At 37.0% G+C, this 98,025-nt stretch carries 82 protein-coding genes, 1 tRNA gene and 2 pseudogenes (1 of these 85 only partly in view); 62 read left to right on the top strand and 23 right to left on the bottom strand.

Going from position 1 to position 98,025, the window contains the following annotated elements; all coding sequences use genetic code 11:
- From AC106S_RS04095 to AC106S_RS04065, 7 genes and pseudogenes are all read left to right on the top strand, one after another.
- Positions 1-245: pseudogene (locus AC106S_RS04095) on the top strand (peptidoglycan-binding protein LysM); the annotation flags it as partial.
- Positions 246-444: 199 nt separating this feature from the next.
- Complete coding sequence (locus tag AC106S_RS04090) at positions 445-990, top strand: peptidoglycan-binding protein LysM (protein WP_482437859.1); 546 nt, start codon at positions 445-447, stop codon at positions 988-990.
- An 81-nt stretch (positions 991-1,071) separates the two neighbouring features.
- A complete protein-coding gene (locus tag AC106S_RS04085; RefSeq protein ID WP_482437858.1) occupies positions 1,072-1,872 on the top strand; it encodes a fimbrial biogenesis chaperone in 801 nt (266 codons plus the stop codon).
- 9 nt (positions 1,873-1,881) lie between these two features.
- Positions 1,882-4,686 (top strand): COG1470 family protein, encoded by a 2,805-nt coding sequence (locus tag AC106S_RS04080; RefSeq protein ID WP_482437857.1) that lies wholly within the window; start codon positions 1,882-1,884, stop codon positions 4,684-4,686.
- Between the two features lie 10 nt (positions 4,687-4,696).
- Positions 4,697-6,130, top strand: coding sequence for a hypothetical protein (locus AC106S_RS04075; protein ID WP_482437856.1), 1,434 nt, complete (start codon positions 4,697-4,699; stop codon positions 6,128-6,130).
- Positions 6,131-6,864: 734 nt separating this feature from the next.
- Positions 6,865-7,599, top strand: coding sequence for a sensor histidine kinase (locus AC106S_RS04070; protein ID WP_482437855.1), 735 nt, complete (start codon positions 6,865-6,867; stop codon positions 7,597-7,599).
- Complete coding sequence (locus tag AC106S_RS04065; protein ID WP_482437854.1) at positions 7,596-8,243, top strand: response regulator; 648 nt, start codon at positions 7,596-7,598, stop codon at positions 8,241-8,243. The genes AC106S_RS04070 and AC106S_RS04065 overlap by 4 nt, the downstream gene beginning before the upstream one ends.
- Positions 8,244-8,716: 473 nt before the next feature.
- Here the strand turns inward: AC106S_RS04065 and AC106S_RS04060 are convergent, their stop codons facing one another.
- Positions 8,717-9,307 (bottom strand): DUF6624 domain-containing protein, encoded by a 591-nt coding sequence (locus tag AC106S_RS04060; protein WP_482437853.1) that lies wholly within the window; start codon positions 9,305-9,307, stop codon positions 8,717-8,719.
- Between the two features lie 69 nt (positions 9,308-9,376).
- On the opposite strand from AC106S_RS04060, the pseudogene AC106S_RS04055 reads away from it, so the two are divergent.
- The 3 genes and pseudogenes from AC106S_RS04055 to AC106S_RS04045 all read left to right on the top strand — a co-directional run.
- Positions 9,377-9,490 (top strand): annotated as a pseudogene (locus tag AC106S_RS04055) (IS982 family transposase); the annotation flags it as partial.
- A gap of 357 nt (positions 9,491-9,847) precedes the next feature.
- Positions 9,848-10,933, top strand: a complete 1,086-nt coding sequence (locus AC106S_RS04050) for an alpha/beta fold hydrolase (RefSeq protein ID WP_482437852.1) — start codon at positions 9,848-9,850, stop codon at positions 10,931-10,933.
- 326 nt (positions 10,934-11,259) lie between these two features.
- Positions 11,260-12,411, top strand: coding sequence for a S41 family peptidase (locus AC106S_RS04045; RefSeq protein ID WP_482437851.1), 1,152 nt, complete (start codon positions 11,260-11,262; stop codon positions 12,409-12,411).
- 62 nt (positions 12,412-12,473) lie between these two features.
- Here AC106S_RS04045 and AC106S_RS04040 read toward each other — a convergent pair whose 3' ends face one another.
- From AC106S_RS04040 to AC106S_RS04030, 3 genes are all read right to left on the bottom strand, one after another.
- Positions 12,474-13,019 (bottom strand): hypothetical protein, encoded by a 546-nt coding sequence (locus AC106S_RS04040; protein WP_482437850.1) that lies wholly within the window; start codon positions 13,017-13,019, stop codon positions 12,474-12,476.
- A gap of 188 nt (positions 13,020-13,207) precedes the next feature.
- The gene (locus AC106S_RS04035) at positions 13,208-13,414 is read right to left on the bottom strand and encodes a hypothetical protein (protein WP_482437849.1); all 207 of its coding nucleotides are present in this window, start codon (positions 13,412-13,414) and stop codon (positions 13,208-13,210) included.
- A 129-nt stretch (positions 13,415-13,543) separates the two neighbouring features.
- Positions 13,544-13,690 carry a hypothetical protein gene (locus AC106S_RS04030; RefSeq protein WP_482437848.1) on the bottom strand — a complete coding sequence of 49 codons (147 nt, stop codon included), beginning with the start codon at positions 13,688-13,690 and terminating at the stop codon, positions 13,544-13,546.
- Positions 13,691-13,946: 256 nt separating this feature from the next.
- Here AC106S_RS04030 and AC106S_RS04025 point away from each other — a divergent pair, with 256 nt between their 5' ends.
- Complete coding sequence (locus tag AC106S_RS04025; protein ID WP_482437847.1) at positions 13,947-14,777, top strand: HipA family kinase; 831 nt, start codon at positions 13,947-13,949, stop codon at positions 14,775-14,777.
- 2 nt (positions 14,778-14,779) lie between these two features.
- Positions 14,780-15,670 carry a hypothetical protein gene (locus AC106S_RS04020; RefSeq protein ID WP_482437846.1) on the top strand — a complete coding sequence of 297 codons (891 nt, stop codon included), beginning with the start codon at positions 14,780-14,782 and terminating at the stop codon, positions 15,668-15,670.
- Positions 15,671-15,783: 113 nt separating this feature from the next.
- Here AC106S_RS04020 and AC106S_RS04015 read toward each other — a convergent pair whose 3' ends face one another.
- Positions 15,784-16,032 (bottom strand): transcriptional regulator, encoded by a 249-nt coding sequence (locus AC106S_RS04015; protein ID WP_482437845.1) that lies wholly within the window; start codon positions 16,030-16,032, stop codon positions 15,784-15,786.
- A 731-nt stretch (positions 16,033-16,763) separates the two neighbouring features.
- On the opposite strand from AC106S_RS04015, the gene AC106S_RS04010 reads away from it, so the two are divergent.
- On the top strand, positions 16,764-17,309 hold the full coding sequence (locus tag AC106S_RS04010; protein ID WP_482437844.1) for a hypothetical protein: 546 nt from the start codon (positions 16,764-16,766) through the stop codon (positions 17,307-17,309).
- A gap of 422 nt (positions 17,310-17,731) precedes the next feature.
- Here AC106S_RS04010 and AC106S_RS04005 read toward each other — a convergent pair whose 3' ends face one another.
- On the bottom strand, positions 17,732-18,532 hold the full coding sequence (locus tag AC106S_RS04005; protein WP_482437843.1) for a response regulator transcription factor: 801 nt from the start codon (positions 18,530-18,532) through the stop codon (positions 17,732-17,734).
- Between the two features lie 580 nt (positions 18,533-19,112).
- Between AC106S_RS04005 and AC106S_RS04000 the strand changes: the two genes are divergently transcribed.
- The 5 genes from AC106S_RS04000 to AC106S_RS03980 all read left to right on the top strand — a co-directional run bounded on the left by AC106S_RS04000 (position 19,113) and on the right by AC106S_RS03980 (position 24,190).
- Positions 19,113-20,159, top strand: coding sequence for a T9SS type A sorting domain-containing protein (locus AC106S_RS04000; protein WP_482437842.1), 1,047 nt, complete (start codon positions 19,113-19,115; stop codon positions 20,157-20,159).
- 195 nt (positions 20,160-20,354) lie between these two features.
- Positions 20,355-21,245, top strand: a complete 891-nt coding sequence (locus AC106S_RS03995; protein ID WP_482437841.1) for a hypothetical protein — start codon at positions 20,355-20,357, stop codon at positions 21,243-21,245.
- 78 nt (positions 21,246-21,323) lie between these two features.
- Entirely contained in the window at positions 21,324-22,427 is a 1,104-nt protein-coding gene (locus tag AC106S_RS03990) for a hypothetical protein (protein ID WP_482437840.1), read from the top strand.
- A 140-nt stretch (positions 22,428-22,567) separates the two neighbouring features.
- Positions 22,568-23,374 (top strand): hypothetical protein, encoded by an 807-nt coding sequence (locus AC106S_RS03985; protein ID WP_482437839.1) that lies wholly within the window; start codon positions 22,568-22,570, stop codon positions 23,372-23,374.
- 729 nt (positions 23,375-24,103) lie between these two features.
- Positions 24,104-24,190 (top strand): lipoprotein, encoded by an 87-nt coding sequence (locus tag AC106S_RS03980; RefSeq protein ID WP_482438416.1) that lies wholly within the window; start codon positions 24,104-24,106, stop codon positions 24,188-24,190.
- Between the two features lie 279 nt (positions 24,191-24,469).
- On the opposite strand, the gene AC106S_RS03975 is transcribed toward AC106S_RS03980, so the two are convergent.
- On the bottom strand, positions 24,470-25,255 hold the full coding sequence (locus AC106S_RS03975) for a response regulator transcription factor (protein WP_482437838.1): 786 nt from the start codon (positions 25,253-25,255) through the stop codon (positions 24,470-24,472).
- 193 nt (positions 25,256-25,448) lie between these two features.
- Between AC106S_RS03975 and AC106S_RS03970 the strand changes: the two genes are divergently transcribed.
- The 3 genes from AC106S_RS03970 (at position 25,449) to AC106S_RS03960 (ending at position 26,571) form a co-directional block, all read left to right on the top strand.
- Positions 25,449-25,775 (top strand): helix-turn-helix domain-containing protein, encoded by a 327-nt coding sequence (locus AC106S_RS03970; protein ID WP_482437837.1) that lies wholly within the window; start codon positions 25,449-25,451, stop codon positions 25,773-25,775.
- A gap of 50 nt (positions 25,776-25,825) precedes the next feature.
- Complete coding sequence (locus AC106S_RS03965; protein ID WP_482437836.1) at positions 25,826-26,245, top strand: transposase; 420 nt, start codon at positions 25,826-25,828, stop codon at positions 26,243-26,245.
- 149 nt (positions 26,246-26,394) lie between these two features.
- Positions 26,395-26,571 carry a bacteriocin-like protein gene (locus AC106S_RS03960; protein WP_482437835.1) on the top strand — a complete coding sequence of 59 codons (177 nt, stop codon included), beginning with the start codon at positions 26,395-26,397 and terminating at the stop codon, positions 26,569-26,571.
- Between the two features lie 1,297 nt (positions 26,572-27,868).
- On the opposite strand, the gene AC106S_RS03955 is transcribed toward AC106S_RS03960, so the two are convergent.
- The 5 genes from AC106S_RS03955 to AC106S_RS03935 all read right to left on the bottom strand — a co-directional run bounded on the left by AC106S_RS03955 (position 27,869) and on the right by AC106S_RS03935 (position 38,031).
- Entirely contained in the window at positions 27,869-33,295 is a 5,427-nt protein-coding gene (locus AC106S_RS03955; RefSeq protein WP_482437834.1) for a beta strand repeat-containing protein, read from the bottom strand.
- Between the two features lie 78 nt (positions 33,296-33,373).
- Entirely contained in the window at positions 33,374-35,356 is a 1,983-nt protein-coding gene (locus AC106S_RS03950; RefSeq protein WP_482437833.1) for a hypothetical protein, read from the bottom strand.
- 152 nt (positions 35,357-35,508) lie between these two features.
- Positions 35,509-36,357 carry a tail fiber domain-containing protein gene (locus tag AC106S_RS03945; protein ID WP_482437832.1) on the bottom strand — a complete coding sequence of 283 codons (849 nt, stop codon included), beginning with the start codon at positions 36,355-36,357 and terminating at the stop codon, positions 35,509-35,511.
- A 26-nt stretch (positions 36,358-36,383) separates the two neighbouring features.
- Entirely contained in the window at positions 36,384-36,920 is a 537-nt protein-coding gene (locus AC106S_RS03940) for a TetR/AcrR family transcriptional regulator (protein ID WP_482437831.1), read from the bottom strand.
- 262 nt (positions 36,921-37,182) lie between these two features.
- The gene (locus AC106S_RS03935; RefSeq protein ID WP_482437830.1) at positions 37,183-38,031 is read right to left on the bottom strand and encodes an AraC family transcriptional regulator; all 849 of its coding nucleotides are present in this window, start codon (positions 38,029-38,031) and stop codon (positions 37,183-37,185) included.
- Positions 38,032-38,153: 122 nt separating this feature from the next.
- Here AC106S_RS03935 and AC106S_RS03930 point away from each other — a divergent pair, with 122 nt between their 5' ends.
- The 10 genes from AC106S_RS03930 (at position 38,154) to AC106S_RS03885 (ending at position 50,551) form a co-directional block, all read left to right on the top strand.
- On the top strand, positions 38,154-39,383 hold the full coding sequence (locus AC106S_RS03930; RefSeq protein WP_482437829.1) for an MFS transporter: 1,230 nt from the start codon (positions 38,154-38,156) through the stop codon (positions 39,381-39,383).
- Between the two features lie 7 nt (positions 39,384-39,390).
- Complete coding sequence (locus AC106S_RS03925; protein ID WP_482437828.1) at positions 39,391-40,869, top strand: trehalase family glycosidase; 1,479 nt, start codon at positions 39,391-39,393, stop codon at positions 40,867-40,869.
- A gap of 27 nt (positions 40,870-40,896) precedes the next feature.
- Positions 40,897-43,539, top strand: a complete 2,643-nt coding sequence (locus AC106S_RS03920; protein WP_482437827.1) for a TonB-dependent receptor domain-containing protein — start codon at positions 40,897-40,899, stop codon at positions 43,537-43,539.
- 119 nt (positions 43,540-43,658) lie between these two features.
- Positions 43,659-45,305, top strand: a complete 1,647-nt coding sequence (gene pafA / locus AC106S_RS03915; RefSeq protein ID WP_482437826.1) for an alkaline phosphatase PafA — start codon at positions 43,659-43,661, stop codon at positions 45,303-45,305.
- A 430-nt stretch (positions 45,306-45,735) separates the two neighbouring features.
- Complete coding sequence (locus tag AC106S_RS03910) at positions 45,736-46,695, top strand: helix-turn-helix domain-containing protein (protein ID WP_482437825.1); 960 nt, start codon at positions 45,736-45,738, stop codon at positions 46,693-46,695.
- On the top strand, positions 46,692-47,120 hold the full coding sequence (locus AC106S_RS03905; protein WP_482437824.1) for a transposase: 429 nt from the start codon (positions 46,692-46,694) through the stop codon (positions 47,118-47,120). Before AC106S_RS03910 ends, AC106S_RS03905 begins: the two co-directional genes overlap by 4 nt.
- A gap of 208 nt (positions 47,121-47,328) precedes the next feature.
- Positions 47,329-48,168 carry a hypothetical protein gene (locus AC106S_RS03900; protein WP_482437823.1) on the top strand — a complete coding sequence of 280 codons (840 nt, stop codon included), beginning with the start codon at positions 47,329-47,331 and terminating at the stop codon, positions 48,166-48,168.
- A 217-nt stretch (positions 48,169-48,385) separates the two neighbouring features.
- Entirely contained in the window at positions 48,386-48,715 is a 330-nt protein-coding gene (locus AC106S_RS03895) for a helix-turn-helix domain-containing protein (protein WP_482437822.1), read from the top strand.
- A gap of 220 nt (positions 48,716-48,935) precedes the next feature.
- Positions 48,936-49,355, top strand: a complete 420-nt coding sequence (locus AC106S_RS03890) for an NUDIX domain-containing protein (RefSeq protein WP_482437821.1) — start codon at positions 48,936-48,938, stop codon at positions 49,353-49,355.
- Positions 49,356-49,576: 221 nt separating this feature from the next.
- Positions 49,577-50,551 carry a polyprenyl synthetase family protein gene (locus tag AC106S_RS03885; protein ID WP_482437820.1) on the top strand — a complete coding sequence of 325 codons (975 nt, stop codon included), beginning with the start codon at positions 49,577-49,579 and terminating at the stop codon, positions 50,549-50,551.
- 130 nt (positions 50,552-50,681) lie between these two features.
- Here AC106S_RS03885 and AC106S_RS03880 read toward each other — a convergent pair whose 3' ends face one another.
- The 6 genes from AC106S_RS03880 to AC106S_RS03855 form a co-directional block, all read right to left on the bottom strand.
- On the bottom strand, positions 50,682-51,149 hold the full coding sequence (locus tag AC106S_RS03880) for an META domain-containing protein (protein WP_482437819.1): 468 nt from the start codon (positions 51,147-51,149) through the stop codon (positions 50,682-50,684).
- A 92-nt stretch (positions 51,150-51,241) separates the two neighbouring features.
- Complete coding sequence (locus AC106S_RS03875) at positions 51,242-51,703, bottom strand: cyclophilin-like fold protein (protein ID WP_482437818.1); 462 nt, start codon at positions 51,701-51,703, stop codon at positions 51,242-51,244.
- A 10-nt stretch (positions 51,704-51,713) separates the two neighbouring features.
- Positions 51,714-52,772, bottom strand: a complete 1,059-nt coding sequence (locus tag AC106S_RS03870; protein WP_482437817.1) for an alpha/beta hydrolase — start codon at positions 52,770-52,772, stop codon at positions 51,714-51,716.
- Entirely contained in the window at positions 52,769-53,350 is a 582-nt protein-coding gene (locus AC106S_RS03865) for a sugar O-acetyltransferase (protein ID WP_482437816.1), read from the bottom strand. The genes AC106S_RS03870 and AC106S_RS03865 overlap by 4 nt, the downstream gene beginning before the upstream one ends.
- A gap of 89 nt (positions 53,351-53,439) precedes the next feature.
- Entirely contained in the window at positions 53,440-54,267 is an 828-nt protein-coding gene (locus tag AC106S_RS03860; RefSeq protein ID WP_482437815.1) for a helix-turn-helix domain-containing protein, read from the bottom strand.
- Positions 54,268-54,518: 251 nt separating this feature from the next.
- Positions 54,519-55,838, bottom strand: a complete 1,320-nt coding sequence (locus AC106S_RS03855) for an erythromycin esterase family protein (RefSeq protein ID WP_482437814.1) — start codon at positions 55,836-55,838, stop codon at positions 54,519-54,521.
- Positions 55,839-56,631: 793 nt separating this feature from the next.
- Here AC106S_RS03855 and AC106S_RS03850 point away from each other — a divergent pair.
- From AC106S_RS03850 to AC106S_RS03820, 7 genes are all read left to right on the top strand, one after another.
- The gene (locus tag AC106S_RS03850) at positions 56,632-57,957 is read left to right on the top strand and encodes a helix-turn-helix domain-containing protein (protein ID WP_482437813.1); all 1,326 of its coding nucleotides are present in this window, start codon (positions 56,632-56,634) and stop codon (positions 57,955-57,957) included.
- A gap of 236 nt (positions 57,958-58,193) precedes the next feature.
- Complete coding sequence (locus tag AC106S_RS03845; RefSeq protein WP_482437812.1) at positions 58,194-58,841, top strand: hypothetical protein; 648 nt, start codon at positions 58,194-58,196, stop codon at positions 58,839-58,841.
- A 90-nt stretch (positions 58,842-58,931) separates the two neighbouring features.
- The gene (locus AC106S_RS03840) at positions 58,932-61,784 is read left to right on the top strand and encodes a hypothetical protein (RefSeq protein WP_482437811.1); all 2,853 of its coding nucleotides are present in this window, start codon (positions 58,932-58,934) and stop codon (positions 61,782-61,784) included.
- A gap of 87 nt (positions 61,785-61,871) precedes the next feature.
- Positions 61,872-62,402: a hypothetical protein gene (locus tag AC106S_RS03835; RefSeq protein WP_482437810.1), complete on the top strand. Its 531-nt coding sequence runs from the start codon at positions 61,872-61,874 to the stop codon at positions 62,400-62,402.
- Positions 62,403-62,534: 132 nt separating this feature from the next.
- Entirely contained in the window at positions 62,535-62,987 is a 453-nt protein-coding gene (locus tag AC106S_RS03830; protein WP_482437809.1) for a transposase, read from the top strand.
- Positions 62,988-63,025: 38 nt separating this feature from the next.
- The gene (locus AC106S_RS03825) at positions 63,026-63,229 is read left to right on the top strand and encodes a hypothetical protein (RefSeq protein WP_482437808.1); all 204 of its coding nucleotides are present in this window, start codon (positions 63,026-63,028) and stop codon (positions 63,227-63,229) included.
- Positions 63,216-63,551: a transposase gene (locus AC106S_RS03820; protein WP_482437807.1), complete on the top strand. Its 336-nt coding sequence runs from the start codon at positions 63,216-63,218 to the stop codon at positions 63,549-63,551. The genes AC106S_RS03825 and AC106S_RS03820 overlap by 14 nt, the downstream gene beginning before the upstream one ends.
- A 357-nt stretch (positions 63,552-63,908) precedes the next feature.
- On the opposite strand, the gene AC106S_RS03815 is transcribed toward AC106S_RS03820, so the two are convergent.
- On the bottom strand, positions 63,909-64,103 hold the full coding sequence (locus tag AC106S_RS03815; protein WP_482437806.1) for a hypothetical protein: 195 nt from the start codon (positions 64,101-64,103) through the stop codon (positions 63,909-63,911).
- A gap of 125 nt (positions 64,104-64,228) precedes the next feature.
- On the opposite strand from AC106S_RS03815, the gene AC106S_RS03810 reads away from it, so the two are divergent.
- Both AC106S_RS03810 and AC106S_RS03805 read left to right on the top strand, forming a co-directional pair.
- Entirely contained in the window at positions 64,229-64,648 is a 420-nt protein-coding gene (locus tag AC106S_RS03810; protein ID WP_482437805.1) for a helix-turn-helix domain-containing protein, read from the top strand.
- A gap of 122 nt (positions 64,649-64,770) precedes the next feature.
- The gene (locus AC106S_RS03805; protein ID WP_482437804.1) at positions 64,771-66,003 is read left to right on the top strand and encodes a TCR/Tet family MFS transporter; all 1,233 of its coding nucleotides are present in this window, start codon (positions 64,771-64,773) and stop codon (positions 66,001-66,003) included.
- 264 nt (positions 66,004-66,267) lie between these two features.
- On the opposite strand, the gene AC106S_RS03800 is transcribed toward AC106S_RS03805, so the two are convergent.
- Positions 66,268-66,341, bottom strand: a tRNA-Arg gene (locus tag AC106S_RS03800).
- Between the two features lie 59 nt (positions 66,342-66,400).
- Between AC106S_RS03800 and AC106S_RS03795 the strand changes: the two genes are divergently transcribed.
- The 3 genes from AC106S_RS03795 to AC106S_RS03785 are packed head-to-tail and all read left to right on the top strand — an operon-like array spanning position 66,401 to position 70,180.
- On the top strand, positions 66,401-67,447 hold the full coding sequence (locus AC106S_RS03795; protein ID WP_482437803.1) for an ABC transporter substrate-binding protein: 1,047 nt from the start codon (positions 66,401-66,403) through the stop codon (positions 67,445-67,447).
- Positions 67,448-67,491: 44 nt separating this feature from the next.
- Positions 67,492-68,136, top strand: a complete 645-nt coding sequence (gene mtgA / locus AC106S_RS03790; protein WP_482437802.1) for a monofunctional biosynthetic peptidoglycan transglycosylase — start codon at positions 67,492-67,494, stop codon at positions 68,134-68,136.
- Between the two features lie 13 nt (positions 68,137-68,149).
- Positions 68,150-70,180 (top strand): recombinase, encoded by a 2,031-nt coding sequence (locus AC106S_RS03785; RefSeq protein ID WP_482437801.1) that lies wholly within the window; start codon positions 68,150-68,152, stop codon positions 70,178-70,180.
- Between the two features lie 305 nt (positions 70,181-70,485).
- Here AC106S_RS03785 and AC106S_RS03780 read toward each other — a convergent pair whose 3' ends face one another.
- The 3 genes from AC106S_RS03780 to AC106S_RS03770 all read right to left on the bottom strand — a co-directional run bounded on the left by AC106S_RS03780 (position 70,486) and on the right by AC106S_RS03770 (position 72,867).
- Positions 70,486-70,779: a hypothetical protein gene (locus AC106S_RS03780; protein ID WP_482437800.1), complete on the bottom strand. Its 294-nt coding sequence runs from the start codon at positions 70,777-70,779 to the stop codon at positions 70,486-70,488.
- 249 nt (positions 70,780-71,028) lie between these two features.
- Positions 71,029-72,108 (bottom strand): DNA replication/repair protein RecF, encoded by a 1,080-nt coding sequence (gene recF, locus AC106S_RS03775; protein WP_482437799.1) that lies wholly within the window; start codon positions 72,106-72,108, stop codon positions 71,029-71,031.
- A gap of 3 nt (positions 72,109-72,111) precedes the next feature.
- Entirely contained in the window at positions 72,112-72,867 is a 756-nt protein-coding gene (locus tag AC106S_RS03770) for a UbiA prenyltransferase family protein (protein ID WP_482437798.1), read from the bottom strand.
- 18 nt (positions 72,868-72,885) lie between these two features.
- Here AC106S_RS03770 and AC106S_RS03765 point away from each other — a divergent pair, with 18 nt between their 5' ends.
- From AC106S_RS03765 to AC106S_RS03675, 19 genes are all read left to right on the top strand, one after another.
- Positions 72,886-78,783 carry an alpha-2-macroglobulin family protein gene (locus AC106S_RS03765; protein ID WP_482437797.1) on the top strand — a complete coding sequence of 1,966 codons (5,898 nt, stop codon included), beginning with the start codon at positions 72,886-72,888 and terminating at the stop codon, positions 78,781-78,783.
- A 10-nt stretch (positions 78,784-78,793) separates the two neighbouring features.
- Positions 78,794-84,661: an alpha-2-macroglobulin family protein gene (locus tag AC106S_RS03760; RefSeq protein ID WP_482437796.1), complete on the top strand. Its 5,868-nt coding sequence runs from the start codon at positions 78,794-78,796 to the stop codon at positions 84,659-84,661.
- Between the two features lie 44 nt (positions 84,662-84,705).
- The gene (locus AC106S_RS03755; RefSeq protein WP_482437795.1) at positions 84,706-85,194 is read left to right on the top strand and encodes an ecotin family protein; all 489 of its coding nucleotides are present in this window, start codon (positions 84,706-84,708) and stop codon (positions 85,192-85,194) included.
- Positions 85,195-85,814: 620 nt separating this feature from the next.
- Positions 85,815-87,224 (top strand): TolC family protein, encoded by a 1,410-nt coding sequence (locus tag AC106S_RS03750; protein WP_482437794.1) that lies wholly within the window; start codon positions 85,815-85,817, stop codon positions 87,222-87,224.
- Between the two features lie 19 nt (positions 87,225-87,243).
- A complete protein-coding gene (locus AC106S_RS03745) occupies positions 87,244-88,200 on the top strand; it encodes an HlyD family secretion protein (protein ID WP_482437793.1) in 957 nt (318 codons plus the stop codon).
- 1 nt (position 88,201) lies between these two features.
- The gene (locus AC106S_RS03740; RefSeq protein WP_482437792.1) at positions 88,202-89,383 is read left to right on the top strand and encodes an ABC transporter permease; all 1,182 of its coding nucleotides are present in this window, start codon (positions 88,202-88,204) and stop codon (positions 89,381-89,383) included.
- Positions 89,384-89,560: 177 nt separating this feature from the next.
- Complete coding sequence (locus AC106S_RS03735; RefSeq protein WP_482437791.1) at positions 89,561-90,016, top strand: DUF1569 domain-containing protein; 456 nt, start codon at positions 89,561-89,563, stop codon at positions 90,014-90,016.
- 13 nt (positions 90,017-90,029) lie between these two features.
- A complete protein-coding gene (locus AC106S_RS03730; RefSeq protein ID WP_482437790.1) occupies positions 90,030-90,500 on the top strand; it encodes a hypothetical protein in 471 nt (156 codons plus the stop codon).
- 2 nt (positions 90,501-90,502) lie between these two features.
- Positions 90,503-90,907 carry a hypothetical protein gene (locus tag AC106S_RS03725; protein WP_482437789.1) on the top strand — a complete coding sequence of 135 codons (405 nt, stop codon included), beginning with the start codon at positions 90,503-90,505 and terminating at the stop codon, positions 90,905-90,907.
- Complete coding sequence (locus AC106S_RS03720; protein WP_482437788.1) at positions 90,904-91,275, top strand: VOC family protein; 372 nt, start codon at positions 90,904-90,906, stop codon at positions 91,273-91,275. Before AC106S_RS03725 ends, AC106S_RS03720 begins: the two co-directional genes overlap by 4 nt.
- 57 nt (positions 91,276-91,332) lie before the next feature.
- Entirely contained in the window at positions 91,333-91,782 is a 450-nt protein-coding gene (locus AC106S_RS03715; RefSeq protein ID WP_482437787.1) for a VOC family protein, read from the top strand.
- A gap of 150 nt (positions 91,783-91,932) precedes the next feature.
- A complete protein-coding gene (locus tag AC106S_RS03710; RefSeq protein WP_482437786.1) occupies positions 91,933-92,334 on the top strand; it encodes a DUF1398 domain-containing protein in 402 nt (133 codons plus the stop codon).
- A 141-nt stretch (positions 92,335-92,475) separates the two neighbouring features.
- A complete protein-coding gene (locus AC106S_RS03705; protein WP_482437785.1) occupies positions 92,476-93,153 on the top strand; it encodes a DUF2490 domain-containing protein in 678 nt (225 codons plus the stop codon).
- Positions 93,154-93,237: 84 nt separating this feature from the next.
- Positions 93,238-94,242, top strand: coding sequence for a bestrophin family protein (locus tag AC106S_RS03700; protein ID WP_482437784.1), 1,005 nt, complete (start codon positions 93,238-93,240; stop codon positions 94,240-94,242).
- A gap of 72 nt (positions 94,243-94,314) precedes the next feature.
- Positions 94,315-95,925, top strand: coding sequence for a Na+/H+ antiporter (locus AC106S_RS03695; protein WP_482437783.1), 1,611 nt, complete (start codon positions 94,315-94,317; stop codon positions 95,923-95,925).
- Between the two features lie 114 nt (positions 95,926-96,039).
- Positions 96,040-96,468 carry an SRPBCC family protein gene (locus AC106S_RS03690; protein ID WP_482437782.1) on the top strand — a complete coding sequence of 143 codons (429 nt, stop codon included), beginning with the start codon at positions 96,040-96,042 and terminating at the stop codon, positions 96,466-96,468.
- Between the two features lies 1 nt (position 96,469).
- Complete coding sequence (locus AC106S_RS03685) at positions 96,470-96,979, top strand: GNAT family N-acetyltransferase (protein ID WP_482437781.1); 510 nt, start codon at positions 96,470-96,472, stop codon at positions 96,977-96,979.
- Complete coding sequence (locus tag AC106S_RS03680) at positions 96,976-97,359, top strand: VOC family protein (protein WP_482437780.1); 384 nt, start codon at positions 96,976-96,978, stop codon at positions 97,357-97,359. Before AC106S_RS03685 ends, AC106S_RS03680 begins: the two co-directional genes overlap by 4 nt.
- A 35-nt stretch (positions 97,360-97,394) precedes the next feature.
- Positions 97,395-98,025, top strand: partial view of a glutaminyl-peptide cyclotransferase gene (locus AC106S_RS03675; RefSeq protein WP_482437779.1) — the 5' portion only. It continues 392 nt past the right edge of the window; the window shows 631 of its 1,023 coding nt (coding positions 1-631); the start codon lies at positions 97,395-97,397; its stop codon lies off the right edge, out of view.

Here is a 98,025-nt window from a genome sequence, read left to right as displayed (position 1 = left end):
TAATCCCTGTCAATGTTTTGACAATTAAAGCAGCAACAGCTGCCGGAACAATGGGCGGAACAAAAAATGTTGTGGTTTTATCCGCAACGGATCAGAATTTAGTTACCAATGCTCCTCTGGGAAGCGCATTAACACTGAATCTGGACTATACCATTCCAGCGGCAAAATCATCATCTTCTGATATTCTGGGTAAGCCGGCCGGAACTTATACGCAAACAGTAACCTATACCGCGACTGCTTTATAATAAAAAAACACATCAATATACATGTCCTCAGTACCCGGAAAGTGCTGAGGGTTTTTCTATTTATCCTATGGATAACCCGTGTAGTTATTTTACTACATGAACTTCCGTTTTCCACTACAAAGAAACTTTTATCGGCGGTGTAGATTTGTAGTGTTCAAAAGAAACAATTAAATAAGAATAACAATTAAATATTACTGCCATGACAAAACAAATCTTAATCACAGCCTTAACTATTGGAGCCATCATATTAGGAACTAATCATGTTCAGGCTCAGAATACCACTGCAACCACCACGGTAAACATTACCCTGAACGATGTAATCTCTATCGACGCAGGAAGTACTGCCATTGGTAATACGGTTGATTTTAACTATGCTACTGCAGCAGACTACAACTCTGATCAGACCATTACCAAAGCCAACTCTTTGAAGGTTACTTCCACAAAGAACTTTAATGTTAAAGTAAAAGCCGGAGGTGCTAATTTCATGAATGGAACCAACCTAATCCCTGTCAATGTTTTGACAATTAAAGCAGCAACAGCTGCCGGAACAATGGGCGGAACAAAAAATGTTGTGGTTTTATCCGCAGCGGATCAGAATTTAGTTACCAATGCTCCTCTGGGAAGCGCATTAACACTGAATCTGGACTATACCATCCCGGCGGCAAAATCATCATCTTCTGATATTCTGGGTAAGCCGGCCGGAACTTATACGCAAACAGTAACTTATACCGCGACTGCTTTATAATAAAAATTTTAGTTTGTAAACATTCATTTTGCTGCGTTTTCAGTAGTTTTGGGAATCTTTTATTATTAAACTATTTACACCATGCACAAGTTTATTCATCTTTTCATTTTCTTTATCCTTACAGGCTCTTCTTCACTTCTGGCACAAAGCATCTCTATGTCGCCTACCCGCTTGTTTTTCACAGGTAATCCGGGAGAAAAAGTAACAAAGACAGTCACGCTTCAAAACAGCTCGGATAAAGATTATGTTTTTAATCTCAACTACAAAGATTGGGCTAGAGAAGAAGACGGAAACAAGGTTTATCTTGAAGCAGGCAGTTCAAAGAATTCCAATGCCTCCTGGGTGTCCACCTTAGAAAATACTGTAACAGTTCCTGCGAAAAGCACAAAGGAGATCGTAGTAACCATGCAGATTCCGGCAAATGCATCACAGTCTGCCGTTACAAACAGTATGCTGTTTTTTACCCAGCTTCCTCAGCAGGCAGATAAGGCACGTATTCAGAATGGTATTGGTATTATCACCTTATTTGAGGTGGGGCTCCACATCTTTTACACTCCCCCTGGAAATCATGTGAAAAGTTTGGATATTACCAATATTTCAGAAGTGAGCAATGGGAATGCGGCGAATAGAAAAGTGGCAGTAAGCATTCATAATGATGGAAACACCATCAATGATGCCACCGTTGAATTTGAACTCACCAACACAGACAGTGGTAAGGAAATAAAATTACCTGCAATTTCTATCTCCATGCTTCCGGATACCAATCAGGTTGTTCAGTTTTCTTTACCAGAGAACATCTCAGGGAACTTCCTGGGTGTGGCTATTGTTAAAATGGCAGAATCCAATGATTTACGTGTAGGAGAAAAAAACTTTAAATTTTAAAATTAAGCTTTGAAACCACAGAATGGAATATCAATATCAGTGCTAAGAAGAACAATCTTATTTTTTGTATTTGTTCTTCTGCACTTCTCGTTGGCCTTTGCGCAGGAAAACAAGAATATCAAAATCCATTTTGAAAATGATAGTGTAGCTGTTGAGAAGGGTTCTACATTTACTAATTTCCTGGTCATTGAGAATAAAAGTACTGAAGAGATTAGCATTCAGAACATCATGCCTCAGGAAAACTATCCGGGATTGCTTTTCTATCCCAAAACTGAATTTAGCTTAGGCGCGGGGCAGTCTAAAACTCTTCCTGTAAAACTGATCGCCAACGTGGATTTTATGAAGCTGAGATCCAATGAGATCCAATTCAAGGTTTCGTACGCCACTCCGGCGGTCACCAGAACTGAAAGCGCCTCGTTCTTCGTTGCTAAAGGCGAGAACAAAAACATCGCAATTTATACGTCCACTTACGAAAATTTCATTAACCCTGCTTTGCCACAGTCCTCAATTTTGCTTACCGTAGAAAACCAGGGTTATAGTAAACGAACTGTTAAGTTTGATTTGCAGTCCATTCCTGATGGTTTGGAAATCTTCCCAAAACAGCAAACCTTATCTCTGGAAGGTTTAGAAAAACAAACGGTTGAAATCAAAATTGCAGTAAGAAAACAGAATGCACTTTATCCGGAATTTAATATTAATGCAATCGTTACAGATCTGCTTGATCATAAAATTGTGGGAAGCAACACGCTCTACCTGGTCGTTTTATCGCACAACAGACAAATTACCCGGGGAAACGAAGCGGTGAGCGGGAATAATTTTGCGGAAATCAGCTATAATGAAAACAGCTCAGGTTTCAATTTTCTTCAACTGAGGGGAAACACAGCATTCCGGGTAACAGATAATCTGAAATCGCGCTTCAATATCAGTGCAGATTACTATCATGAAGATGGCCGTTATAACCTGTATGATACCTGGCTGGAACTGGAGAGAAAAAATACGGTATTACGGCTGGGAAATGTTAACAGCAACGATTACGATTACCCGGTTTTCGGAAGAGGTGGAAAATTTTCTGCCAAATTCGGAAATAATAATCAGATTGAAATGCTTGCGCTGGAAAATAATTATAATCTGTACGGTACTTATTTCCGGCAGACAGAAGGATCTACTATGGTGGGTGCAAAATATGGTTTTGGAAATGCTAAATCTTTTAATGGGAAAGTATCCTACATATTTGACCATGATCCGCGCTTTAACGTAGATACACAGATAGCGAATGCGGTTACATCATTGTCTGTTAATGATAAAAATATCATCCGCACGGAGTTGGGTGTGAGCCACGAAAAAGGCCTTTCGAACAATGATGAAAACGCAGGCGCTTCAATAGGAGCCAATTATGAGGGAAAAATAGGGAACTGGGATATACAGTCTTTCAATTCCTTTGCCACCAAAAGTTATGCAGGAATCAAACGGGGATCTTTTTTTTCAAATCAGCGGATCGGCCGTCAGTTTTCTGCTGCCCAGCGCGCTTTTATACAATATCAGAATTCGCAGGTAGAACCTGAGTTCCTGAGTTTCCAGAATGCCCCTATCCAACCTGGGAATACCTCCAATTTGCGTTATTATTTCAACAGTACAGAAGCTTTGGGATTAGGTTATCAGTTTTCTTTAAGGAAGTGGAATTTTCTGCTTTCTCCAAAGGTTGAAAAACAGAAAACAGCTAATTTTTACACATCACAGGAGCTTTTCTCCTACCGGTTGGAAGCCAACATCAGTACTACATTAGGTGCCCACGGATTGAACCTGACGGCGGAATATTCTTATTCAAAAGAGAATGATAAACCAGACTGGTTCAACAGTCTGAAAACAACTTTATCTTACAGATATAAATCATTCTCCCTCAACGGAACAGCCCAATGGAACGCAATCAGTGTCTTTGATTTAAATTCTTATTATGATGTAAACCGTAATTTCGCCAACTATAATGTTTATGCCTCCTATAATTTCCAGATGTTTAATCATAATCTGAGCGGATCTTTTTCTGCCGGGGCCTTCTATTCGGAACTTTATAAAAATTTAAACAGCAATATCACCGGTAATCTGGAATATAAGATTTCACCTTCCTGGTCCACCACAGGGTATTTTAATCTTTCCGGCTATAAATCTACGGCTGAATACGCAACCAGTGGAAGTTATTACCAGTTCAGAGTGGGAATTAAAAAATATTTTACCCCGGCTACGGCTTTCGGAAATCATAAAGTGGCGTTCCAGTTCTTTGAAGATAAAAATTTCAATGGACTTCTGGAATCCGGTGAATCGGTACTTGCCAATGAAATTGTAAAACTGGACAATTATGTAGCGATGACAGATAAGAATGGAAAAGTAGTTTTTCAGAATGTGCCCGAAGGTACTTACACACTTAAAGTGAACGAAAGTGCAGGGGCCCGGTTGATGATGGATCCTGTTATTATGGTACATAACAATATTAACCGCAAAGTGGGGCTGGTAAAAAACATCAGGGTAAGTGGTAAATTAACAGAGATCAGGCAAGCCTACGATGTTTTGGAAACGGATGTAACCGGAATAGTGGTGTACGCAAAAAGTGAAGACGGCATGATCTACACTGCCGTGGTTAACCCAAAAAATGAGTTTGAGTTTTTCCTGAAAGATGGCAAGTATAACATCTATATTGAAAATGACAAATACAGCTATACACAACCCAGCCAAACTATTCAGGTGACAAAAGAAGGTTACTCAAAAACCGTGGTTTTTGAATATAAGAAGAAAGACACCACCATTAAGGTGAAAAAGTTTTAAATTTAAAAGTATGAAAAAAATGAGGCCTTTTCTAATAGGAATTTTTACTGTATTCTGCGGGTCGGCAGCCACGAAAGCTCAGGATGTGTACCTGTCGGTTCCTGAAAATAATATTTTTAACAGAAGCGAATTTACCTCAGTGCCTACAAGGGTAATGACGAATGCCAACAGAACCAACTGGGATTATACCTTTTTGGGATTACTCCCAACAGCTCCTACATTTACCTCTGTTTCCGGGCCAAATTTTACTCACTCTTCTTCCTCACTTACTTTACCCGGTTCCACTCTTCTGTGGCAGCTGGAAAGCATGGGCGGGCAGCTGCCATCTACCGGATTTTCAGGTTATTTGCCCGGTTTTCAGTCATTCAGTACAAGTGCTGTAAAATGGTTTGAACCGCCATCCATCAGTATCGGGGGAGGATTCAACCGGGGAAATATCAATTTTACATTTAAAATTCCTGCCTCACAATTTACTGCCAATGCCTTCCGGGCCGGGAATTATTCTATGGATATCACTCAGAATTATAATGACTTCACACCACGTAATTTTAAAACCATTTTAGTCATTCCTTCAGCTATACGATGGGTCGCAAACTCTTTAACAAAATACATAGAAGTATCTTCTTTGAATGATTACCGTAGTACAGGCACGCGGGTCTGGGATTTGGGGAATACGGAAATCGCAAATACGGTTGATTTTAATTTTTGGGCGAAAACCGCTGCCACAACTGTTCAGTTCACATCCTCTAAAGGTGTTCCCGGAACCAGAAACATAGCAAGCATTAAATTGGGCAGTAACGGATCTTCCCTTACAACCAAAGCCTTATCTTCCGATTTTCAGAATTTTTCCGCTGCTAATTTCAGTGTTGCAGCAGGAAACAGAAACAGCTTCATTCCTCAGCTTTATGTGTCTGCGGAAGATTTTAAAAACTTTTTTTTTGAAGCAGGAACGTATACGTTTGAATTGAACTTCAATGCCAGAAGTACAGATAACTCAATTAACAGTTTACAAAATACGGCTGTTCAGTTAAAGGTACTTCCCATGTCGGAGATCACCATTCCAGGTTCCGGACGCAACGTAAATTTCAATTTTAATACCGCTGCCCATTATACCGATGGCCAGTCGCAAATGATTCCAAACCAAATTATGTTGTCCAATAATGAAAATTTTGAGCTCTATGTAAAATCGGACGAAAATTACTTCAAAAAAGGAGGTCTGCAGACCGATATCAATTCCGGCATATTACAAATTGGAGTGGATGGAAGTTCTGTAAGTGTTCCCTTATCCAAAACTCCTCAAAAACTCCTCTTGAACGGAACACCGGTTTTGGACCGGGGACTGAATGTAAGATACACCATATCACCTGAGGGCGCCCAAAGTCTGGTAGGGAAGGAAAATACCACTTACTCTGTCAATGTTTATTATAGCTTTACGGCAATTTAACAGTACTTTTTGAAATGACTCCTTCTTATGGGCAGTAATCAATGCCAAGCAGCACAATATTGATAAAGTAACTGTAAAAAAACAGGGTGATTGGCTGCTGGGATGACCGATTTTGCTATTATTTGCTGGCGAAAAGTTCCTTCATCAGCATAAATAAACTGTATGCTTTCCAATAAATTCGTTTACTGAGTGCATTTTGTGGCAGTGGTTTCATCATGCAACGGGCAAAAAACACAAAACTGCCCGAAAGATTTTCTGAAGTATCTTCATAGATACGTTTTCTTCCTTTGATGTTTTTTCTCCATCGATCCCTATATTTTCAGTACTTGTAGAAGTATTTTGGTAGTCTGGCGATCCATGATTGCCGCTTCAGACTGGCATTTTTATCCTGTATCATTCAGCTGTTTGCGGTCAGTAATCTGTTGATGCTGTATCACGTTCCATCTTTTCTCCATTTTCAATAATGCCGGCAAACAATTCGCAGACTGGGAAACCTCTCCCGCAATGTGATGCCGGACCCAGCCGTTTCAGTGAGACAAAATAGGGTACTTATGATTTGAAGTAAATCCCTTTTGATTTTTCTTTTTACTAATATGATATTTTTTATAACTTGCCGGTTCCTGATAGAGAGGTCTGAACTGTATGTTTTTATTTACATTTAAACAATATAACCCTTCTGTCTTTTTCAAAAAAAATAGTTCAAAAAACTTCTAAAAAACCGTGATACTGAATTTATGAATGATTTTATCAACGAACTCCAATTAAAAATCGAAAGACTGGAAAACGAAATCAATTTCAAAAACGGACTGATCTCGATATTGTCTCATGACTCAAAAGAACTTTTCGGAACTTTTCTGTGGCTTACAGAAGCCCTGGAGCAAAAGACGATTAGTGAGGAAGATTTTTTTAAATTGTTGCCGCAGGTAAAGAATGATGCGCAGAAGAATCTGCAAACTATCCAGGACAGTATTGTCTGGCTGAAAACACAATACGGGGAATTTAAGATTAAGCCCGTTAAAATCATGGTGATGGACCTTTTCCGTTATTTGGAAGAGAAATACGCTGCTCAGTTAAAAGAAAAAAACATTAAGCTTTATTTTAAGGGAGATCAAAACGCATTTCTTACAAGCGATCGCATGTTGCTTGAATATGTTGTAGACAAAATTTTCAACAATGCAGTAAAATATTCCTTGCAGGGTCAGGATATTTATTTACAGGTAATTACAGAGGATGATCAGGTTGTACTTTCTATAATTGATTCCGGAACAGGAATGAATGAAAAGTATGTATCCGGGATCTATACTTATGATAATCCTATATTCCTGGGAACTGCGGGCGAGAAAGGAGTTGGGCTAAGTTTGAAAATTGTAAAAAATTTTATATCCTTGCTGCATGGAAACATGCAAATCATTTCCACTGAAAATAAAGGCACTACGGTTTCCCTTTTTTTACATAAATTTATAGAATGATGGGTTTAAAAGTAAATACTCGCATTGTTGTAGCAGATGATCATGGTATCGTCCGTATGGGTTTGATACAGACCATTAAAAGATTCAGACCCGATGCCATCATTTCAGAAGTAGAGGATTATAAATCACTTTACAAACTGATTCTGAAAGAAGAATTCGACCTGGCCATTATGGATGTCAATATGCCTAATGGTACCGTTCAGGAAGCAATAGATTACATAAAAATTCACCAGCCTGAATTAAAAATTTTAATATTTTCTTCACAGGATGAAGAATTATATGGGATGCGCTATCTAAAAATGGGTGCCGGTGGCTACCTAAGCAAGCTAAGTTCCACTGAAGCAATTGAGACCGCTTTAACGGCAATGCTCAGTAAGGGCCGGTATGTGAGTGATCATATAAAAGAAACGATTTTTTTTGAATCATTAACCGGCACAGCAAAGAATTCTCCCCTTGAAGCTCTTTCAGACCGCGAATTGCAAATTGCCGGTAAACTTGCAGAAGGTCTTCCCCTCAAAGAAATTTCTAATCAGCTGAATCTCCATTCATCAACGATCAGCACTTACAAAATCAGGTTGTTTGAGAAGCTGAAAATACGATCCATTCCCGAACTGGTGGAGATTCTCAGGCTGTATGATCAGTAGATCTTTTACCGGAAATTTTGGTTATGATTCAGTCTCTGCTCCTTTGTAAAGAGTGACAGTGAGATACTCCTGATCACGCATCAATCGGTATCTGAAATTGGAGTTTATCGGAGCCGTTGAGAAGCTATTGCTTAGAATCTCAAACTGAAAACGGGTAATTTTTAACGTACGAGACGATAAGCAGGAGACTTCGGAGAGCATGAGAAAAAACGAAAGCACCTTTGTACAACATCTCTACATCATCCGTGGGAGAGTGGCCCAGCAGATGGATACGGTGGAGTTTTTGAAGAAAACTGAGATGTTGGTGACGGCTGGTGAATAAGATTATTTTTTTAAGTTGCTCCGAAGTCGGGAGACTTCGGAGAGCAGGGCAGGTTATTTTTTTTAAGTTGCTCCGAAGTCGGGAGACTTCGGAGAGCAGGGGGTGTCTTTAATTATGACCAGAGTCCTCTACGTGATTACATGTTGTGTTGTTAATTCGGATTGAACTGAATATTGAAATTCTTTAAATAATCCTCTATTGGCTCCATTCCCATTTTTTTTCTTCTTTCGTTCACAGTTTCAGGATTTTCTAATTTATACAATTTACCATTTTCTATTTGTGAACCATATATTTGGGGGTTTCCTTCATCCATTAAAATCCTATCTTTCATCAATGCGTATTGTTGTTTAGATAAGTCTCCATTTTCAACCGCTTTCTCTATTTGTGGAAAATACTTTTTTCTGATTTCTTTAGTAGTATGTTGGAGTCCCAACCAGATTGCATCCATTTGTTTTTGATCCACCTCCTTTAATGTTGGCATACCACACTTTTCAATAATGCTAATCACTAATTCTTGATTCCTATGGTCTTCTTTAGCGTATTTGATGAGTTCATTTGATTTTCTAATCCTTTGGTCACTTTCTAAAACTTCGCTCAAGATTTGACGTTTTTTGCTGCAATCGACTTCAATAATATCTACTGAACCTACATAGACAAATTTATCCCTATTCATATAAAGGAATATTGATATCATTAAAACAAGAGCGGTTAATATGCTAAAAAATATTTTTTTTATTTTCATTTTTAAAATAGATTGACCATTTTTGGTTAAAAATTAATTGTAAAAATAGAAATTATTTTTAAGTGTCGGAATAAAATAGGTAAAGATGAACAGTATTGTTACCAAACAGAGGTTTTTGCGTATCACAGTAAATGTCTTTTATGGCTACAACTTCACGTGGTTTGTTCTGTGAACGGTATCTTTTAAAGTATAGACCTAAGTCCGGCATCTATTCATGATATTCCCTGCTGCGCAAAGTCTCCTGACTTTGTTCCGAAGTTGGGAGACTTCGGAGAGCAGTGGAGAGCAGCCGTGTAAGTTTATTCCGTAAAGAAATATTCTACGGTCTCTATTTCTCAGATTTGAACAGATAAAAAGTTATTAATTAGTATAAAATGCGTCATTTTTTAAGTGGCGCATTTTGATTGTTTATAATTATATCGGTTGTAACCCTCAAATTCATTATATTGCTCCCTCGAAACATAAGCAATAACTCTGTATTATTATGTTTTGTAAACTAATAACCAGGACAAACCAAAACAAAGTAAAAACATGTGAATTATGAAAAGAAATATCAGTCTATTACTTTCTTTCATGGTCTATTTTTCAGTAAAAGCCCAAACAAACACTTCCACAGATTCCATTACACAACGGAGTTTATTCCAAAAATTTAAACCTGAATTTGAGAAATACGAAAAGCAGCATGGTAATTATATTCAGACTGATAATGTAAAAATGCATTATTTAGAATGGGGAAATAAAAAAAATCCAACACTTGTCTGGATTCCAGGAACGTATAGCAATGGATATGAATTGTACGAAATAATAGACCAATTGGTCAAAATGAATCTTCATGTGATTGCCATTGACTATTATGGGCACGGGTTTACCCCAATTCCTTCAAAAAATCTGTCTGTTTATCACGTTGCAGATGATATTAAATTCCTTTTAGATAAAATGAACATCAAAAAAGCAATTATTGGAGGCTGGTCAAGAGGAGGAACCATAAGTTCTGCATTCTATGATGCTTATCCGGAAATGGTTCAGGCTCTTATCTTAGAAGATGGGGGTTCTGTAGCTTGGGACTTTCAGGCAAAGGCAGCTAATATTGGGAAAGATATTGAAGAAACCAAACAATATTATGTCAACAAAAAAGAACTGATTTTTGACAACGAGTTTGATGCTTATTGGTTTATGTATAACAATTGGGGAATAAAAGGGAAAGAAAAAGAAAAACTGAAAAAAGAAATTTTTACTTCTTATGCACGAATCAAGAAAAATACTAACGGGAAGTATGAAATAAATCCCGGTGCAGAAGAACTTACCGGCGAAAATTCGGCAGAAGAAAATATTGCCATCATTTATACACCTTTTACTTCCAAAACAGCTTTCGGTGCTTCAACACATCAGCTAAACCCAAAAATTATTTATCGAAACCTCAATACACCTTTGCTTATTTTAGATCCTGTCAGTAAAAACGATTGGTTCGATTTTAAAGAAGAAAATGATAAGCTTACAGAAGAACATAAACCTTTTATTGTTCATAAAGTATATGAAAATACCTGGCATGGCGTAAAAGACGAACGCCCGAATGAGGTAGTGAACGATATTAAAACATTCTTATTAAATAATAAGCTGATTAAATGAGACTTCTATTTTTCATAAATACTATGACGACTTATAATGATAGAGTAAAGAAAATAGATAAGATGAATATAAAAATCATATTTACCTTTTTGTTGTTTACCATCCATTGTACTTGGGGGCAAAATACAGTATTACTAGACAATTCGTTGAAAAAAGACAGTGTTATTGCGGAGTTTGCAGAACTCTATAATCTAACGAACACAATTCATCCCGGGCAATTTATGTTTTGCTCAAAAAATGAATTTGATAAAACCTATTTATCTTTAAAAAACTCTATAAAAACAGATCTTTCCCTTGTAGAATATTATAAATTGACAGCCACCTTAATGGCAAAAATTAAAGACGGACATACAGCTGTTGATAGGGGACGAATTATTGGTTTGCTCAATGACAGATTAGTTTTTCCATTCAGCATCTATAAAATTAGGGACAAGTATTACTTTAATAAGTCATCTCAGGAAAATAAAGAATATACCGGGTTAAGAATTTTAAAAATAAATGGGAAAGACATCCATGCTGTGGTAAATGAAATGAAACAATACATTCATCTTGAAGGCAGAAATGAAACAGGATTAAATGTACGATTCAGTAATTTTCCTTTCTATTATTTCATTTACAACCCAACAGAAAAATTTGAAATTGAATATGTAGATCGTAACAATCTTAAAACGAAAGGAATATTTATAGGAATGCCTTTTAAAACCTATACCAATAGTATTACAGAAAAAACAGAACCTTTAGCAACAGAGTTCCGGACAAATGATTTGGCTGTTTTAAAATTCCGTTCATTTGAAAACGGCTATAATGATGCAGACAGGAAAATTGCAGAGGAACAATTAGACCACTTTTTCACACAACTTGACAGTTTAAAAACGAAAAATTTAATTATCGACTTACGAGATAATAGCGGCGGCTCTGCAGATATTGCCAATTACCTTTTTTCATATATAAGCAATGCTCCTTATTACTATTTTGATTATATGGGAGCAAAATATAAAAGCGTAAAAGACTGGAAGCATTATGCTCAATATCCGGACTATATTGAAGAAATAAATCTGAACGAAACAAAATTCAAAGACGGATTGAACTGCTACACAGAAACCAACAGTACAGATTGGTGGTTTAAACTTCAACACAACAAACCCAATTTTTACAAAGGTAAAATCAGGGTTCTGATCAATGGCGGATGTTTTTCAACCACCGGACATCTGTTAGCCTTGATGAGAGAACATAAAATCGGGAAATTTTACGGGGAATATTCACAAGGAAGCAATTACAGCAATGCAGGCGGGCAGGCATTTATTTTACCGTATTCTAAAACATTGGTCTGGATCCCTACTTTTCAATACAGAATGAGAACCTCTCACTTCATGAATGATTCAAAAGGAATTAAGCCGGACGTTGAAATACTAACAGAACCGGATGATCTGAGGACAGGATTTGACAGGCAAATGGATTTTGTGATGAAGCAATATTAATTCGAGTAGATATTTGATCAGGTGGGGGCAAATGCTCAAATTAATAAGGAAATTACCCGTAATTATATGATTCCTTCTCTGAGTAATGACTCATATTTTAATTTAGCTCCCTCTTGACTTTGCTTCACAGCTTTTTTCAAATACTTGATAGCAGTTTTTCTGTCATTTTCATTCATACACAAATATGGATCTTTAAACTGGCAATTAGATTTATACTTTTTCTCCAATATCACATAAACATAATAAGCCGCATTTTTATCATTATATTTATCTGCCATTATTTTGCAAATTGGCAAAAATTCTAATTTATTCATATTGTCTCCAAAATAAAAGTCTGTCAACTCTTGAAAATCATTAGGATTGCCTTTTTTGATGACTTGTTCTTTCAATTGCCTGATATAAACTTCATCATATGTTGGCGTTTTTACAGTCTCATTATTAGTTTTCTCTAATTGAGTTTTGGATTTGACTGCTTTTTTTGTTATTTCTATTTTTTGAACCTGTTTATCATTACAATTTATAAATAAGAAACAAACAAAAAAACAAAATATTTTATTTAACTCTAAGATTATCAATTGGCTTTTTAGTTGAATTTTTATTGACTTCATTAATTGAATTTCTGATATTATCTTTACTAAAATAAGATTAATTTTTTCATATTGTTGAACTGCTTTTCTTGCGTCAAGAGGGTTTGGTTGCCCTGCTGCGCAAAGTCCCTGCTGCGCAAAGTCTCCTGACTTTGCTCCGAAGTCGGGAGACTTCGGAGAGTGATAAATAGTGGATATAATTACTCAGTTTATTCTATTTTGTTGAATTTTTTTCGAAACCAATTCTTTATTTTTTTAAAAAACTCCAGATGAATATTTTCTAGTCTATATAAATGTTCATCTAATTCCTTTAATAGTTCAAATTGTTTTTCAATATATTCATTGAAACCAATGATCTTGTCATCATAAAGTTTTTCATTTTCTTGCAGAGCTTTTTTAATTTCTTTAAATGTCATGAATTTATAGGGTGATTTTTTACTTGATCTCAGCATTTCTCTGACAGCGATCATAAAATTATTGCTCTCCATAATCAAAAAATCCCAGCAAAGCTGAGATTTTAAAGGACCTTTTTAATAATTCTAAAATTATTTTGAATCTCCAGGTTTGTGTTTGTGAGGTTTTAATTCCGGATGTTTTGGTTTTACTTCTGGTGTAACTCTTCGTCTTCTGTCAGGAGTTCCGTCAGGTTTGTTAGGCTTGGGGCCAGGCTTAATTGCTTTAATTGTTTCCATAATGAATTTATTTAACACATTAAATTTAGAGTAATCTAAACTTTTTACATTACGGAAAACCGTACTGTTGAAAAGTATAGCTTTAGAAATTGTTACAATTCACTTGATTTTAACCTTTATAAGCAGTTTTTCAAATATGTTTTTTATAATAAAAACTCCATTTGTAATGAATTATGAACGTTATATGGCTTTTAATTCTTACTTTTAAATAATAGTATCCTTAATAGATTTTTATAATGACATATTTTGTGATTATATGACAAGGGGCAATACAATTGCACGATTGAAAGTTATTTCTGCCGGTGAAGAAATTCGTACGACAGGAAATAGTCCTGTAAAAGTAATTACAGAAGACTATGAAATGTATTTGGCCAAGAATAGCAAGTCGAAGAATCCTGCCTGTGACATGATTAATGAGTTATTAGCAAATAGATTTCTGAATTTGTGGAATTTAATAACTCCTGAGATGGCAATTTTGGATTTTTCACAAGACTTATTACTTCCTGAATATTCAAAGGACAATCATAAGCCTGCTTTTTATAGTAAGCCTTTATTTGGAAGTAAATGGGAAGAGAGTGCTATCGACAGTAGTAATTTTTTCAATTTAAAAGGTAAATATTCTCATAAGGATTTTAGTAATCCAATGGATGTCTTTAAGATTGGGTTGTTTGATATATGGATAGAAAATGATGATAGAAAACCAGCAAACCATAATCTTTTGTTTGTAGAAAATGATGAAAATAAATTTGATATAGTCGCAATTGACCATTCCTATATATTTAGTACAATGGACTATCATAATCTCTTAGCAGAGGATTTTTGCCCTATTGCAAACGAAAATCTTTTGGTTACAGATTTGGCAAAGAGTTTGAAAAATATAAAATATCAAAATATAAAATGGGATGTAGAAGATAAAGATTATTTTTACCTTTGCATTTCCGAATGTGAAAAATATTTTGACGATATTATCCGTTGTATTCCTGAAGAGTGGAATTTCACAGAAGAAGATGCTAAAAGTGTAAGAAATTTGCTTTTTAATCAGGATAGAAATAAAAAAGTATTTAAAGATTATTTGGAAAAAATATAATAATGAAAACCTTTTATACCATTTTAAAATTATCACCTAATACGATGGCGGGAGATTCTCTTTCTATCGGGCTTTTGGTATGCAGTGGAAATGAGTATTGGTTGAAGATTTCTGAAACAAAGAAAAGTATTATTAAGAAGCTTATAGTTAACAAAACTAAATCTGTAGACTTTGTTTTAAAGCAGTTAGAAAATTACCTAAAGCAGTTAAAAACAACTTCTGAGCATGAACAATTATTTCCTTTAGAAAGATTTATTACAGTAGATTATATAGATTATCTAAATATCTATTCAAACGGCTTACTTCAGTTCTCAAAAGCTTCAATGTTAGATGACAATTTTAATTACGAAAAATTTTTAAAGCTTTATTCCTTATTGATAGAAAAAGAATCGGAACTTAAATTAGCTTTAAAGGGAAATGAAAAGCTATATGATACTAAATTAAATATAAATCATTATTACGAAACGGATTTAAACATAAACCAAAAAGTTCAGCTAAATTTGATCCAAAGAGTTGAAAATAAAATTCATACAGAAATTACATTGAATCATTCTAATCTGAAAAGTTTATATTTCAATATTAATGTAGATTGTATTGGCTTAAATGGTTCTTTTGTTGGTGCAAAAACTTTATCGCTGGAAAATAAAGTACAAACATTGGAGAAAAATGTTTCTCATTATATTACTTTAATCGCTTTTCTTAGTCAGGAATACAAAAAAGATCTTGATAAAAATAATTTCTTTCTTATTATTGATGAACCAGAAAGAGAAACTCCCGAACACAAATTTTGGGAGGAAATGAAAAATGTTCCTTCCTTTAAAATGATTCCTTCTGATGAAGCTGAAAAGGTTGCTGAAGTTGTAGAAGAAACTGGAGCTGCCAGATTTTTATAATTAATCAATTTTTTATAAAATCAAAAACTTCATAAAGTTGGATTTCTTAGATATTTCAAATAATGGCATTCATCAAAACTCTGCCATAAAAAATCCCAACTTTCGTCAGAATTTTATTTGTTTATTTTTCTAAAAAATTCTTCTAAAGTAATATCTTTCTTTCGACAAATCTTTGCTAGTGTTTTTATAGACATGTTATACTGTGTCTTTGCAGTTCCTAAAGCAATATTTTTAATTTTCCTAACAGTACTTTCTTCAATGTCACATTTAGATGCAAAGTCTCTCTGCGATTTTGCTTTCGAAACCCAGTTTGTGTAAATGTATTTGCAGATGGCAATAGTTACTTCGTTTTCTTCGTCCATTAAAACAAATTACGAGAAAGGTGAAAAAAATAATGCGGTTTTCTGTGCGCAATAATGAAAATAGTATTATATTTGTCCAATAAGCTACAATAAAGTAGCTTTGCGATACTTCAAAGAATAATAGAAGCTATTGCTTAGAATCTTGTAATAGAAAACTGGTAATTTTTAAACACACAAGACGATAAGCAGGAAGCTCACGACCTAGGCGTGGGCTCTCTTATCTGTGTGTAAGGTATACCAGTGCCCCTATTACGGATATTGTAGAGTCCCATGCCGTTTTTATTTCATGCTGTTCTGCTTTTCTACAATCATCTTTTTCTAAGCTGCTTCACTACATAAAGTATCATGATACGATACAATGGAGTGTACAATCCATTGCGGCTTCAGGGCTTTCACGGGAACACAGATTTTATTTCTACTCATCATTTACCATACAACTCAGCGTACATCGGTAGGCTGGTGGTTTCATACATTCTAAAAATACAAACACATGAAAAAGAACATTAAGAAAAATCAAGGTTTTAAGTAAAAAAAAGCTTCAGCTATGCTCTTAGCTATTTTTAATCGCTTAAAAAGCTTAATGGTTAATAAAAGCACGGATCAAAATAAAAAATATGGGTTGTGTAGATCTAACTATTTAAAAACAGACTAATAAATATCTGCGTTATCTGCAAAATCTGCGAGAAACTATAAAAAAAACATTACAGATCATCCATAAAAAATACAAACCAATGAAAAAGATAAAAACAAATTTCGCTCCCCGGTTTCGGGCAGGGAAGAAGCGCTCCGGATTACAGCTGATGGAAATGTTCTTTCAGTTCAATGAGCTGGATGTTTCCAAAGAAAGGCTCAGCAACATTATGAATTATGCTGTAAAAAGGAATAGCTGGATCCATGAAGATCCGGCGGAGATCTTCCGGTTTCACCAGTCGATGCGGTTGTTCATCCGTGCCGGCTATCTCATCATGCTGAAGGACAGGAAATGGGTGGTGGATACCGGAAAGGAAAAGGTTTCCCCGTGGGTTCTCGGCCTGCTTTCGGAGAAAGAATACCGGAATCCGCTGCTGGTTTTCAAAAAAGCATTCAGGGAATACACCCTCAAAGAATTTGATTATTTTATGTCCGGAATCGTCTATTTCTCAATGGGAGTCTATGAAAATCTCCCGGAAAGGAATATCGTGATGCCCTACATCCATACCGTTAAAATGCTGGATGCCGCACACCTTATTCTTCAAAGAAGGAGAGAAAAGAAAATGGCTGATACCCATTCAGTATAAGATTGAAAAGGTTGAAGGGTATTGAAACAGATAACGAATGTACTGATGGTTTGTATTACAAACTAAAGGATTAATAACTGGAAAGCTAAGAATCTTTACTTTAACTTTATAAGTACAAACTAAAGGGTTTTTAGCATCTTATCCCATATTTTTAAGGAGGAAAAATGGAAGCCGTCTCAGTTGTGAGACGGCTTCATCTGGCTATTTGTGACCAAGACTAATGTATCTTCAAACACCTTCATCGACGATTGGTTCGATTGAGCAAAATTAAACAAGAATTAACTATTATTAATTTTTTATAGTTGTGAATTTTTCTTGGTTAAGAAGAGACTTTTTGAACAGGAAGCCTGCAGACGGCTTTATTAAAGGTATCCCGGTTTTATTTTTTGAGAGTCTTTCATTAATATAATGCAGAAGATATGTTAAATGAGCAGCAGACTATGGGTCATAGTATAAGCGATCAATTCTGAAGATGTTTTTGTATTGGTCTTTCGTCTCAAATTACGCTTATGATTTTCTACTGTATGATAAGAGATGAAAAGTGAAGCGGCAATTTCAGGTGTTTTCTGCCCCATTGCCATGAGTTTCAAAATTTCTTTCTCTCGTTTTGTAATAGTGGGTTTGTTTACATCAATCTGTTTGATGTCGTGATCAAAATGTTTAAAATATTGGATTTCATTATTACTGAAATCTATAATGGATAATAAAGGTTTGTTTATGATTTGGAAATGTGAAAGATCATATATGATTACAAGTGAACTTTGTATTTCTTTCTTTTCATTCTTTTGTTGAAGTGGACTTTGAAGCAATATCCAACGATAATTTTTATTTTTGTCAAGCATTCTTGAATAGAAATTGAATCGGAGATGGCCTAGTTGTGAATCGTCCATTACATAAACCAACCTAGCCGCAAATTCAAATGCGCCCAGTAGATAATATTGATCATCAGGATGAAAAAGGCCAAAAAAGTCAGTATGGGTACTGGAGTCGAGCCATTGTTGTTTGGGAACAGGAGTGAATTGTTCAATGTTATCGCTCAATACCTTAATTTTCATTTCTGAGAGACTGCTGATAAACCAAAAATAAGGGCTTATAGCAACTTTTTTTAAGCTTTCGATGGTGTCATTATAGAAATCAAAATAGTTTTCCGTTTCATTTTTCTCGTTACAAAAAAAAAAGTTATGGAATTGATTATGATCTATTGGTTTGATTTTATTTCTCATTGTCTTTTGTAGTGTTAATATATAAACTTAGAAATCTAACCTAAACCAGGATTTCTAAATTAATGATGTTTTTTATTTTCGTTTTTCTGTGATATAAAATTAACGAAAAATGACATATATCTATCATTTTTTTTCAGGCTGATGAACGATATCTTTGCGTGTATAATGATGAAAAAAACAAACAGGATATAAATAATTTTGTGAAATTCCCGATGAGTTGAGCAAGAGTTTTAAGGATGGAAATAGCCTTTGGATAAAGTAGTTTTGATCATATGTGTTTACTTTATTTTCCATCCTTAGACTCTATTTTTGAATCCTGAGAACACAAATGATGATTTTTCTTCTAACAGACGAAGGAATTAAATTATACAGATATAATTGTAAATTGATTATTAACTCCATATTTTCATATGTTTATTTTGATAAGATTTCTGCATTATATATTGTTGATAAAATGACAGATACCTGCTATTTTATAAGATGAATATTAAAAATACATTTGCTCAATAATATAACTCAAAATTCTTATTCTATGTTAAAAATCAATTTTTATTTATTGTTCTGTATTATAATGATTCCAATGTTTTCATTTTCCCAGGTTACATTGCCTTTTATAGAAAAGTTTGGGAATAGTCCTACTCAATCTGAATGGGGCTATCCTCAAAGCAGCATTGTAGTAGTTAACCCGGATGTAGGCTCTCCTAATGGGGAACAAGGTAGTCTTATGTATAATTTTTACAATTCACAAGGTGCTTCTACTTATAATGTGGTTTCCCCTCTTTTAAATTCTTCAGGAAATTCATCGATAAGGGTAACTTTTGATTTTGCCGGGGCCAATCGCTATACAATGCCTGTTGCACTTCAGACTGTTTTTGCTGATGATCATATCATCCTGGAGTATTCAACAGATGGTGGGAGTACCTATACTGAGGCTCATAATTATGAGATTGGAGTGAATGGTGAATTGAATACGGGGGGTATTCTGACTACTTTTTTTATGCCTAATTCTACCCAATGGGTGACAAAATCTATCATTCTTCCCATGGGAACCAATAGAGTTAAGTTTAAGGGAATAAAGAATATTACTTATCAAGCTGGAAATTTTGCTTTCCTGGATAATGTGGTGTTTGAAGAATGCAGCACTCCAGCTCCTACTGGAAATACATCACAACAATTTTGTGCTGGAAATACAGTTGCCCAGCTTGTCGTTTCCGGAATGAATATTCAGTGGTATGATGCCGCAATAGGAGGTAATCTTTTACCAGCAACCACTCCTCTTGTAAATGGAGTAGTGTATTATGCCTCCCAAACGCAAAACCTGTGTGAAAGTATAGGGAGATTGGCAGTAACGGTATCAGGAGGAGCTTGTTTAGGAGTGGATGAAGTAGATGTGCCGCATTCAACGGTTGGTCTGTATCCAAATCCGGTTGAAGATATTCTATACATCAAATCAGAAAAGAAAATCACGAAAATCATAATCTACGATATGGCTGGAGAGAGGAGTGTTGAAGTAAAAGGTAAGGAAATCACCTCCGTGAATGCAGAAAACCTTGTAAAAGGAATCTATGTATTGGACATTTATTTTTCAGACGGTAGAAGAACCACGGAAAAAATTATAAAGAAATAATAGAACGTCAATACTAAATAAAAAAGAGCTATCCCATAATGGTTGATGGCTCTTTTTTACTTTCATAATAATATTAATTATTTACTATAAAGAGTGTTATTACATAGGAATTATTATTGAAAATGACAGATATCTGTCATTTTTTTGAATGTTGAGACCCAGTAAATTTGTAGCAGTAATAAATACAAAAATGCTATGAAAAAATTTATTGGGTTGGGAGTTATTCTTATTTCCCCTATCATATATTCTCAGGTTGGGATTAACACAGGCAATCCAAAAGGAATTTTCCATGTAGATGGGGCAAAAGATAACCCAGATACAGGAACGCCTTCTGTAACACAAACATCTAATGATTTTGTAGTCACTAAAGAAAATGTTGGAATTGGCACAGGAACTCCGAACACTTCTGCAATTTTGGAGCTTAATGTTAATGCATTACCTTCAAACGGGAAAAAAGGTTTTTTACCTCCGTCTGTTTCACTTATTAGCCCAACCGATGGAACTACAATTCCATCTCCGTCAACAGGATTAATGGTATATAATGACGGAAATGCTCCAGGGCTTGCTAACAGTGGATATTATTATAATGCAGGTACCCCTTCTTCACCATCTTGGTCCAGAATAGCATCTGTAGGAGATATTCCGATAGTAGGAGATACCAAAGCTTTTAGATGGAGCTATAGTATCACTGCTCCGAATGGTACTGTTAATAATGAAACGACGCCTGGTAGTCTTGTTATTGATGGACTCATGATTTGTGCAAACAACCAAGCTGCTGGTGCTTATGGAGTTTACTTTAAAAATGTTGGTACGACACCTATTACATATTCTTTTCAAGAATTCTCATTTTGGAATACACAACAGGGAAGTATTTTTGGGAAACCGGTATCTATTTTACCTGCTGGAGCAGTTGTTGTGAGTGATAATGACGCTTTGATTGTATATGGCGACACCAGCAGGCCTCCTGAATGGGAAGAAATCAGTTTTTTCAACCTGACTACCGGTAGATGGTATATTGTGCGTTATGCAGGTTTTCTGCAAGGAACAACAGTAAATGTTTATATGAATTATACTAGGGTATTATAAGTATTTCAAGTAAACTTTCGGGTTTATTTGACTAAATACAGTAAAAGAAAATATAATCATATAATTTCTTTAAATGTTATGAAAGAAAAAAATTTTAAAATAGGAGTCCTTTTGATTTCTTCAGTAATGTACTCTCAGGTTGGCATTAATACTGGGAATCCCGATCCATCTTCAAACCTAACGGTAGCCCCTTTGGATTATAATAATAATACCAAAGGAACTTTACTAAGTGTAATGACTACTGCACAGCGATCCACAATTGCTTCTCCTGCTACAGGACTCATTGTATATGATACTGATTTGAAATGTATGATGACCAACAATGGTACACCGGCTGCACCGCTTTGGGAATGCGTAAGTGGAAATGATATCAATATATATAATGCTGATGGAACACTTACAGCCAACAGAACTGTAATGGTAGATGGAAGTACACTTAATTTTAGAACTGGGTCACCCAATATTCGAGAAACAAAAATAGATCATACTGGAAGTGGAAATGCATTATATCACAGAACATCCACAGGAAATGCCATTATACAATTACAAGGAGGATCCAGTTTACTGAATATAGGGCAACGTTCCAACGGTAATGCTTACATAACGACAGGTGTGTTGGCGGCTAATACTACTGGAATTTCTGTAGGAACAACTGCTAGTTCAACGGGAAATGTTGAATTGAATACAGCTGGTGTTACCAGAATGAGGGTTTTTCCTGATGGCAAAATTTCAATGTTGGCTCAGGTGACTGGCCCACTGCTTACTGTAAACGGATCCATACAGACAGCTGGAAATACATATCCTGACTATGTATTTGAAAATTACTTCAAGGGCTCTTCTGAATTGAAAAAAGAGTATGGTTTCAAATCGCTGAAAGAAGTAGAGAATTTTATCAGTATAAATTCACATTTACCAGGAGTGACCAGTATCAAGGAGCTCCAAAAGAATGAAAAAGGAGAATATCTTTTCAATATTTCTGAACTTAGTATACAGATGTTGGAAAAAATAGAAGAACTCTACCTCTATACCATTGAGCAACAGAAATTGATAGAAAGTAAGGAAGCTGAAATAAATATTCTGAAAGAAAATGCTGAGGTTACCATGGCCAAGGTGGAAAGATTGGAAAAGTTAATGCTTGACAAGCAACGTAAAAATCAAGAGTCAAAAAAAAGATTCTTCTGATGAGAAACTTTTTGACAGATCAGGTCTTATCTTATCTGTTTCACTGCTCGGAAGTTGAATTGAAGTAAAGATAATTCCCCGATACTACATTCAATGGACTTTATTTAAAAACACAAACAAAATATATTGAAAGCACTTTTATGAAAAAGAATCTCTTGACTTTAATCCCCATGTTTTTGGGGATTTTGTTCCAGGCTCAGGTGGGTGTTAATCACTCTGACCCAAAATCTACTTTGGATATAGTAGGAAAAGCAGATGCAAACAGTCCTGACGGAATACTTATTCCAAGATACACAGCTTCGGATTTGGGTAAAAAAGATATTGCGTATGGAGCAGAACAAAATGGAACCATGGTGTTCGTGACAGGAGGAATTGGGGATAGTCCTAAAACCATTAATGTTAAGGCCGTAGGTTTTTACTACTATGATGCTCCCAATTCCACGTGGAAACCTGTAAAAGGTGAAAACAACGCAGGGTCTATCATACCGGGAGAAACAATCTATTATACCGAGACTTTCTTTTTGAATGGGTCAAGCAATCAAAACTTGAGTAGCCAACCGTTAGTAAAACCCCTTCCGGTTTTAGATGGATTGATGATTGACGTTAATTCCTATTTGGGCAATTATGCATATCATCCTAGATTTTACAATACAACGGCAAATCCTATCACTATTAGTTATACGTTAGGATATAACAGTTCTTCTTATAGTCATGGCTCGCTTTCCATTCCAGCTTTTGGACAATGGTTTCCATTTGGTGATTCCAATAGTTATAATTCAACAATAGCAGGTTTACCCTATTGGGCAAGTACCTATGCTACCAATGCTATGGTTACCATCATGATCAAGGATAAAGTTTACAGGATTGAATGGTTTTGCTATGACATTCAGGGAGCACCAAGTAATACACAGCGTAAGGTGAATATACTTATAACAAGATTAGGATAAGGGTTCAAAACATACTAAATAATCCTATTAGTTTAATTTCAGATTTAATTTTCATCAGCTTTCATTATAAAGCTGATGTTTTTAACCTTAGATGGGAAAATAAAACATGCTCATATGTTTATGAAATGCTTGAACTCTAAAAATGACAGATACCTGTTATTTCATAGTATATTCTGACATAATATCTTTGTCATAATAAAAACTTTAAAACACAAATGTTTTCATAAATCATCCAATTATATGTTGGAATCCATGAATCTCCAAATTAAAAACATGAAGATTTTTAACTTTTTAGGTGTTAATAAATTTTGTATTTCAGATGAAATAGAAATCCGGTAAATTCTAAAAAGTAATTTCTAACATTTTACAGATCACAGGGAAAAAATGTAAATTATATATTCTTTCATGCCTATTTCAACCCAAAAATGGTTCTATAATTAGCTTGTAAACAAGTGCAGAATTAAAATTTTTATACAAGCTGCTAAGAAGATAGACTTAAATTAGTGATGATGATTTATATTCATATTAAGATAAAAATTCTTAAGTTTTATCTTGGGTTGGAAAGGTTTATTTGCTCTGTAGAATGAATGGCAGCAGCCTTGATTTCAAGGCTGCTGTTTTTAGGATGACACGCTGCTATCTGGATTAAGAAGTAACATCATAATACCGCTCTAAGTTCTGATTTTTATAAAAAAATATAGTTTTTTTAAACTCTTAAAAATCAATAAAATGAAAAAAATACTTTTAACATTCGGCACTTTAGCTGCATTAGCATCTTGTACCAGACCCTTCCTCAGGAGCTTTTTCAGCAGGTAAAATTGGCTCTACAAAAATGGACTGTAATTCTGATGAAGAGCTAAATTTCCTGAATATGCTTCAAAAAGCAAATAAATACATTATCAATGGTGATGATCTGAATTGTATCAAGATGGGAAATTACTGTTGAAATTTCATAAGGGTGAATAATCCCAGATTGTAAAATAGAATAAAATAGTAATTGGAAAGATCAGCTTTGATTTGGCAAGCTGGTGTTTTATATTAAAATAAAGAGACGTATTCCATTAAAGACTTCGATTGATGATGAGTGGTAGTTTTCTACATTAAATTATGGATCATCACATAAGCAACCAGTTCCGATGAAGTTTTGGTATTGGTTTTTTTTCGGAGATTTCGTTTGTGGTTTTCGACAGTATGATAAGAAATGTAGAGCTTTTCAGCGATTTCGGGAGTGTTGTAACCTAGGCACATTAGTTCAAGAATTTCCTTTTCCCTTCTTCCTATTTTTGGGGTATCCATCTCAATACTTTTAATCTCTTTCTCAATATATTTATAATAGTGAGTTTCTTTTTTACTATAATCTATCATAGACATTAACAGGTGGTTCTCTATATTAAAATGAGATATGTCATAAATGACTACTAACGAGGCTTCTACCTCATCATTCTCATTAATATATTCTGCTATACATTTGATCATAACCAAACGATACTCATTGTTCTTGTCAAGCATTCTCCCGTAAAAATTAAATTTTAAAGTTTCTTTTTTAGAAATACCAAGGTTAAATCGCATGGATTCTGCAAGTTGAAAAGCAGCTTGTAAGTAATCTCTATCTTCAGGATGAAATTGCATATTAAAGAAATCCGTCTCTATATCATGAAGCCAGTCATTTCTCTTAAATGGAGTAAACTGTTCAATGTTCTCACTTACCATCTCCACTTTTCTTTCAGATAGATTAAATATAAGCCAAATATGAGTACCTATAGCATGATCAGCTATGCTGTTGATTTTTTCTTCAAAAAAATCATAATATTCTATTGGTGACCGACTTCTGTAAGTAAAAGTTTCAATAAAGTGTGTATTTATAGGCTGAATTTTTTTCATAGCGGTTATTTTAATCAAAATTAGCAAAAAGGCTTACTTATTTTTAAGAAAAAAATTTTTTTATTAAAAATAAAATGACAGATATCTGTTATTTTATGATTCATATTCATAAAATATATTTGTAATAATATTCTAATAGTTATAAAAACACAAAAAGTATATATCTCCACTAATGATAGAAAAAAATGATGTCATGGAACCTGATTATAAAAAAATTTATTGGGATTTGATTTCAGAGAAATTTCCAATACAATTACAAGACTTTCATAAATTCTTTAAGAAAAGAAAGTTAAACTGTTTGGATGTCATTAATCTCAATAAAATACTCTTCCCGAATCATCAGTATGAAAATTTGAATCAAAAATATAAATCATATGATAAAGAAAGTATTTTGAAGATGCTGGATTATCAAAGAGAAAATAATCTTAGTAATTCACAATTAGCCTTACATTTTAATTTAAGTCGGAATACAATTACTGCATGGAAAAGAAATATGAAGAAAAAAAATGAAAGGAATTAGCTACTAATAACAGTTATATTATAACTTATTACTACCATTCAAATTGAACTATGGATTTTAAAAATATACATATTGGATCTTTAATTAAGAACGAAGTTCAAAACAATAAAATAGAGGATTCACGGATTTCTGCATTTTTTAATATATCTGTTTTTGAGGTTGAAAAAATGTACAATGAGGAACATTTGTCAACGGAGCTATTAATGAAGTGGAGTAAACTACTGGATTATGATTTCTTTAGGCTCTACACACAACATCTTATCCTGTTTTCCCCACCAAAGAGTTTAGATTATAATAGGGGGAAAAAGAATTTACCTGTATTTAGAAAAAACATCTATACTAAGGAAATAATATCGTTCATTCTGGAAAAAATAGAAAAAGGGAGCATGTCAAAATCAGAAGTTGTCAAGGTTTATAAAATTCCTAAAACAACTCTTTATAAATGGATCAGTAAGTATTCAGGATCATAATTTTATAACATTGTTTTTTAGGTTTGAGTTGCTGATAATTGATTGTTTACGTGTATTTTAATCTCTTAATTGATAGGATGAATGAATTGAATTCCTAAGTATTATTTTGAAAAATATTATTAAATTTATATTACAAAAAAAATATTATCATGAAAAATTTAAAGAAAATTTCCAGAGAACAATTAAAAGATGTTAAAGGAGGACTAACAGTGAACATATGTTTGAATAGGTATTATTTGGAACGTTTATCAATTGGTCTAGGGGAGATAGATGATTATGATTTGAATATATGTAAATATTTATCAAATAATCCTTTTAATCTCTAATATTTGGCCTTCCAAAATATTGGAAAAATGTATTATGTTTATTAATCACTTTAATCATTAAAAATCAAAAGGCTGTCCTAAAAGTAAGACATATCTTTTGAGAATTTAATATTTGAATATACCTCCTGTATAAGGAGGTACGAACAAAATTAACAAAATTAGAGGCTGCCCAAACTTTTAGGACAGCCTCTTTGTATTCTGGACTCCAGATAATCTCTGCTATGATAAATTATTTTATCAGAAGCTAAGCCATTTAAGTAAATAAGCTTTTTATTAGCAGTGTAATTTTAATCTAAATTATTTTACATACTTCTAGACCTATTTCATTTTGTTGAGGATAAGGTTTTCGAAAAGTCATACTTATATCCTCCCGAAAACTTCTTTGAGTTTCCTGAGATTTGTCTTTATAGATTGAGTATGGGGATCAGGAATAAGTCGTATTTTAGCCATCTTTGTAATGGTAACAGTGGGAAAGTGATAATCCACTTTCACTGCACCGGGCAAGAGATAAATTACTCCTTCCTTAAATGGACATTTTCTAAGACTGTTCAGAAAATGAGCGGTATCAAAATATTACCTTTCCGCATCAATCTAGGTTCCAATGTACATGTCATCTTTTTGTCCCAGATAATTTTTTAGGAATAAGTATTGGATAGACCAAAAGGTAAAACTTACAGAATAATATATTTAGAAAAAGCGCCAACTGTATGCAGTTGACGCTTTTTGGCTATTTGTGAACTTGACAGTGGTACCCTCGAACCAATTTCTAGAAGATATTGATAGAATTTTAAAGTTATTTAATGAGTATTGATTATTTTTTGAAACTTGATAAGAAGATATTTGTCATTTTTAATATATACGAAGTGTAACTCATTTTTGAAGATATACGAAAAAAATAAGATAATAATATACTTTAATGTACCGGCATTTGATGCTTAAAAATTAGTATAGAGGTCATTTTGGGGATTAAACTTCACTTCTTTTTTGCCTAATGGTCAGCTTTACTCAGTTATGTGTGGTATGATAAAGAGGCTGGCGGGCTAAAGTTTGATTACAAGAAGAAGCGGAACAGTAAGTGAGGGATTCGAACCTTGAGTTTTAAATTGCTTTTTCAAAAGTGCCACGAATTTGCCACAACTCTTTATACTATTGATTAAAGTGCAAAATCTTATAACAACTCAAGTAAATTATACTTTAGTTTCACTATGTAAATGTAGTGAATAAATTGTTTTAATCTGTTAGTACCGTAAGATAAAGTTGAAGCTATATGATTAGCCTCAACTTATTTAAATTCCTTCTATTCATTATCAATTCTAATCCATTTGCCATTTTCTACACCTTCATAAAAGTGATCATTATGATAAATAACCGCTCCCTGGATATATGGTTTATTTGCTGGCAAAGTAAGCGCTTCCGGTAAGGCTTCTTTATTTCTCAATAAGAAAACATCAGTTCCTTCTTTGACAACAATTCCTGTTGACGGGATCAATTGCATTACATTAGCATCTGCAGGGGGATTAGCAATAGTAATTGAAGATAATTCTGCCAATCGTCTTGCTCCGGAACTTGCTGTGCAGCCCCTCAATTCGCTTCCGTACAACTGAACAACTCCTGGTGTTGTACAATCGGGATTAATATTCACTACAATATCTTTATTAGCTATCGCAACAGGACAAGCCATACCTGTTGCAAAACGAACACCTTTGAGATGATAGACAAATGCGCCTACAACATTTCTTGGCTGATTAAGTGTTGCCACACCATTTGCATTGGAAGTGATTTCCATATCAGGACCATTGTTGATACTGTAAGTAAAAATATAAGTCTGATTAGTTAAACTTCCTTTAAAAGTTACCACAACATCACCCGTAGCCTGAACCAAAGCACTGATTGCAGTAGTAGACGTATTATCTAACGCTGATGCAACAGACGAAATCGTAAAGTTTTCTGTAATATTACATCCATCCTGAGCATACACCACTTTTACACTATAATTTCCCGGCTGGGTAAAAGTAACCATTGGCGAAGTGCTGATGACTCCGGCATTCGGTGCTCCAATTTTTGTCCAGGTATATGATGCATTTGGATCTGTTCCGTATAATGCTGCTGCATCATAGGTCTTAGGAAACTCTGACGAACAAAGCGTTTTGTTACCACCAAACCCTGCTGCCTGAACATTGGTAGGTACAATGGTAAGATTAGTAGTATTTCCCAAATCCTGGCTGTTTCCGTAAGCATCAACCGGACGTGAAAAATTCATGTCTTTTACAGATGCATAAAACATAGTATAAGCAGCTGCCGGATCAAGATTGATGATAGTTTGACCGGAAGCAGCTATTCTGCTTACATTAATCCTGTTACATGGCGTTCCCGTCATAAAAAGATTTTCTGTTACCGTTTGCCCACTGGCAATGGTATATGTTCCGGGATTGAAATATAAAGTTTTGTAATTGCCTTTTGATGATAGTGTTCCACTTCCAAGGAAAGTTACTTTATTGAAATTATGAACAGGAGTTCCACCATTTAATGTACCTGCAGTTGTTATCGTCACATCTCCGAAGTTGTTTACATTTGTTACACGAACATAGAAGTTACCCGTTGTTATTTTAGAATCGATGGCATTTATTGTTACAGGATAATTGTTATAGGAATCAATAGTAAAGATAGGGCTATTAATAATTGATTGTCCGAAGTTCAATAAAGGACTAACATTCTGGTTATAAAGTAATTCAAATTTGGAGGAACTAACTGTTGTTAAAGAATAATTATTGGTTTTAAAACTTTTTACATTCACGCCTATTAATCCGCCATTGTAATTGCTCTGAAGCTCAAAGAAATCCTGTGTAGCCACTATGTTGATTGGCGTGCTGACTCCTTTGGTGTCTATATATCGGGTGACGCCCGGAGTTGTACTTTGTGCCATAATGATATTAAACGCAGGTGCACTGACTACGACATCATTTTGCAGGGCAAGATTACCATACACGTACAATCCATAAAAGTTATTAGTAGCGTCACCATTAAAGTTCAATGCCGGTTTATTGGGAGCATTGTTGAAAGTAATATTTTTAACACTTCTGCTTGACGAAAAATAGATTCTGTTCTGCGTAGCTGTAAATCCGGAATTTGCATCAAAGAAAACATTATCTGTTGCACGCGGAGGAAAACAATCAGTTAACGGTGTTCCACCCGAACTTAATGACCAATGCTGGGCATCATCAAAATCACCCTGTCCTCCTATCCAGTATAAATCACGACCTGCCGGAACAGCGTTAAAGTTGAAGCCGGTATTATTACCTGCATCAATACTGCTACTTACCTCATAGGTTTGCCCTCCCGATGAAGAAAGTCCTTTAAGATAGGTGTTTACAATTTTAAAATCGGTTGTATTATAGTTTGGTATTACAATTTGTTTTGGAGTAGTATCATTACTAATGATTGCCAGCTTATCCGAGCTACATTCTCCCAACATGTTCATTTTTTGCTGAACATAGATATTACTTCCCAAAGAGATCGTATTTTTTCCGCTGATATTAAGCATATTGACCTTATTTAGATTTCCGATATGCAGTGTACGGAAATCAGATCCTGTGTATATATATGGGCCGGAGTAAGAAAGAATATTCAGCTCGTTGATAGTTCCCTGGGGAAAACTGAAAGAAGCATAATATCCTAAATTTGAAGCTCTTTGGATATATTTTGACTCGATATTTACTTTTCCAATATAATGGTTCAGTGCATTAAAACTAGATGACAAATATTGATAATAAACAGGAGTAATATTAATAACACTGTTAATATCCTGTATGGATTGTACTGTGTTTACAATGATAGAATATACATTGATAGTACTGTTGTTGAGTACTAGTTTTTCTCCTGAAAAATTCATCGCTGGAGATTGCGCTGTAACGTTAGTAAAATCGAGCGTAGCACCTGTATTTTGATAAATACTGTAATCACTTTTTATATTCCCGTTAACTGTCCATATAGCATTGCCTGTAAAATTTAAATTAGAAATACCATTGACCCCTGACATATTGATCGTCTTTACAGTACCTGCAGGTTTATCCAGATTCATAAAGTACCAGGTTCTGTAAGAGTCACCATAATTACCACTCACTGAAAAGTTAGGTTGCAAAAATAGATTACCGTTGATCGTTATAGAAAAATTAGCCATATACATTATTCCTGTAGCTGGAGCAGGAACCGTCCATGTTATATCATTCACTCTTACATGACTGTTAAGACTGATAGTATTGCTACCTGCCATCAACCCAGAGTTGGCGTCAAAAAAAACGTTGTCATAAATAGTAGGTGGCCCGCAACGATTAGCAGGATCAGTACTTCCGCTTACCACAGACCAATGTGCCGGATCTTCCCAATTACCTGCACCTCCAACCCAATACAGGTTTTTTCCTGTAGGTGCTGTAAATGTTATTCCTGTATTGTTCCCATTATCAATAGAATTATCCGCTAATACAGTTGCTCCACTCGCCGTTATATTGGTTATATTTAATCTATTAAGCTGTACAATTCCATTTCCGTTAATGTTGCTGCCCAGTACCAGCTTTCCTTTACGGACAGATGAAATTCCGTTCATATTCTGCATAGAGGAACACGCATTTCTGTTAAAAAGAAATACATCGGTAACAGAAAAAGTTGGGGTATAATAACTACCGAATAGTATTCCTCCTGTTCCGTTATGAATAAAGCTTTTGGTAGAGATTGTTGAATTGTCTGTATTATATCCGTTAAGAAGAAAATCTGTTCCGCTTGCCACCTGAATGGTATTCGCATTTATCTTCCCACGGATACCGACTTGACTCCCATTTCCGTTGAAAATAATACTATCTATGAAATGATTATTAGTATCACTATTAACAGTAACTCCGACAGCTTTTACAGTTGTATTTTGAGCATTGATAGCCTGTGTATTGGAAATGGTAATATTATTGGTTGCAGTAATGTCCGAATTGCTTATGGCTACAGAATTCCCTCCAAAAACTATACTCCGTGCCGTTATTTTACTGTTATCCGCAAAAAGATTGGCTCCTGCGTTGATTGCGTTAAAACTAAAATCACTCATTGTTTTCAAGCTGTAATCTCCCTGTGTACCTGGAGCTACCAAATAATAATTCCCTGTTCCGTTAACAGCAATATATGGCATTATATTTCCTTCAAAACTCATATAATAATTTGCAGATGCAGACCTTCCTAAGAAATTGAAACTGGTATTGGTTGTATTGATCTGCATATTCTTTTGCAGGTAAACACTACCATATGAGTTGGCAGTATATACATTCCATTGTGGGATTCCAGGAACATTCAGCCACTTCATATCCCGGAACTCGGCATTTTGTCCAATGTTGGCTGAAACGGCTACTCCTGTACCGGAATTTTGATCAAAAAAGACATCATCCCATCTCATCGGGACACAATTTACAGGTGCACCTCCTGAGGTTAACGACCAGTGGGAAGGATCAAACCAATTGCCGGATCCACCTATCCAGTAGTACGTATGAGAAGTGTAATTGTTGTATGTAATATTACCGGTATTACCGCCCCCATCTATCGCTGCGGTATAGCTCGCTCCTCCGCCTGCACTGATGTTAGTAAAGCTATAATTTGGAAAATCCATTGTCATGCCTGCCGGTCCTATTATTTTTCCTTTGTTAGAATAACTACCCGTAACCCCAATAGCAGGAGATACACCTTTACAGGGTACATTGGCGGTAAAGTTTTGGTTTACCTGAAGATAATAATTAAAATTACTATTGTCTAAAGAGTATGTTGAATTATTAAGGCTCAGATTATTTACAGAAATCAAACCGCTAAATGTAGCATTACTGTCCATTATCATTTCATCCACATTCAAAACACCAATAGTAGAACTAAGCAAAGGCTTGAACATATTGGCACTCGTTGTAATTTTTTTTACAACCTGTTGTTTTGTAAATGTCAGTCCGGGACTGCCAAAATTGTAATTGCTATAATAACTGTGCGTAGTATTATTGATGATAGAATTAGAAAGATTAACCTTATCGTTGATGTTGGCAAAAGTTGTATTAATGACGATATTCCCGAAATCGGAAACGGTGCTTGAGGTGTAATTGAAATTTTTTACCGTAATATTTTTACCATTGGTATCAAGTGAAGCGTTATCCTGTATTGTGAATACCATATCGAAATGTTCACCACCAAGATCATTGATCAGTTTCCATTTTCCGTTTCCTGTGAGATAAACATAAGCAGATTTAATTGTGCCCCAGCCACCGGAATCATCATACGAAGCATTGTTGAGCCAGTAAATATCTGAGGGGATATCTATAAGGTTCGATGTTGTCTGAGTATCATCATACATCATTGTGATCCCTGTATTTAGCGCGAGATAGGCACCTTTTCGCCATTGTACATTTCCGTAGATACTAATGCCGCCAGTTAACGTAAAATTACCGGTAAAGCCATCCTGAACGGTAAAGTTTTTGCATATAGCCGACGAGCCTGAAATATTTCCCATTGATGCGGTAAAACCACTTGAATTGGTAATAAATACATTATCATAACGGGAAGGAATAATGGTTGCCTGAGGGCCATTTGGCGATCCGATACGCCAACGGTTCAAATCATTCCAGTTTCCTGCTCCGCCTACCCAATAGTAGTTGTTTTGTGCAAAGATTTGCTGGCAGATTACCCAAAAGAAAAGGAGGTATAGTTTTATTTTCATAACTATAGGTTTTATATTATAAGGCGTTTAAAAAAACATTTTTCAAACTTTTTCACAGTAGTAAATGGGATACACATTTCAATATCTCACCATCAATACTCCTGTTGAAGTTCTGTACAAGGCTCCCACTGGTAAGCCTGCAGCTGTTGCCGTGGCATTATCGGCATAAACATTACATCCTTCTATGATAGCAGGCGTCAACTGGGAAGCATTTTTTACGATATGCAGTTTGGCTTGCGGTGTAGTGGTATTGATACCGACATTAACTTCATCCGGACTGTTAGAAGCTCCTAAAACCATACTGTTACTGGCTTGAACTTTTGCACGATAACCTATGGCAGTGCTGTTGTTAATCGTTGACAAATTAAGTTGATTTCCAACAGGGCCTGAATCATACCCTATAGCAGTATTATTATTACCTGTGGAATAAGCTAAGCTACCTGCTCCCATAGCGGTATTGTAATATCCTGTGGTATTAAAGGTCAAAGCGCCATCACCAAAACCACTATTACTACCTCCTGTGGTATTAAAAACTAAAGCATATTGTCCGAAGGCACTATTCCTCCATCCTGTGGTTGTAGCAGCCAAAGCATGATTACCAAAAGCATGGTTATAATGTGCGGTGGTATTAGATGACAAAGCTTTATAGCCAAAGGCATGGTTAAGCTCCCCTGTGGTATTTGCAGTTAGAGTTTCCTGACCAAAAGCATGATTTCCAAATCCACTTGTATTTGCTGATAAAGCTAATTTACCAAAAGCATTATTCCAGGTTCCCGTTGTATTATTCTGCAATGCTGAGTAACCATATGACGCATTTTCTTTAGTTATTTGCCCTGCATGTTGGTTATCTATTCTAAAATTAAGGGGTACATCGTTCAGTGTTCCTAGAAAATAGGTTGCAGTTGCTGTATTACCTGTATATAACCATGCATTGGGAGCGGCTGGTATCAGGCTTGTTGTTGCCACGCTTTTTAATACTCCTGTATTATCTACCATCACCATTTTGTCTGTGGTGATGTTAGCTTCCTGGGTTGGTAAGCTCACCAATTGCGCGTTACCATTAACTTGTAGCACTTCTCCTGCGTAGCGGGTTTCAAAATTATCAAAACCAATACCTATTTTACCGTGTCCCAGGACTGTAAAAGCATCTGACCTTGATATGTCATTACCTTTACCTATATTAAAAAGACGGTTTTTTCCTTCATCCCCAACCACACTCGTATATACGTAATTTGTTGAGAACCTACCTGCTACAAATTCACTAAATCCATTTGCTATATTTGAAGTACCTGCAGCCACCGAATGACCACCCCGGGTTTCGTTAAAACCTCCTCCCAAAACAACAGAATGTCCCCCAATTGCTTTGTTGTAAATACCACCAATTACGCCCGCTCCTTGTGCCTGTGATTCATTGGAAGTTCCACCAATAATAAAATTAGATCTTACAGCATTTGAACTATTAGGATTTTTAATAGCCTTATTAGCATTTCCTCCTATAATTGCTGAAAATTCTGTTTCAGCAATATTATTTGATCCTGATACTACGGAATGCAGCCCTATTGTGGTACTTGTAGAATGACCAGATCCCAAATGAACTGCTCCCCTAACATCTAGGCTAACCCCTGAGGTAGGGTATTGTGTACCTATAGCTACATTACCTGTCTGGTATATATTCTCTGAATTAGCCGTTGCCGGATCTGTAGTACCTTGTATGTTCCACGGCTCTGTTGATGCTATACCATTAGCCACTCTCTGCCAAACTGCGCCATCAAAATAATAGTAACCCGCTGTGGTTATATTTACAGTTTTAGCCGTTGCAGGCGCAGCAGCAGCTGTTACATATACCATAGAACCTGTCTGCGCTGTAAGATAAAGCCCGTCTTTGGCTTTCAGCTGGTTTCCGGTTATTCTTGGGACAATGATGCCATCTGTTTTGGTCAAATCTGTTGGTGCACCCTGTATATCGAAGGTCGCTTTTGGATCTGTTGTGTTCACTCCCACCTGAGCGAAAGTCAGCATTGATAATGAAAGGGTAAATAAAAGGGTAATGTTTTTTTTCATTTTTTTGATTGATTATTGATTAATTTTTATCCCGTGAGTAAAATCATTCCACTAAGTTCCGCCTGATAACACTTCAATATTAGCTCTGGGAGCTTTGTTCCTGTTGTCAAATTATTAGTTCAAATATCTACTCGAATAAAAACACAAATGGTTTATTTAGTCTTTTTCAGGTCCTGTATTTCTTTTTGCAATTCTTGGATTTTCTTATCCTGCTCGTTGACGTTTTTCAATAGGAGAGGAATGAGCTCATTATAGTTAACTGATTTATAGCCTTCGGAATCCGTGTTTACGATATTAGGAAGTACTTTTTCTACTTCTTGTGCTATTAAGCCATATTGAAGCTGTGCATTTCCTCCTTTCTTTTTACCCATATCATTCCAGAAATAGGAAACAGGTCTTAATTTTGAAAGGATTTCTGTGGTAGATTGTACTTCTGTAATGTTCTGCTTCAGCCTTGCATCAGAATTGTAGTCTATTGCTGATGCTTTTACCGTTCCGGCGACATCAAGCTTTGCTGAAGCGGATGGGACGGTCCCTATTCCTACGCTTCCTGTTCCGGAAAAGACAAGGTTCTTGCCGTTAAGATCTACATTTCTTGCGCTTTGAGGAGTGGTAATGCTTCCGTCCGTTGTATAGATATTATTAGTACCTATAGCCTCCCAGCTGGCTCCATTCCAGTAATAATATCCGGACTGGATAATTTTTATCACTTTCGGATTGGGAGATGTAGGGGCAGAAGTAGCGTAGATCATCAGAGATTCAGTGCCTGGTTGTAAAGCATTGGACATAATCTGAATCTGGTCACCTGTGAGACGGGGAATCATTATGCCCTCTGTTTTCGTACTTCCGTCACTTTTTGCCTGAATATCAAGAGTAGATTTTGGATCAGGTGTATTAATCCCGACTTGTGAAAATAAAAAAGAGCCTGAAAACAATGTTGCTAAAGTACATAACCTAAACATTTCAGAACTTAAAGTTCCCAAATACATTCTGTTTTTCATAATTAGTGGTTTTTTTTGTTATTAAATTAGATTTTGGATAATATTATTTCATCAAGCAGACACTTGCATTCTTCAATTAATTCATTTGACTTATAAAGCTGGCTGGTGGTAATAGAACCTTCAAAAAGAAGATAAACATGAACAGAGAGAGTTTCATCTTTAATTTCATGATCAAAGAAATTTTTTAATCTTTTCTTTTGATCACGAATAGTTTTAACTATTTCTGATTTTTCTTCAGAAAGATCAGAAAGAAGATTAAGATGACTACACCCTCTGAAATTTTCTTTTTCATTGATATAAATAAGAAAATCAAAAGATCTAAGAATCCTTTCCTTAAGAGAAGAAGCATCTTTGATAAAATTTTCAAGCTCCAGCATCCAATAATCAAATCTTCTATGTAAATATTCTATGCAGAGACTATCTTTTGATTTGAAATGGGTATAAAAAGTAGATTTAGAAACACTGGCCTCTTTAATAATCTGGTTAACTCCAGTATTATTATAACCCTGATTTTGAAATAAAAAACTTGCTGTACTAAAAATTTTTTCTCTAATCTTATTCATTTGGTTAATGTTTTTGCAAATGTAGATAAAAAAATGAACAGACTTGTCTGTTTATTAAAAATAAATAAAAAAATAATAAACTGAGAAAATTACCGGAAAGATTGGGGGTTCAAAGAATGATTGAAATATCTTAGAAAGATTTAACATAAATAATAGTTATCCTTAATGTTAAATAATATGGAAATTGCCTTAATTTGTTGCCGCTTTAAATAATAAATTTTACCTACTTCATTAGAAGTGTTCTTTATGCACCAATTAAAAACTACCTCACAAGCTCATTGATAAATTCCGTAGGAGTTTTATTCATACATTTTTTAAAGCTTCTGTTGAAGTAAGAAATGCTATTATATCCTGTGTTGTAACAGGCTTCGGAAATGCTTTTTCCTTCGAGTAAGAGAGTACAGGCTTTATCAATTCTGTATTGGTTTACAAAATCAGAAAAGGTAATCTTTGTTGCTTTTTTAAAAAAATTGCAAAAAGCAGGTAAGGTAAGGTTGGCTAGATGTGCTACTTCAGTGATGTCTATTTGTTTTTCATAATTCTTTTCAAGAAATGTGAAAATGATCTGCAATCTTTCTTTGTGTTTAGAAATAATGGTATGGGGCATTACTTCTTTATTTAATAATATATAATCTTTATCTTCAGACAGCTCAAACAAAATATTAAGCAGCAATAAGTATCTTTTTGAACCTTCACTATCAAGCAGCTGAAATAATTTCGGCTGTAACTTTTTTTTTGCTTTATCACTGAAAAGTATTCCAAATTTTGACAACATAAGCAACTTACGCAGAGCTGAGGTTTCTTCTATTTCGGAAGGAAATTTCATAATTTCTTCCTTGAACTGTATGACAATTTCTTCGTGGGGATCAATAGAATTGTTTCCAAATCCGGAATGAGGAACATTTGGCCCAATCAGTACAAGATCACCATTTCTGAAATTACCTTTGTGATATCCTACATGTCTGCTGCCACTTCCTGAAACCACGCAAACAAGCTCTATTTCGGGATGATAATGATATTCCCACCGGAGCTCTTTTACAGGAACATTAATATGTAAAGCTCTAAAGGAACTGTTTTTATCAGAGGTAATACTTTCGTAATAAACTTTCATTATTTTAACTTAAAATATATTGTAAAAATAGTATTTTAATTAATATTGTGTTAATAATGGTTTATTATGTGAAATAATTGTAAACTCAATGTTAATAATTTTGCGAAGTTAATTGAATTCTGATGAAAAATTTACGGATTAAAATTGTCCTTTATCTCAATTACTTTGTCTTCGCAATTCTTCTGAATTCTGTGGGAGCTGTAATTCTTCAGGTGCAGCAAAATTTCGGGATTTCAAAATCTTCAGCTAGTGTCCTTGAAGGTTTTAAAGATCTTCCGATTGCTATATGCTCATTTATTCTGGCTTCTTTTCTCCCTAAGTTCGGAATAAAGAATTCGATGCTGATAGGCCTTTCACTGGTAAGCTGTATGTGTTTCTTAATGCCTTTTACAAATCAGTTTTGGGTTTTCAAATTACTTTTTACTATTGTAGGAATTTCATTTGCCTTAATCAAGATTTCAGTTTTTACTTCGATAGGACTTATTACGGAAACTGACAAAGAGCACTCGAGTTTCATGGGATTCCTTGAAGGATTCTTTATGATAGGAGTTTTAGCAGGAAATCTGCTGTTCAGCCTTTTTATTGATGATCAGAATCCAAAATCCACCCATTGGATGAATGTATACTGGGTACTGGCCGCATTATCATTTTTATCATTTTTATTTCTTTTCTTTTCCAGACTTAATGAGAAGGAATCTAAGAGTGAGGGAACAAACTTTCTGGGTGATATAAAAAACAGCATCAGTCTCTTCAACTATAAGAGAGTCTTATTTTTCTTATTATGTGCATTCCTTTTTGTTTTGGTTGAACAGAGCTTTCAGACCTGGACTCCTACATTCTATAAAGAGATACTGCGGGTTCCCACTTCCATGAGCATACAGGCAGGCGCTATCCTGGCAGGCGCTTTTGCTTTAGGCAGATTTTTATCTGGCTTTTTTTCCAAAAAATTTAGCTGGATTTATGTAGTTTCTTTCTGTGCTGCCGGTTTTGGTATAAGTTTACTTCTGGTTCTTCCGTTAACACATAATACCCATATTAACGCCGATACCAGCTGGTTAAAAGCACCAGCTGCAGTTTACCTGTTTCCTTTAATGGGAGTGTTTTTAGCTCCGATTTATCCTAGTATCAATTCAGTAATTCTTGCATCAGTTCCCAAATACCTTCACAGCTCAATGTCAGGTCTCATTGTAGTATTTTCTGCAATAGGAGGAACGCTAGGGTCAGTAATTACAGGGTTTATATTCCAGGAGTTTAATGGGCAGCATGCATTTTACCTTTCCTTAGTACCATTGGTACTACTGATCATTTCAGCAATTTTCATGAATAAACAGATACAGATCAATAAAAAATAACATACATATGAGCAACGAGCTTTACATAAACGATATACAATTGCTCTTTGATGATATTCAGCGTGCAAGAATATTTGAAGACCAGAAGACCATGACAGATGCAGTACCTCTTTATTCCATTTCGGAGATCAATAGAAGATATGATAATGAAAGAAACGACAGAAACTTTGATCTGAGAGCCTTTGTACTGGCTAATTTTGATTTTATCGATAAAAAGACAATTCAGAGAGAAGATTTCCTGCCGATTGAACAGCATATTAAAAAACTATGGGATGAGCTTACACGTACAGCCATTGATAACCAGGGTACTCTTTTAAAACTTCCTAAACCTTATATTGTCCCGGGTGGGCGCTTCAATGAATTTTTCTATTGGGATAGTTATTTTGTTATGCTTGGTCTGCAGGTTTCCGGACGGCTGGAAATGATGGAGAATATAGTTGAAAACTGCAGCTACCTTATTAATACATTTGGTTTTGTTCCCAATGCCAGCAGAACTCATTTTCTGAGCCGTTCACAGCCTCCTTATTTCTCGTTAATGCTGGATCTTCTTGCCGAAAGTACGGATAACACCGACACATATTGCAGGTATTTCGGAACTCTTGAAAAAGAATATAAGTTCTGGATGGATGGGGAAGAACAATTAATTAATGGTACCACTGCGAAGCGATTGGCAAAAACTGAAGAAGGAATACTTCTAAACAGATATTATGATTCCGAAAATTTGCCACGGCCCGAAAGCTATCTTATCGATATAGAGGATCAAAAGACTTCTGATCAAGATGAATTCTATAGAAATATCAGAAGCGCTTGCGAATCTGGCTGGGATTTTTCCAGCAGATGGTTTAAGGATGGAGAACATATACAGACTATAGAAACGCTGAACATTGCACAGGTCGATTTAAATTGTCTTTTATGGCATCTTGAAAATACCCTTTCAAAGTCTGCCGGTCTTTTGGGGCTGGAAGATAGAAGAGTATATTATACAAAGAGAGCAGCAGAAAGAAAACAGGCAATCAATCATTATTTCTGGGATGAAGAAGCCGGAATATATAAAGATTACCATTTAAAAAAATGTAAGAAAACAGCTTCATATCACATCGCTTCATTGTATCCTTTATTTCTGGGACTTGCCACTGGGAGGCAAGCTGAATCAATGTCGAAAACAATTTCCGAAAAGTTTCTTTACAACGGTGGCCTTGTTACCACAACAAAAAATACAGGTCAGCAGTGGGATATGCCTAATGCCTGGGCCCCATATCAATGGCTGGGTTTTAAAGGAATGAAACAATATGGATTCGTGCAGCTGGCGAATGATATAAAAAATAACTGGTGCAAAAATGTGGAAAGAGTATATGAAAATACAGGAAAACTAATGGAAAAATATAATGCCGAGGATACCAAAACCATTGCCGGAGGAGGCGAATATCCAAATCAGGATGGATTTGGATGGACCAATGGTGTATATCTGAAATTAAAAACCCAATAACTAAAACAAACTAACACTAAAACTGCTATGGAGAAAAAATCAATTATTTTTATTGTGGGAATTGCTACTTTATACCTCAATAATATTTATGCACAAGAGACTAAGCAAGACTCTTCGAATTCTAAAAGTATTGACGAAGTTGTAGTCACAGGAGTTTTTGATAAACGACTGAAGATGAACTCGCCCATTGCCATTTCTGTACTTAAAGCTGATATATTGGAAAAACAGGTTGCGGTAAGTGCGTCAGACCTTTTGAAAAATGTACCGGGAGTATATGTGAATTCTTCAAACGGAGAAATCAGAAACAGTGTTGCTTCCCGGGGAATTACTGTAGGAACACAGGATGGTAGCTTCGGTTATGAATATGTATCCATGCAGGAGGACGGGCTTCCCATAACCAATACCACGTATTATAATTATGGCCCCGACTTTTTCCTTAGGGCAGATGCAACCATAGAAAGGCTTGATGCTGTAAGAGGAGGATCTTCATCTATTACCACAGCCAATGCTCCCGGGGGAATTTTTAATTACATTTCTAAAACCGGCGGTAAAAAGCTGGAAGCGGAGGTAAGAATGAGAACAGGTATTCAGGGAAAGAACAATAACGGTCTATACAGAACTGATCTTAATATCGGAGGCCCTCTTGCTAAAAACCTTTTCTTTAATATTGGTGGATTTTACAGATATGATGAAGGGGCAAGACATCCAAGCGGATATCCATTGAATAACGGAGGACAGGTAAAAGCCAATATCGTAAAAAAATATAGTGGAGGATCCCTTAAGCTTTTTGTTAAATACCTGCGTGACAGAAACGGCTATTCTATGGCTATTCCTACAAGAGGATATGGAAATGCAGAACCTGCGGAGGGCTTTGATAATAGTTCATCTATTCTTCTTCCTCCTGCAACGTATAGTCAGACCAATTTTGTTGAAAGCGGTAATTTATTCTATGATTCCAGAAGACAGGTTGATAATACTTACCGTTCTGTTGGTTTGAATTGGGAGCATAAATTAGGAAACGGCTGGAACCTTGACAATAAGATAAGGGTATCTAATAATAATGTAAGGTACAACACCTCTACAAGTACTTCAATTATTGCGGTAGACAGCAAAGATTTTTTTAGTTTATTTGGAGCAGCCGGAGCTGATGGTAACTTTACTTTTAGAGATCATTCTACAGGCCAGATTATGTACAGTGTAAATTCTGTGAACCCGAGCGGTGGCCCAAACCCGGTATACAACGTCACCACCAACAGCTTGCCTAACCAAACATTAAGAAATAATTCTGTATTTATTACCCCACTACAGATTTATCAGAATAAAGTAAAAGAATTAGTCAATCAGCTTACTATTACTAAAAAATGGAATAATATGAATTTTGCGATAGGAGGTTATTTTGGATATTCCGACGTTGCAAGGGTTTCAGGAGGAGGAGGAGTTGCTGTGACAACTATGGAGCCTAATCCAAGGCTTTTAGATATGGTATTTACAGGAACTATGGGAGCAAATACAGGAACTTTCAATATTACAAATCCTGATGGTTTGGCGCAATTTGCCAGTAACAATGGATCTTTACTAGGTTTCTATGCCAAGCAAAGACAGTTAGCTGCTTTTTTTGGTCATACTTGGGATATTACTCCTGATCTTACATTAGATTGGGGAATCCGCTACGAAAGTGGAAATATTAAAGGACATAATACCAGAGCTTATTTAAAATCGACTACAGGTACAGATAACAATGCATTTACAATGTACGATAATACAGTTCTTAATTATCTGGAAACCGTAGAATATGACCGTACATTGAATTCTTTTTCATATTCAGCAGCCGTTAATTATAAGTTTAACAACAATCTTTCCGTCTATACCAGATTTTCACAGGGAAAGAAATCTCCTGATATGGACATCTACTTTGCAGCCAACCGTGCTGCTACAATTCAATTCTTAGATCCTCAACAACGTACAACCAATCAATTGGAAGCCGGATTGAAAGCAAAATATAATAAGTTTGATCTTTTTGTAACTCCTTTTTACAGTGTATTAAAGAAGGTACCAACGGGAGGTTCGGCAACCTTAACAAATGGTGCTTTTTACTCTTTGCCAACATTATATAATGACTTCAGAACTATCGGAGTTGAAGTTGAATCGAATGTACGGCCTCTGGACTTCCTTAGTATAAGGGCAGTCGCTACTTTACAGCGCTCGAAAATAACTAATGGAACATTTTGGATTGTAAATAAAGCCGGCATGGAAGATGACCAGATCGGTTCTTTTACGGGTAATGAAACAGGAGCTACTCCAAGACTGTTCTTCAATATAACACCTAATGTAAAGTTTGGTAAATTCTATTCACTGCTTACCTGGAATTATATGGGGAAAAGACAGGCTAATAATGCTAATGCCTTTACACTTCCTTCTTTCTCCATGTTTGATTTCGGGGCGGGATATAGTTTTACGGATAGGCTTTCTGCCTCTGTGAATGTCAACAATATTTTTAATACCTACGCTACAATGAGCTGGACAAGACCTGGATCTTATGCAGACCAACGCGCCAGCCTGGACGCATTTACTCCAGAAATGTATCAGACAGCAGTAAATGCTAATATGCCATATTTTACAGTGGCCAATCCTCCAAGGTCAACATTTTTTACTGTTGTGTATAAATTCTAACAGGTTAGTTAGTTGATTTTTTTCTGAATGTCCTGAAATCCGGTAAATGAAATCATATCTTTAACTGGATCAGGGACATTCAGATTTCTTCTGAAGTTTAATCAATATTACAGAATTCTATGTTTTACAAAGCCGTTAAAATAATATTCATTTCCTTTTCCATAGCTACCATCAGTGCTCAGAAAAAGGCAGCCAACAATGATAAACCAAAACTTGTGGTGGGCATTGTTGTTGATCAGATGAGGTGGGATTATCTATACCGCTACGAAAAGAAATATGGGACAGACGGTTTTAAAAGGATGCTGAAAGAAGGATATTCACTTAACAATGTTCATATTCCCTACATTCCTACAATTACTGCCGTTGGCCATGCTTCCATTTATACGGGATCTGTTCCTTCCATTCATGGTATTATAGGAAATAACTGGATTGATAAAGAGACGGGTAGAAGTGTTTACTGTACTGCTGACTCAAATGTAAACCCGGTAGGATCTGACAGCCGTAAAAATGGAAGCCATTCTCCGTCCAATCTATGGTCTACCACTATTACAGATGAGTTGAGAATGGCCAGTAATTTCAGGTCAAAAGTAGTTGGGGTTTCACTGAAGGATAGAGCTTCTATACTTCCGGCAGGCCATCATCCGACTGCTGCTTTCTGGTTTGATGATTCCACAGGTAACTTCATTACCAGTTCTTACTATATGAGTGAGCTTCCGCAATGGGTAAGAAGTTTCAATAGTGAAAATAATGCTGAAAAACTTCTTTCAAAGGGATGGGATACCTTTTTTCCCATACAGGAATATATTGAAAGTACAAAAGATCATACTGAATGGGAAAACCCTGTAGGAAGCGCGAAGATACCTGTATTTCCCTACAGCAGTTTAATGAAAGATTATAAGACAGATAAAGGTGTTATCAGAACAACACCGTTTGGGAATACATTGACTTTACAATTTGCAAAAGCTGCTCTTGTGAATTATGAATTGGGAAAAGGGGCAGAAACAGATTTCCTGGCCATCAATCTGGCATCAACTGATTATGTAGGGCATTCTTACGGTCCCAATTCAATAGAAGTTGAAGATACCTATATCAGACTGGATAGAGATCTTGCAATATTTTTTAAAGAGCTTGACAATAAAGTTGGAAAAGATAATTATGTGGTATTCCTGTCTGCGGATCACGGCGGGGCTCATTCTGCAGGATACCTGGACTCAAATAAAATGCCGAGTGGATTTTTTGATGAAAACCTGCAGCAATCATTGGAAGAGGAACTTAAGGCCAGGTTTAAAACTGAAAAGATAATTTTGGGAATTGATAATTATCAGATTTACCTCAACGATGAAGCAATCATAAAGAACAGATTGAATCAGGAAGATGTAAAAATGAATATTATCAACAAACTAAATAAAAAACCTGAAATTTTGTACGCTTTCGAACTTGCAAAGGTCGCTTTATTGCCTGTTCCTGAACCATTGAAGTATCGTGCAATAAGCGGATTTAACTGGAAAAGAAGCGGAGATATTCAAATTGTTCCAAAAGATGGTATGCTTCCTAATTATGCAAGAAAAGGCACTACACACGGTGCATGGAATTCCTATGACTCACATATTCCGTTAATTTTTATGGGCTGGAAAATTAAAGCCGGTGAAAATAATGCAGCTTATTATATGACTGATATTGCTCCCACTATTTCTGCTCTTTTACATATTCAATACCCTAGTGGTATGGTGGGCAGACCAATAACAGAGGTCCTTGAAAGTAAATAAAGATGGCTATCAATAACAAGTATATTACCTCTCCGCTAATGCCTATATAGTAAAATTACATACATTATCAGTTTTTGCTTAAGCTAAGCTGCACTTTATTGCCTGAAGGAAGAATTTAGATTATTGTATTTTATTGTGAACCTTTTAATCTAAACCTTAAACTTGTCTAAAAAAAGCATACTGCCCATATTTCCTAGAAAAAATAGAAAGTACTATTGATTTTTGAATAGAAAAATAATAATTTCTAAGAAATCTAAATTAGTGCTATTTTACTTTTATATCATTTTATTGTGTTTTTATGCACTGAGTTCTACGAGCTATTTGTTTAAAATTGTTCGATAGAAATACACTAGGTAATATGCCTTCTTATTCTCGTAGTTTTCCAATTATTAGCATACCGAGAAAATAAGAGTACGAATGAAAAGATTATATGAATAAATTCCCAATAGAGCCTTTTATACATCACTCCAATAGTAAACTAAATATTAATTGCAAATCCGTAAATGATGTAGTAGCGTTGCGTGGAGCTAATATAATTGTACCCCATAAAATATCATTTTATGCAATACACTTATTTGAAGAAGGAATAGGTCATCATTCTCTTGATAATCATACTTTTGAAGTCCGGCCAAAACATATATTAATAGGTTCAAAAAATCAAATCAGCCAATTTCATGAACCGGTTTCCTATTCGGGTAAAATTTTAATTTTTACTGAGGATTTTTTTTGCCTTAACGATATTCATTTTCAGTTTCTATACAATTCTCTATTGCTCAATAATGTTGCGGAGATGTCATATTTTGATGTTTCTGCAAGATATGATGAATTGCTTGTGCTTTTTGATCTAATTGAACAAGAACTAGATACACATTGCTATCCTAAGCAGCAACAAGTACTTAATAATTATTTATTTAGTATACTGCTAATTCTTGATAATATTTTTCATCCCTATATTGACAATCTGAGCATTCAAAAAGAAAGACTTATCGTTTCAAAATTCAAAAACTTAGTCAATAATAATACGAGTAAAGAAAATACAATAAAAAAATACGCTGCCAATCTGGGCTTAAGTGTTAGAACTATTGAAAATGCTTTTAAAAAAATAGAAAACAAGACTCCTTATCTCTGGTTCTCAGAGCAGTTAATCTTAAAAATAAAAAGAAGCTTAATATATAAGAATGTCCATATCAATGAAGTTGCCTATGAATTAGGATTCAAAGAAGCAAATCATCTTATTAAATTCTTTAAAAAGCATACGGGACTAACACCCCTTCAGTTCAGGAAATCACATTTAAGTGACAACATAAAATCCTTAGTTGGGATAGGGTATTTGTGTATATCAAATTTTGAAACATTTTATTATTATTCACCATTTAGCAGTTTATTATGAATTATAAAAACATTCATATTGGCGCCTTAATTAAACAAAGAGTTGAGGAAACCGGATTATGTACTTCCCGAATTGGTAATTTTTTTAAATGTACTGATGACGAAGTCGCGCAGATGTACTTAAAAATAGACCTTTCTACAGACATTCTACTTAAATGGAGTAAATTACTGGAGTATGATTTTTTCAGAGTCTACTCTCATCATCTTATTCTTTACTCTCCGTCTACAAATATAAATAAGGATTCGACTTCTATTAAATCTAAAATGCCTCAATTCAGAAAAAACATTTATACAACTGAAATTATCCAGTATATTATTGAGGAAATAGAAACTGGTAAAATGACTAAAAATGAAGTTATGGAACGTTACAGAATACCAAAAACAACTCTTTATAAATGGCTCAGTAAATATAAAAAAACAGATTAGAGGCAGGGATTATAGTTATTTTCTGTTATTTTTTTTCACACAGTTGTGTTTTTTTATGTCATTTTACTTCGTATTTATATAATCTTTTTTCACTAATTTTTGATAATTTTGTAATCAAATGTGATTATCGTGAATTATATGTTCTAATTATGTCTTTATAATTAAAAATATCACATATAAATATATTTAAAATTACAAAATGCTTAATATGAAAACGAATTTAATTGGCATTTGCCTACTTTTTCAATGCCTACTAAATGGTCAAGTTGGTATTAATACAAGTACTCCAAGCTCAACATTTGATGTGTATGCAGCCCGTGATGCTTCCGGTGTCATAGATCAGAATAAGCATGTTGGCATACAAGCCCCAAGAATAACGAGGACAGAACTAAGCAATAGTACAGCAGTGTATGGGGCTGCTCAACAGGGAACTATGATTTATATTACTGACGTTAGTGGAGGAAACAGAAATGGTCAACGCGCCAATATAGATTTGCCTGGTTATTACTATTTCGATTCTACTGCAAATTTATGGCAGAAAATGCTTAATGGGAAGAACAGTACGGCATTCAAAGCTATGGTAGGAAATGGACAAGGCATATTAAATCTTACCCTATTAGAAGACTACCAAAGATTAAATTTTAATCCTACTGGTGCAAATATATTTTACAATGGGGCTGCTAATCCAATAGATGCAAATGGAACAATTACTATACAGGAAAGTGGCATCTATGCTGTGGGATTTTACTTTCGTTATGGTACGGGTGCGAATTTAAATTTGCTGGACCTAACAGGAGGTGGGTTTGCCGGTGTAAGAATTAATAAAAATGGTTCGCCTATAGATTCGAAAGCATTTTCAGGTGTGCGTTTAAATGTGGCACTTATAGGTCTTCTAAGTGTTGTAATTTCTAATACTGAGATCAACACTATTTATCAATTTAATGCCGGAGATCAAATCACTTTTGATACCCGGTTGGGTGGATTACTGGGTCTTGGATTATTATCTGGAAGTGAGGGCTCTTTCTTCATGTATAAAGTATCTAACTAAGAATATAATGCATTAAAAAACCGATGCCAGAAAAACACATGAAATAAAATTTACCCATAGAATTTTATAGAATAGTGAGTTCAAATGCAGGATTAAAAATGAGTCCTGCATTATGAGCAGATAGACCACTAAAATATACCTGTCTCTAAGATACTTATAAGTGTTTGATAACTAGAGATTTCATGTGCAAAGTTAATTTAAAAATAGAAATTTATTAATGAATACAGCAGACAGACCAGATTACAAACAAATTTACATGGATATACTGGATAAAAAGTTTCCTGAAAGAAAAGCTGACGCTTATGTACTGCTTAAAAAGGAAAACTTATCTGTGATGGATATTTTGAAATTAAATCAGTTAGTTTTCAACATTAAAGACAAAGGAAACAATGCGAATCAAAAACATCGTTCTTATTCTAAATCTGATATACTGCAAATCTTAGACTTTCAGCGAAAGCATAACTTAAATAATAGTGAATTAGCTGAATATTTCAAATTGAGCAGAAATACAGTTACAAAATGGAAGCGAATATATCTATATTTATAATATGTTATTAATTAATAATTCTTAACGACCGGTTTTTTTCTTTTTAAATTACTTCATTTAGACTTTCCTGTATTTATGCTTAAGTGAGACTGTTAAAAATGTTATTTAATATTGGGTTCGTTTAGGAAATAATTGCTTAGTTTCTAGTTCCGACAGATCTTCATATTCATTTTAGTAACGTCGTACAATTTAGTTTTTTAGTGGATTTATTAAATAAAAAATGAACGGGTTTAACATTAGGATTTACGCAATATGCATAAGAGATAATAAAATTTTCGTCTTAACGGAAGCTTACGCTCATATTGATACTATATTGACAAAATTTCCTGGTGGAGGATTGGAATATGGAGAAGGAACAATAGATTGTCTGCACAGAGAATTCGATGAGGAACTGAATTTAAAGATTAAAATCATCGATCACTTTTACACTCAGGATTCATTCCAAACCTCTCTGATAAACGATAATAAGCAAATATTCTGTATTTATTACTTGGTGGATATCCTAAATTTAGAAGAATTGGAAATTAAAATTGAATATATTAAAAAGGTAAGTTGGTGTGATATTTCATCAGAAAATCCGTTTACCTTACCCGTTGATAAGATAGTATTTGAAAAACTACAAAATATTTTTGGCAAATAATATCTTTTAGGTTATACGATTTGTTTTTAATCATCTCTTCAGCTAATTCTTGAAATTAATGCAGGATAAACATGCTATAAGTGACTCATTGGCTGAATAGTATTCATGCTGGTTTATCGGCAAATCCTTGGGTAATTTAGATTCTTCCAATAATAATCACGCAAAAAACATAAAGAAGAACAAATATTAAGAAGAGCCCCCTAATCAATATCATTTAATTTATGAATCCATTTAATAAATACACCGATTTCTTTATTAAATATCTGGAAAGCCAAATTATAGATAAAGAACCCAAAGAACTATATGATCCAATATCCTATATTTTATTGTTGGGTGGAAAACGAATCCGGCCTGTACTGACATTAGTAACATCAGAAATTTTTGGGACAGACTATAAATCAGCTTTACCTGCCGCTCTGGCCATTGAAATTTTCCATAACTCTACATTGGTACATGACGACATTATAGATAATGATCCTATTCGTAGGGGAAAACCAACCGTTCATACAAAATGGGATAATAACACTGCTATTCTTTCCGGGGATGCAATGGTTATTCTGACATACCGCTATCTGGAGGAATATGATCCGGATACTGCCATGAAGCTGATTAAAGTAATTAATAAAATGGGAATGGAAATTTTCGAAGGGCAGGCCTATGATGTTGCTTTTGAAGATCGGCTTGATGTTACTGTTTCAGAATATCTAAAAATGATTCAATGTAAAACGGCCGTACTCATTGCGACAGCAATGAAAATTGGTGCGATTATCGCGCAGGCTTCGGTGGAAGATTGCGATCTAATTTATGACTTTGGGCTTAATGTAGGGCTGGCATTTCAATTGCAGGACGATTATCTCGATATTTTTGGGGATACTCCAACCTTTGGTAGAATCTTGAATGGTGATATTATTGCCAATAAAAAAACCTATCTATACCTGAAGGTCCTTGAACTCGCAACCGCGGACGAAAAAGAACAGTTAAGGGCACTATATGCCATAAGGCTTGAAGATAACTTTGATAAAATAGAAACAGTAAGAAAATTATATCAAAAGTATGACATCCCATGTGTAACCCAAAAAGAGATTGAGAGATATACTTTCATAGCCTTTGAAATGTTGGATAAGATGAAGATTGACGAAAATAAGAAAGCAATATTGAGGTCTTTTGGAGAAAACCTTATGGGAAGGAGGATTTAGCGTTGGACTACAATTTAAACAAGAAGTAAATGCTGAATATTTTCAATTACTTGCTACAAAAATGAGACCGACTTATTTGGCCAGTCTCATTTAAAAAGCGGTTAAGATATACCTGATGTTAATGGACTGATTACTTAACTTCTAATTTTGCCGTAATCTTTTGATCTTTATCCTTTAGTTCCAGGGTATTGCCACTAATACTGTATTGCTTGACTTGTTTTAAAACATCCATGAATTTAGTCTCTACCTCCAGATTCGGGCAGGCCATCATTGTTGCTCCGGTAAGCGAAACTTCAATACCATTTTCACCTTCGAGCTTGTAACTGCCGCCAAATCCGTTGCATCCGCCATTTCCTTCAAGTTTTCCTGTTTCCTTGTTGAAAGAAATCATTGGTTCCTTTTTGAAGGCAGTATCGATTTTAATCGGGGCATTGTCTAATTCTGTGAGCTTCCAGTCTTTTCCGAACAGGGTTGCTTCTTTTTCAGTATCTGTACTTTGGGCAACCGAATCTTTTGGCGCATCTGTATTATTTTTGCTGCTGTTATTACAGCTTATCAAAACAATTCCTAGAGACAAGGTAAATAAGATCTTTTTCATAATTGATTATTTTTAATTGTTCCATCTACAATTTACAAATTTTAAACCAAAGAGTTCTATCCCCAATAAAATTTCAATGGTTATCGGATATTTTATCCTATTTCAAAAGTAACGGTCACATTCCCTGATCCCAATGCCGATGCCAAACCAGTTACATCATTTACCGCACCTAACTTTGTGTAGCTGTACGATGTTGAAAAGTTCTTGTAAAAAAGCACCAATGTTTTTGAGCCATACAACATTAAATCCCCGTTTTTAATAGTTCCGGGATTGGATGAATTAGCCGGCAGGCTGTTCGGCAAATCATAGTATTTCTCATTATTGTTCAACTCCACCATATTGATGGTTAAAGGCAGCATTTCCTTGAAGGCTTTTGCCGAATTGTTGTCTAACAATATAGCTGTAAAGATTTGTGAACCTACCTTTATTTTGATTTTACCGTTAGCCATAGGGGTAGTGTTTTCGGGGTTATTATTATCATTCTTATCGCAGGACGAAGCACTGCATACCATCATTGTCATAAAGGCCACAACCATTAAAAAAGGATGTTTCATAGCTACCATTTTACTTCAAATTGTCTTTAAAGAATGTTTCCAACTTACCGAAGGGAATAACATCAACCTTGTCATACAAATCAACGTGGACAGCATTCGGGATAATCATTAGCTCCTTTGGTTCTGCTGCTGCTTTATAAGCATCTTCACTGAAATAACGGGAGTGCGCTTTTTCTCCTGCGATGATTAAAAGCGGTCTTGGCGAAATCTCTTTGATGTACGTCAATATCGGCATATTCATAAACGACAACGCATTGGTGGCATTCCACGCACCTGTTGAGTTAAGGGAACGCTCGTGAAAGCCTCTTGGTGTACGGTAATAGTCGTGGTATTCTTTTACAAATTGCGGTTCGTCACCTTTCAGCTTTTCAGGATTTAATATCGCTCCAGGTTGGAATGTTCCTGCTTCGACATCTTTCCAACGCTGTTCTCCCAACTGCTCCAATGTTTTTGTACGTTGCTCCAATGTAACGGCATCATTATAACCTTTAGACATTACCCTCGTCATATCGTACATACTGGTAACAGCAACGGCTTTCACACGTTTGTCAATGGCAGTAGCATTTAAGGCAAAACCACCAAAACCACAAATACCGATGATGCCTATTTTCTTGCGGTCTATGTTTTTCTGTATGCCGAGATAATCTACTGCAGAGCTGAAATCCTCGGTATTAATATCAGGCGAAGCAACGGCACGGGGTTCACCGCCACTCTCGCCAGTGTAAGACGGGTCGAAAGCCAATGCGATGAACCCACGCTCGGCCATCTGATTAGCGTACAATCCCGAAGATTGTTCTTTCACAGCCCCGAATGGTCCACTAATGGCAAGTGCCGCCAGTGGCTCGCTGCCGGGATTTTTCGGGGTGTATAAATCGCCGGATAAAGTGATGCCGTAGCGATTTTTAAAGGTTACTTTTTGGCGGGTTACTTTATCGCTCAACTCAAACGTATAGTGTTCTACTGTTGCTGTATCATTCATTTTATCTGAATTTTTATTGTTTGTATGCTGTTTGCAGGATTGCCCTAAAAACATCAGGCTTATTACTGCTAAAACTGATAATCTTCTCATATCTCTCTATTTAAAATTGACTTAATAATTTTCGCAGGAATACCGCCTACAATCGTATTATCGGGAACATCTTTTGAAACGACCGCACCTGCGGCTACTATGGCATTTTCGCCAATGGTTACGCCTTGCATAACGGTAGCACCTGCGCCAATCCAAGCATTCTTTTTGATGTGGATATGCCCGGTGGTCAGTGTCGCCCTGGTTCCGGGTGTTACGGGGTGTCCCTCGGACAGCAGGCTGACCTTTGGAGCTATCAGTACGTTATCTTCAATAGTGATACCGCCCAAATCAAGAAACACGCAATCGAAGTTGATAAATACGTTTTTGCCTATTTGGGTATGCCGACCGTAGTTGATGTATAGCGGTGTAAATACGGTTGTGGTTTCGTCAATCCCGTTTCCTGTAATTTGGCTTAATAAACTTCTCACTTCGTGCGGCTCGGCTGTGCCGTTCATTTGAAGCAATAATTTCTTTGTATCGTAACAGGCTTGTCCTATTTTGGAATATTGTGGGTCGCTGAATGGTACGCTTTCCCCATTACGTAACCGTTCAAATATATCTGTCGTTTCTATTTCCATTGCCTAACATTTTATAGTACAAAGGTAAAAACAAAGCCTTACAACGGTTTTGCTGTAAGGCTCAAATTACTTTTCTGTAAGGCTCAATTTTATATTTCTGTCGGTGGGATGCCGTATTGCTTTTTAAATGCAGTAGAAAAGTGGGAAAGGTTTTTAAAGCCAACTTCCGTATAAACTTCCTGTACTTTTTTCTTTTCTTCTTTAAGTTTGATGTAAGCCATTTCCAGACGTTTATTGATGAGCCATTTTTGCGGTGTGAGGCTGCTTATCTTTTTAAAATCCCTTTTGAACGTTGCCAAACTTCGCCCAGTAAATGCCGCTATTTGTTCCATTGAAAGCTCCTGCATATAATTTTCATTCAGGAACTCTAAAAGGTCAATTTTCCACGGGTCGGCAAAGTCGAAAAGTATCGGGTAAAATACTCCTGAATTGTTGAGCAAAGCGTAAATGCCCTCCAATAGTTTTAAATGTGTTACGCCCTCTGTTGGTTTTACATTGCTGTCGAAATATGGAGTAAGGGAGTGAAACAAACTTTCAATCGCAGGGCTTGGCTTTAGCTTGAAAACTTTTTTGTCTGATATAGGCACATCTTTAGGTATCTGAGCTTTATTCATCTTGCTATAAAACTCCCGCAAAACATTACGTTGAAACGTCAGCGAAATACCTTTGTAGAAATCTGCGCCTTTACTGTTTTTGAACATTTGCAGACGGTTATCTCTCCTGATGAATGCACATTCTCCCGCCTTTATTATGGTCTTTTTATTCCTGTCAACAATAACCTGCTCGCCCGAATAGATATATACCAAAACGTGTTCGGGTTTGGAGTGTACACAGTGTGCGCCATATTCGGAAAAGCACGAAAGGAAAATTCCCGAATAGCTTAACGTGTCGTATTTATCTTCTTGCTCTACATTCATAGCCTGCTGATATAATGAACGGACAAATTTAGAAATTTTGTTTCGATCATACTTTGCCGTAAGGCTCATTTTGTTTTTCTGTAAGGCTCATTTAATTCCTATGCTTCAGCAATTGTCTAATTGAAGTGAAATGCTCTGACAAAATCATGATAACAGTAAAGTTTGGCAGCCGAATTGTAAAAAGAGGTAGCCTCTTTAATGGTCACCTCATTTAATTTCAAAACAGATCTAACCCAAGTTTTTAAATCACTTTATTGACCGGTGAGGTCAAAGGTTTTATCAATATATATTATACCATTGAAAGCGGAAGTATAATCCATTTTTGCTTCAAAGCCTAAATCAAGCAGTCTTGCGGGGAACCAAGGATATCCACTTGGCTTGCCCTGTGCTTTGGGTAACGGCATAAAGAGTACATTATTTTTTTTGCTATTTAAATACCATTCCAGAGAAGTGTCCCCTGATTTAGGCACTTTTGCTGTTTTCGTGAAATCTGCATGGAAGTAATCATTTCCAAAAAAATTCGGGGAAAAATTGCCGGTGCCTGATGTTATCGCTAATGAGTATACCTGATCTCCAAACATTCTAAAAATATCACTTCCAAAGTAAGTAAAGCCTTTATAGGTGTTGTTCTCATACCATTTGTTCGCAAAATCTTTATCAAACGAAGCATACACATTCACATCCAGAACATTGTGATTGTTGTGAGACCAGACCATAATTTTCTGGTCAGGAAAAATATATTTTGCGAGAAAGATGAAGTTCTTTGCCATCATGGCGTCCCTGTCCTTACCTTCGATCAGTAAACCAAATAGGTTCCTGATGTTGTTGATCTCGATCAGCCATAACTGACGTTGCTTAACTTCTTTCGTGTTGAACAGGACAACTTCTTCAATCATATTTAATTCAGAATGAAAATTTGAAGCATTAACGTCGTCTTTCTTTGAACGGAACTCGTTTTGTAAAATATATTCAAGGTCTTTTGTAAAAGACTGATAGGTTTTGGATTCAGTGTCATAATCGACAGTTTTCAACAGTCCTGCCAAATTTTCAATTAGTTTTGTTTTGGAAAACTTTCCAGCATGGCGGGGATCAAAGCCTCCAATTTTTATGGGATTCTTACCCGCTAATTCGGCAGTATAATAGTTCCACAGATCCTGACTGGTATTGCTTTCAGACCAGCAGGTGTAGATGTTTTCTTTAGATGAAAGAGCGATACTTGAAGGATCTTTTAAATTTGCGAGATCAAACATAATCGCATACAAATCCGCTTCAAACAAAAGAACATCGAATCCTTTCATCTCATGAAGGTATTTTACCAATCTTGTTTTCATTGAAATAGACCCGCCATCCCCGTGGCTGGGTTCTCCCAACAGCACTATCCTGGCATCGGCTATTGATTTTCCGACTGCGTGAAGATCATCAAATTGAGTGTCACTAGGTAATATGGTTCGTATTTTACTTCCTGATTTATACAGATCTTCCATATATAATCTAGAAAAATCAGTTTTTGATTGCGCGATGGATAGAAAAGGAACAGCTAGCACGAAAGCCACTAATTTTAAATTCTTCATTGTTAATTAATCTTATTAAATTCCTGCAAAAATACATTTAATCTGCAATAAGGGGATCAAACAAAGTAATGCTCTAAGTTGAATTGCACAGAAAGATGAGACTGTAAAATGGAATAGGTATTTAGATGATTTCTTCTTTTCGATCATTATAAGAGCAGATTCATTGAGTCTGCTCTCATGTTTTTTAACGCAATGGAAGTTATTTAGAATATACTTCAAAATAATTATGGCATTTTTATGACGTTTTTAATGCTATGATGTGAGATTAATTGAGAAGAGGTGTAGTTAACGAAAACTGGGTCCATGTTGATAGCAGATACTTGGATGATGAAGAGTAAATCTGTATGCAATAAACACTTTACCGCGTATTTATATAGATCTCTTTCTATAAGTATTCAATTACCGTTTCAACCTTTTATAAAAAAATGTATCTCAATATTTAGTTATTAAGCCTGTTCAGACTTATTAATAAATCTAAACCAAAAAAGCTTTTTTACACCTTTGTGGTCAAAAATAAAAGTTTAAACAAACTTAATATTATAGTATTTATTAGATAATTTTTTTCACAACTAATTTAATTATAATTAAATTAGTTCACTTTTTATATTTTAAATCATATAACCCTCTGTATGATGATTTCATGTAATAAATTTATGTTTCAAACACTATGAAAAAATTTTATGCTGTGCTTTTTTACTTTTTTGTGATCAACATATTCGCACAAAAGACTGCTAAAAGTTTGTCCAACGAATATGAAAACTTAAAGAAAGAATTGAATATCTCCCCTGAATCTGTGATTAAAAAAGGAAAAACCTTGACAAAAAAAGCTATTCAGGCTGATGACTTAAAACTAGCAGTAAAAAGTTACAATACTATTGGCTTTGCTTATTATCACACTGGAAACTCAGATTCTTGTCTTTATTATTCTAATACGGCAATACAACTGGCAAAAAAAATCAGATATAGAGAAGGAGAAGCATTGGGATTAAGGCTTTTAGGAACAGAATATGCTAGACTAGGGCTCAGGGATAAAGCTGAAAAAACATTCGTTAGCGCATTGACTTTACTGGAAGGACAAAAAAATGACGAAACTTATACTACAAGGGGCATGGTTTACAGCTCGATGTTGCTTTTATTTGATGATGAAAAGGAACAGCAAAAAAAGATTGATGTGGGGCATAAGGCCATAAATGCTTATAATTCAGTAGCAAATAATGTACGTAAAAAAGAGCTTCTTCCTTCTGCTTATACCAATTTAAGCTATTCCTATTCAAGGATAGGAAAGTATGATTCAGCGCATATCTATTTACAAAAAGCATTGGAACTGATAGATACCGGCAGCCCTATGCATTTGATTTATCTATACCATCAGAAAGGATTTTTATTTTCTGAAGAAGGAAAATATGAAGAGGCAGTACTTAATTATAAAAAAGCACTCAGCTATTGCAAAGGAGATGAATTCTATGAGAAAAAAATGGAAATTCTGGGCAGACTTTCCGAAAGTTATACGGCTTTAAAAGACGATAAAAACGCACTTTATTATACACAGCTTTATCAGGATATGTATAGGGAGCGGTCTAAAGCGGGGAAAGCTGCTGTTTCAAAAATTGAAAATAAAATTTCCGGCGAAAATACTGATCTGACAAAAAGGATATGGTTTTTAGTAGGCGGATGTATTATTTTATTGTTATGTATTATCGGATTGGTTATAAAGAAGAAAAAAGCTAGGACTAAAAAAGAAACTCAGCAAGAAATCAATATCAACAAGGACACAGAGATTCAGATATTAAATAAACTGACAGGATTTGAGCAGCAGAAAGATTTTATTGATCCTGAAATTTCATTGTATGCACTTTCAAATAAGTTCCAGTGTAATAATAAGTACCTGTCGGCTACAATAAAGAAATATAAAAATAAAAGCTTTACGCAATACATTAATGATCTCAGAATTGAATATATAGTAGAGCAGCTGGACAGCAACCCTGAATTTAGAAAATTTAAAATAAGTCATTTAGCGGAAAAGTCAGGCTTTTCGTCTCATGGTTCTTTTAGTGGGGCATTCATTTCTTATACAGGAAAGAAGCCTTCAGAATATCTGAAAACGCTCAGAACGGAGTAATTAAATCAATTCTTATGAATTTTATAATCTTGAAATTCGGAAAATCGACATATAATAATTTGAAAATGATATTTATTGCATAATATATCTATGTTGCTGACGTGTAGTTTGTTATAATTTCTATTTTCCGAAAATCATGGATTTTTTTGTTCATCACATTCCCGATTTCGCAAAACTACATTCATTTTTCTGATAAATAAGCGCAGTAAGTTTGTACTGATTTTACAGATGAAAATATGCCATCTGTTCAGAAAATAATGTATCATTTTTGTAAAGCTTGCGTAAGAATAAAAATACCTTCCTGTAACTTATGGGATATGGTAGGCGTTCTGTTTTTCGGCATGCTTTCAATGGAAAGAGGAAATGCACAATTGTACGTGGGAGAAGATATATTGTTCTATAGAGAAGAATCTTCTGTTTATGTGAATTCTGAGAAATCTTCCGATACTGAATCTTTGAAAGAAAAGGCTAAAATATATATTCATAAAGGTACGCCTGTATCTCATTTAGAAAGATATACCGTGGCAGAGATTATTTACATAAAACCAAAGCGGCAGGTAAGTAAAAAAAGTCACTCTGTAAATTCAGGAATAACAGACAGAGAATACAAAAATTTCCACCACAACATTGTGCAGGAAATATTTTATAGATTATCTGTTGAAGAGGAATTTAGCTTCAGTAAAACAGAAAATATAAATGCTGTTATAGGCAATTCTAATATACAGCTAAAGAAACTGGGTTTTTGTCTGTTTTCTTCAGAAATAGATTTTACCAAGCTTTTTTTTCAATCGGAAGCACTTAAAACAGAATACTTGTGGAAATGTGAAAATTTATCATGCCTGTTGCTGAGGTCAAGACCACCGCCATTTCTATTTTCCATTTAACATGATGATCACCCGTTTTCATACCTCTTTTTTAGAGGTATAGGGTATGTTATGCTCATATCCATCTAAAGAACAATTAAATAAAAACAAATGAAAAAAAATAAATTACAAATTTTCAGCTCGTTGAGGTTCCTTTTGATTACGGTGTTACTGCTGGTCGGTAACCTCCTTTTCGCAGAGGGATCCAAAGATCTGTATCCAAACGGCACACCAGGATACCGTGCCTATTTACGCTCAAATACTTCCAATGCAGGTTGGGAATCAAGCTGGCCTTTCCCGAATGAAGGTACACATTATGTATATGCAAAAGCAGGAGAAGTCATTACACTTGCCTCCAGTGCGCAGAACGGCGGTTCCGGAAGAATCCGCTTATTCCTGCCGGACGGAACATTGGCGGTGAATAATACAACCGGAGGCCAGATCAGCAATCGTGCAGCTGAGCTGGCCGGTCCCAGATTGGTTGGACAGGCTGCAGGTGGCAACCGATATTTACCAATATATCATAATGTAACAGTTGAAGGAATTTACCGTGTTGAATTTGTATCACGGGGAACAGGTGATCCTCTTGAAAATGCTATTCTTGCCAATAGTAATTGGACACAATCCAACGACAATAATATTGCTGCGTGGGATGTTTCGGTAATTAATGCTGCAAACAGCAATTTTATAACAGGCCGTGTTTATACCAATACATTCAATATGTCCACTACCGTTGGAACACCTCCTGAAAATAAGGGCGTTTACAGTATTTTTTATGTGCAGACAAAAGATGGATATACTTACAAAATTAATAACAACGGAAACTACGGAATGTTTTTTCAGTTCTTTGCCAATAACAATGGTTTTACCAATTCAATTACCGGTTTACCAATTTATAAAAGTCTTGCGGCAATATCCTCTGCTAATATTAAGAATCCTAACACTGCTGATGACACTAATATCACTCATAAACTGTTTTACAGTCTGCCGTCAGCAGATCTTCCCGCTTCTTCAAATGGTGCCGTTCCCGGAGGAAGTACCTGGGTTAAGAGTAATGTTGTTTCACCGGATGTTACAAATGTAGGGATTACTGGTATTGAGGGAACGAATAACCAGATAAGCGGTAAAGGAGGACATGTAAAGTTTACAACCGCAGCTGTTGGCAGATATACTATTACCATTGCAAGCAATAGCTTACCGACATCTTTTACGACCAGAGTTTTGACAGGAAATTCTTCTGCTGGTGTAAACAGTGTTTTCTGGGACGGAAAAGACGGAAACGGGATAGCGTTACCGGCAGGTAGCCAGCCGGTAGCTGTAACCGTAAAGATGCAGACCGGGGAGGTTCATTTTCCTTTTTTCGATATGGAGTATAACAAAAATGGAACTATTATTGAGCTTCTTGATCACTCAAACCTCAATAATGTAATTTCAGATATTGTATACTGGGATGATACCGATGTTCCTGACGGAAGTAACGGTTCGGTTCCGTCTCCGAAAAACAACAGTCATCTTCCTCCTGCTAATAGCACAGGAATCAGCAGTAATGTGAATGGACATCGATATGGTGTGGGTGCTACAGGAACAGCCTTCATGTTTGGAGATCAGAGAGCTATTGATACCTGGACATTTATTGAAAGCAGTCCGGTGACAATAAATACAAGTGTAGAAGTAAAAATCGCAGACTTAAAAGTAACCCATGTAATGCCTGATAAATCCGCAGTATCTGTTGGAGAGTTACTTACCTATACGGTAAAAGTGAAGAATGATGGACCAAGCAGTGTTACAGGAGCTCCGTTTACCTTCATCCTTCCGGCGGGTCTGAATCCGCAGTCTCTTGTTTTCACAGCCAACGGATGTGGAAGTGAATCGGCAGCAGTAACTTACAATCCTGCGACGCGTACTTATTCGTCTGCACTCAATCTGCCTAACGGATGTGAAATTACTTATAAATTCACTGTAACCGTTACTGCTTCTGCAACACCAGGAAACTTAACAGTAAAAGCAGGAATACTTCGTCCGAATGACGTAACCGACCCGGATGCAACCAACCCTAACCCTGCAGTTCCGCCTACCAATGCAGAATATGAATGTGCGAATAACGGCTTGGGAGGAAATTGCAATAACTTACTGAACAACAGCAATGTATTATTCTCTCCAACACCTATCTGTACGGAAGATGTTCAGGGTAACGCTTTCAGCACAGCAAACGGAACTCCGGTAACTTTCTCTCAGCCGGCAACCGATTTTGGGTTTGTCTTCGATATTTATACGCTGGATAATTCTTTTAACCTTAACATTAACGGAACTCAGCTTTCCACACAGGAAATTCAGTTTTCTACGGGAGCACCGAATATCCGTTTCGCAGACGGATCTGTTTACGGATCAGGCGGAGTTCCTGAAATCTGGCAGATCATAGGAACTTCTTCAGCGCCTTCAGTAAGAGTAAATATCAGTGCTACAGGAGCGGTAACATTGTTTGGCAGCAAGACATCAGGAGGCCCGTTATTTCCTTTGGAACTATATAATGGAGCAGCTTTTAATACCATCACCTGGAATGTAGCATCAGCTAATATCGTTACAGCTACACAGGTAGTGGTAGGTCCTACGTATATGACCGGTTACGGATCTGGAAAGAAAATCGTGCCTTGTCACTGTATCAAACCGGGAGCAACAGGTACGCCGGACAGCTATGCCCAGATCGGAATTCTTACCAAACCATCCATTACCGCTGCCAACTGGCCTAAAAATGTTCCTAACGGACAGCTTGTTCTGGATAGTGCCGGAAAAGGTCTGGTGATTACTCATATGACAACAGCTCAGAGAAATGCTCTGGTTCCGGTAGAAGGAATGGTGATTTACAATACAGATTTAAAATGCGTTCAGCTATACAGGGGAACGGCTCCGGGAGTAGATGCTTCCCGTACCGGATGGAACTGTATCAAAAGGGGCTGTAACGAATAATAATAAGTGATTGAGTTTTTAAAGATTGCCGGGATAGCGGAAATCAATATCCTGGCAGCTTTTTAACGAATAAAAAATGAAATAAAAATGAAGAATATAATAATAACATCCATAACCGTGCTTTCTGCAGCTTTATTCAATGATATGAAGGCTCAGGTAGCATTTGGAAAAGATAATGTAGCGAACCCGAGCGCACTTGTAGAATTTGGCCCGGGAAATAAAGGGATTGTTCTGCCTTCAGTGGCTTCGGCTCCCGGAGCGGTAGGAGGGACATTTATTTTTAACACGGCAGATAAGGCTGTTGAAGTGTGGGAAGAGAAAAACAATAACAACGCCGGAGGCTGGACCTCACTTACGGACCAGGGACAGGGAGCTCTTCATGCTTTATCTAATGTAGGGACAGATGCTGCTGCAACGGCCGGAGTAATCATCGGGGCAGCTTCTACAAGTAAGCCCGGAACTCTGGTATTGGAGTCTACAACAAAAGCAATGGTTTTACCTGTTGTGGCCAATCCGCATCTGACCATGAAAAGCTCCGTAGCAGGAACTATGGTATATGACCCTGCTTCTGATATGCTGGCAGTATATGATGGAGCGAATTGGAGCTACTGGAAATAACAGATAACACAAATTCTATATAATTTTTTATCAGCCTTGGCAAAGGCAATCCTTTGTCAAGGTTAAAAAATACAGTATTGATAGCGTGCAGACATTTTTAATGAGGATTTTAGGCAGATAAAAAATAAACTTATGCAAAATACAGATAAAACCCCTCCAATGAATTTTAAAAATATTCATATCGGAAGTTTAATCAAATTACGTGTTACCGAATCTAATATGGAAATATCCCGTATTTGTAAATTTTTTAAATGTGGAATTGATGATATTTTAGAAATGTATGAACAGGAAGATCTTATTACAAAGAAGCTCCTGCTATGGTCTAAGCTTTTGGAATATGATTTTTTTAGAATATACTCGCAGCACCTGATATTATACTCGCCACCTGCCGGAGTAAAAGATAATACGGCCAAGATCAATTCTTCACTGCCACAGTTCCGGAAGAATATTTATACTAAAGAAATGATTGATTTTATTCTAGAGCTCTTTGAAACAGGAGAAAAAAGCAAAATTCAGATCATGCAAGAATACCGAATCCCCAAAACAACGCTTCACAAATGGATTAATAAATATAAAAAAAGCTAGGCTACCTAAGTAATATGATGTTATATAATCACATAATTATGAAGAAAAGAAGATTAATTGGAAAGACTAAAAAGGAAGTTTTGGTAGAACTTGGAGATGGATTTAATTTTTATAAAGATAGAGAATGGACTTATTTGCTGAAAAAAAACTGGTGGGGAAGAAGGACAGTTCTGTTTATTGAGTTTGATCAGGAAGATATAGTTATTGCTGAATATACCATTTCAAAATATGGAAAGAATTAAAACACCGGACTATAAAAGGATATTTAATGATATTATTTCAATGAAATATCCTCAGAAATATAAAGATTGTGCGTCTTTATTGCAAAAAAATAAGCTTTCAGTTCTTGATGTTATAGAGTTGAATAAAAGAATTTTTGGCTATTCGGGTAAGGAAGTCATGAATATGAATCAAAAACACCGCTCATACAGTAAGAATGATATTTTACAAATATTAGATTACCAGAAGAGGAATAATTTGAATAATAGTCAGTTGGCATTGCATTTCAAACTGAGCAGGAATACGGTTTCCAAATGGAAGAAGCTTTTTTTATCTGTTATATAAATTTCTAATATATGATATTTCCCAGGCGATCTTTGTATTGATAATATAGCAATTTTCTTAAACGTGTAATAAAAAAACATTACAGACGCAGTGGTTGTTATTTTGGCCAACTCAAAGTCAGGAAACTTTGCGCAGCGGGGATTAATGGATTTTCATAAATATTGGTTTTCCAGAGGTATAGTAAACTTACAAAAAAATGCAGAATCGAAAAACAAACTTAATACATTTGGCTAAAAATCAAACGTCTTTGTCCTTTTTTGTAAAAAACAAACCTCGTTCAAAACTAAAAACGAGGTTGAGTATTTTAATTTCAAAAGCAAATTAAACCTGTACAACAGTTAACAGTGTTAGAAAAAGTTATAATTTTTTTAAGTGATAATCGTCTATTTCGGACTTAAAGAATAAAATTCCGTCTTTTTCTTCTACATTAAAAGTATATGTATCATCTAACATCAATTCTAATCCAAGAGTTGGATTATATTGCCTTACTCTTGAAAATTTTAAGACTTTCTCTTTTGGATAATAGTTCCAATTAGAACTTTCATTTGTCATTAATTTCCTATTAATTTTTTCTAAAGTCGATTGAACAAACATAGAATTAATTTCCGTATTTCTTTTTTCTCCATTAATTGTAAATTCATATTTCCCTTCAAATTTTTTATTTTCGGGTGGGGAAAATGGAGCTTGCAGAAATGCTTCGACATCTTGTTATGGTTCTAATAAGTATGATTTCTGAAGTATATTCTTCTTTACCGAGTAACAAAAGCTTGGTGAAAAACCGTACACATGAGATTATAGATGATTTTTATCTACTCATTTCAAAGCATGCAAACCAACAAAGAAGCGTTGCGTTTTATGCTGAAAAGCTACATTTAACACCACAATATCTTTCCACTTTCCTGAAACAGAAAACGGGAAAATCTGTATTACAGTGGATTGATCATATCACAATTCTTCATGCTAAAACACTACTGAAATCTTCTAATTTATCAATTAAAGAAATTAGCAACGAGCTTCATTTCGAAGAAACAAGTATCTTTTGCAGATACTTTAAAAGAATAGTGGGAGTGTCGCCCAAAACCTATAGAAACGAATAATAATTTATGTTCTTTTATGTCTAAACTATTTACAGATTGCTAAATATTATTAGCTTTCAGATTGTACGTAAGCACCATTAAATTGTTAATACCTGCTTTTTATCTCTGTTTAATTTTACAACATGAAAAAAACAGGTAAAAAAGCAGCTATTGGATTTATATTTATAACGTTGTTGATTGATATTGCAGGTTGGGGAATTATACTTCCCGTGGTCCCTAAACTCATTGCAGAACTTATCAATAGTGACCTTAGTGAAGCTGCGAAATATGGAGGTTGGCTTGGCTTTGCTTATGCTATTACGCAATTTATATTTGCACCTATAGTGGGTAATCTTAGTGATAAGTATGGGAGACGCCCAATTATTTTAATTTCTCTTTTCGGATTTGCTATTGATTACGTACTATTAGCACTAGCGCCTTCTATTGGGTGGTTGTTTTTTGGAAGAATCATTGCCGGTCTTACTGGAGCTAGTATTTCAACAGCTAGTGCATATATCGCTGACATATCCACCGCTGAAGATAGAACTAAAAATTTCGGCTTAATCGGCGCAGCTTTTGGATTAGGGTTTATTATAGGTCCGGTAATAGGTGGTTTGCTTGGCCATTATGGAGCAAGAGTCCCCTTTTATTTCGCTGCTATATTATGCATGGTGAATTTTCTTTACGGCCTGCTTATACTACCGGAAAGTTTAGAAAAAGATAAACGTCGGTCATTTAGCTGGAAACGTGCAAACCCTATTGGAACAGTTAATTTTTTGAGAAAACAGTCAAAAATATCAAATCTCGTCATCGCTTTAATTTTGGTCTATGTTGCCCTCCACGCCGTACAAAGCAATTGGCATTTTTTTACTATGTATAAATTTAATTGGACGGAAAGAACTGTAGGTCTATCGCTTGGTTTGTTGGGCTTATTGCTTGGCTTAGTACAAGGAGTTCTAATTAGGTGGACAACTCCAAAATTAGGGGAACATAAAAGTGTATATTTTGGGTTGCTATTTTATGCATTAGGTTTAATGCTTTTTGCATTTACTAATCAGGGGTGGATGATGTTTGTTTTTCTCGTTCCTTATTCCTTAGGTGGAATCTGCGGACCCGCACTTCAATCAATAATCAGTAAAAATGTTCCTGCAAATGAACAAGGTGAACTGCAGGGGGCATTATCAAGTTTAGTGAGTGCTACCTCTATTTTGGGACCTCCAATGATGACAAACTTATTCTATTATTTCACTCATGATAAAGCACCATTTCAATTTTCAGGAGCTCCGTTTTTTCTAGCATCCATTTTAATGTTTATTAGTGTAATTATTATATATTTTGCTTTTCGACAAAAAGGTGAAAAAGAAGCTAAAGATTAAAAAAATACAATAATGTGAAGAAGTAAGAGTAAAGATTAGATACATTTAATTACACTAGGTTGGTACAATAAAGACAGGATACATTCAACATTAGTCTACAAATCCCCGAAGCAGATGGGATGAACTCACTGGAAATGCTGCCTGGAGATAAAACAACTAAAAAAACAAAAATACCGTAAAATAATCTCCAGTTTTTGTTGCAATCCCAAGATTCTTATATGTTATAAAAAAGAGAGACAACTATCAAATAGTTGTCTCCTTCAGTGACCTCGACAGGATTCAAACCTGTAACCTTCTGAGCCGTAATCAGATGCGCTATTCAGTTGCGCCACGAGGCCGTTTGTTATCTTTTTGTTTAACGGTTGCAAATATACCACTTTTTTCCGTTCTTTGAAGAATGAAACAGAGAATTTTACTTTTATTAACGGTTTTTTCGCTAATTGCCTGTAAAAGAGAAACAAAAATTTCGTCCTCAGACTGGACCAAAATATCAGAGCGTACCCAATTTAAAGAGAATGGCGGTGCTTTGGAGCTGAAATCGGGAAATTTCACCTATAATTTCAAAGAAAACCAGACTCCGTTTAAGAAAATTATTCTGTTGAACGCCAGTATGGCAGGGTATATTGCAGAACTTGGAGCCGAAAATCTGATCATCGGAATATCCAGCCCGGAATATATCTATTCTGAAAAGATCCTGAATCTCGTTAAGGAAGGAAAAATCCAGAATGTGGGGAATGAGCAGAAATATGACGTGGAGAAAATTATTTCCATGAAGCCGGATGCCATCTTTACCAACCATATCGCAAGCTTTGACAATACCTACGAACTGCTGAAGAACAACGGAATCCAGGTGATATTCCTGGATGAGTATATGGAACAGCAGCCTCTTGAAAAAACGGCCTATATTAAACTTTTTGGAGAATTTTTAGGAAAGGAAAAAGAAGCGGAAGCCCAATATAAAGAGATTGAAAAAAATTATAGTGACCTGAAACAGCTTGCACAGAAAGCAAAAGAAAAGCCTGTGGTTCTGGCTAATGAAATGTATGGCGATGTATGGTATCTTCCCGGGGGAAATACCTCTGTTGCCCATTATATTGCAGATGCCAATGCCCATTATATCATGAAAGAAAATAAAGATGAAAAAGCATTAACGATGGGGTTTGAAGAAGTCTATGCCAAATCCGGAGGGGTGCAGTATTGGGTAAATGCTGGGAGCCATACTTCCAAAAATGAAATGGTAAAAATGAATCCTTTCTATGGAAAACTGGATGTTTTTAATAAAGGAAAAATCTATACAATGGCTGGCAGAGAAAAACAGAAAGCCAATGATTTCTTCGAAAGCGGAGTAGTGAGAGCCGATCTGGTACTCAAAGACTACATCAAAATTTTTCATCCTGAACTTTTGCCGGATTATCAGCTCACTTATATGAAAGAACTGCAATAAATCAGGACATTTGCTTATTTTTGCATTTCATTTTACGAAAAATTATGTGGAAAAAAATTAAACAGCTGATTTTCATCGTCCTTGTCCTGAATGTGGTCTTTATCATTTGGGGAAGATTCTTCAATCCGCCTATTACCATTACTCAGATAGGTGGTCTTTTTGAATACGGGAAACTGCACAGGGATTATATTTCCTATGACGAAATGGGGAATAATGTGAAAAAAGCCGTTATTGCTTCCGAAGATCAGAAATTTTTCGATCATGACGGATTCGATTATACTGCCATAGAAAAGGCCATGAAATACAATGAAAAAGGCAAAAAGATCAGGGGAGGAAGTACCATTTCCCAGCAGACCGCAAAAAATGTTTTCCTGTGGCAGGGAAGGAGCTGGCTGAGAAAAGGTCTTGAAGCCATTTATACCTTTATCATCGAAAAAGTATGGAGCAAAGATATTATCCTGGAAAGATACCTGAACTCTATTGAAATGGGACAGGGGGTGTTTGGCGTGGAAGCAGCAGCCCGGTATTATTTTGGGAAATCTTCCAAAGATCTGAGTGCTTCAGATGCAGCTTGGATTGCCGCCGTACTGCCCAATCCCAAGAAGTATGATCCTAAGAACCCATCCCCTTATTTAAGAAAGAAACACAATTGGATCATGAGACAGATGAGGAATGTGAGTTTGAAATAGTATCTTTGTATTAATGAAATTCTTTAATTCCAGCACAAATTTTGAATCTGTTCTTAAAAAATACTTCTCTTTTAAGAATGAAACCCTCTCTCTGGAACCCTTTGCCGAGTTTTTAGAGAGTATTAAAAGGGCTGATTTTACGGATGTTCTTAATTTTTTAAGGAACAACCCCGTGTTTGCTGAAAACTTTAAACATTATATTCATAATATCTTCAGGGGAAGACCCTTCAACCTTTCACTCACAGAAGCCAACATTCTGTCTGAAAATGCCTTCTTCCCGGAACTTAAAAAAAGAATACTGAATAAACTGCTGCCTCCTGTTGAAAACGAAAAAACAGTGTGGTACATGATTGATAACGTCAGTTTAAGACCCAAAAAAGATCTGAAATATCTTCATAACCTTCCTGAAAATGAAGTGAATGAATTTTTAACACTTCTGGGAGCTTCAGATTTTATCATCAGACCTAATGTGAAGAAAGAACTGATCTTCTCCATGAATATCCTTTCCTGGAGAGTAACGGGGATGGCGATGGAAGTGGAAGTCGTAAGAATGGCACCACAATACAGGAACCTCGACAATCCATTCCTTGCGCTGCAGAACGAGCTGGAAGCCCTTGCCGAAGAGCTGACGAAAGATCCGGAACTCCAGCTGCATTCCAGAGACAGCCGTTACAAGCAGATCAAAATATATGCAGAACAGTGTCTGGAATTTGTAAACATTGCTTTTAAGAATTCAGATAAATACGGGATATCAGGAAAGATCAACCAGTCTCTGCTCAAGATCCGTCAGCAGACAGAAAGGATCTACGAGATAGTACAGCTTCTGGTGATCGACAGTGAAGAAGATGTGATGATCAAATCAAAACAGCTGATCTTTAATATCCTGAATTATAAATCCCATAAAAATAACATTGCAGATCTGATCAACGACAGTACCCGTCTGATCTCGCATCTCATTACCAACCATACCGCAGAAACCGGAACCCATTACATTACTTCCACGCGGAAAGAATATATGACGATGTTCTACAAGGCGAGTGGCGGCGGTATTATTGTAGGAGCACTCTGTGTGCTGAAAATGCTTTACGGATATATTCCCGGAAGCGACTTTTCCCATGCATTTTTATATTCGATGAATTATGCAATGGGATTCGTGATGATTTACCTGATGGGATTTACCCTGGCCACAAAGCAGCCGGCAATGACTGCTGCTACCATGACGAAAGTTCTGTCGGAAGAAGGTAACAAAAGAAATAACACCGAATTTGCCCATCTTGTCTCCAAGCTGTTCAGAAGCCAGTTTATTGCTTTTGTAGGAAACGTGCTGCTTTCCTTCCCGATTGCGCTGGCCATTATTTATGGTCTGGACGTATTTTTTTCCCAGAACCTGGCCGTTGAACGTTCGGATAAACTATTAAAAGACCTCGACCCTTTTAAATCCAAAGCCATTTTACATGCGTCCATAGCCGGATTCTACCTGTTTATTTCGGGAATCATTTCCGGAAATATCGGAAACAACTCCGTATTTTACCAGATTCCTGAAAGAATTGCCAAAAACCTTTCCATCAGAAACTTTTTCGGGAAAAAGTTTGCCAAAGGGCTCTCTAAATATTATGCTAAAAACTGGCCGGGCATTGTTTCCAATTTCTGGTTCGGGGTGTTTCTGGGAGCTACCGCGCCCATCGGGCTGTTCTTTGGTCTTGATCTTGACATCAGGCACATCACGTTTGCCGCCGGAAACTTTGCATTAGGGCTTTACGGTAAAGATTTTTCAGTAGATTCCTATACCTTCTGGATCTCCTTTATCACGGTGTTCCTGATCGGGTTCTTCAACTTCCTGGTCAGCTTTTCATTATCCATGTTCCTGGCCTTCAGATCAAGGAAAATGAATTTCGGACAGGTAAGCGAGATTTATAAAGAAATTTTCAGGTATTTCATTAAACATCCGTTTAAATTTTTCATTCCGCTTCGTTCCGGATTAGATAAAAAAGCAGACGATCTGATGAACAGTACGGTTTCCAATAAATCGGAAAATCAGCATTAAACTTAATCTTTTCGCTCTTTATGGCAAGTCGGTTCCTAAAAACTTTAGCCGGTCGGTTTACAATTGAACTGGGAAGGGATTTAGCGAACATCATCTTAATAATATAAAAGCTTTTTTCAAAGTTTTTCCGGTTTGGAACACAGTGCGTACTGAATAGGCCGGACTCATGTACAGAAGGCTCTGAACATCGGATTCAATACATGATACAAAAAAATCAGGGTTATCTGTACGGGCTTCGGGAATAAAATAGCCGCAGTAATGCTCAATTTACGGGATTCGGTAAAAATAGCTGCCGGAAAAAAATCCTATAAAATCTTAAGGTCATTAAACTTTTCCTCCCCAAACTTATCCTGAAACTTTTTCAGATAAAAACTTTTTCTCATCTGAAAATCATGCCTGAGCAGGGGAGAGGCTATTGTAATCATCACGCATTTCTCTTCAATATTGACGCTTCGGATTTCGCTGAAAAGACTTTTGTCCAGATAATCTTCCAGGAAATCTTTGATCTCAAAGGCTACAAGCTTGTCTTCAAAACCATAGATCCTTGCAAAAGATTTCACAAGTTCCGACGACTGGTATTCACGTTTTTTCTTCTTCATATTATTTTCTCTCTAAATATTCAGTACTTAATCCCTTGCTTTTAAAAAACGTTTCCAGTTCGGGATAAAGATACTCGCAGGTTTCGATAAGTTCCGGCATCTTCTTCGGAGAAGATTCAATTCCTGAACATTCAAAACAAATTTCGAATTGGGCAAAAATCTCATCATTCTTATCAGCCTTCTTCTTTTTCTTCTGTCCAAAAGAAAATATAAAAAATACTGAAAATATCAGGATGAAGACTTTTGATGTCATATCTCAAAAATAATGCTTTCTTCATTAATTTTCTTCACCACACTTTCCGTTCTTTCCCTGTGGGTATCCGTAATAAAAATCTGCCCGAAACTTTCCTTATTAACGAGTTCTATTAACTGGGAAACCCTGGTGTCATCCAGCTTATCAAAAATATCATCAAGCAAAAGAATGGGAGTTTTTTTGGTAAGTTCTTTTACCAGGCTCATCTGGGCCAGCTTCAGAGAAATAAGGAAAGATTTCTGCTGTCCCTGCGAACCGATTTTTTTTATCAGAACATCGTCCATTTCAAAAAGAAGATCGTCTTTGTGAACACCTTTTGAGGTATAGGTAAGCATCCTGTCTTTTTCAAGGCTTTCCTTTAAAAGCTCCTCAAATGAATTCTCAAGAAGATGGGATTCGTAAATAACCGAAACGGTTTCTTTTCCTCCCGAAATAATCTGGTAAAAATTCTGTACAATAGGATTCAGCTGTTCTACAAACTCCTTTCTTTTCTTAAAGATTTTAGTTCCGTGCCGGGTGATCGGGTCGTCATAGATTTCCAGTGAATCTTTGTCCCAGGTTCTGTTTTTGGCGAAATATTTAAGCAGGGCATTTCTCTGCTGCACCGTTTTCTGATACTGGATCAGGTCAAAAAGATACCCCGAATCGGTCTGGGAGATCATAGAATCCAGAAACTTTCTGCGGCTTTCCCCCGAATCAGAAATCAGATTGGAATCATAAGGGGAGATCATCACGCTGGGCAGGTATCCGATGTGATCTGCAAGCCTGTCATAGCTCTTATCATTCTTTTTAATGATCTTTTTAGCTTCTTTGGGCTGGGAAATTCTGATGATGTCTTCACTTTCTTCATTCAGAATCTCGGCATCGATGGTAAAAAAATCTTCCTCCTGTTTAATATTGTTGGCATCTGTATTGCCTAAAAAACTTTTTCCTACCGACAGATAATGCAGGGCATCCAGAATATTGGTTTTTCCGGCACCGTTGTTCCCTACAAAACAGTTGATCTGTGGTGAGAACTCAAATTTCTTCTCCGAATGGTTTTTGAAATTGTAAAGAGAAAGTTTCCTGATAATCATTCGTCAAAAATACTCCATTATTAGTAAAAATAAAAAAGGAAGTGCGGAACAGGTTTCCACTCCGAAAGAAAAATAAGCGTCATCTCTTTTATTTTCAGCAAAATAAATAAAAAAATAAGATACAGCGCCCGATAGAAAAAATACACCTGCATACAGAGGTTTAAGGTAAAAAACCGCAATCAGACAGCTGATAAATACAAGGACGTAGGCAATATACTTCGTATTCTGAACTCCGATTATCTGGGGAAAGGTTTTTACCGTGTCTACCTCCATATCCCGGATATCAAAAGGAAGAACCAGAGCCGTTATAAAAAAGAAACTGATCAGGAATATAGGCAGGCTGAACTCGGGAAGGGTGAGCCAGCAATTCATCAGCGCCCATACCAGCCCTACATAAAAAACCTTCAGAAGCGGAATTCTGCGGATATAAACATCCAGGAAAAAACTGTTGTAAAGCAGCCCCAGCACAACAATGACAAACCATTTCAGAAGCCTTATTTCATTATGATTATGGATGATCAGAAAAGCACAGATAATCCCTGTGATCGCATTTAATACCACAATTTTAAAGAAATAACGGGTATACTGGTATTTGGTATAAAGATAACCGCTGAAATAAGTGATAAAGATCAGAAACACAGACGGAAAACGGAATGTGTTTTGCTCCATCATAAAAAATACTGCAAAAAGAGTTCCCATCAGAGAAACATAGAGCTGGCTGTCTATAATGTATTTTTTCAGTACTTTTAAAGCATTCATTTATCAAAATTAATACCTATGAAAATCATCTCCAAATGTGTTCTGCTCTTTTTGGGTTTTTCGTGCATATTTTTTCATGCACAGAAGTTTTATGAAGAACAGTGGAAGAAAATTGCAGAAAGCTATAAAGACGGAACGTTCAAATCCAACCTGCCCCTTATTCTTGAAATCCAGAATAAAGCCGTGGAAGAGAATAATACAACGGAAATGATCAGATCCCTGAAGGCCGAATTTGCAGTATACAAAGCCACCCACGACGATCCGAAGAACGACTACGCCTCCGTTTTCTTTTCCAAGATCAGCAATATGGAAAAAAGACTGAAAAATGAAGACCTGCTTTTTTTCAAAGTATTGGAAATAGAATTCTTTGAAAATTATTATAACCTTAAAAAGTGGGAGATTCTTAGCCGGACGAACGTTGCGAAAGGAGATATTTCAGAAATAGAATCCTGGACGAAGCTTGATTTCAAAAACTTTTACCTGAAGAGACTCGCAGAACTCACCGCAGTGGATGATAAACTCCGGAAAATATATATTGAGAAATACAAAGAAGCCTTTGAAAATGAACGCGATTTTCAGTTCTTTCCCTCTCTTTACGACTGGAAGGTTAAAAAAAATATTGATTTCCTGAACAACAGTGATATATTCACCAAAGATGAATTAAAAGAGAATCAGGCTGTTGTTACTGCTTTATATCAGAATCTGATTGATTTTAATACCGGTAATTCTAAATTATACTTCCAGCATCAGAAACTGATCTACGAAAACAATATCAGAAAAGATGAAAAATTTCTGGAAAAACAGATGGTACTGGTGAATTCTCCCATAAAAGGAGATTACAAGATTCTGATCGTAAAAAATATAGTGGGGGAACTCAGCGGTCAGTCGAAGTATATTCAGGCCGTAGAGCTGATTGATAAAATAAAAAAAGAATATCCCGGTTCAAAATTTCTGAGCAATATCACCCGGCAGGAAAACCAGATAAAAGCGGCTTCCCTTACCCTTTTCCTTGAAACTCATAATGAACCCGGAAAACCATTCCAGATGGTTGCTGATCATAAAAATGCAGACCGTTTTATTCTTAAAATTTATCAGGTCAATAATGTGAAAAACCAGCTGGAGCAACTGGGATATTTAGGCTATGGCGGGAGGTATATTCAGGAAGATGAATATAAAAAAATAGATAAAACCCTTTTCAGAACAGATACCTTTACACTTCCCAATAAAAAAGACTATCTCGGGTACAGTACAGCCCTTGAGATGAAAGGGCTCCCGAAAGGAATATATATCGGAGAGTATGCCAACGGAGAAGAGGTCTCAAAAGTCATGTTTATTATCACCTCTTCTATGATTATTTATGATGAAAAAAAAGACCATATTCTGGTTGACCGTGCGAATGGAAAATTAAAACCCAATACCCGGCTTTTTAAATTTAATTTCAGAAACTATTCCGGAATTGATGAAACCCAGCTGATGATCGATACGGATAATCTGGCCAGATTCCCTTCCGAAAAATCAGACTATTATCGTTCCTCCCGTTACCTGATCTATGATCCGGCAACTAATGATTATAATTTGGTAGAGGGAGCATATCTCTCAAGTTCTTATAAGGATTATTATCCGCATACCCAGCTTTTTCTGGACAGGCAGATCTTCAGACCAGGGCAGACCGTCTATTTTAAAGCCATATCCACCTTTACAGATGAAGAAAAAACAATAGAAAAAGTTGTTACAAGCAATGAACAGACGGTAACCTTGTATGATGCCAACAGCCAGGTGGTCAGTACCCAAAAGTTCAGTACCAACGCATTTGGATCATACAGCGGAAGCTTTGTGCTGCCAAAAGACAGACTGAACGGGCAGTTCAGGCTTGCAGTCTACGCTTATCATAACGGAAGATATATTAATGATTATAAATATTTTTCTGTGGAAGAATATAAGCGTCCCAAATTTGAGATCACTTTTGACACCATTAAAAAAGATTATAAGTACGGTGAAACCATTGAGCTGAGAGGGAGAGCAGTTACTTTCTCCGGAATTCCATTGAGTAATACCAGCGTTAATTATGAAATTAAAAAAGAGAATATCCGTCAAAGGTATTTCTGGTGGTATCCGTACGAGAGTTACAACAATGAAAATTCAATTCTGGGAAAGGCGGAAACGGATGACAAAGGAGAATTTGTTATTAAAATTGATCTTAAAAAAGACGAAAACACGGAAGGGATACAGGTTCATAACTATAAAATAAAAACATCTGCAACAGACATCAATGGCGAAACCCAGTTCGCAGAAACCGATGTGAAAGTGGCTTCGGTTTCCCATTATTTAAAAACCGATGAAATAAAAGAAACTTTTGCAGAAGATGAGCTGAAGATAAAGGTAAAAGCCTTCAACTATAACGATGTATCCTTAAATAAAAGTTACAGGGTAAAACTTATTCAGCTGAAACAGCCGGAACGCGTTCTGAGAAGCAATTTTGAAAATAAGGTTCAGACCCTGCCGGGAATATCCGGAAAAGAGTTTCTGAAAAAATTCCCGCATGACCGTTATGACCAGTCTGAAAACCGTAAAAATTGGAAAGCCCTTAAAACCCTTATAGACGGAACAAAAGATGATAAAGAACTGAATTTAGGGAGACTTGATCCCGGAGATTACAGGCTTCTTGTATATAATATTGAAGGCAGAGACACCATAAAAACAGAACAGGATTTTGAGGTATGGAGCCAAAAGAAATTGGGGAAAAATCAGTATCCGTTTTTAAAAGTTATAGGCCCGAAAGATAAGGTGATGAGAGGTTCTCAGGTGGTAGTTTATGCCTATTCTGCGATTCCCGGAGCATCTGTAAATATCTACTTTCAGGACGGACAGGGAAAAAAGACAATGGAAAGACAGAAACTGACCAACGGAATATTGGCGTACACTTTCCCTGTTTCCCGTGAAAAAAATATCACAAAATATAATGTTCAGTTTGTCTTGGCTCAGTATAATGATGTACAGAATCAATATGCGCAGATCAGTATCAAAGAGGAAGAAGATCCTTTGAAAATTGAACTGACCACTTTCAGGGATAAAGTAGAGCCCGATTCAAAAGAAAAATGGAGCGTTAAGATATCAGGAAAGAATAACGAAAAAGTGATTGCCGAAGTGCTGGCCAACATGTATGATAAATCGTTGGATAAATTTGTTCCCAATACCTATAATTTTATAAAATATTACAGACCCGTAAATACTATTCAGGATTATAATATCAGAAATCTGACACAAACCCTGGAATGGTATCAGAAAGTAGATTATCTGGAGACCAGAGGGGTTTATATTCCTAAATTTAACTGGTTTGAAGAAGATGTATTCTTTAAGCTGATGTTAAAATACGGGTTGATTACTGATACGGATGGCGATGGAATTGATGATATGAATGATGCCTGTCCTACCGTTCCGGGAGTAGCTTCTTATAACGGTTGCCCGCCTAACCGGAATGCAGTGATGGAGGTGACAAGCCGTTCTGACCGTGAAAAAGATCGCTTTGACGGTGATGATGAAATGCGTGCCTCTGATAAAAAGGACACAGCACCGGAAGAAAAAAATAAAGAAGACCTAAATGGGGTGAAAGCCCGTCAGAATCTTAACGAAACCGCATTTTTCTACCCCAATCTGAAAACCGATGCCAGTGGAAACGTAAGCTTTGAATTTACAACACCGGAAGCCCTTACCAAATGGAAGCTGATGTTCCTTGCCCACACCATAGATCTTAGAACAGCTATTCTGGAAAAAGATATCATCACCCGGAAAAAACTGTCCGTGAATCCGAATTATCCCCGGTTCCTGAGAGAAGGGGATGAGCTGAACTTCCAGACGAAAATTTCCAACCTTACAGACAGAAACATGTCCGGGGCAGCTTCCCTGCAGATCCTCAACGCGGAAACCAATGAAGATATTTCAAAACTGTTCGGAATCACTTCAGTACAGGATTTCGAGGTAAAAGATACCGGAAATTCCGTGGTCAGCTGGAAAATTAAGACACCGTTCAATAAAGCGACATCCATCATCATCAAAGTGGTAGCGAAAGCAGGAGAATATTCAGATGGAGAACAGATCCCGGTGGCCGTACTCTCCAACAGAATGATGGTTACCGATGCCGTTCCTGTCTTTGTAAAAGAAGGCCAGACCAAAACATTTACCCTTCAGAACCTTAAAAATAATACCTCTTCCACCATTGAAAATATCAGCAATACCCTTGAACTGAAAACAAACCCGGTTTGGGAAATCCTTTTTGCTCTGCCGGATCTGAGCCAGAACCTCAATATCACCTCTGATGCCATATTCAATACCTGGTTTGCAGACATCGTGGGAACCGAGATCTTCAAAGCCAATCCCAGGATGAAAGCCGTTTTCGATGAATATAAAAGTGCAGACCTCCTGAAAAGTAATCTTGAGAAAAACCAGGAACTTAAGCAGGTACTGCTGGAAGAAACCCCGTGGGTACTGGATGCACAGTCTGAAACGGAAACCATGAACAGGATTTCAAGGCTTTTTGAAGTCAATGCCATGAAAGCATCCATTAACAGCGACTGGAAACTTCTTTTACAGTACCAGAACGGAGACGGAGGATTCCCGTGGCTGCCGGGATTTAGGAGCTCATACGTTTCATCATTATATATCCTTAGAAATCTCGGAAAAATGAATGAATGGCTGAAAGGGGGAATAAATCAGTATCAGTCGGGACAGGCGGATATGGTTTCTGCTCTTATCCATTATATTGACAGAGAACTGGAAAACCACTGGAAAGAAAATGAAAACACCCCGTGGAGTAATTTTGCGCTGGATTATCTGGATTCAAGACGCTATTGGGAAAAAGAATATCCGCTGCAGGGAATAGGGGCCAGTCTGAAACAGAACATTATCACCCGTGCAGATAAATTTAAAATTACAGACTTCACTTTCTTTGGTCTTCACAGAGCAGCGCTGATTTATGACAGTTACGGGCTGAAAAATACCTCTAAAAAGCTGATTAAATACCTCAAAGAAACCTCTGTTTCTTCAGAGACACAGGGCGCTTACTGGAAGCAGAACCTTAACGACTGGGGCTGGTATGAATCTAAAGCTGTAAATCACACCGGAGCCATAGAAGCATTCAGTAAAGTAACACCGGAAGATGTTAACTTCATTGAAGAATCCAAAGTCTGGCTGGCTACCCAGAAAGAAACCAATTCATGGGGAAATTCCAGAACAACCGCCGAAATTATTTATACGCTGATGAACTCCGGAAAATCCTGGACAACTCCGGAAGCAGACAAAGCTACTGCAACCTGGGGCGGAAAAGAAGTGATTCCGCAAACCAAAACAACAGGTTATCTGAAGCAGACCATCCATTCCGATAAAGTCGATAAAAAGCTGGCTGAGGTCACCGTAACAAAATCCGGCCCGGGAATTGCACAAGGTGGATTGTTCTGGCAGTATTACGAGAACCTGGAAAATATAAAATCCACAGAAACTTATCTTTCCATGACAAGAGAATATTATAAAAAGATAAAGACCACAAACGGCGAAGAGCTGGTTAAAATTACAGACAGCAGTCCGCTCACCGTAGGAGACCGCATTACCGTGAGGATGATCCTTAATACAGACCGTCCGATGCAGTATATCCACCTGAAAGACATGAGGGCTGCCGGGCTTGAACCGGTGGATGTGCTTTCAGGCTATCAGTACAAAAATAATCTGGGGTATTATCAGGCGACTAAAGATGCCTCTACCAACTTTTATATTTACTACATGCCGAAAGGTAAATATGTATTTGAATATGATCTGGTATGTAATGCTTCAGGAAGCTTCTCCAGCGGTTTTGCCGCTTTGCAGAACTATTATGCCCCTCAGATGAATGCCAGAACCAAAGGAGACAAAATAGAAATCAGAAAATAACGTATAACAGATGAAAAATGTCAGACTATTAATGATGTTGCTGTGTTTTAGCTTTTACCCTAAAATGCAGGCGCAGGAGTATTACGACGGACAATGGAAAAAGATTACCGATAACGGCACCAGAGGAGCCTACAAATCCAATCTTCCCATTATTTTAGACATACAAAACCAGGCCATGAAAGATAATAATGTACTTCAGCTGATCCGTTCCCTGAAAGCGGAATTCAGTATCGTAAACCGCACCGTGGACGACGATCAGAATAATGCTGTCTCTCAGTTTTTTAAAAAGCTTCAGACCACAGAAGCTAAACTCAAAGGAGAAGAGCAGCTGGTATTCAGGGTGCTGATGAATAATTTCTTTCAGGATTATTACAGACAGAACTCCTGGAAGATCAATGGCAGAACCAGCATCAATTCCCAGGACCTCTCACAGATAGAGACCTGGAGTAAGCTGGATTTTAAAAATTATCTCTCCGGAAGCTATCAGGAACTGGACAGCCGTAAGCAGGAAATGAAAAAGATTGCCCTGCGGAAATACCAGGATATGTTAACAGAAACTACGGATATCGCTTACTTTCCAACCCTTCTTGATTGGTATTCTGTAAAAAAAGTAGCATTTCTTTCAGAAAACGGCCTTTTTACAAAAAATGAACTTGTAGAAAACAGAATCGCGATCAATGCCGTTTTTGATGAGCTTATTGCGCAGAACAACGGAAATTCCAGGCTGTATTTTATGAGGGAAAAACTGACGGAAAACTGTGAGTACAGCCGCTGTAAAGATAAGCCTGAACAGCTTCAGAACCTTTTGAAATCCGGAACGGAAGGAGATTACAAGGTGGTGATCATGGAAGATCTCATGAGTGAGCTTATTGCTGAAAAGAAAGTAAAAGAAGCTTTGGCTGTTGCAGACCAGGCGAAAAAACAGTACCCGAAATCGCCCTTCCTGGAAAACATCAAAAATAAAGAGAACCAGATTACCAATCCGTTGCTTACGATCAGATATGAGCAGCAGACTCAGAGTAATCTGCCGGTTCACATAGTTGCAGAACATAAAAACGTATCAGGGTTTTCTCTGGATATTTACGAGGTGAAAGAAGATTTTCTTCCATTCATGCAGTATATACAGAGCAGTTACGGCAATACATTCGGAAAGATTAAAAAAGATCTGATAAGAAAGGAAACGTTTAAGCTTACAGATGCCGGAGATTATCAGAGCCACAAAACTTCCCTGGAGATCAAACCTCTTCCGGCAGGAGTGTATGTAGCAGAATATACAGTGGCAGGTTCGGATGATAAAAACAGTGATTCCAGACAGCATTTCTACTTCCTGGTTTCCGGAAACAGGGTGATCTATCAGAATAAAACGGACCGAAATCAGCTTTCCAACGAAATGAAACTGGTAAACAGTGAGAATGGGAAACCTGCTGCGAATGAAGGGCTTACTTTTTATGAGTTTGTTTCCGGTAAAACACTGAATAAAATAGATGGAAAAACCAACGAAAACGGGGTTTTCAAATTTCCGTCCACTGCCGGCAACGCCTATTACAGAACATTCCTCATCCGCCAGCCGAAGACCAATGATTTCCAGATCATGCAGATCTACGGAAACAGCGGAACAGCTGAAGAATCTGATCCGAATAAACAACCGCGTGTCCAGGCCCAGATCTTTACCGACAGAGCCATTTACAGACCGGGGCAGATCGTGTATTTTAAAGTGATCAATACAAAAACTGATAAGGAAATTGAATCCGTAACAGCAGGTCTGAAACAGAAAATTACCCTGCAGGATGCCAACGGCCAGGATGTTTCCTCACAGGATTTTACCACCAACGAATTTGGTTCCTACCACGGCAGTTTTACCCTTCCGAAAGGTCAGCTGAACGGTATTTTCTATCTGAGAACAGACGCAGGCTCTCAGGGCTATAAAGATTTCAGGGTGGAAGAATACAAAAGACCGAAGTTTGAAGTGACCTTCGATCCTGTAAAAGACGAATATAAATACGGACAGACCATAGAACTGAAAGGAAAAGCGATGATGTTCTCCGGAGTAGCTTTAAGCAATACCACAGTAAATTATGAGATCAAAAAGCATAATATCCGGTGGAGGTATTTCTGGTGGTACCCGCATGACAACGATAATGAGAACTCTATTCTGGGAGAGGCAAAAACTAATGAGAAAGGTGAATTTGTGATCCGCCTGGACCTTAAAAAAGATGAAACCCTGGAAGGAATTCAGATTGATAATTACGAGATCAATGCTTCCGTAACAGACATCAATGGAGAGACCCAGTCGGCAGACACTCAGCTGAAAGTAGCCTCGGTTTCCCACTACATAAAAGCAGATGAGCTTAAAAATGCCTTTACCGGTGAAAATGTAAAACTGAAAGTAGAAACCCGAAACTACAACGAACAGGATCTGAAAAAATCTTATCAGGTTAAGCTTTCCAGACTGGCCGCTCCGGACAGGATTTTCAGAGAAAATTTCCAGTCTGCGGTTCAGGATCTTCCGAACTTTTCAAAAGAAGAATTTATCAGCAGGTTTCCTCATGATCTTTTCGATAAAAATGATGAGATTAAAAACTGGAAAACTGAAAAAATAATCTTTGAAAGACAACAGCAGCCATCGGCAGAACTGGATTTAGGAAAACTGGATGCAGGAGATTACCAGCTGGAACTGTACAATATAGAAGGAAAAGATACCATAAAATCCTCACAGAACTTCAGTATCTGGGATAAAGGAGCCTTAAAACCTTCACAGAAAACCTTCCTGAGCGTTATTGAACCTAAAAATGAATTCTTACGGGGAGAAAAGGCGAAAATATATGTATACTCTGCAGTGCCGGATGCCCTGGTAAATGTCTTTGTACAGGACGGTACCGGAAAAACCGTTTCAGAAACCCATAAACTGAAAAAAGGAATATTGGAATATACCACGGAGATTCCGAAAGATAAAAAAATTTCTGCACTGAATCTTCAGTTCCAGCTGGTGGCCTTCAATGATGTGCAGACCCGGTCTGTCGCCCTGAAAATTAAAGATTCCGAACAGCCTCTGAAAATAGAAACGGTAACCTTCAGAGATAAGCTTGAACCGGGTTCCAAAGAAAAATGGAGTGTAAAAGTTTCCGGTAATGACAGAGAAAAAATAAATGCTGAGGTACTGGCCAATATGTATGATATGTCACTGGATCAGTTTGCAGCCAACACTTTCAACTGGCAGAAGCTTTATATGCCTTATGTCATTATCACGTCATATGAAATCGGAGACTATCTGCAGCAGGCCTATTATCAGAAAAGATTAGCATACTATAACGGAAAGTATGTGCAGGTTCCTGGCTTTAACTGGTTTGATAATGACATCTATGGCTATGGTGTGGCAGGAGATAGTAAAAGACTGGCCCGTAGTAAAATGGCTCCGGCTCCGGCTGCTGTTTCGAAAAATATTGATGAGGTGGTGATGGCAGGATATGTTAGCAAGCCGGAGAACGTACAGGTTCAGGCAGCAGATACCGGTGGTGCGTTAGATGTTGAGAATCAGGCTGTGAAATCAGAAGACCTTGAAAAAGTTCCTCTACGCCAGAATCTGAACGAAACAGCCTTCTTCTACCCGGATCTGAAAACCGATGCAGAAGGAAACGTAAGCTTTGAGTTTACCTCTCCGGAAGCCCTTACAAAATGGAAGCTGATGTTTTTAGCTCACACCAGAGACGCAAGAGCAGCTGTTCTGGAAAAGCAGGTCGTGACCCAGAAAGAGTTCTCTGTAACCCCTAATTATCCAAGATTCCTGAGAGAAGGCGATGAGCTGAATCTTCAATCCAAATTGTCGAACCTTACCGATAAAAAATTAAACGGCTCGGCAGAATTACAGATTCTGGATGCATTCACCAATGAAAATATCACTTCAAAATTCGGAATCAATGCAGGAGTTCAGAACTTTAATTTGAACGAAAACGGAAACAGCGCCCTGACCTGGAAGCTGAAGGTCCCGGATAATGTTTCGTCCGTCATCATGAAGGTGGTTGCTAAAGCCGGAGCATACTCGGATGGAGAGCAGCAGGCAGTAGCAGTGCTTCCGAACAGAATGCTGGTTACAGATGCAGTTCCGGTTTTTGTAAAAGAAGGAGAGACCAAAACTTTTGTTCTGGATCACCTTAAAAATATAAACTCAACAACAGTTTCCAATGTTTCCAATACACTGGAGCTGACGGCCAACCCGATCTGGGAGATCATGTTTGCATTGCCGGCTCTGAAAAATGACCAGAATAATTCTGCCGATGTGATCTTCAACAAATGGTTTGCAGATGTTTTGGCTGCTGAGATCTTCAGGGCCAATCCGAAAATGAAAACCGTTTTTGAAGAGTATCAGAACAAAGGACTGCTGAACTCAAACCTGGAGAAGAACCAGGAACTGAAACAGCTTTTACTGGAAGAAACCCCGTGGGTACTGGAAAGTAAAAACGAAGCCGAGCAGATGCAGAAACTGGCATTGCTGTTTGATGTCAATATGATGAGAAATTCCATCAGCCAGAGCTGGGAAGATTTCAGAAAACTGCAGAACCCGGACGGCGGATTCTCCTGGTATTCAGGGTATCCGAGTTCATACGGAACCTCTTTATACATTCTTAAAAACTTAGGAAAGATCAATTCATGGCTGAAAGGCAATGTTAAAGACTATCAGGGAACAGAACAGAAAGAACTTGTGGCAAAACTGGTTCAGTACGTTGATCATGAAGTGGGCAAATACTGGGAGGTGAAAAAAGATAACGTATGGAGCAACTGGGCAATGGATTACCTTGATACCCGCAACTACTGGGAGCAGCAATATCCTTTAAAAGGAAAAGGAGCCACCCTGAAATCATTGGTAAAACAAAAAGCAAAAACAGCGAAGATTACCGATTTTACCTTCTTCGGACTTCACCGTGCCGCATTGCTGATGAATGATTACGGTCTGAAAGACGTGTCGGATAAACTCATGAATTATCTTAAAGAAACGTCCACAGATACCAAAACACAGGGCGTTTACTGGAAGCAGAACCTGAACGACTGGGGCTGGTTCGGATCGAAAGTTGTGAATCATGCCGGAGCCCTGGAAGCATTCAATAAACTGAAAGCCAATGACCAGAAGTTTATTGAAGATATGAAGATCTGGCTCGTAACCCAGAAAGAAGTGAATTCGTGGGGCAGTTCAAGAGGCACCTCAGAAGTGATCTTCACGATCCTGAACTCAGGAAAATCCTGGACCGGTGCTGAAAGTGATAAAGCCACCATAGTTTGGGGTGGGAAAGAGCTTACCCCTCAGACCCAGGCAACGGGATATGTGAAATCTACCGTAAAAACAGATGCCGTAGACAAAAACCTGGCAACCGTTACCATTACCAAACCGGGGCCGGGCATTGTTCAGGGAGGACTGTTCTGGCAGTATTACGAAGATCTGGATAAGATAAAATCTTCTGAAAGCTATATCTCTGTGACCAAAGAACTGTACAAAAAGGTAAAAACAGTTAATGGAGAAGAACTTCAGAAAATTTCTTCCGGAACTCCGCTGAAAGTAGGAGATAAGGTAACCGTAAGAATGATCCTGAATACAGACCGCACCATGGAATTTATCCATATCAGGGATATGCGTGCTGCCGGATTTGAGCCCGTAGATGTATTGTCAGGATACCAGTGGAAAAATAATTTAGGATATTATCAGTCCACCAAAGATGCCTCAACCAATTTCTATATCCAATACATGCCGAAAGGGAAGTATGTATTTGAATATGATGTGGTTGCCAATGCTTCAGGAAAGTTCTCCAATGGGATTACCACGATGCAGAATTACTATGCTCCGCAGATGAATTCACACACAAAAGGAACATCCGTTTCTATTTTGGAATGATTTTTGGCTATGGGGTAGTAGTAAAATTTTAAAATAAAAACAAAATGAGATTTTCAAAAACTTTAATTACAGGATTGGTAATGCTTGCAGGGGTAAACGCTTTCGCACAAAAGAAGGCCGAAAAGTTTGAGAAGCTGGAAATTGAAATGTTCCCAAAAGCTAAAGAAGGATACAAACAGGTATACATTCAGCTGCCTGTTGCAAAAAATGAAGCCGACTTAAAAGTGGAATTCTTTGTAGGGGCTGAAAAAATGCTCGACTGTAACAACTATTTCCTGATGGGAAATGTGAAAACCCAGGATCTTCAGGGATGGGGCTACAACTATTATGAAGTGGAATCTAACGGAGAAGCGGCAGGAACGTTAATGGGCTGTCTTAATAAGAAGCTGACGAAAAAATTTGTTACCCTTCAGCCGGAGGTTGTAAGATACAACAGCAAGCTGCCTTTGGTATTCTATGTACCAAAAGATCTGGAAGTACGTTACAGAGTTTTACGTCCTGATGCCAAAATGAAAACCGCTGTTCAGAAATAATCTGAAAAGCAGTACATAAAAATACTCCCCGCAGAAATGTGGGGAGTATTTATTTTATAGCCGTTATCAAAAAAGATCTGCGCCATCTGCGGGAGAAAAATATTCACAAACATCTGTGAAATCCATGCAATCCGTGAGAACCTAAAAAATAACCTTCTCATGGATCTGAATAATTTCATGTTGGAAAACGCAACAGGCGCAAGGTTTTGAATTATTATACCGTTTTTAAGGCGCTGGAAAATCAAATATTTTTGGCAGGTTTTCAATTCATTGGATAACCATTTTTTAGTCTCGCAGATTGTGCAGATTATGCAGATTTTATCAGTGCTAAAAAGGAAACTTATCCCCCCGCTTCATCGAATCAACGAAGTTGATTGCCATCTTAGCTCCCTTAAAAATCAACATTGCCTATACATCAGTCTTTGCTTTTCCAAAACTAAAAATAATTTTTTTTCATTTAAAACACCTTTCAAATTAAAGTTAAACAATTACCCTATTGTTATGTTAAATAGGGAATTAACATTAAACGTATTTTAAACTTATTTTAAATTCACTTGTTTTTGATGTATATATTTAATGAATTAACATTTTTTGCATTATATTTGTTATAAACATAAACCATGAAAAACAATTTATTGATTTTTACGTTTAGTTTTCTGGCTTTCCCCGCTTTGGGCTGGGCACAGTCTGCCCCTGATTTTAAGGAGCTGCTGGACAGCGCTATGGTTCGCGATTCCGATCTCAAAATGCAGATCACTCAGAATAAGCTCACCGATCTTGATGAACACAAACTGAAAGACATCTTTCTTCCTACCCTGGAAGTGAGCGGGCAGGTGGGATACCTTAATGCAACCACAAGACTTACATCGCCGGAAATAAATCTCAGACCTTTCATCAACATCCCGGAAGGAAGCTTCAATAACAACCTCAACATATCCGGTTTCTCAGGAATCGCCAAAGCCGAAGCTAAAATGCTTCTCTACTCAGGCGGTAAAGTGAAATACATGAAAAAAGCGGTTGAGGAAAAGAAAATATCCGAAGATATTCTTTTAGAAAAAACAAAAGATGATGTGGTTGCCGGTATTTCCAAAGCCTATGACCAGCTGGCGCTTATCCACCAGTCTAAAAGAGTATTGGATGAAAGCAAAAAAAGACTGGATATCAATAGAAAAACAGCAGACAAAGCTTTAGGTTACGGCCTGATCACACCTTATGATCACAAAAAAATAGAACTGGCCCAGGCAACACTGAATGCTAAAATGGTAGAATACGAAGGGAAAAAAGAACTTCTTCTTACCCAGCTTTATATTCTTACCGGGATCAGCAGAGACCGCCTCAGAATGATAGATCCGGTACTTTCTCCGGTAGACCTTCTTTCTCCTGAAAAAGGAATTGAACAGAGAGCAGAGATCAGAGCCCTGGAGCATGGAATTTCCGCAGCAGATTACAAAATCAAAGCAGAAAGAACCTGGATGATTCCGAAAGTTCAGCTGATGGCTTCAGCATATTATATCGGTCTGTACGGAAGCCGTATTAAAACCTCTGAAAACATCATTCCTGCTATCCCGGAGATTGGATATGGCGGAGCAAAACTGGACTGGAGACCCAATAATATCAATGTTCTTCCCTTACTCACAGCCGGAGTAGGCTTTAAGTGGGAAATTTTTGACGGAAAAGAAGGAAAGCATGCTGAAGAAACTGCAAAGATTGGAAAAGAAGTTCTCCAGAACAAAAAAGAAGATGCTGTGAAGAAACTCACCCTGAACCTGGCCAATAACCAAACCAATTACGATATAGCCACTGCGCAGATCGAACTGAAAGCAAAAGAAAAAGAACTGGCAAAAAATGCATTGGTACAGGCAGAAAAAGAATTCAGATACGGAATGAGCAAATCTTCCCAGCTCATTGATGCTGAAAATGATCTTGAAGCCGCCGAACTTGAATATCAGAACGCTGTTTTCAACCAGAGAAGAGCCGGAATCGAACTCATGAGATCCACCCAGGAACTGGATGTAGCTAAACTTTATTAACCCCCTTACCATTAAAACCATGCATAAAAATATACCCATACTCTTTGCGGCTTTTTTCCTTCTGGGGAGCTGTGGTGAAAAAAAAGAAAACCTTAATGATTCCGAAGGGAAAACCAAAAAGGAGGTCATCTCCTTTGCACCGAAAGTAACCGGAAGAATTGTAAAAATATACGTTACCGAAGGGCAGACTGTAAAAAAAGGAGATACCCTTGCACAGCTTGATGTACCGGAAGTTTCAGCAAAAATAGCCCAGGCACAGGGAGCTGTAAGTGCAGCCACGGCCCAGGAGCAGATGGCCAGGAACGGAGCCACTGCCGACCAGCTGAGGCAGCTTCAGGCCAAATATAAAGGCTTAAAAGAGCAGTATGAATTTGCTCAGAAATCTTTCAGAAGAGCCAACAATATGTTCCGCGACAGCTTAATGTCTCCACAGGCACATGATGAAGTGTATGCAAAACTTCAGGGAGCAAAAGCACAGTATGACGCTGTGGTTGCTGAACTGGATGATGTAAAAAGAGGAACCCGCATCGAAAAAGTGGAAATGGCAGCAGGACAGGCATCACAGGCAAAAGGAGCGCTTCAGGAAGCCAATGTAGCCTATTCTGAAAGATACGTAATCGCCACCAACGATATGGAGATTGAAACCATCAGCCTGAATACAGGAGAACTGGCAACCGCAGGTTTTGCTTTATTCAACGGCTATATTCCGGAAAGTACCTATTTCAGATTTACCGTTCCCGAAAGTGCTATTGCAAAATATAAAAAAGGGCAGGAAGTCAGTATGCAGGTCGTATACAACAAAGAAAACCTTACAGGGAATATTGTATACATCAAACAGCTGACAAGATATGCGGATATTACAACCGCTTATCCGGATTATCAGCTTCAGGATGCTGTATATGAGATCAAAGTAAAACCAAAAGATATGAATAAGGCTAAAAATATTTTAGTCAATGCTAATGTTATTCTGAAATAAGATGAAAGAATTTTTCCGGCTTTTAAAACGTGAATTCAGGCTTTTTATAGGTAATTCTACCTTAAGGACCGTATTTTTTCTGGCCCCGGTATTTTATGCCACCCTGTTAGGATTCGTCTACAAAAGCGGAAAAGTTGAAAATACACCCGTATTGGTCATCGATAGAGATAATACCCCTCTGTCAAGCCAGTTAACCGATATGCTGGATGACAATAAAAGCATAAAAATCATCAGGTACGTTCAGGAACCTCTGAGCATGAAAGACGAAGTGATCCGGCACGAAGCCGCTGCTGTGGTCGTTATTCCTTCCAGATTTGAAGCGGATATGCTTCAGAAAAAGTATCCCGAACTCAATGTATACATCAATACCGGAAATGTTCTTACCGCAAACTTTGCTTCCAAAGCATTACAGCTTACCATAGGAACATTCTCGGCCGGAGCATCCATAAAAGCTTTACAGAAAGCCGGAATGCCTGCCACCAGAGCAGCCACCCAGTACGAACCTTTCAAAGCCAATTATATCACCCTTTTCAATACCACCGGAAACTACCTTATTTTCATGTGGCCCGCTATGCTGGCAGTTGTTCTGCAGCAGGTGATCCTCCTTGCAATGGCAGTAAGCTTTGCTGCCGAGTTTGAAAGAGGTTCTTTTGTAAAAGAATACCTTAAAATGAAAAAATGGGCTTTCCCGACCATGCTGATTAAAGTGATTCCAATCTGGATATTTTCCATTCTTATTGTCGGGATTTATTACTTTATGCACATGATATTCCGCGTTCCGATGCCGGAAGGAATACTCAGTTTTATTCTTCTGACAGCTGTTTTTGTAGGCTCTGTTTCCTTTTTGGGTGTGTTTATCAGTATCCTGATTCCCGATGCGCTGAAAGCTACACAGATCCTGATGGTAATTGCTTCACCCGCATTTATTATCAGTGGATTTACCTGGCCGTTGAGTGCGATGCCCGCTTTTGTACAGTTTATTGCGAATATTATCCCGCTTACCCCTTTCCTTCAGGCTTTTAAGATCCTGCTGATACAGAAAGGCTCTGTGGAACTCACTTATCCTTACTTAAAGCATCTGAGCATTCTTCTTGCCGTATATGCTGTTATAGGCTGGATTGCTTTGAAGATCAAACTATGGTTTATTTTTAAAAAGGCCGCCCCGCAGCAGATAGAAGAGTAGGAAGTTAAGTCTTATACATCAGTTTTCTGTTGACAGCCTGTTCTGTTTAAATATTTAAAGCCGTTAGTGATTTTCAGCAGTTAATTTTCAGTTAAAAACAATCGACAACTTTTTATTACCCTATCCAATCAAAAGAAAAAACTGATATATTTGCTTTCAGATAATTTAGACAAAACTATGGAAAATGTATTTGATGCAAAAGATGCTCAGAACTATATAGATAGAATAAACAGATTGGTTGAGGATACCCACGGTTTATGGGGGAAAATGACAGTAGATCAGATGCTGGCGCACTGCAGCATATCCTATGAAATGGTATACGAACCTGAAAAACATAAAAAGCCGGGAGCTATTGCCAAATTTATCCTGAAGACCTTTGTAAAACCTAAAGTGGTAGGAGAGAAGGCATACCCGAGAGATTCCCCTACGGCTCCGCAGTTTCTGATCTCCGGAAGAAAAAATTTTGAAGAAGAAAAGAAAAGGCTGATCGGATTTATTCAGAAAACACAACAGCTGGGTCCTGATGCTTTTGATGGCAAGGAATCTTTTTCTTTTGGAAAACTGACTTCTCAGGAATGGAACAATATGTTTGCCAAGCATCTGAACCATCATCTTTCCCAGTTCGGAGTTTAAACCCTGCACATCTATGAAAAAACTTTTATACCTCCTCATTCTTGCCTGTAATTTTGCATGGGCGCAAATGCCGGATATCTCAAATGTCTGGCTCAACAGCAGTAAACCCTACACCGGAACCATCGGTGATAAAGGAGAGGGATTAAAGCTGAAGATCAATATTTCTGAACAGAATAAAAAAAATGATCAGGAATACTTTGTTTCCGGCTATTCACTTGTAGACGGTAACTATGCAAAGTTTGAAGGAAAATTCATTATCACCAGATACAGAGATACCAAAACAAAGGGAATTGTCTTTGGAGAATATGAGCTGGCAGAAGAAAATAAAGGAAAGCACTCCGGACTTTTCAAAGGAAAGTTCACCTATACCTTCAAGTGGAATAAGAAAACCGAGAAAATTGAAGATCAGGACATAGAACTTACCGGAGACTGGAAAAGCTATGATGAAACACTGGACTTTAAAACCCGCTTAAAAAACCAATAGTTATGATAAGAAGAATATTGGCAGTGCCCGGAGGACTCATTGTGGGCATCATCTGCATAACCGTCGTGGAAAAAATAGGGCATATGCTCTACCCAAGACCTGGTGCAGCAAATGCCAATGATATGGAAGCCATGAAAGAATATGTGGCGTCCGCTCCATTTATGGCTTTGTTTTTCGTTATACTGGCTTACGCGTTGGCCGCTTTTGTTTCCGGATATACCGCTTCAAAAATTGCAGATAACGGAAAACATACATCCGCCGTCGTTTGTGGTATTATTTTCCTGATGATCACCATTTACATGATGATGTCACTGCCTACACCTGCCTGGTTCTGGATCCTGGGAATCGCAGTCTGGGGACTTACATGGGTGGGAAGTTCAGCCGCTTTAAAAACAAAAAAAATATGAGATTAGGAGTATTTTCACTCAGCCTAAGCGTAAAAGATCTTCAGAAATCCAGAGATTTTTATGAAAAGCTGGGATTCTCTGCCCTGGGCGGAAGTATGGATCAGAATTATCTGATCATGAAAAACGGAAGCACGCTGATTGGTCTGTTTCAGGCCATGTTCGACGGTAATATGCTTACCTTCAATCCCGGATGGGACGAAAACGCACAGAATCTGGAATCTTTTGATGATGTCCGGGAAATTCAGAAGCATCTGAAGGAAAACGGAGTTGAACTCGATAAATCTGCGGATGAAACCACTTCAGGTCCGGAACATATCTTCCTTAAAGATCCGGACGGAAATATGATCCTGATAGATCAGCACAGATAATTCAGCAGCGGTCAGTTGATCTTTAAACTAAAAAAACTTAACTTATAAAAAACAATCATGGCAACAGTAAACGTCTATCTTACTTTCAACGGCAACTGCAGAGAAGCCTTTGATTTCTACAAATCAGTATTCGGTGGCGAATATCCCTACATCGGAACTTTCGGAGAAATGCCTCCAATGGACGGTAAAGAAACTCCCGAAGGAGACAGAGACAGAATTATGCATGTTTCCCTTCCCATTTCCAAAGAAACTGTTTTAATGGGAAGTGATACGGGAGGTGAATGGGCCTCTGATTTTAAGCCCGGAAATAACTTTTCCATTTCTGTAAATGCAGAATCCAGAGAAGAAGCAGACCAATTATTTGCAGGACTTTCTGCAGGCGGACAGGTCACTATGCCAATGGCAGATACTTTCTGGGGAGCTTATTTCGGAATGTTCACCGATAAGTTCGGAATCGGATGGATGGTGAACTACGACGATCCTGCAAAAATGCAGCAACATCCGTAATATAAATATTTTGTATTAAAAATATAGTTAAAAATAAACCGACAGACCCTCTGTCGGTTTTTATTTTATCATACATTTGCATCCCGGAAATTTTTAAATTTGATAACAGTTTTTTTAGGAAGACTATATATTAAACCTTAAACCATAAAGATGAAATTTACCATTGATGATATTAAAGCAGAGCACCGGAAAGTAAAAAGCGGTGCCGGTTTTCCGAAATACATCCAGGCATTGAAAGAATTAGGCGTTTCCCGGTATACGGCCTATGTTTCCGACGGAAATACCGATTATTTTGATAAAGACGACCAATTGGCAACGGCAAGAGGAAAAGATGATGATGTAAGAAACATCTCAGCAACCGTAAAGCTTGAAAAATTTATTCAGAGATTAAAACTTCACCAGCAGGGTGGAACAGATTATACAACTTTCTGTAACGACTGCGCAGAAAACGGAATTGAAGGCTGGAAAATGGATCTTGATGCTATGACCTGTACCTATTTTGACCAGGAAGGAAATGATATCCTGTTGGAACATATTCCGGGTAAAGATTAGTCAAAATCTCTTTTCATCAGGGTTTATAGGTGAATTTCCTGCTTAAATTAATGGCCGGATTCCCGCTGTAAATATCATTTGTTATTATTGATTTAAAGTATTAAATTTGTTTAACGCGATAGATAATAGTAATTGATATTTATGAGAAAGGTTTTTACGAAGCTGGCATTAACAGTATTAAGTCTGGGATCAGTAAGTGCATGGGCACAGAAGAACGATCTGGGAGCATGGTATATGTATTTCGGAAATAATAAGATCAGTAAAAAACTGAATTTGCATAACGAAATACAGTACCGGAACTTTGATGCCGTGGGAGATCTTGAACAGCTGTTGATCCGCACCGGAGTGGGGTATGACCTTACCGAGAATAATAACAATCTATTGTTGGGATACGGATTTATTTTAAGCCGGCCTTATGTAAATGGTGAAAAGAAAGAAAATATTGAGCACAGGATATTCCAGCAGTATATCACCAAACAGAAGTTCGGACGTTTCAACCTGCAGCACCGTTACCGTCTCGAGGAACGCTTCCTGGAAAGCGATTTCAGAATGAGATTCCGGTATATGCTTGGATTGAATATTCCTATCACTCAAAAAGAAATGCTGCCGAAATCTCTGTATGCGTCCGTTTATAATGAGATTTTCCTGCATTTGGACAGTCCTGTGTTCGACAGGAACAGGGTATATGGAGCATTGGGATATGTGATCAATAAAAATATGAGGATTGAGGCCGGATACATGAATCAGATCCAGGAAAACAGAAACCGCGGACAGATTCAGATCGGGTTTTATAATAATATTCCTTTTACCAAAAACTAATACCGGCAGTGATTCCTGAAGGTGCCTGATGAAGAGAAAACTGTTGGTTAATTATAAACAGAAATATAAATAAAATAAACACATATGCACTCAGGGAAAAGATTTGGAGCCCGGGAATTCGCGAAATGGACCAGGCACAGTATCTATGCTTTAACTGTACTGTCGGCCATCCCTACGGTATTATACTTTCTGGGCTGGAAGTTTCTGTCAGTACCGTGGCAGCCGATCGCGATTATGGGAACCGCAGTCGCGTTCATCGTAGGATTTAAAAATAATGCCAGTTACAGCAGACTATGGGAAGCCAGACAGATTTACGGATCTGTCATCAACGACAGCAGAAGCTTCGGGTATATTTTAAGAGACGCACTTACACCCAAAAATCCGGAAAAAGTAAAAGAAATGTTTCTCCGTCATTATGCCTGGCTTACGGCACTCCGTTTTCAGCTCCGGGAACCCCGGGTCTGGGAGAATATGGGAACTGCGCAGTTTGATGAATATGCTAAAAAGTACGAAGTTCCGGAAAGAACTTTAAAACTGGAAGATGAACTGAAAAAATACCTTACCGAAGACGAACTCCGGTATATTTTAAGCAAGAAAAACAGGGCTACCCAGTTGATGGCAGCTCAGAGCAGAGAACTTTCAGAAGCATATGCGAGAGGTGAGATCAATGATTTCCAGTGGACACAGATCAATCAGCAGTTGGTGAAATTTACCGATGATCAGGGAAAAGCAGAAAGAATCAAAAACTTTCCGTATCCGAGGAACTTTTCCTCTATTACCACCTATCTTTTGCTGCTGTTCATTCTTTTCGTGCCTTTCGGATTGCTGAAAGAACTTGATAAACTGGGCGACGGAACAGCGCTGGAAGGCTGGACCTTATGGTTCAATATTCCGTTCTCATTACTGGTGACATGGTGTTTTCATACCTTAGACAGTGTGGGAGAAGCTTCTGTTAACCCTTTTGAAGGGAGCCCGAATGATGTGCCGATCACCCAGATCAGCCGTACCATTGAAATAGATATGAGAGATATGCTGGATGAAAGCAGCCTTCCGCCGGCAATCACTCCCATGAACAATATTGTGATGTAGATTGTGGAGGTTGAAAACTCCATATACCTCACAGTTTAACTCAAAAAAACAACTCAAAAAAACAAACTCAAGATGATTCACAGTTATGTTATCATATCCATTGCAGTACTTCTGTCTGTAATGATATTAGTGATGATAGGGCAGAAACTGAAGGTGGCTTATCCCATTTTTCTGGTAATTGCCGGATTGCTGATAAGCCTGATTCCCGGGATGCCTCATATAGAAATAGAGCCGGATCTTGTATTCCTTATCTTTTTACCGCCCATTTTATTTGAAGCGGCCTGGTTTACCTCCTGGCAGGATTTCCACAAATGGAGGAAGCAGATCTTTTCGATGGCTTTCGGACTGGTGTTTTTAACCTCGATTGTAGTGGCCTATCTTTCATCTTCCATTATTCCCGGACTTACCGTAGCAATGGGATTTCTGTTGGGAGGAGTAAACTCTCCGCCTGACGCGGTAGCGGCTACTTCTGTCCTGAAACACATGAAGATTCCTAAAAAGATTACCAACATTCTGGAAGGAGAAAGTCTGATCAATGATGCATCCAGTTTAATTGTATTTAAATTTGCGCTGGCAGCGGTTATTTCAGGACAGTTTATCTGGAGGGATGCCGTTCAGGATTTCTTTACGATGGCCATAGGAGGAGTAGCGGTTGGCGTAGGAACAGGATTGTTATTCGGGGCACTGCTAAGGTTGATCCCTTCCAATTCCAATATAGATACCGTGATTACCCTTATCGTTCCTTACATCATGTATGTGGGTGCAGAGCATTTTCATTTTTCCGGAGTGCTTTCAGTAGTGGCCGGAGGCCTGCTGATGTCATATAACTCACACTGTTATTTGAGCCATACCTCCAGGATACAGTCCGGAAATGTGTGGAGTGTACTCATATTTGTAATGAATACGATTATTTTCATTCTTATCGGGCTTGAACTTCCTGTTGTGGTGGCCGGAATGAAAGACTATACCATTACAGAAGGGATCATTTACAGTATTGTGATCGGCGGGGCTATTATTCTGACCAGAATCCTGTACAGCTATGCCCTGATGTATTTTCCACGAGTCTGTTCAAAGGAATTAAGGCTTAAAGTTCCCAAACCCGACTGGAGAGAACCTTTTATCATCAGTTTTGCTGCAATGAGGGGAGTGGTATCCCTGGCTGCCGCATTGTCTATTCCTGCATTTTTACCAAACGGAGAAGCTTTTCCGCACCGTAATATTATCTTATTTGTAACATTTGTTATTATCCTCATTACCCTGGTAGGACAGGGATTGCTTCTGACTCCAATCCTGAAATTCCTGAACATTCAGGATGCAGGAAGCGAACTGCCGGAAGAAAAGCAGGAAGTAATTCTGATGCGTAAGCTGAAAGAAACAGCCATGCACAAATTAGAAAATGATTTTTCTGAACTGGCAGAACGAAACAGCCTGGTACGCCACCAGAAACATAAGCTGGAAAACGAAATGATGCTGATGGCAGACAAAGCTCAGTGTATGGCTTCCACAGGAGATTATGTAACGGCAATTAATGAAAATAAAGACGTTCTCCGCCAGATCATTCAGGCACAGAGAAATGAACTTCACCGGATGAAAAAAGAAAAGATATTTGATGATCATGTGATGAGGACCATTGAGATGCAGCTGGATTTCGATGAAGCAAAGATTACAGGGTTTGCTCACTGATAAAAGAGATTTAAATAGCCAACAGAAGCCGTAAAAGAATATTTAAAATAAACTTTTACGGCTTTTGCCGTTTTAATATGTAAATTTATATGAAAATCTGTTTGAATTTTATTTATGGATACACCTATCATTGTTCAGCACACCATCAAGGTTCCGGTACAAAAAATATGGAAAGCATTGACCGATAAAGAGGAAATGAAAAACTGGTATTTCGATATTCAGGATTTTGAACCGGAAGCTGGAAAAGAATTTAACTTCTTTGAACCCGGAGATGAAAAAAAATACCACCACCGCGGCCGGATTTTAGAATTGATCCCTGAACAGCGTTTAAAACATACCTGGTCGTATCCTGACTTTTCAGAAGCCGAAACAACAGTGATCTGGGATCTTCAGCCAAAAGAAGAGGAGACACTGGTAACGCTTACCCATGAAAATATTGAGAATTTTAATGATCTTGGAGAAGGTTTTTCCCGTGAAAATTTTATTCAGGGCTGGAATGCCATTATCGGACAGAGTTTAAAATTATACATGGAAAATAAATAAAATGATTGAATTACTTCCTTTTAAAGATGAGAATATCTCAGAACTGATTGCTAACATCAAAGATCAGAGAATGCTCCTTCAGTTTGCAGGTCCTGCCTATCATTTTCCATTGACGGAAGAACAGCTGAAAGGTGATCTTGAAAATGAAAACAGATTCATGTTCAGTATTGAAGATAAATCTATTGGAACTATAATTGGCCATGCACAGATCTTTCTGAAAGAAAACACTTTTCTGCTTGGCAGAATATTGATCTGGGATGAAAACAACAGAGGAAAGGGCTATGGAAGAAAGACGGTAGAAAATCTGCTGGAATACGGATTCAGCCATTTTGATCGTGAGACTGCAGAACTTAATGTTTACGACTGGAATGCCGGAGCGATTGAATGCTATAAAAAAGTAGGCTTTGAAACAGATCCGGAAGTGAAGAGTACAGTAAGAATAGACGGTGAGACCTGGCTCTCTGTCAATATGAAAATCAATAAAAACACCTTTGAAACTTTAAAAAAATGACAAAATTTACAGCAGTCCGCCCGATATTATGGACGGAAAATATGGATGATACCATAGGCTTTTATACACAGGTCCTGGGATTTACACTGTTGGGAAGAAATGATGACTGGAACTGGGCTTCGCTTCGGAAAGATGAAGTGCACATCATGCTTTCACAGCCTAATGAACATGAAAAGTCTGAAAAGATAGGCTTTTCAGGCTCATTTTATTTCAATGTAGATCAGGTGGATGAACTTTGGGAAGACCTTAAAACCAAAGCAAAGATCTGTTATGAAATAGAAACTTTCGAATGGGAAATGAGAGAATTTGCAATCTATGATAATAACGGTTATATCTTACAATTTGGACAACCCGTGGATAATATTGGCAATACGGAATAAAATTTGCTATTTTTGGGGAAATATTTAGAAATTCAATGAAAAAAAATATCATAGCAGGTTTTGCAGCGGTTCTCCTGCTGGCATCTTGTAATAAAGATGAAAAGATCCTGAACACTTTAAATGATTACAACAATTCTATGGAGGCAAAAGGTTATCATTTCGGTGATAAACTGGAACTTCCTAAAGAAGTGACGGAAAATGCGGAAAGTATTACCATCAGCTTCGGAGATAAAGAATCTTCAAGCCTTACAGTAGATCCTGAATACTTTACATTAGGAGATAATGCCGTTACTTTCAACGTAAAAACAAAAGGAGGAAAAGTTCTGAACCAGGATGCTACCATCAACGTATTTGCGAAAAATCCGGAGCAGAAAATTTCATATGAAATCATAGGAGAATATCCGCACGATCCTAAAAATTTTGTGCAGGGATTCCAGGTGGAAGGAAATACAGTTTATGAAAGCGACGGCCAGAACGGATCATCGCAAATCTTAAAATATACCCTGGGAACCACAACTCCGCTTGCCTCTACAAAACAGGCACAGGAAGATTTTTCTGAGGGAAGCACTATTGTGGGGGATAAGGTTTATCAGCTGACCTGGCAGAGCAAAAAAGGATATATCTACGATAAAAGTTCGCTGAAACTGCTTTCGGAATTTGCCTATC

It is taken from the genome of Chryseobacterium sp. FR054, from assembly GCF_056844565.1.
The sequence above is the reverse complement of the archived record's forward strand: the minus strand, read 5'-3'. Positions and strand labels throughout refer to the sequence as shown.

What these genes read in the sequence shown, in the direction of transcription:
- AC106S_RS04090 (WP_482437859.1), top strand. Translation starts at nt 445, where the DNA reads ATGACAAAACAAATCTTAATCACAGCCTTAACTATTGGAGCCATCATA.
- AC106S_RS04085 (WP_482437858.1), top strand. Translation starts at nt 1,072, where the DNA reads ATGCACAAGTTTATTCATCTTTTCATTTTCTTTATCCTTACAGGCTCT.
- AC106S_RS04075 (WP_482437856.1), top strand. Translation starts at nt 4,697, where the DNA reads ATGAAAAAAATGAGGCCTTTTCTAATAGGAATTTTTACTGTATTCTGC.
- AC106S_RS04070 (WP_482437855.1), top strand. Translation starts at nt 6,865, where the DNA reads ATGAATGATTTTATCAACGAACTCCAATTAAAAATCGAAAGACTGGAA.
- AC106S_RS04065 (WP_482437854.1), top strand. Translation starts at nt 7,596, where the DNA reads ATGATGGGTTTAAAAGTAAATACTCGCATTGTTGTAGCAGATGATCAT.
- AC106S_RS04060 (WP_482437853.1), bottom strand. Translation starts at nt 9,307, where the DNA reads ATGAAAATAAAAAAAATATTTTTTAGCATATTAACCGCTCTTGTTTTA.
- AC106S_RS04050 (WP_482437852.1), top strand. Translation starts at nt 9,848, where the DNA reads ATGAAAAGAAATATCAGTCTATTACTTTCTTTCATGGTCTATTTTTCA.
- AC106S_RS04045 (WP_482437851.1), top strand. Translation starts at nt 11,260, where the DNA reads ATGGCAAAAATTAAAGACGGACATACAGCTGTTGATAGGGGACGAATT.
- AC106S_RS04040 (WP_482437850.1), bottom strand. Translation starts at nt 13,019, where the DNA reads ATGAAGTCAATAAAAATTCAACTAAAAAGCCAATTGATAATCTTAGAG.
- AC106S_RS04035 (WP_482437849.1), bottom strand. Translation starts at nt 13,414, where the DNA reads ATGACATTTAAAGAAATTAAAAAAGCTCTGCAAGAAAATGAAAAACTT.
- AC106S_RS04030 (WP_482437848.1), bottom strand. Translation starts at nt 13,690, where the DNA reads ATGGAAACAATTAAAGCAATTAAGCCTGGCCCCAAGCCTAACAAACCT.
- AC106S_RS04025 (WP_482437847.1), top strand. Translation starts at nt 13,947, where the DNA reads ATGACAAGGGGCAATACAATTGCACGATTGAAAGTTATTTCTGCCGGT.
- AC106S_RS04020 (WP_482437846.1), top strand. Translation starts at nt 14,780, where the DNA reads ATGAAAACCTTTTATACCATTTTAAAATTATCACCTAATACGATGGCG.
- AC106S_RS04015 (WP_482437845.1), bottom strand. Translation starts at nt 16,032, where the DNA reads ATGGACGAAGAAAACGAAGTAACTATTGCCATCTGCAAATACATTTAC.
- AC106S_RS04010 (WP_482437844.1), top strand. Translation starts at nt 16,764, where the DNA reads ATGAAAAAGATAAAAACAAATTTCGCTCCCCGGTTTCGGGCAGGGAAG.
- AC106S_RS04005 (WP_482437843.1), bottom strand. Translation starts at nt 18,532, where the DNA reads ATGAGAAATAAAATCAAACCAATAGATCATAATCAATTCCATAACTTT.
- AC106S_RS04000 (WP_482437842.1), top strand. Translation starts at nt 19,113, where the DNA reads ATGTTTTCATTTTCCCAGGTTACATTGCCTTTTATAGAAAAGTTTGGG.
- AC106S_RS03995 (WP_482437841.1), top strand. Translation starts at nt 20,355, where the DNA reads ATGAAAAAATTTATTGGGTTGGGAGTTATTCTTATTTCCCCTATCATA.
- AC106S_RS03990 (WP_482437840.1), top strand. Translation starts at nt 21,324, where the DNA reads ATGAAAGAAAAAAATTTTAAAATAGGAGTCCTTTTGATTTCTTCAGTA.
- AC106S_RS03985 (WP_482437839.1), top strand. Translation starts at nt 22,568, where the DNA reads ATGAAAAAGAATCTCTTGACTTTAATCCCCATGTTTTTGGGGATTTTG.
- AC106S_RS03980 (WP_482438416.1), top strand. Translation starts at nt 24,104, where the DNA reads ATGAAAAAAATACTTTTAACATTCGGCACTTTAGCTGCATTAGCATCT.
- AC106S_RS03975 (WP_482437838.1), bottom strand. Translation starts at nt 25,255, where the DNA reads ATGAAAAAAATTCAGCCTATAAATACACACTTTATTGAAACTTTTACT.
- AC106S_RS03970 (WP_482437837.1), top strand. Translation starts at nt 25,449, where the DNA reads ATGGAACCTGATTATAAAAAAATTTATTGGGATTTGATTTCAGAGAAA.
- AC106S_RS03965 (WP_482437836.1), top strand. Translation starts at nt 25,826, where the DNA reads ATGGATTTTAAAAATATACATATTGGATCTTTAATTAAGAACGAAGTT.
- AC106S_RS03960 (WP_482437835.1), top strand. Translation starts at nt 26,395, where the DNA reads ATGAAAAATTTAAAGAAAATTTCCAGAGAACAATTAAAAGATGTTAAA.
- AC106S_RS03955 (WP_482437834.1), bottom strand. Translation starts at nt 33,295, where the DNA reads ATGAAAATAAAACTATACCTCCTTTTCTTTTGGGTAATCTGCCAGCAA.
- AC106S_RS03950 (WP_482437833.1), bottom strand. Translation starts at nt 35,356, where the DNA reads ATGAAAAAAAACATTACCCTTTTATTTACCCTTTCATTATCAATGCTG.
- AC106S_RS03945 (WP_482437832.1), bottom strand. Translation starts at nt 36,357, where the DNA reads ATGAAAAACAGAATGTATTTGGGAACTTTAAGTTCTGAAATGTTTAGG.
- AC106S_RS03940 (WP_482437831.1), bottom strand. Translation starts at nt 36,920, where the DNA reads ATGAATAAGATTAGAGAAAAAATTTTTAGTACAGCAAGTTTTTTATTT.
- AC106S_RS03935 (WP_482437830.1), bottom strand. Translation starts at nt 38,031, where the DNA reads ATGAAAGTTTATTACGAAAGTATTACCTCTGATAAAAACAGTTCCTTT.
- AC106S_RS03930 (WP_482437829.1), top strand. Translation starts at nt 38,154, where the DNA reads ATGAAAAATTTACGGATTAAAATTGTCCTTTATCTCAATTACTTTGTC.
- AC106S_RS03925 (WP_482437828.1), top strand. Translation starts at nt 39,391, where the DNA reads ATGAGCAACGAGCTTTACATAAACGATATACAATTGCTCTTTGATGAT.
- AC106S_RS03920 (WP_482437827.1), top strand. Translation starts at nt 40,897, where the DNA reads ATGGAGAAAAAATCAATTATTTTTATTGTGGGAATTGCTACTTTATAC.
- pafA (WP_482437826.1), top strand. Translation starts at nt 43,659, where the DNA reads ATGTTTTACAAAGCCGTTAAAATAATATTCATTTCCTTTTCCATAGCT.
- AC106S_RS03910 (WP_482437825.1), top strand. Translation starts at nt 45,736, where the DNA reads ATGAATAAATTCCCAATAGAGCCTTTTATACATCACTCCAATAGTAAA.
- AC106S_RS03905 (WP_482437824.1), top strand. Translation starts at nt 46,692, where the DNA reads ATGAATTATAAAAACATTCATATTGGCGCCTTAATTAAACAAAGAGTT.
- AC106S_RS03900 (WP_482437823.1), top strand. Translation starts at nt 47,329, where the DNA reads ATGAAAACGAATTTAATTGGCATTTGCCTACTTTTTCAATGCCTACTA.
- AC106S_RS03895 (WP_482437822.1), top strand. Translation starts at nt 48,386, where the DNA reads ATGAATACAGCAGACAGACCAGATTACAAACAAATTTACATGGATATA.
- AC106S_RS03890 (WP_482437821.1), top strand. Translation starts at nt 48,936, where the DNA reads ATGAACGGGTTTAACATTAGGATTTACGCAATATGCATAAGAGATAAT.
- AC106S_RS03885 (WP_482437820.1), top strand. Translation starts at nt 49,577, where the DNA reads ATGAATCCATTTAATAAATACACCGATTTCTTTATTAAATATCTGGAA.
- AC106S_RS03880 (WP_482437819.1), bottom strand. Translation starts at nt 51,149, where the DNA reads ATGAAAAAGATCTTATTTACCTTGTCTCTAGGAATTGTTTTGATAAGC.
- AC106S_RS03875 (WP_482437818.1), bottom strand. Translation starts at nt 51,703, where the DNA reads ATGAAACATCCTTTTTTAATGGTTGTGGCCTTTATGACAATGATGGTA.
- AC106S_RS03870 (WP_482437817.1), bottom strand. Translation starts at nt 52,772, where the DNA reads ATGAGAAGATTATCAGTTTTAGCAGTAATAAGCCTGATGTTTTTAGGG.
- AC106S_RS03865 (WP_482437816.1), bottom strand. Translation starts at nt 53,350, where the DNA reads ATGGAAATAGAAACGACAGATATATTTGAACGGTTACGTAATGGGGAA.
- AC106S_RS03860 (WP_482437815.1), bottom strand. Translation starts at nt 54,267, where the DNA reads ATGAATGTAGAGCAAGAAGATAAATACGACACGTTAAGCTATTCGGGA.
- AC106S_RS03855 (WP_482437814.1), bottom strand. Translation starts at nt 55,838, where the DNA reads ATGAAGAATTTAAAATTAGTGGCTTTCGTGCTAGCTGTTCCTTTTCTA.
- AC106S_RS03845 (WP_482437812.1), top strand. Translation starts at nt 58,194, where the DNA reads ATGCCATCTGTTCAGAAAATAATGTATCATTTTTGTAAAGCTTGCGTA.
- AC106S_RS03840 (WP_482437811.1), top strand. Translation starts at nt 58,932, where the DNA reads ATGAAAAAAAATAAATTACAAATTTTCAGCTCGTTGAGGTTCCTTTTG.
- AC106S_RS03835 (WP_482437810.1), top strand. Translation starts at nt 61,872, where the DNA reads ATGAAGAATATAATAATAACATCCATAACCGTGCTTTCTGCAGCTTTA.
- AC106S_RS03830 (WP_482437809.1), top strand. Translation starts at nt 62,535, where the DNA reads ATGCAAAATACAGATAAAACCCCTCCAATGAATTTTAAAAATATTCAT.
- AC106S_RS03825 (WP_482437808.1), top strand. Translation starts at nt 63,026, where the DNA reads ATGAAGAAAAGAAGATTAATTGGAAAGACTAAAAAGGAAGTTTTGGTA.
- AC106S_RS03820 (WP_482437807.1), top strand. Translation starts at nt 63,216, where the DNA reads ATGGAAAGAATTAAAACACCGGACTATAAAAGGATATTTAATGATATT.
- AC106S_RS03815 (WP_482437806.1), bottom strand. Translation starts at nt 64,103, where the DNA reads ATGACAAATGAAAGTTCTAATTGGAACTATTATCCAAAAGAGAAAGTC.
- AC106S_RS03810 (WP_482437805.1), top strand. Translation starts at nt 64,229, where the DNA reads ATGGAGCTTGCAGAAATGCTTCGACATCTTGTTATGGTTCTAATAAGT.
- AC106S_RS03805 (WP_482437804.1), top strand. Translation starts at nt 64,771, where the DNA reads ATGAAAAAAACAGGTAAAAAAGCAGCTATTGGATTTATATTTATAACG.
- AC106S_RS03795 (WP_482437803.1), top strand. Translation starts at nt 66,401, where the DNA reads ATGAAACAGAGAATTTTACTTTTATTAACGGTTTTTTCGCTAATTGCC.
- mtgA (WP_482437802.1), top strand. Translation starts at nt 67,492, where the DNA reads ATGTGGAAAAAAATTAAACAGCTGATTTTCATCGTCCTTGTCCTGAAT.
- AC106S_RS03785 (WP_482437801.1), top strand. Translation starts at nt 68,150, where the DNA reads ATGAAATTCTTTAATTCCAGCACAAATTTTGAATCTGTTCTTAAAAAA.
- AC106S_RS03780 (WP_482437800.1), bottom strand. Translation starts at nt 70,779, where the DNA reads ATGAAGAAGAAAAAACGTGAATACCAGTCGTCGGAACTTGTGAAATCT.
- recF (WP_482437799.1), bottom strand. Translation starts at nt 72,108, where the DNA reads ATGATTATCAGGAAACTTTCTCTTTACAATTTCAAAAACCATTCGGAG.
- AC106S_RS03770 (WP_482437798.1), bottom strand. Translation starts at nt 72,867, where the DNA reads ATGAATGCTTTAAAAGTACTGAAAAAATACATTATAGACAGCCAGCTC.
- AC106S_RS03765 (WP_482437797.1), top strand. Translation starts at nt 72,886, where the DNA reads ATGAAAATCATCTCCAAATGTGTTCTGCTCTTTTTGGGTTTTTCGTGC.
- AC106S_RS03760 (WP_482437796.1), top strand. Translation starts at nt 78,794, where the DNA reads ATGAAAAATGTCAGACTATTAATGATGTTGCTGTGTTTTAGCTTTTAC.
- AC106S_RS03755 (WP_482437795.1), top strand. Translation starts at nt 84,706, where the DNA reads ATGAGATTTTCAAAAACTTTAATTACAGGATTGGTAATGCTTGCAGGG.
- AC106S_RS03750 (WP_482437794.1), top strand. Translation starts at nt 85,815, where the DNA reads ATGAAAAACAATTTATTGATTTTTACGTTTAGTTTTCTGGCTTTCCCC.
- AC106S_RS03745 (WP_482437793.1), top strand. Translation starts at nt 87,244, where the DNA reads ATGCATAAAAATATACCCATACTCTTTGCGGCTTTTTTCCTTCTGGGG.
- AC106S_RS03740 (WP_482437792.1), top strand. Translation starts at nt 88,202, where the DNA reads ATGAAAGAATTTTTCCGGCTTTTAAAACGTGAATTCAGGCTTTTTATA.
- AC106S_RS03735 (WP_482437791.1), top strand. Translation starts at nt 89,561, where the DNA reads ATGGAAAATGTATTTGATGCAAAAGATGCTCAGAACTATATAGATAGA.
- AC106S_RS03730 (WP_482437790.1), top strand. Translation starts at nt 90,030, where the DNA reads ATGAAAAAACTTTTATACCTCCTCATTCTTGCCTGTAATTTTGCATGG.
- AC106S_RS03725 (WP_482437789.1), top strand. Translation starts at nt 90,503, where the DNA reads ATGATAAGAAGAATATTGGCAGTGCCCGGAGGACTCATTGTGGGCATC.
- AC106S_RS03720 (WP_482437788.1), top strand. Translation starts at nt 90,904, where the DNA reads ATGAGATTAGGAGTATTTTCACTCAGCCTAAGCGTAAAAGATCTTCAG.
- AC106S_RS03715 (WP_482437787.1), top strand. Translation starts at nt 91,333, where the DNA reads ATGGCAACAGTAAACGTCTATCTTACTTTCAACGGCAACTGCAGAGAA.
- AC106S_RS03710 (WP_482437786.1), top strand. Translation starts at nt 91,933, where the DNA reads ATGAAATTTACCATTGATGATATTAAAGCAGAGCACCGGAAAGTAAAA.
- AC106S_RS03705 (WP_482437785.1), top strand. Translation starts at nt 92,476, where the DNA reads ATGAGAAAGGTTTTTACGAAGCTGGCATTAACAGTATTAAGTCTGGGA.
- AC106S_RS03700 (WP_482437784.1), top strand. Translation starts at nt 93,238, where the DNA reads ATGCACTCAGGGAAAAGATTTGGAGCCCGGGAATTCGCGAAATGGACC.
- AC106S_RS03695 (WP_482437783.1), top strand. Translation starts at nt 94,315, where the DNA reads ATGATTCACAGTTATGTTATCATATCCATTGCAGTACTTCTGTCTGTA.
- AC106S_RS03690 (WP_482437782.1), top strand. Translation starts at nt 96,040, where the DNA reads ATGGATACACCTATCATTGTTCAGCACACCATCAAGGTTCCGGTACAA.
- AC106S_RS03685 (WP_482437781.1), top strand. Translation starts at nt 96,470, where the DNA reads ATGATTGAATTACTTCCTTTTAAAGATGAGAATATCTCAGAACTGATT.
- AC106S_RS03680 (WP_482437780.1), top strand. Translation starts at nt 96,976, where the DNA reads ATGACAAAATTTACAGCAGTCCGCCCGATATTATGGACGGAAAATATG.